Annotated in this window: 103 protein-coding genes (1 of these 103 only partly in view); 75 read left to right on the plus strand and 28 right to left on the minus strand. The window is 73.3% G+C overall.

The features are described 5' to 3' along the window. Positions 1 to 96 precede the first annotated feature (96 nt). The 20 genes from smc (at position 97) to OHL10_RS16075 (ending at position 21693) form a co-directional block, all read left to right on the plus strand. Complete coding sequence (gene smc / locus OHL10_RS15980) at positions 97 to 3708, plus strand: chromosome segregation protein SMC (protein ID WP_265523229.1); 3612 nt, start codon at positions 97 to 99, stop codon at positions 3706 to 3708. Between the two features lie 106 nt (positions 3709 to 3814). Next, positions 3815 to 4375, plus strand: a complete 561-nt coding sequence (locus OHL10_RS15985; protein ID WP_265523230.1) for a hypothetical protein — start codon at positions 3815 to 3817, stop codon at positions 4373 to 4375. Between the two features lie 59 nt (positions 4376 to 4434). Further along, positions 4435 to 5634 (plus strand): signal recognition particle-docking protein FtsY, encoded by a 1200-nt coding sequence (gene ftsY, locus OHL10_RS15990; protein ID WP_265523231.1) that lies wholly within the window; start codon positions 4435 to 4437, stop codon positions 5632 to 5634. A 224-nt stretch (positions 5635 to 5858) separates the two neighbouring features. After that, positions 5859 to 7133: an ammonium transporter gene (locus tag OHL10_RS15995; RefSeq protein WP_265523232.1), complete on the plus strand. Its 1275-nt coding sequence runs from the start codon at positions 5859 to 5861 to the stop codon at positions 7131 to 7133. Next, positions 7130 to 7468, plus strand: coding sequence for a P-II family nitrogen regulator (locus OHL10_RS16000; RefSeq protein WP_265523233.1), 339 nt, complete (start codon positions 7130 to 7132; stop codon positions 7466 to 7468). The genes OHL10_RS15995 and OHL10_RS16000 overlap by 4 nt, the downstream gene beginning before the upstream one ends. Before the next feature lie 19 nt (positions 7469 to 7487). Further along, the gene (locus tag OHL10_RS16005; RefSeq protein WP_265523234.1) at positions 7488 to 9290 is read left to right on the plus strand and encodes a [protein-PII] uridylyltransferase; all 1803 of its coding nucleotides are present in this window, start codon (positions 7488 to 7490) and stop codon (positions 9288 to 9290) included. Positions 9291 to 9359: 69 nt separating this feature from the next. Continuing rightward, positions 9360 to 10982: a signal recognition particle protein gene (ffh, locus tag OHL10_RS16010; protein WP_265523235.1), complete on the plus strand. Its 1623-nt coding sequence runs from the start codon at positions 9360 to 9362 to the stop codon at positions 10980 to 10982. Between the two features lie 57 nt (positions 10983 to 11039). Next, on the plus strand, positions 11040 to 12161 hold the full coding sequence (locus OHL10_RS16015) for an amidohydrolase family protein (protein ID WP_265523236.1): 1122 nt from the start codon (positions 11040 to 11042) through the stop codon (positions 12159 to 12161). A 206-nt stretch (positions 12162 to 12367) separates the two neighbouring features. Next, positions 12368 to 12790, plus strand: coding sequence for a 30S ribosomal protein S16 (gene rpsP / locus OHL10_RS16020; protein ID WP_265523237.1), 423 nt, complete (start codon positions 12368 to 12370; stop codon positions 12788 to 12790). Further along, positions 12790 to 13029 carry an RNA-binding protein gene (locus OHL10_RS16025; RefSeq protein WP_265523238.1) on the plus strand — a complete coding sequence of 80 codons (240 nt, stop codon included), beginning with the start codon at positions 12790 to 12792 and terminating at the stop codon, positions 13027 to 13029. The genes rpsP and OHL10_RS16025 overlap by 1 nt, the downstream gene beginning before the upstream one ends. Positions 13030 to 13170: 141 nt before the next feature. Beyond that, a complete protein-coding gene (gene rimM, locus OHL10_RS16030; RefSeq protein ID WP_265523239.1) occupies positions 13171 to 13719 on the plus strand; it encodes a ribosome maturation factor RimM in 549 nt (182 codons plus the stop codon). A 1-nt stretch (position 13720) separates the two neighbouring features. Next, entirely contained in the window at positions 13721 to 14515 is a 795-nt protein-coding gene (gene trmD, locus OHL10_RS16035; protein ID WP_265523240.1) for a tRNA (guanosine(37)-N1)-methyltransferase TrmD, read from the plus strand. 198 nt (positions 14516 to 14713) lie between these two features. Continuing rightward, positions 14714 to 15073: a 50S ribosomal protein L19 gene (gene rplS, locus OHL10_RS16040; protein WP_265523241.1), complete on the plus strand. Its 360-nt coding sequence runs from the start codon at positions 14714 to 14716 to the stop codon at positions 15071 to 15073. 159 nt (positions 15074 to 15232) lie between these two features. Continuing rightward, positions 15233 to 16087 (plus strand): signal peptidase I, encoded by an 855-nt coding sequence (gene lepB / locus OHL10_RS16045; RefSeq protein WP_265523242.1) that lies wholly within the window; start codon positions 15233 to 15235, stop codon positions 16085 to 16087. Beyond that, positions 16084 to 16914 carry a ribonuclease HII gene (locus OHL10_RS16050; RefSeq protein WP_265523243.1) on the plus strand — a complete coding sequence of 277 codons (831 nt, stop codon included), beginning with the start codon at positions 16084 to 16086 and terminating at the stop codon, positions 16912 to 16914. Before lepB ends, OHL10_RS16050 begins: the two co-directional genes overlap by 4 nt. 56 nt (positions 16915 to 16970) lie before the next feature. After that, positions 16971 to 17270, plus strand: a complete 300-nt coding sequence (locus OHL10_RS16055; protein WP_024840525.1) for a DUF2469 domain-containing protein — start codon at positions 16971 to 16973, stop codon at positions 17268 to 17270. A 141-nt stretch (positions 17271 to 17411) separates the two neighbouring features. Next, positions 17412 to 17768: a YraN family protein gene (locus OHL10_RS16060; RefSeq protein ID WP_265523244.1), complete on the plus strand. Its 357-nt coding sequence runs from the start codon at positions 17412 to 17414 to the stop codon at positions 17766 to 17768. Next, positions 17768 to 19306, plus strand: a complete 1539-nt coding sequence (locus tag OHL10_RS16065) for a YifB family Mg chelatase-like AAA ATPase (protein ID WP_265523245.1) — start codon at positions 17768 to 17770, stop codon at positions 19304 to 19306. The genes OHL10_RS16060 and OHL10_RS16065 overlap by 1 nt, the downstream gene beginning before the upstream one ends. Beyond that, on the plus strand, positions 19299 to 20549 hold the full coding sequence (dprA, locus tag OHL10_RS16070; protein ID WP_265523246.1) for a DNA-processing protein DprA: 1251 nt from the start codon (positions 19299 to 19301) through the stop codon (positions 20547 to 20549). The genes OHL10_RS16065 and dprA overlap by 8 nt, the downstream gene beginning before the upstream one ends. Positions 20550 to 20625: 76 nt before the next feature. Next, a complete protein-coding gene (locus tag OHL10_RS16075; protein WP_265523247.1) occupies positions 20626 to 21693 on the plus strand; it encodes a tyrosine recombinase XerC in 1068 nt (355 codons plus the stop codon). Between the two features lie 2 nt (positions 21694 to 21695). Here OHL10_RS16075 and OHL10_RS16080 read toward each other — a convergent pair whose 3' ends face one another. Next, on the minus strand, positions 21696 to 22214 hold the full coding sequence (locus OHL10_RS16080; RefSeq protein WP_265523248.1) for a murein hydrolase activator EnvC family protein: 519 nt from the start codon (positions 22212 to 22214) through the stop codon (positions 21696 to 21698). Between the two features lie 548 nt (positions 22215 to 22762). Here OHL10_RS16080 and rpsB point away from each other — a divergent pair. The 12 genes from rpsB to OHL10_RS16140 all read left to right on the plus strand — a co-directional run bounded on the left by rpsB (position 22763) and on the right by OHL10_RS16140 (position 34924). Further along, entirely contained in the window at positions 22763 to 23758 is a 996-nt protein-coding gene (gene rpsB / locus OHL10_RS16085) for a 30S ribosomal protein S2 (protein WP_265523249.1), read from the plus strand. 138 nt (positions 23759 to 23896) lie between these two features. After that, entirely contained in the window at positions 23897 to 24736 is an 840-nt protein-coding gene (tsf, locus tag OHL10_RS16090; RefSeq protein ID WP_265523250.1) for a translation elongation factor Ts, read from the plus strand. A 123-nt stretch (positions 24737 to 24859) separates the two neighbouring features. Beyond that, positions 24860 to 25597, plus strand: coding sequence for a UMP kinase (pyrH, locus tag OHL10_RS16095; protein ID WP_265523251.1), 738 nt, complete (start codon positions 24860 to 24862; stop codon positions 25595 to 25597). 69 nt (positions 25598 to 25666) lie between these two features. Then, a complete protein-coding gene (gene frr, locus OHL10_RS16100) occupies positions 25667 to 26224 on the plus strand; it encodes a ribosome recycling factor (protein WP_265523252.1) in 558 nt (185 codons plus the stop codon). Beyond that, on the plus strand, positions 26224 to 27078 hold the full coding sequence (locus tag OHL10_RS16105) for a phosphatidate cytidylyltransferase (protein WP_265523253.1): 855 nt from the start codon (positions 26224 to 26226) through the stop codon (positions 27076 to 27078). Before frr ends, OHL10_RS16105 begins: the two co-directional genes overlap by 1 nt. Before the next feature lie 87 nt (positions 27079 to 27165). Continuing rightward, a complete protein-coding gene (gene rlmN / locus OHL10_RS16110) occupies positions 27166 to 28302 on the plus strand; it encodes a dual-specificity RNA methyltransferase RlmN (RefSeq protein ID WP_265523254.1) in 1137 nt (378 codons plus the stop codon). Continuing rightward, entirely contained in the window at positions 28299 to 28850 is a 552-nt protein-coding gene (locus tag OHL10_RS16115; RefSeq protein ID WP_265523255.1) for a DivIVA domain-containing protein, read from the plus strand. The genes rlmN and OHL10_RS16115 overlap by 4 nt, the downstream gene beginning before the upstream one ends. 31 nt (positions 28851 to 28881) lie before the next feature. Next, positions 28882 to 30063, plus strand: coding sequence for a 1-deoxy-D-xylulose-5-phosphate reductoisomerase (gene dxr / locus OHL10_RS16120; protein WP_265523386.1), 1182 nt, complete (start codon positions 28882 to 28884; stop codon positions 30061 to 30063). A 100-nt stretch (positions 30064 to 30163) separates the two neighbouring features. Beyond that, a complete protein-coding gene (locus OHL10_RS16125; RefSeq protein WP_265523256.1) occupies positions 30164 to 31477 on the plus strand; it encodes a M50 family metallopeptidase in 1314 nt (437 codons plus the stop codon). Positions 31478 to 31486: 9 nt separating this feature from the next. Next, the gene (locus tag OHL10_RS16130) at positions 31487 to 32782 is read left to right on the plus strand and encodes a YihY/virulence factor BrkB family protein (protein ID WP_265523257.1); all 1296 of its coding nucleotides are present in this window, start codon (positions 31487 to 31489) and stop codon (positions 32780 to 32782) included. Positions 32783 to 32864: 82 nt separating this feature from the next. Continuing rightward, positions 32865 to 34004 (plus strand): flavodoxin-dependent (E)-4-hydroxy-3-methylbut-2-enyl-diphosphate synthase, encoded by a 1140-nt coding sequence (gene ispG / locus OHL10_RS16135; protein WP_265523258.1) that lies wholly within the window; start codon positions 32865 to 32867, stop codon positions 34002 to 34004. 23 nt (positions 34005 to 34027) lie between these two features. Then, a complete protein-coding gene (locus OHL10_RS16140) occupies positions 34028 to 34924 on the plus strand; it encodes a GNAT family N-acetyltransferase (protein WP_265523259.1) in 897 nt (298 codons plus the stop codon). A 35-nt stretch (positions 34925 to 34959) separates the two neighbouring features. On the opposite strand, the gene OHL10_RS16145 is transcribed toward OHL10_RS16140, so the two are convergent. Further along, on the minus strand, positions 34960 to 35865 hold the full coding sequence (locus OHL10_RS16145; RefSeq protein WP_265523260.1) for an Fpg/Nei family DNA glycosylase: 906 nt from the start codon (positions 35863 to 35865) through the stop codon (positions 34960 to 34962). A 141-nt stretch (positions 35866 to 36006) separates the two neighbouring features. Here OHL10_RS16145 and OHL10_RS16150 point away from each other — a divergent pair, with 141 nt between their 5' ends. Then, positions 36007 to 37803 (plus strand): proline--tRNA ligase, encoded by a 1797-nt coding sequence (locus OHL10_RS16150; RefSeq protein ID WP_265523387.1) that lies wholly within the window; start codon positions 36007 to 36009, stop codon positions 37801 to 37803. A gap of 39 nt (positions 37804 to 37842) precedes the next feature. Here OHL10_RS16150 and OHL10_RS16155 read toward each other — a convergent pair whose 3' ends face one another. After that, positions 37843 to 38946 carry a DUF4439 domain-containing protein gene (locus OHL10_RS16155; protein WP_265523261.1) on the minus strand — a complete coding sequence of 368 codons (1104 nt, stop codon included), beginning with the start codon at positions 38944 to 38946 and terminating at the stop codon, positions 37843 to 37845. A 110-nt stretch (positions 38947 to 39056) separates the two neighbouring features. On the opposite strand from OHL10_RS16155, the gene OHL10_RS16160 reads away from it, so the two are divergent. The 13 genes from OHL10_RS16160 to OHL10_RS16220 all read left to right on the plus strand — a co-directional run bounded on the left by OHL10_RS16160 (position 39057) and on the right by OHL10_RS16220 (position 54697). Next, on the plus strand, positions 39057 to 39578 hold the full coding sequence (locus tag OHL10_RS16160) for a ribosome maturation factor RimP (RefSeq protein WP_265523262.1): 522 nt from the start codon (positions 39057 to 39059) through the stop codon (positions 39576 to 39578). Between the two features lie 3 nt (positions 39579 to 39581). Beyond that, positions 39582 to 40673 carry a transcription termination factor NusA gene (gene nusA / locus OHL10_RS16165; RefSeq protein ID WP_265523263.1) on the plus strand — a complete coding sequence of 364 codons (1092 nt, stop codon included), beginning with the start codon at positions 39582 to 39584 and terminating at the stop codon, positions 40671 to 40673. Positions 40674 to 40820: 147 nt separating this feature from the next. Then, positions 40821 to 41033, plus strand: coding sequence for a YlxR family protein (locus tag OHL10_RS18740; protein WP_425499027.1), 213 nt, complete (start codon positions 40821 to 40823; stop codon positions 41031 to 41033). Positions 41034 to 41195: 162 nt separating this feature from the next. Continuing rightward, positions 41196 to 44072: a translation initiation factor IF-2 gene (gene infB, locus OHL10_RS16175; RefSeq protein ID WP_265523265.1), complete on the plus strand. Its 2877-nt coding sequence runs from the start codon at positions 41196 to 41198 to the stop codon at positions 44070 to 44072. A gap of 192 nt (positions 44073 to 44264) precedes the next feature. Next, positions 44265 to 44702 carry a 30S ribosome-binding factor RbfA gene (gene rbfA / locus OHL10_RS16180; RefSeq protein ID WP_265523266.1) on the plus strand — a complete coding sequence of 146 codons (438 nt, stop codon included), beginning with the start codon at positions 44265 to 44267 and terminating at the stop codon, positions 44700 to 44702. 79 nt (positions 44703 to 44781) lie between these two features. Further along, a complete protein-coding gene (gene truB, locus OHL10_RS16185) occupies positions 44782 to 45729 on the plus strand; it encodes a tRNA pseudouridine(55) synthase TruB (protein WP_265523267.1) in 948 nt (315 codons plus the stop codon). A gap of 132 nt (positions 45730 to 45861) precedes the next feature. Further along, entirely contained in the window at positions 45862 to 46875 is a 1014-nt protein-coding gene (locus OHL10_RS16190; protein WP_265523268.1) for a bifunctional riboflavin kinase/FAD synthetase, read from the plus strand. Further along, positions 46872 to 49055 (plus strand): DUF6297 family protein, encoded by a 2184-nt coding sequence (locus tag OHL10_RS16195; protein ID WP_265523269.1) that lies wholly within the window; start codon positions 46872 to 46874, stop codon positions 49053 to 49055. Before OHL10_RS16190 ends, OHL10_RS16195 begins: the two co-directional genes overlap by 4 nt. A 142-nt stretch (positions 49056 to 49197) precedes the next feature. Next, entirely contained in the window at positions 49198 to 49467 is a 270-nt protein-coding gene (gene rpsO, locus OHL10_RS16200; RefSeq protein ID WP_265523270.1) for a 30S ribosomal protein S15, read from the plus strand. Between the two features lie 268 nt (positions 49468 to 49735). Beyond that, positions 49736 to 51964 (plus strand): polyribonucleotide nucleotidyltransferase, encoded by a 2229-nt coding sequence (locus OHL10_RS16205; RefSeq protein WP_265523271.1) that lies wholly within the window; start codon positions 49736 to 49738, stop codon positions 51962 to 51964. A 1-nt stretch (position 51965) separates the two neighbouring features. Further along, entirely contained in the window at positions 51966 to 53291 is a 1326-nt protein-coding gene (locus tag OHL10_RS16210) for a M16 family metallopeptidase (RefSeq protein WP_265523272.1), read from the plus strand. A 154-nt stretch (positions 53292 to 53445) separates the two neighbouring features. Next, positions 53446 to 54198, plus strand: coding sequence for a 4-hydroxy-tetrahydrodipicolinate reductase (dapB, locus tag OHL10_RS16215; RefSeq protein WP_265523388.1), 753 nt, complete (start codon positions 53446 to 53448; stop codon positions 54196 to 54198). A 37-nt stretch (positions 54199 to 54235) separates the two neighbouring features. After that, positions 54236 to 54697: a tetratricopeptide repeat protein gene (locus OHL10_RS16220; RefSeq protein WP_265523273.1), complete on the plus strand. Its 462-nt coding sequence runs from the start codon at positions 54236 to 54238 to the stop codon at positions 54695 to 54697. 14 nt (positions 54698 to 54711) lie between these two features. On the opposite strand, the gene OHL10_RS16225 is transcribed toward OHL10_RS16220, so the two are convergent. The 4 genes from OHL10_RS16225 to OHL10_RS16240 form a co-directional block, all read right to left on the minus strand. Beyond that, positions 54712 to 55221: a GNAT family N-acetyltransferase gene (locus tag OHL10_RS16225; protein ID WP_265523274.1), complete on the minus strand. Its 510-nt coding sequence runs from the start codon at positions 55219 to 55221 to the stop codon at positions 54712 to 54714. A gap of 9 nt (positions 55222 to 55230) precedes the next feature. Then, positions 55231 to 55551: an AzlD domain-containing protein gene (locus OHL10_RS16230; protein ID WP_265523275.1), complete on the minus strand. Its 321-nt coding sequence runs from the start codon at positions 55549 to 55551 to the stop codon at positions 55231 to 55233. Next, positions 55551 to 56279, minus strand: coding sequence for an AzlC family ABC transporter permease (locus OHL10_RS16235; protein ID WP_265523389.1), 729 nt, complete (start codon positions 56277 to 56279; stop codon positions 55551 to 55553). The genes OHL10_RS16230 and OHL10_RS16235 overlap by 1 nt, the downstream gene beginning before the upstream one ends. 68 nt (positions 56280 to 56347) lie before the next feature. Continuing rightward, the gene (locus OHL10_RS16240; RefSeq protein WP_265523276.1) at positions 56348 to 57832 is read right to left on the minus strand and encodes an NAD-dependent succinate-semialdehyde dehydrogenase; all 1485 of its coding nucleotides are present in this window, start codon (positions 57830 to 57832) and stop codon (positions 56348 to 56350) included. 129 nt (positions 57833 to 57961) lie between these two features. On the opposite strand from OHL10_RS16240, the gene dapA reads away from it, so the two are divergent. Together dapA and OHL10_RS16250 are read left to right on the plus strand one after the other, a co-directional pair. Beyond that, on the plus strand, positions 57962 to 58867 hold the full coding sequence (dapA, locus tag OHL10_RS16245; RefSeq protein WP_265523277.1) for a 4-hydroxy-tetrahydrodipicolinate synthase: 906 nt from the start codon (positions 57962 to 57964) through the stop codon (positions 58865 to 58867). Then, positions 58864 to 60549 (plus strand): ribonuclease J, encoded by a 1686-nt coding sequence (locus OHL10_RS16250; protein WP_265523278.1) that lies wholly within the window; start codon positions 58864 to 58866, stop codon positions 60547 to 60549. The genes dapA and OHL10_RS16250 overlap by 4 nt, the downstream gene beginning before the upstream one ends. Here OHL10_RS16250 and OHL10_RS16255 read toward each other — a convergent pair. Continuing rightward, positions 60546 to 61166: a TetR/AcrR family transcriptional regulator gene (locus OHL10_RS16255; RefSeq protein WP_265523279.1), complete on the minus strand. Its 621-nt coding sequence runs from the start codon at positions 61164 to 61166 to the stop codon at positions 60546 to 60548. The genes OHL10_RS16250 and OHL10_RS16255 overlap by 4 nt on opposite strands. An 81-nt stretch (positions 61167 to 61247) precedes the next feature. Between OHL10_RS16255 and OHL10_RS16260 the strand changes: the two genes are divergently transcribed. Next, positions 61248 to 61658 (plus strand): hypothetical protein, encoded by a 411-nt coding sequence (locus tag OHL10_RS16260; RefSeq protein ID WP_265523280.1) that lies wholly within the window; start codon positions 61248 to 61250, stop codon positions 61656 to 61658. On the opposite strand, the gene OHL10_RS16265 is transcribed toward OHL10_RS16260, so the two are convergent. Next, a complete protein-coding gene (locus OHL10_RS16265) occupies positions 61648 to 62511 on the minus strand; it encodes an MBL fold metallo-hydrolase (protein ID WP_265523281.1) in 864 nt (287 codons plus the stop codon). The genes OHL10_RS16260 and OHL10_RS16265 overlap by 11 nt on opposite strands. Positions 62512 to 62781: 270 nt before the next feature. Here OHL10_RS16265 and OHL10_RS16270 point away from each other — a divergent pair, with 270 nt between their 5' ends. Beyond that, positions 62782 to 65403, plus strand: coding sequence for an FtsK/SpoIIIE family DNA translocase (locus OHL10_RS16270; protein WP_265523282.1), 2622 nt, complete (start codon positions 62782 to 62784; stop codon positions 65401 to 65403). Between the two features lie 54 nt (positions 65404 to 65457). On the opposite strand, the gene OHL10_RS16275 is transcribed toward OHL10_RS16270, so the two are convergent. Further along, positions 65458 to 66762, minus strand: coding sequence for a CapA family protein (locus OHL10_RS16275; protein ID WP_265523283.1), 1305 nt, complete (start codon positions 66760 to 66762; stop codon positions 65458 to 65460). Positions 66763 to 66878: 116 nt separating this feature from the next. Here OHL10_RS16275 and pgsA point away from each other — a divergent pair, with 116 nt between their 5' ends. The 3 genes from pgsA to OHL10_RS16290 all read left to right on the plus strand — a co-directional run bounded on the left by pgsA (position 66879) and on the right by OHL10_RS16290 (position 68625). Then, positions 66879 to 67466 (plus strand): CDP-diacylglycerol--glycerol-3-phosphate 3-phosphatidyltransferase, encoded by a 588-nt coding sequence (gene pgsA / locus OHL10_RS16280; RefSeq protein ID WP_265523284.1) that lies wholly within the window; start codon positions 66879 to 66881, stop codon positions 67464 to 67466. Further along, positions 67456 to 67935: a CinA family protein gene (locus OHL10_RS16285; protein ID WP_265523285.1), complete on the plus strand. Its 480-nt coding sequence runs from the start codon at positions 67456 to 67458 to the stop codon at positions 67933 to 67935. Before pgsA ends, OHL10_RS16285 begins: the two co-directional genes overlap by 11 nt. Positions 67936 to 68280: 345 nt before the next feature. Beyond that, a complete protein-coding gene (locus OHL10_RS16290; protein WP_265523286.1) occupies positions 68281 to 68625 on the plus strand; it encodes a helix-turn-helix domain-containing protein in 345 nt (114 codons plus the stop codon). Positions 68626 to 68646: 21 nt separating this feature from the next. Here OHL10_RS16290 and OHL10_RS16295 read toward each other — a convergent pair whose 3' ends face one another. After that, positions 68647 to 69459, minus strand: a complete 813-nt coding sequence (locus tag OHL10_RS16295; RefSeq protein ID WP_265523287.1) for a DNA-formamidopyrimidine glycosylase family protein — start codon at positions 69457 to 69459, stop codon at positions 68647 to 68649. Further along, positions 69459 to 74396: an Lhr family ATP-dependent helicase gene (locus OHL10_RS16300; RefSeq protein ID WP_265523288.1), complete on the minus strand. Its 4938-nt coding sequence runs from the start codon at positions 74394 to 74396 to the stop codon at positions 69459 to 69461. Before OHL10_RS16300 ends, OHL10_RS16295 begins: the two co-directional genes overlap by 1 nt. A gap of 76 nt (positions 74397 to 74472) precedes the next feature. Here OHL10_RS16300 and OHL10_RS16305 point away from each other — a divergent pair, with 76 nt between their 5' ends. From OHL10_RS16305 to OHL10_RS16325, 5 genes are all read left to right on the plus strand, one after another. Continuing rightward, positions 74473 to 74706 carry a DUF3046 domain-containing protein gene (locus OHL10_RS16305; RefSeq protein ID WP_265523289.1) on the plus strand — a complete coding sequence of 78 codons (234 nt, stop codon included), beginning with the start codon at positions 74473 to 74475 and terminating at the stop codon, positions 74704 to 74706. 68 nt (positions 74707 to 74774) lie between these two features. Then, positions 74775 to 76973, plus strand: coding sequence for an alkaline phosphatase family protein (locus tag OHL10_RS16310; RefSeq protein ID WP_265523290.1), 2199 nt, complete (start codon positions 74775 to 74777; stop codon positions 76971 to 76973). Next, entirely contained in the window at positions 76970 to 77773 is an 804-nt protein-coding gene (locus tag OHL10_RS16315) for an MBL fold metallo-hydrolase (RefSeq protein WP_265523291.1), read from the plus strand. The genes OHL10_RS16310 and OHL10_RS16315 overlap by 4 nt, the downstream gene beginning before the upstream one ends. Before the next feature lie 210 nt (positions 77774 to 77983). Then, positions 77984 to 79102, plus strand: coding sequence for a recombinase RecA (recA, locus tag OHL10_RS16320; RefSeq protein ID WP_265523292.1), 1119 nt, complete (start codon positions 77984 to 77986; stop codon positions 79100 to 79102). Between the two features lie 26 nt (positions 79103 to 79128). Next, positions 79129 to 79797: a regulatory protein RecX gene (locus tag OHL10_RS16325; RefSeq protein ID WP_265523293.1), complete on the plus strand. Its 669-nt coding sequence runs from the start codon at positions 79129 to 79131 to the stop codon at positions 79795 to 79797. Between the two features lie 98 nt (positions 79798 to 79895). Here OHL10_RS16325 and OHL10_RS16330 read toward each other — a convergent pair whose 3' ends face one another. The 4 genes from OHL10_RS16330 to OHL10_RS16345 form a co-directional block, all read right to left on the minus strand. Continuing rightward, the gene (locus tag OHL10_RS16330) at positions 79896 to 80774 is read right to left on the minus strand and encodes an amino acid ABC transporter permease (RefSeq protein WP_265523294.1); all 879 of its coding nucleotides are present in this window, start codon (positions 80772 to 80774) and stop codon (positions 79896 to 79898) included. Beyond that, entirely contained in the window at positions 80771 to 81421 is a 651-nt protein-coding gene (locus OHL10_RS16335; RefSeq protein WP_265523295.1) for an amino acid ABC transporter permease, read from the minus strand. Before OHL10_RS16335 ends, OHL10_RS16330 begins: the two co-directional genes overlap by 4 nt. A 130-nt stretch (positions 81422 to 81551) precedes the next feature. Next, positions 81552 to 82421 (minus strand): glutamate ABC transporter substrate-binding protein, encoded by an 870-nt coding sequence (locus OHL10_RS16340; protein WP_265523296.1) that lies wholly within the window; start codon positions 82419 to 82421, stop codon positions 81552 to 81554. A gap of 98 nt (positions 82422 to 82519) precedes the next feature. Beyond that, on the minus strand, positions 82520 to 83323 hold the full coding sequence (locus tag OHL10_RS16345; RefSeq protein WP_265523297.1) for an amino acid ABC transporter ATP-binding protein: 804 nt from the start codon (positions 83321 to 83323) through the stop codon (positions 82520 to 82522). A gap of 169 nt (positions 83324 to 83492) precedes the next feature. On the opposite strand from OHL10_RS16345, the gene miaB reads away from it, so the two are divergent. Next, positions 83493 to 85127, plus strand: a complete 1635-nt coding sequence (miaB, locus tag OHL10_RS16350) for a tRNA (N6-isopentenyl adenosine(37)-C2)-methylthiotransferase MiaB (RefSeq protein WP_265523300.1) — start codon at positions 83493 to 83495, stop codon at positions 85125 to 85127. Between the two features lie 7 nt (positions 85128 to 85134). Here miaB and OHL10_RS16355 read toward each other — a convergent pair whose 3' ends face one another. Both OHL10_RS16355 and OHL10_RS16360 read right to left on the minus strand, forming a co-directional pair. Further along, positions 85135 to 85644 (minus strand): type III secretion system chaperone family protein, encoded by a 510-nt coding sequence (locus OHL10_RS16355; RefSeq protein ID WP_425499028.1) that lies wholly within the window; start codon positions 85642 to 85644, stop codon positions 85135 to 85137. Continuing rightward, complete coding sequence (locus tag OHL10_RS16360; RefSeq protein ID WP_265523301.1) at positions 85641 to 86255, minus strand: type III secretion system chaperone family protein; 615 nt, start codon at positions 86253 to 86255, stop codon at positions 85641 to 85643. The genes OHL10_RS16355 and OHL10_RS16360 overlap by 4 nt, the downstream gene beginning before the upstream one ends. Before the next feature lie 61 nt (positions 86256 to 86316). Between OHL10_RS16360 and OHL10_RS16365 the strand changes: the two genes are divergently transcribed. Continuing rightward, the gene (locus OHL10_RS16365) at positions 86317 to 86961 is read left to right on the plus strand and encodes a hypothetical protein (RefSeq protein WP_265523302.1); all 645 of its coding nucleotides are present in this window, start codon (positions 86317 to 86319) and stop codon (positions 86959 to 86961) included. Here the strand turns inward: OHL10_RS16365 and OHL10_RS16370 are convergent. The 3 genes from OHL10_RS16370 to OHL10_RS16380 are packed head-to-tail and all read right to left on the minus strand — an operon-like array spanning position 86951 to position 91268. Then, complete coding sequence (locus OHL10_RS16370; RefSeq protein WP_265523303.1) at positions 86951 to 88915, minus strand: hypothetical protein; 1965 nt, start codon at positions 88913 to 88915, stop codon at positions 86951 to 86953. The two genes, OHL10_RS16365 and OHL10_RS16370, sit on opposite strands and share 11 nt — an antisense overlap. Continuing rightward, positions 88912 to 90798: an HSP90 family protein gene (locus tag OHL10_RS16375; protein ID WP_265523304.1), complete on the minus strand. Its 1887-nt coding sequence runs from the start codon at positions 90796 to 90798 to the stop codon at positions 88912 to 88914. The genes OHL10_RS16370 and OHL10_RS16375 overlap by 4 nt, the downstream gene beginning before the upstream one ends. Then, on the minus strand, positions 90795 to 91268 hold the full coding sequence (locus tag OHL10_RS16380; protein ID WP_265523305.1) for a type III secretion system chaperone family protein: 474 nt from the start codon (positions 91266 to 91268) through the stop codon (positions 90795 to 90797). The genes OHL10_RS16375 and OHL10_RS16380 overlap by 4 nt, the downstream gene beginning before the upstream one ends. Positions 91269 to 91357: 89 nt before the next feature. Between OHL10_RS16380 and miaA the strand changes: the two genes are divergently transcribed. Both miaA and dapF read left to right on the plus strand, forming a co-directional pair. Next, complete coding sequence (gene miaA / locus OHL10_RS16385; RefSeq protein ID WP_265523306.1) at positions 91358 to 92347, plus strand: tRNA (adenosine(37)-N6)-dimethylallyltransferase MiaA; 990 nt, start codon at positions 91358 to 91360, stop codon at positions 92345 to 92347. After that, positions 92344 to 93381: a diaminopimelate epimerase gene (gene dapF / locus OHL10_RS16390; protein ID WP_265523307.1), complete on the plus strand. Its 1038-nt coding sequence runs from the start codon at positions 92344 to 92346 to the stop codon at positions 93379 to 93381. Before miaA ends, dapF begins: the two co-directional genes overlap by 4 nt. A 36-nt stretch (positions 93382 to 93417) precedes the next feature. Here dapF and OHL10_RS16395 read toward each other — a convergent pair whose 3' ends face one another. Then, positions 93418 to 94074, minus strand: coding sequence for a class I SAM-dependent methyltransferase (locus OHL10_RS16395; RefSeq protein ID WP_265523308.1), 657 nt, complete (start codon positions 94072 to 94074; stop codon positions 93418 to 93420). 167 nt (positions 94075 to 94241) lie between these two features. Between OHL10_RS16395 and hflX the strand changes: the two genes are divergently transcribed. The 3 genes from hflX (at position 94242) to OHL10_RS16410 (ending at position 98957) form a co-directional block, all read left to right on the plus strand. After that, on the plus strand, positions 94242 to 95765 hold the full coding sequence (hflX, locus tag OHL10_RS16400; protein WP_265523309.1) for a GTPase HflX: 1524 nt from the start codon (positions 94242 to 94244) through the stop codon (positions 95763 to 95765). 115 nt (positions 95766 to 95880) lie between these two features. After that, positions 95881 to 97896: an ATP-dependent DNA helicase gene (locus OHL10_RS16405; protein ID WP_265523391.1), complete on the plus strand. Its 2016-nt coding sequence runs from the start codon at positions 95881 to 95883 to the stop codon at positions 97894 to 97896. Between the two features lie 71 nt (positions 97897 to 97967). Beyond that, positions 97968 to 98957 carry an L-lactate dehydrogenase gene (locus OHL10_RS16410; protein ID WP_265523310.1) on the plus strand — a complete coding sequence of 330 codons (990 nt, stop codon included), beginning with the start codon at positions 97968 to 97970 and terminating at the stop codon, positions 98955 to 98957. 7 nt (positions 98958 to 98964) lie between these two features. Here OHL10_RS16410 and lexA read toward each other — a convergent pair whose 3' ends face one another. Beyond that, positions 98965 to 99699, minus strand: coding sequence for a transcriptional repressor LexA (gene lexA / locus OHL10_RS16415; protein WP_425499029.1), 735 nt, complete (start codon positions 99697 to 99699; stop codon positions 98965 to 98967). A 314-nt stretch (positions 99700 to 100013) separates the two neighbouring features. On the opposite strand from lexA, the gene OHL10_RS16420 reads away from it, so the two are divergent. Both OHL10_RS16420 and nrdR read left to right on the plus strand, forming a co-directional pair. Further along, the gene (locus OHL10_RS16420) at positions 100014 to 100349 is read left to right on the plus strand and encodes a LysM peptidoglycan-binding domain-containing protein (protein WP_265523312.1); all 336 of its coding nucleotides are present in this window, start codon (positions 100014 to 100016) and stop codon (positions 100347 to 100349) included. A gap of 374 nt (positions 100350 to 100723) precedes the next feature. Then, positions 100724 to 101227, plus strand: coding sequence for a transcriptional regulator NrdR (gene nrdR, locus OHL10_RS16425; protein WP_265523313.1), 504 nt, complete (start codon positions 100724 to 100726; stop codon positions 101225 to 101227). A gap of 45 nt (positions 101228 to 101272) precedes the next feature. Here nrdR and OHL10_RS16430 read toward each other — a convergent pair whose 3' ends face one another. Further along, positions 101273 to 102313: an aldo/keto reductase gene (locus OHL10_RS16430; RefSeq protein ID WP_265523314.1), complete on the minus strand. Its 1041-nt coding sequence runs from the start codon at positions 102311 to 102313 to the stop codon at positions 101273 to 101275. Between the two features lie 114 nt (positions 102314 to 102427). On the opposite strand from OHL10_RS16430, the gene OHL10_RS16435 reads away from it, so the two are divergent. Then, positions 102428 to 102631, plus strand: coding sequence for a DUF5302 domain-containing protein (locus tag OHL10_RS16435; RefSeq protein ID WP_265523315.1), 204 nt, complete (start codon positions 102428 to 102430; stop codon positions 102629 to 102631). A 39-nt stretch (positions 102632 to 102670) separates the two neighbouring features. Here OHL10_RS16435 and OHL10_RS16440 read toward each other — a convergent pair whose 3' ends face one another. The 3 genes from OHL10_RS16440 to OHL10_RS16450 form a co-directional block, all read right to left on the minus strand. Beyond that, on the minus strand, positions 102671 to 103087 hold the full coding sequence (locus OHL10_RS16440) for a pyridoxamine 5'-phosphate oxidase family protein (protein ID WP_265523316.1): 417 nt from the start codon (positions 103085 to 103087) through the stop codon (positions 102671 to 102673). Between the two features lie 62 nt (positions 103088 to 103149). After that, on the minus strand, positions 103150 to 104349 hold the full coding sequence (serA, locus tag OHL10_RS16445; protein WP_265523317.1) for a phosphoglycerate dehydrogenase: 1200 nt from the start codon (positions 104347 to 104349) through the stop codon (positions 103150 to 103152). Between the two features lie 75 nt (positions 104350 to 104424). Next, positions 104425 to 106677 carry a HelD family protein gene (locus tag OHL10_RS16450; RefSeq protein WP_265523318.1) on the minus strand — a complete coding sequence of 751 codons (2253 nt, stop codon included), beginning with the start codon at positions 106675 to 106677 and terminating at the stop codon, positions 104425 to 104427. 215 nt (positions 106678 to 106892) lie between these two features. Between OHL10_RS16450 and OHL10_RS16455 the strand changes: the two genes are divergently transcribed. The 5 genes from OHL10_RS16455 to OHL10_RS16475 all read left to right on the plus strand — a co-directional run bounded on the left by OHL10_RS16455 (position 106893) and on the right by OHL10_RS16475 (position 111856). Next, complete coding sequence (locus tag OHL10_RS16455; RefSeq protein WP_265523319.1) at positions 106893 to 108233, plus strand: PP2C family protein-serine/threonine phosphatase; 1341 nt, start codon at positions 106893 to 106895, stop codon at positions 108231 to 108233. Then, positions 108230 to 109876 carry a sensor histidine kinase gene (locus OHL10_RS16460; RefSeq protein WP_265523320.1) on the plus strand — a complete coding sequence of 549 codons (1647 nt, stop codon included), beginning with the start codon at positions 108230 to 108232 and terminating at the stop codon, positions 109874 to 109876. Before OHL10_RS16455 ends, OHL10_RS16460 begins: the two co-directional genes overlap by 4 nt. Then, a complete protein-coding gene (locus tag OHL10_RS16465) occupies positions 109873 to 110313 on the plus strand; it encodes a response regulator (RefSeq protein ID WP_265523321.1) in 441 nt (146 codons plus the stop codon). The genes OHL10_RS16460 and OHL10_RS16465 overlap by 4 nt, the downstream gene beginning before the upstream one ends. A gap of 119 nt (positions 110314 to 110432) precedes the next feature. Then, on the plus strand, positions 110433 to 111359 hold the full coding sequence (locus OHL10_RS16470) for a proteasome assembly chaperone family protein (protein WP_265523322.1): 927 nt from the start codon (positions 110433 to 110435) through the stop codon (positions 111357 to 111359). A 293-nt stretch (positions 111360 to 111652) separates the two neighbouring features. Further along, positions 111653 to 111856: a cold-shock protein gene (locus OHL10_RS16475; RefSeq protein ID WP_265523323.1), complete on the plus strand. Its 204-nt coding sequence runs from the start codon at positions 111653 to 111655 to the stop codon at positions 111854 to 111856. A gap of 133 nt (positions 111857 to 111989) precedes the next feature. Here OHL10_RS16475 and OHL10_RS16480 read toward each other — a convergent pair whose 3' ends face one another. Beyond that, positions 111990 to 112898: a spermidine synthase gene (locus OHL10_RS16480; RefSeq protein ID WP_265523324.1), complete on the minus strand. Its 909-nt coding sequence runs from the start codon at positions 112896 to 112898 to the stop codon at positions 111990 to 111992. A 171-nt stretch (positions 112899 to 113069) separates the two neighbouring features. On the opposite strand from OHL10_RS16480, the gene OHL10_RS16485 reads away from it, so the two are divergent. Next, a complete protein-coding gene (locus OHL10_RS16485) occupies positions 113070 to 113567 on the plus strand; it encodes an SAV_6107 family HEPN domain-containing protein (RefSeq protein WP_265523325.1) in 498 nt (165 codons plus the stop codon). Positions 113568 to 113595: 28 nt separating this feature from the next. Next, positions 113596 to 114201: the 5' end (the start) of a DNA polymerase IV gene (dinB, locus tag OHL10_RS16490; RefSeq protein WP_265523326.1), read on the plus strand. Its footprint extends 654 nt past the window's final position; the window shows 606 of its 1260 coding nt (coding positions 1-606); its start codon is at positions 113596 to 113598; the stop codon falls past the right edge of the window.

Here is a 114201-nt window from a genome sequence, read left to right on the forward strand (position 1 = left end):
GGTGGCGGCAAACCGTTGCCGGATTGCCGCCACCGCCCCGCCCACAGCGGCTCCCGGGTCCACGGGATCGTGGCTGTCGGCGGCTAGGCTCACGACGTGCACCTCAAGACGCTCACCCTGCGCGGCTTCAAGTCGTTCGCGTCGGCGACGACGCTGCGCTTCGAGCCCGGGGTCACGTGCGTCGTCGGCCCCAACGGCTCCGGGAAGTCCAACGTCGTCGACGCGCTCGCGTGGGTCATGGGGGAGCAGGGCGCCAAGACCCTGCGCGGCGGCAAGATGGAAGACGTCATCTTCGCGGGCACGACCGGCCGCCCGCCCCTCGGTCGCGCCGAGGTCGCCCTGACGATCGACAACTCCGACGGCGCCCTGCCGATCGAGTACTCCGAGGTCACGATCTCGCGCACCCTGTTCCGCAACGGCGGGTCCGAGTACGCGATCAACGGCTCCGGGTGCCGGCTGCTCGACATCCAGGACCTGCTGTCCGACTCCGGCCTCGGCCGCGAGATGCACGTGATCGTCGGGCAGGGCCAGCTCGACGCGGTGCTGCGCGCCACGCCCGAGGACCGCCGCGGCTTCATCGAGGAGGCCGCCGGCGTCCTCAAGCACCGCAAGCGCAAGGAGAAGGCGCTCCGCAAGCTCGACGCGATGCAGGCCAACCTCACGCGCCTGGCCGACCTCACCGCCGAGATCCGCCGCCAGCTCGGGCCGCTCGGCCGCCAGGCGGAGGTCGCCCGCAAGGCCCAGACGGTCCAGAGCGACCTGCGCGACGCCAAGGCGCGGCTCCTCGCCGACGACCTCGCCCAGCTCACCGCCACCCTCGCCCAGGAGCTCGCGGACGAGACCGCCCTGCGTACCGAGCAGGAGCAGGTGGAACGAGCACTCGCGGTGGCGCGCGCGGAGCTGGTGCGCCTGGAGACCGAGGCGGCGGCCGCGGCCCCGGCGCTCGGCGAGGCGAACGAGGTGTGGTTCCAGCTCTCGTCGCTGCGCGAGCGCCTGCGCGGGACGCAGTCCCTCGCGGCCGACCGCCAGCGCCTGCTCGGTCGGGCCGAGCCCGCGCCGCAGGGTCAGGACCCCGACGACCTCGAGGCGCAGGCGGACCGGGCACGGGCCGCCGAGCGGGAGCTCACCGCCGAGGTGGACCTCGCCCGGGCGGCGCTCGCCGAGGCCGTCGAGGCACGCTCCGCGGCCGAGGAGAGCGCGAGCTCTGCCGAGCGCCAGGTGGCGACGCTGCTGCGCGGTGCCGCGGACCGGCGTGAAGGGCTCGCGCGGCTCGCCGGACAGGTCTCGGCCCGGCGCAGCCGTGTCGAGGCGACGGAGGCCGAGATCGGGCGGCTGCGCGAGACGCTGACCGAGGCGGAACACCGCCAGCACGACGCCTCGACGCAGTTCGCCGCACTCGAGACCCAGGTCGTCGGGGTCGAGGAGGGCGAGGAGGGGCTCGACGCCGAGCACGAGCAGGCCGCCCACGACGTCGAGCAGACCGAGTCGGCGGTGGCCGGGCTCGTCGAGGAGGAGTCCGGCGCCGAGCGTGACCGCGCGACCTGGAGCGCGCGGATCGAGACCCTCCAGATGAGCCTCGAGCGCAAGGACGGTGCCGGTGCGCTGCTCGCCACCGAGGAGGTCCGGACCCTGGGCTCGCTCGCCGCGCTGCTGAGCATCGACACGGGGTACGAGGACGCGATCGCCGCCGCGCTCGGCCGTGGTGCCGACGCGGTGGCGGTCGAGAGCGTCGGGGCCGCCGTGGACGCGCTGCGCCGGCTGCGCACCGACGACGCCGGTCGCGCGAGCCTCCTCGTGGCGCTCGGGCCGACCCCGGAGGCCTCCGGAGCGGACCTGCCGTCCGGGGTGCCCGACGGCGCGGTGTGGGCCCTCGACGTCGTCACCGCCGCGGCGGTGGTCCAGGGGGCTGTGCACGGCCTGCTCGACGGTGTGCTCGTCGTGGACGACCTCGCCCAGGCGCGTGCCGCGCTCACGGCGCACCCCGCGCTCGTCGTCGTCACCCGCACCGGCGACCTGCTGGCAGCGGACCGGGCGTGGGGCGGGTCGGCCTCGGCGCCGAGCGTCCTGCACCTGCAGGCGGCGCTCGAGGAGGCGCGGGCGGCGCACGATGACGCCGTGGCGCGCGGCGAGCGGGCGCGGTTCGCGCTGGTGACGGCGCGTGAGGCCGCCACGGACGCGCGTGGCCGGTACGAGGCCACGCTGGAACGGCTGCACGAGTCCGACGCGGCCCTCGCCGCCGTCGCCGAGCAGCTGGGCCATCTCGGGTCCTCGGCCCGTTCGGCCGCGGCGGAGGCCGACCGCGCACGCGCCAGCCTCGACCGGGCGGCGGAGACGCTCGTCGCCGACCAGGAGGAGCTCGCGGGTCTGGCCGCGCGGCTCGAGCAGGCGCAGGCAGCGCCGGAGGAGACCGAGGACGCGATCGTCACGGCGACCGCCGAGCGCGACCGGCTCGCGCAGGAGGCGGCGGGCGCACGGGCGCGGGAGACGGAGTCGCGGCTGGCGCTGCGCACGAGCGAGGAGCGGGCCCGGGCTCTGTCCGGACGCGCGCAGTCGCTCGGCCGCGCGGCGGCCACCGAGCGCGCGGCGCGGGAGCGTGCCGCGGCCCGGGAGGCCCAGCGTGTGCGGGAGGCGGAGCGCGCTCGGTCGGTCCAGGAGGGCGCCGCTGCCGCGCTGCGCGTCCTCGAGGGGTCTCTCGCCCGGGCGGCGACCGCGCGGGAGGAGGCCGAGGCCGCACGGACCGAGCGGGAGACCCGGGTGGCGGCGGGCCGGTCCGGTGTCGACGAGCTGGCCGTGCGCCTGCGCGAGCTGACCGACGTCGCGCATCGCGACGAGGTCGCCCGGGCGCAGCAGCAGCTGCGCGTCGAGCAGCTGCAGGAACGCAGCGTCGAAGAGCTCGGCCTGGATCCCCAGGTGCTCGTCGAGGAGTTCGGTCCGCACCGCCCGGTGCCGACCGGCGCCCCCGCCGCCCCGGAGGGCGACGGCACGGACGGTAGCGCTGCGGAGGGCGGCGGCGCGGACGACGACCCGCCCTCGGTGCCCTACGTGCGCGCCGAGCAGGAGAAGCGCCTGCGCGAGGCCGAGCGGGCGCTCAACCGGCTCGGCCGGGTGAACCCGCTGGCGCTCGAGGAGTTCGCCGCGCTCGAGGAGCGGCACACCTTCCTGGCGACCCAGCTCGCGGACCTCAAGAAGTCGCGTACCGACCTGCTCGAGATCGTGCGGGACATCGACGAGCGGGTCGAGCAGGTGTTCACCGAGGCCTATCACGACACCGCCGAGCAGTTCGAGCAGGTCTTCGCCCGGATGTTCCCGGGCGGGGAGGGGCGGCTCGTGCTCACCGACCCGGACGACATGCTCACCACCGGCATCGAGGTGGAGGCGCGTCCGGCGGGCAAGAAGGTCAAGCGGCTGTCGCTGCTCTCCGGCGGCGAGCGCTCGCTGACGGCCGTCGCGCTGCTCGTCGCGATCTTCAAGGCGCGCCCGAGCCCGTTCTACGTGATGGACGAGGTCGAGGCTGCGCTCGACGACGTCAACCTCGGGCGCCTCCTCGAGATCTTCCGCGAGCTCCAGCGCGACTCCCAGCTCATCGTCATCACGCACCAGAAGCGCACCATGGAGATCGCCGACGCACTGTACGGGGTGACGATGCGGGGGGACGGCGTCACGACGGTCATCAGCCAGCGTCTGCGTGACGCGGAGCACGTTTCCTGACCTCCCAGGAACGCTGGAATTCCGCGCCTTGTGAAGATGTGGTGCGGATCGTTCGACGCGCCGTGTCCTGGTCTGCACGAGCGCGTGGTGACCGGATACTTGAGCCATGATCGGGATGTTCCTCTGGCTCGGTGTCGCCGTCGGCGCGGCACTTCTCGTGTTCCTCTTCGCGAGCGTGGTCAGCCGCATGGACTCCGGCGCCCAGGCACCGGAGAGGCTCGGGCTGCGCGGGTTCTGGACCGACTTCCGCTCGGGGCTGGGCGTGCACCGACGACGCTCGGACGCCACCGAGGCCGGCGCGCCGCAGGGGCGTGCTGCCCGCCGCCCCGTGGACACCGGCATCGACGAGCTGTTCGCGGCGACGGCGGTGAACCGGCCCGCCTACGTGGACGCCGAGGAGCTCACCGACATCCTCTTCCAGGCCCGTGACCGCGCCGTCCGCACGATCCACGTACCCGTCCGGGTCGCGCCCGCGGCCCTGTCCACCGTGCGCTCGGGCGCCGCCTCCGCCCGCTCCGGCGTGGGCGCACCCCGCTCACCCCGCCCGGCCGGTACGCCCGCGCCCACGTCGCGGCCAGTCCCGTTCCCGACGGACCACGACCGCCGCGGCGCGGTCCCGCAGCCCACGCGCCCCGCGCACGACGAGACCGCAGACGCCCGGGTCTGAGCACGATGCCTGACGGTCCGTCCGGAGCGTCCGGCCGCCCGGTCTGAGAGACTTCCTGCGTGAACGATCTCCTCCCGCTCTGGATCTCGCTGGCCGTCCTCGCTCTACTCGGACTCGTCCTCGTCGGGGTCCGTCGACGGCCGTCGCGCCGTGGTGACCGGCTCGACGAGCGCGAGGGTACCGACGCACCCACGACCGAGGCCCCGGAGCTCGGATCGGCGGGCGACCCGCTCGCGACCGGACCGGGCCCGCTCGCTGAGCCGGAGCTCGACGTGCCGGACTCCCCGGTCGCCGAGGCGCCCGTCGTCGAACGTCCGGAACCCGTCGGCGGGCGGCTGGCGCGCCTGCGTGACCGTCTCGCGCGCTCGGGCTCGCCGTTCGGCGCCCGCCTCCTGACCGTGCTGTCCCGCGACCACCTCACGGAGGACGACTGGGACGAGCTCGAGGAGACCCTGCTCCTGGCCGACGTCGGCGCGGGCCCGGCCGGCGAGCTCATCGAGTCGTTGCGGAAGAAGGTCCGGGTCCTCGGGGTCCGCGACGCGGCGAGCGTGCGCGACCTGCTGCGCTCGGAGCTCGTCGCGCTGGTCGATCCCGCGCTGGACCGGTCGCTCGCGACCACGGCGCACCTGGACGACGACGGCGCACGGGTGCCGGCGGTCGTGCTCGTGGTGGGTGTCAACGGCACAGGCAAGACGACGACCGTGGGCAAGCTCGCCCGGGTGCTGGTCGCGGAGGACCGGGACGTCGTGCTCGGCGCCGCCGACACGTTCCGCGCGGCGGCCGCCGACCAGTTGCAGACGTGGGGCGCGCGGGTGGGGGTGCCCACCGTGCGGGCCGACCGGGACGGCGCCGACCCCGCCGCCGTGGCGTACGACGCGGTCCGCCAGGGCCGGGCGTCGGGTGCGGACGTGGTGCTCGTGGACACCGCGGGCCGACTGCAGAACAAGGCCGGTCTGATGGACGAGCTGGGCAAGATCCGCCGGGTCATCTCCAAGGAGGCCCCGTTGTCGGAGGTGCTGCTCGTTCTGGACGCCACGACCGGGCAGAACGGGCTCAACCAGGCACGGGTCTTCGGTGAGGTGGCCGGCGTCACGGGCATCGTGCTCACGAAGCTCGACGGTACGGCCCGCGGCGGGATCGTGGTGGCGGTGCAGCGCGAGCTGGGCGTCCCGGTCAAGCTCATCGGCCTCGGGGAGGGACCGGACGACCTCGCGCCGTTCGACGCGGAGAGCTTCGTCGACGGGCTCCTCGGCGACTGAGGCGGGCCCCGCCGCACGCAGACGGGCGTCACGCGCTGATCGCAGGGTGATCACGGTCGGGTCACGATCCGGACGTCCTGACCGGCGCCGGAGCGCACGAAACACAACGTTTACATCCAGTGGTGCCTTGTCACCGCGACGTAACGAGACGACAGTCCGCAGGAAATCCTGCTCCTCGACTGTTGACCTCGACCGGCCGCCCGGCTGGCGAGGGGAGATCAACAATGGAGCTGGATACCGGAGTCACCGCGTGGATGCTGACATCAGCATCGCTCGTGCTCCTGATGACACCAGGGCTGGCGCTGTTCTACGGCGGCATGGTCCGGGGCAAGTCAGTGCTGAACATGATGATGATGTCGTTCGGCGCGATGGCCGTGGTCGGCGTCATCTATGTCCTGTGGGGCTGGTCGATGTCCTACGCCGACGGCAGCGTGGCAGGGCTCTTCGGCAACCCGTTCGAGCAGTTCGGCCTGGCCGGGACGATCTACGACGACGCGGGTGAGTTCGTGCTCAGCGACGGCCTGCCGGTCATCGTGGACGTCGGCTTCCAGGCGACCTTCGCCATCATCACCGTGGCGCTCATCTCCGGTGCCCTCGCCGAGCGCGTGAAGTTCAGCACCTGGCTCGTCTTCTCCGGCCTGTGGGTGACCCTCAGCTACTTCCCGATGGCGCACATGGTCTGGGGCGGTGGCCTGCTGTCCGACGACGGACCGTTCGCCTCGATCGCCGACCCCATCGACTTCGCCGGTGGCACGGTCGTGCACATCAACGCCGGTGTCGCGGCGCTGGTCCTCGCGATCATCGTGGGCAAGCGCAAGGGCTTCGGCAAGGAGCCCATGCGGCCGCACAACCTCCCGTTCGTCATGCTCGGTGCCGCGCTCCTGTGGTTCGGCTGGTTCGGCTTCAACGCGGGCTCCGCGTACGGCGCGGACGGTGCCGCGGGCCTCGCCTGGGTCAACACGACGACGGCCACGGCCGCCGCGATCATCGGCTGGCTCATCACGGAGAAGATCCGCGACGGGCACGCCACCTCGCTCGGTGCCGCGTCCGGTGTGGTCGCCGGCCTGGTCGCCATCACCCCGGCCGCGGGTGACGTCTCGCCGCTCGGAGCCATCGCGGTGGGCATCATCGCCGGCGCGCTCAGCGCCCTGGCGGTCGGCCTCAAGTACCGCTTCGGCTACGACGACTCGCTCGACGTCGTCGGCGTCCACCTCGTCGCCGGCCTCTGGGGAACGGTCGCACTCGGCTTCCTCGCCACGGGCTCGGGCCTGTTCTACGGTGGGGGCGTCAACCAGCTCATCGTCCAGGTGCTCATCGCTCTGGTCGCGATCGCCATCTCCGCCGTCGTCACCGCCGTCCTCGGCCTTCTCCTCAAGGCCACCATGGGCTGGCGGGTCAGCGAGGACGCAGAGGTCAACAGCATCGACCTCGCGGTCCACGGTGAGACGGCCTACGAGAACATCGCCCAGGGAACCGTCGTCAAGGAGGTCCGAGCATGAAGCTCGTCACGGGAATCATCCAGCCCCACCGTCTCGACGACGTGAAGTCGGCGCTCGAGGCAGCAGGTGTCCGCGGTATGACGGTCAGCGAGGCCAGCGGCTACGGCCGGCAGAAGGGCCACACCGAGGTCTACCGCGGCGCCGAGTACACGGTCGACCTCGTCCCCAAGGTCCGCATCGAGGTCCTCGTGGACGACGCGGACGCCGGTGCGGTGACCGAGGTCGTCATCAAGGCGGCGCAGACCGGCAAGATCGGTGACGGCAAGGTCTGGACGGTCCCTGTCGACGACGTCGCGCGGGTGCGTACGGGCGAGCACGGCCCGGGCGCGCTGTAGGCAGGGGCAGTCCGGACACATGACTGACGAACCGTTGCCAGGGGGCAGCGGCGAGCAGCACGGCGAGGTCCCGCACCCCGGTGGGGTGCGGGACCTCCGCACGCAGATGCTCGCTCTGGCCCGGAACCTCAGTGGACCCGGCCGCTCCGGCGTGGCCCGCCGCGCAGCGCTGAGCGATCTCGTCACCGAGGCGCTCACCACACTCTGGAAGGACGCGACCGAGGGGGCCGACGTCGAGGGGATGGCGCTCGCTGCCGTCGGCAGCCTCGGACGCGGCGACCTCGGGCCGGCGAGCGACCTCGACCTCGTGCTCGTGCACGACGGCCGATCCCGCTCGGCGCAGGAGATCACGCAGGTCGCCGAACGGCTCTGGTACCCGCTGTGGGACTCCGGCGTCGACCTCGACCACTCGGTGCGCTCGTTGTCCCAGTGCCGGCAGGTGGCGTCCAAGGACGTCCCCGCTGCGGTGGGGTGGCTCGACGTGCGGGCCATCGCGGGTGACGCGGTCGTGGTGCACCGCGCCTCGTCCGCCGTGCTCACCGACTGGCGTTCGGCGTCCCGGCGCCGGTTGCCCGAGCTGCTCTCTTCGACGCGTGAGCGGGCCGAGCGCGCGGGCGAGCTCGCGTACCTCATCGAGCCCGACCTCAAGGAGGCACGTGGCGGCATCCGCGACGCCGTGGTCCTCTCGGCGCTTGCCGCGACCTGGCTGACCGACCGGCCGCACGGCCCGGTGGACCGCGCGTACACGCACCTGCTCGACGTGCGGGACGCAGTCCAGGTCGTCACGGGCCGGCACTCGAACCGGCTCGTCCTGGCCGATCTCGACGAGGTCGCGGAGATGACCGGGTACGACGACCCGGACGAGCTCCTGGCCAGCCTCGCGGAGGCCGGTCGGGCGATCTCCTACGCGCTCGACACGACCGTGCGCCGGGCCCGGCAGGCGCTCCAGCGCCCAGGGGTCGCCCGCCGACCGGTCATCGTGCGTGGACGACGGGCGGCGCCGCGACTGCGCTCGGTGGGAGACGGCCTCGTCGAGCACGACGGCGAGCTCGTCCTCGCGGTCGACGCCCACCCCGAGCACGACCCGCTCCTGTCGCTGCGCGCGGCCGCGACGGCGGCGCGCACGGGGCTGACGCTCTCCCCGGTGTCCGTCACGAGCCTCGCGCACTGCCCGCCGCTGCCGGAGCCGTGGCCGAAGCCGGCCCGGGCCGCGCTGCTGAGCCTGCTGGGCTCGGGCAACGCCCAGATCGCGATCTGGGAGGCGCTCGACCTCGCGGGCGTCGTGACGACGTGGATCCCCGAGTGGGCAGGTGTGCGCAACCGGCCGCAGCGTGCGGCGATCCACCGGCACACCGTGGACCGGCACCTCGTGGAGGTCACCGCCCGGGCAGCGCGCGCGCGCAAGGACGTGGCGCGCGGTGACCTGCTGCTGCTCTCGGCGATCCTGCACGACATCGGCAAGCGGCGAGGTGCCGTGGACCACTCGGTCGAGGGGGCGCGGCTGGTCCCGGAGATCCTCGGGCGGATGGGGTTCGACGCAGGAGTGGTCGACGACGTCACGCTCCTCGTCCGCCACCACCTCACGCTCTCGCGCCTCGCCGTCTCGGGGGACCACGACGACCCGGCGACGGTCGCCGAGCTCCTCGCAGCCGTCGACGGCAGGCGAGACCTGCTCGAGGTGCTGCGCGCGCTCACGGAGGCCGACGCGTCGTCGTTGGGACCCACGGGCTGGACGGCGTGGCGGGCGCGGCTCGTCGACGACCTGGTGCAGCTGGCGTCGAGGACCCTGCCGCCGGTGCCTCGCACGGTCGGCGCACCCTGACCGGTAGGCTGGGGCCTCTCCCGGAGTACGCCGAGAGGCCCCAGAACCCCGAGCGATAAGGATGACGCGGTGTTCAGCACGCTGTCTGACCGACTCACATCGACCTTCAAGAACCTGCGCAGCAAGGGTCGGCTGTCCGAGGCGGACATCGACGCGACGATCCGCGAGATCCGCCGTGCCCTGCTCGACGCCGACGTCGCCGTGCCGGTGGTGCGGGAGTTCACCGGCACCGTGCGCGAGCGCTCGCTGTCCGCCGAGGTCTCCGGGTCGCTGAACCCGGCCCAGCAGGTCGTCAAGATCGTCAACGAGGAGCTCGTCGCCATCCTCGGCGGCGAGAGCCGCGGGCTGCGGTTCGCCAAGAACCCGCCGACGGTCATCATGCTCGCCGGCCTCCAGGGTGCGGGCAAGACGACCCTGGCCGGCAAGCTCGCGCTGTCCCTGCGCGAGCAGGGCCACACGCCGCTCCTCGTCGCGGCGGACCTCCAGCGTCCGAACGCGGTCAACCAGCTGAGCGTCGTGGGGGAGCGTGCCGGCGTCCCGGTCTACGCCCCGCACCCCGGTGTCGCCGAGGGTGCCCCGGCCGACGTCCTGGTCGGAGACCCCGTGCAGGTGGCGCGCGACGGCGTGCAGACCGCCCGCCAGCGTCAGCACGACGTGGTGATCATCGACACCGCGGGACGCCTCGGTGTCGACGCCGAGCTCATGCGGCAGGCGGCCGACATCCGCGACGCCGTCCAGCCCGACGAGATCCTCTTCGTCATCGACGCGATGATCGGTCAGGACGCGGTGACGACCGCGAAGGCCTTCGAGGACGGGGTGAACTTCACCGGCGTCGTGCTCTCGAAGCTCGACGGCGACGCCCGCGGCGGCGCCGCGCTGTCCGTGGCTCGTGTCACCGGTCGCCCGATCCTCTTCGCCTCGACCGGTGAGAAGCTCACGGACTTCGAGGCGTTCCACCCCGACCGGATGGCGTCACGCATCCTCGACATGGGTGACGTGCTCACGCTCATCGAGCAGGCCGAGAAGGCGTTCGACGCCGAGCAGGCCGAGCAGATGGCGCAGAAGGTCGCCAGCGGCCAGGATTTCACGCTCGCGGACTTCCTCGTCCAGATGCAGCAGATGAAGAACATGGGCTCCATGAAGAAGATGCTCGGCATGCTGCCGGGCATGGGGCAGATGCGCGAGGCCCTGGAGAACTTCGACGAGCGCGAGGTCGACCGCATCGAGGCGATCATCCGCTCGATGACGCCCGCCGAGCGCGAGAACCCGAAGATCATCAACGGCTCGCGCCGCGCGCGGATCGCCCGTGGTTCGGGTGTGCGCACGAGCGACGTCAACCAGCTGCTCGAGCGGTTCGCCGGTGCGCAGAAGATGATGCGGCAGATGGGTCGCGGCGGCGGTATGCCAGGTATGCCGGGCATGCCGGGGATGGGTGGGCTGCCCGGCGGTATGGGCGGCAAGAAGTCCCGCGGGCGGAGCCAAGCCCCCCAGCGCCGGTCCAAGGGCAAGTCTGGGAACCCCGCGAAGCGCGCGGCCCAGGAGCGGGCCGCCGCCGACCGGACTGCCGCCGGGCCCGCCATGAGCGAGCCGGGCTCCGCGTTCGGAGCCGGCGCGCGGGGTGGGCAGGAGCCCGCACCGGACGCCGCCGACCTGCAGATCCCCCCGGGTCTGGAGAAGTTCCTCGGGCGCTAGGAGCGTCCCGCGCCTCCTGAGCGTCGCTGACCCGTCGTCCCACGAACCTGGAGCCCCATGTCCGCGTCGGAAGGCCCCACCCTGCACGTCCACGGCCGCGTCCTGCTCGGGGACGACCGTGAGGTCGGTGACATCTGGGTCAAGGACGGCCGGGTCAGCCTGACGCGCCCGTCCGCGCAGGGGACCAACATGATGACCCTCGAGGGCTGGGTCCTGCCCGGCCTCGTCGACGTGCACTGCCACATCGGACTGGGGGCGGACGGCGGTGTGGACGCGGCGACCGCGCAGGCGCAGGCCGTGGCCGACCGCGACGCCGGGGTCCTGCTCGTCCGTGACGCGGGGTCTCCCGTCGACACCGGATGGGTCCACCGGCGCCCGGACCTGCCGCGGCTCGTGCGCGCCGGCCGTCACCTGGCGCGCCCCAAGCGGTACCTGCGCGGCTACGGGCTCGAGCTGGAGGACGTCCACGACCTGCCCGGGGCGGTCCGCCGCGAGGCACGAGCCGGTGACGGCTGGGTCAAGATCGTCGGCGACTGGATCGACCGGAGCCTCGGCGACGAGGGCGACCTGCGCCCGCTGTGGCCCGACGACGTGCTCGCCGAGGCGGTCGCGGTCGCGCACGCCGAGGCAGCCCGCGTGACGGTGCACGCCTTCTCGGACGAGGTCATCCCCTCGCTCCTGGCGGCGGGCGTCGACTGCATCGAGCACGGCACCGGGATCCACCCCGACCTCATGTACGAGATCTCCGAGCGAGGTGTCGCGGTCACGCCGACCCTCCTGCAGATCGGGGAGTTCGAGCGCATCGCCGCCCGCGCGGACGGTCGATACCCGCGCTTCGCCGCGCGGATGCGTGCCTTGCACGCACGCCGGTACGAGCAGGCCCGCCAGCTCTTCGAGGCCGGCATCCAGGTGCTCGTCGGCACGGACGCGGGCGGCACGATCGGGCACGGACGGATCGCGGACGAGTGCGCCGAGCTCGTGGCGGCCGGGATCCCCGCTGCCGACGTCGTCGCGGCCGCCAGCTGGCAGGCCCGGGAGTACCTCGGGTACGCCGCGCTCGTCGAGGGGTCCTCGGCCGACTTCGTGGTCTACCCGTCGGACCCCCGGGCCGACGTCGGTGTGCTGCGCGCCCCGACGGCGGTCGTGCTGCGAGGTCAGGTCGTCGCACCCGCGCGCTGAGCCCTTCGCGCGCGTGGAGGTGCCGGGCGGAGCAGGCGGGTGGAGCTGCCGCTTGGAGTCACCGCCCGGCGTCTGGCACAATGGCCGCGTACTCGGCGTGCCCGGCCCCTCTCACCGCGTAGCGCCGTGTCCTGACCCCATCCCGTCCCGGCCCCACCGTGACGGTGCACGGGTCGTCACCCTCAGAACCAGGAGAGACCACCACTGTGGCCACCAAGATTCGTCTGAAGCGTCTCGGCAAGATCCGGGCGCCGTACTACCGTGTCGTCGTCGCCGACTCCCGCACCAAGCGGGACGGTCGTGTGATCGAGGAGATCGGCAAGTACCACCCCACCGAGGAGCCGTCGCTCATCGACATCTCCTCCGAGCGTGCGCAGTACTGGCTCAGCGTCGGCGCACAGCCGACCGAGCAGGTCCTGGTGCTCCTCAAGGTCACCGGCGACTGGCAGAAGTTCAAGGGCCTGCCGGGCGCCGAGGGCACGCTGCGCGTCAAGGGCGAGAAGGTCGACCCGGCCGCCGCCATCGAGGCTGCCGCCAAGGACGCCGAGAAGGTCAAGGCCAACGCCGCGGAGAAGAAGTCCGAGGCTCCGGCCGACGAGCCGGCTGAGGCTGCCGAAGAGCAGTCCTGATGCTCGCGGAGGCGCTCGAGCACCTGGTGCGCGGGATCGTCGACAACCCGGACGACGTCCGGGTGAGCTCCAAGACGCTGCGACGCGGCGACCTGCTCGAGGTCCGGGTCCACCCCGAGGACCTCGGCCGGGTCATCGGCCGTGGCGGACGCACAGCACGTGCGCTGCGCACCGTGATCGCTGCGCTCGCGACCAGCGGTCCGGTCCGTGTCGACGTCGTCGACGTCGACCGCCGCTGACCACCGGCATCCCGACGATGCCCGGTCCCCTCCCTGTGGGGACCGGGCATCGTCGTTCCACGACCTTGGTCACCGGCGTCTCGACGGCCGTGGTCCCTGTCGTTTCACCGAACCTGATCGCTCCCACAGAAGGACAACACCATGCAGCTCACGGTGGCGCGGATCGGCCGCGCGCACGGACTCAAGGGCGAGGTGGCGCTCGACGTGCGGACGGACGACCCGGACACCAGGCTCGCGACGGGCTCCGTCCTGCGGACCGAGCCCGCGGAGGCCGGACCGCTGACGGTCGCCCGGGTGCGGGTGCACCAAGGGCGCTACCTCGTCACCTTCGCTGAGGTGACGGGCCGTGACCGTGCGGAGGAGCTGCGGGGGACCACGCTCGTCGTCGACGCGGACGTCTCCGACGAGGAGGACGCCTGGTACCCCCACGAGCTGGCGGGCCTGCGGGCCGAGCTCCTCGACGGGACCGTGGTCGGTGAGGTCGAGGGCCTCGAGCACCTGCCCGCGCACGACGTGCTCGTCGTCCGGGAGACGGGCGGCGTGCGGTCGCTCGTCCCCTTCGTCCGCGAGATCGTGCCGGTCGTCGACGTACCGGGCGGGCGGGTCGTGCTCGACCCTCCCGGCGGGCTGCTCGCGCGCGATGCCGAGAAGGTCGTGGACGAGCGGGCCGATCTCGACGAGGACTCCTGACGTGCGGATCGACGTCGTCTCGATCTTCCCCGAGTACCTCGCCCCGCTCGACCTGTCGCTCGTCGGCAAGGCGCGCACCTCGGGTCTGCTGGACCTGCGCGTCCACGACCTGCGGGACTGGACGACCGACCGGCACCGCACCGTCGACGACACCCCGTTCGGCGGAGGCGCGGGCATGGTCATGCGCCCGGATGTGTGGGGCCGGGCCATCGACGAGGTGCTGCCGACCGAGGAGGCGGCGCACCTGCTGGTGCCCACGCCGTCGGGCACGACCTTCACGCAGCGGACTGCCGAGGCGCTGGCCGAGGAGGACCACCTCGTCGTGGCCTGCGGGCGGTACGAGGGGATCGACGCCCGGGTGGCCGAGCACTACCGGGCGAGCGGGCACCGGGTGAGCGAGGTCTCGATCGGCGACTACGTGCTCAACGGTGGCGAGGTCGCGGCGCTGGTCCTCGTCGAGGCCGTCGCGCGGCTGCTGCCGGGAGTGGTCGGCAACCCGGCCTCGCTCGTGGAGGAGTCGCACGGCGCGGCAGGGCTCCTCGAGTACCCGGTGTACACCAAGCCGCCCCGCTGGGCCGACCTCGACGTCCCGGAGGTGCTCCTGTCGGGGCACCACGCGCGCATCGAGCGCTGGCGCCGGGACCAGGCGCTGCGCCGCACGGCCGCGCGCCGGCCCGACATGGTGGCGGCGCTCGACGTCGCGGCGCTGGACCGCCACGACCTCGCCCTCCTCGCGGAGGTGGGCTGGGTGCCGCAGGACGGTCGGCTCGAGCCGTCCGCCACCGACGAGAGGTGACGGCCCGTCGGCGTGTGGCAGAATAGGCCGTCGGTGTGCGCCGGTCAGGTCCTCTGCCACAGGGGAGTTCCTCCGCACGACGCCCTCGGGCGTGGTGCGAGACCGACATCATGCGCCCCGCACCTCGAGACGAACCCGGCCCGCGCCTGCGCGGGCCTCGAGAGCGCTTCTGACCTGTGGCAGGGCGAGGAGAGAACCATGCACACGCTGGACAGCGTCGACGCAGCATCGCTGCGGGACGACATCCCGGACTTCCGCGCCGGAGACACGCTCAAGGTCAACGTCAAGGTCGTCGAGGGCAACCGCTCGCGCATCCAGGCGTTCCAGGGTGTCGTCATCGCCCGCCAGGGCGGCGGCATCCGCGAGACCTTCACGATCCGCAAGATCAGCTTCGGCGTCGGCGTCGAGCGGACCTTCCCGGTGCACTCCCCGAGCATCGACTCGGTCGAGGTCGTCACCCGCGGTGACGTGCGTCGGGCCAAGCTGTACTACCTGCGCAGCCTGCGCGGCAAGAAGGCCAAGATCAAGGAGAAGCGCCAGAGCGCTCCCTCGAAGTAGTCACGCGGCGGCGGCCAGGCCCTGCCTGCCGTGACCGTGAACGCGCCGACGGGCGACCACCTGCGGGTGGTCGCCCGTCGGCGTTCGTGCGCCGCGGGGCGCCAGGAGCGCGCCGAGGTTCCGTTTCCATCCGGGGGCGAAGGGTGGCACAGTGATCGCGTGAACGACAGCGCCCCGCCCACGAGCCCGCGGCCCTCCGGGCCTGCGAGCCCGTCCGGAGCGGCGAGCCGCCCGGACTTCGCACCGGTCTCGTCCGGAGTCTCGGCGAATGCCGCCGACGACTCCGCGGCCACGGACGGCGAGGGGTCGGAGGCAGCCGCGCACCCGCACGAGGCGCCCGAGCCGCGCCGCAAGGGCTCGTTGCTGCGGGAGACGGCGATCATCGTGGTCAGCGCGCTCGTGCTGTCCCTGCTCATCAAGACGTTCCTCGTGCAGGCCTTCTTCATCCCCAGCGCCTCGATGCAGGACACCCTGACGATCGGTGACCGCGTGATGGTGTCGCGGCTCGTGCCCGGGGCGTTCGACGTGAACCGGGGCGACGTGGTGGTGTTCAAGGACCCGGGGGAGTGGCTGGCGCCGTACGAGGCACCGGACCGTGGCCCGGTCGGCAACGCCGTCACCTCGGCCCTGACCTTCGTCGGGCTGCTGCCCCAGGACACGGGCGAGCACCTCATCAAGCGCGTGGTCGGGACGCCGGGCGACCACGTCGTGTGCTGCGACGACGACGGGCTCGTCACGGTCAACGACGTCCCGATCACCGAGACGTACATCAAGCCCGGGTCGCTGCCGAGCCAGGACCCGTTCGACACGGTCGTCCCCGACGGGATGCTCTTCGTGCTCGGCGACAACCGGCAGCAGTCGGCGGACTCGCGCTACAACACCGGCAAGCCCGGCGGCGGGTTCGTGCCGATCGACAACGTGGTGGGCACGGCGTTCGTCAAGGTCTGGCCGCTGGGTGACGCGGGGCTCCTGCGCAACCCGGGCGACGTCTTCGCGGAGGTCCCGGAGCCATGACCGCGAGTGCTCGCCCCGCCGCACGCGGCGGTGCGACGCGCGCCCGCCGTCCGGACCTGCGGCACGAGCGCGCGCTGCTGCGCTCGGGCGTGCGGTACGTCGCCGGCATGGACGAGGTGGGCCGCGGCTCCCTCGCCGGCCCGGTGAGCGTCGGGGTGGCGGTCGTCGACCTCTCGACCCGTCCGTGCCCGCCCGGGCTGACCGACTCGAAGCTCCTCACGGCGCAGGCGCGCGAGGATCTCCTGGAACCGACGCGCGCCTGGTGCGTCGCGTGGGCGGTCGGGCACGCCGGTCCGGCCGAGATCGACGCGCACGGCATCATCGTCGCGCTGCGGCTGGCAGGACGGCGCGCTCTCGCGCAGGTGCGGCGCAGCATCGGTCTCGTGGACACCGTGCTCCTGGACGGCAAGCACGACTGGTTGAGCCGCCCGACCGCCGTCGACCTCTTCGAGGCCTACGACCTCGACCCTGACGACGACGGGCCCCTGCCCGACCCCACCGTGCGCACGCTCGTCAAGGCCGACCTGCAGTGCGCCTCGGTGGCTGCGGCGAGCGTCCTGGCGAAGTGCGAGCGGGACGGGCTCATGACGGGGATGGCCCGCCAGTACCCCGCGTACGGGTGGGACCAGAACAAGGGCTACGGCTCGTCGGGCCACGTCGTGGCACTGCGTCGCCTCGGGCCCACCCCTCAGCACCGCCGCAGCTGGCGGCTCCCGGAGCGCATCGGCGCCGTGGAAGGGACCGGCCCCGACGAGGACGCCGCTGCTGACGGGTCCGCCGTCGCCGGCCGGTCGCAGGACCTGGACCTGCTGCTCCCCGGCGCCTGACGCGCGGGGCGAGGGCCCTCGACGCGGGACCTGCCCGGATGGTCCATGATGGTCGGGTGAGTGCCGAAGACCTCGAGAACTACGAGACCGAGATGGAGCTCGCCCTCTATCGTGAGTACCGCGACGTGGTGGGCCTGTTCTCCTACGTGGTCGAGACCGAACGCCGCTTCTACCTGGCCAACCAGGTGGACCTCCAGGTGAGGTCCGCGGCAGGTGAGGTCTACTTCGAGCTGCGGCTCGCCGACGCCTGGGTGTGGGACGTGTACCGCTCAGCACGGTTCGTGAAGTCCGTGCGTGTCGTGACCTTCAAGGACGTGAACGTGGAGGAGCTGGCCAAGGCCGAGCTCCAGCTCTGAGACCGCACACCCGCGCCCCTTGAGGCGGTGCAGCGCTCCGAGGTGTGCACAGCCCGGCCGTGAGCGCCGTCCTCCACAGGCGCGCCACCTCTCCCTGCCCCGCGCCGCTCCCGTGCGACACGGTGGCCGCGGAGGTGAGCCATGGGAGCGAAGGACGCCGTCGGGCGATACGGAGAGAAGGTCGCGACCGCCTACCTGCTGGACGCGGGGTGGCAGGTCCTGGACCGCAACTGGCGTGGCACGGGCGGTGAGCTCGACATCGTCGCGCTCGACGCCACCACGCTCGTCAGCGTGGAGGTCAAGACACGCCGGGGGACCGGGTTCGGTCACCCGGCGGAGGCGGTCACGGCGGCGAAGCTCGCACGGCTGCGACGGCTGACGGGCCAGTGGCTGTCGTCGCACGACGTCCGGGTCGCGTCGGTCCGGGTCGACGTCGTCGCGATCGTCGTCCCGCGTGCAGGGGCCGCCGAGGTCGAGCACCTCGTCGGGGTGAGCTGATGGGGCTCGGGACGACGAGGGCGGTCGCCCTCGTCGGGCTCAGCGGGCACGTCGTGGAGGTCCAGGCGCACCTCGCCGCGTCCGTACCGGGGTTCGTGCTCGTGGGGCTTCCCGACACGGCCCTCAGCGAGGCGCGCGACCGGGTCCGTGCGGCCGTCGCCTCATCGGGGCTGACGTGGCCGCAGCGCAAGATCACGGTCAACCTCTCACCGGCGGCGCTGCCGAAGTCCGGTGCGGGGTTCGACCTCGCGATCGCGGTGGCGACGCTCGCCGGTGCCGGCACGCTCCCCGGTGACGAGGCCGCGAGCGTGGTGCACCTCGGCGAGCTGGGGCTCGACGGCCGCCTCCAGCCGGTGCGCGGTGTGCTGCCCGCGGTGGCGGCGGCCGTGGCGGCGGGCTACCGCGACGTGGTGGTCCCCGAGGCCGACGCCGCCGAGGCCCGCCTGGTGCCGGGTGCGCGCGTCGTCGGGGCGGTGAGCCTCGCGGAGGTCGCGCACCGCTACGGCGCCGCCCTCGAGGAACCGGCCACCGGTGGCCTCGCGATCCCGCGCATCACGACCGGTGCTCCGGTGCCGCGCGCGGGCGACCTGCGCGACGTGCTCGGGCAGGCCCCGGCGCGGCACGCGCTCGAGGTGGCCGCGGCCGGCGGGCACCACCTGCTCATGGTCGGCCCACCGGGGGCGGGCAAGACCATGCTCGCGTCCCGGCTGCCCGGGATCCTGCCGGACCTCGAGGAGTCCGCGGCCGTGGAGGTGACCGCGGTGCACTCGGTGGCGGGCGTCCTCGACCCGGGACGTGGGCTCGTGAGCCGCCCGCCCTTCGAGGACCCCCATCACACGGCGACGGCGGCGTCGATCGTCGGGGGCGGCTCCGGACTTCCTCGACCGGGCGCCGCGTCCCGCGCCCATCATGGTGTCCTCTTCCTCGACGAGGCACCCGAGTTCGCGAGCCGCGTCCTGCAGACGTTGCGCCAGCCGCTCGAGCACGGCGAGGTGGTGATCCACCGTGCTGCCGGCACGGCGCGGTTCCCGGCCCGGTTCCAGCTCGTCCTGGCGGCGAACCCCTGCCCGTGCGGGCGTGCCGTCGGCAAGGGTCTCGACTGCACGTGCACCCCGTTGGCGCGGCGCCGCTACTTCGCGCGGCTCTCCGGTCCGCTGCTCGACCGGGTCGACGTCCAGGTCGAGGTGCGGCCCGTCACGCGGGTCGACCGTGCGCGCACGGAGCCGGTCGAGACCAGCGCCACCGTGGCCGCCCGGGTCCGCGCGGCCCGCGCGGCCGCCGCCGCCCGGCTGGCCGGCACGGGGTGGAGCACGAACGCCGAGGTGCCGGGAACCTGGCTGCGGGACCGCCTGGGCCCGGGCCGGTCCCTCCTGCAGGACGTGGACCGCGCCCTCGACCGCGGGACGCTCTCGCTGCGTGGTGCCGACCGCGTCCTGCGGCTCGCGTGGACCGTCGCCGACCTGGCGGGACGAGACGCGCCCGATCGCGCCGACGTCGGCCAGGGCATCGCGCTGCGCACCCGGGGGAACCATGCCTGAGCCGCGCCGTACGCCGCTGCCGTTCGACGTCAGCGACCCGCTCCTCGCGCACGCGGCATGGAGCAGGATCGTCGAACCCGGCGACGAGGTCGCCGGTGCGCTGCTGGCGCACCTGGGAGCCGTCGACGCCCTCGCCTGGATGCTCGACGCCGTCCGGCAACCGCGCCCGGCCGCCGCCGAGCTGGCCGGGTCCGGCCGGGCGGTCGCCGCGCTGTCCGCGCCGAGCGGAGGGCCTCCACCCGACCGTCGGGCGGCCGCGCGCCTCGCCCGGTCGCTCGCGCGGTGGGCACCGCGGTTGGACGGGCTCGACCCGCGTCGAGAGCTGCGTGTGCTCGAGCGGCTCGGTGGCCGGGCCGTCCTGCCCACGGACGACGACTGGCCCGCCGGGCTCGACGACCTCGGAGCGAGCGCGCCCGTGTGCCTGTGGGTGCGCGGCGAGAGCGCCCTCGACCGGTTGGCGAGCCGGTCCGTGGCGCTCGTCGGGGCGCGCGCCTGCACCGACTACGGCGCGCAGGTCGCGACCGAGCTCGCGGCCGGCCTCGCCGACCGGGGGTTCACCGTCGTCTCCGGTGGTGCGTACGGCATCGACGCGGCCGTGCACCGCGGGGCGCTCGCGGCCGGCGGGTCCACGGTGGCGTTCCTCGCCGGCGGGGTGGACCGGCTCTACCCGGCGGGGAACACCGACCTGCTACGTGCGATGACCGAGCGTGGCGGTGCGGTGGTGAGCGAGGTGCCCCCGGGTTCGGTGCCGAGCCGCGTGCGCTTCCTCCAGCGCAACCGGCTGATCGCCGCGTTCACCCGCTCGACGGTGGTCGTCGAGGCGGCGTGGCGCTCGGGCTCGCTGAGCACGGCGGCGCGGGCCGCAGCGCTCCTGCGGCCGGTGGGGGCCGTGCCCGGCCCGGTCACGTCGATGGCGTCCGGCGGGTGCCATCGTCTGCTGCGGGACGCCGCGGCCGTCTGCGTCACGGACGTGGCGGAGGTCGCCGAGCTCGCCGGTGACCTCGGCGACGACGCGACACCGGCGCGCGTGGCCCTGCACGCCGTCCAGGACGACCTCGACGACCTCGGCACCCGTCTGTGGGACGCGCTCCCGGTGCGGTCGACGGCGCGTGCGGAGTCCGTCGCGCGGGCGGCAGGTGTCTCCGTGCCCGAGGCGCTCGGCGGTCTCGGGAACCTCGAGCTGCTGGGCCTCGCCGAGAGCGTGGCGGACGGCTGGCGGCGCGCCCGACCTCCCGTGCGCTGACGCGTCGGTCGTCGAGCGGCGCGACACGGCGCCCGTGGTCCCGCGGGGGTGCGCCGGGCCGCGGGAGACTGGCCCCATGCGCGACGCACCGCACGACACCGACGGTCTCGGCAGGACCCCCACCGTTCCGGGAGCACCGCCGGTCGACGTGCAGGTCGAGGTGCCACGGGTCGCGCCGCTCGGCGACGCGCTCGAGCGGTTGCTGGCGGACTTCGACGAGCACCTGCGGATCCAGCGCGGTGTCTCCGAGCACACCGCACGCGCCTACCTGGGCGATGTGCGGGACCTGCTGGCCTTCGCGACCGGGTCGGTGCGCGAGCCCGCGGGCGGGACGGCCGAGGCAGCGACCGGTGACCCGGGGGAGGCCCGGGAGGTCGACCTGCACAGGATCGACCTCCCCGAGCTGCGGGCCTGGCTCGCCGACCAGTCCGCGGCGGGCCTGGCGCGCACGACGATCGCGCGCCGTGGCGCCGCGGCGCGGACCTTCTTCGCCTGGGCACGCCGGACGGGGCAGGTGCCCACCGACCCCGCGGTGCGCCTCGTGAGCCCGAAGGTCGCCCGCGCCCTGCCGACAGTCCTGGGCGTCGGCGCCGCGGCGCTGCTCCTGGAGACGGCCCGGCAGCAGGCCGTCGCCGGCACCGCCGGCGACCTGCGCGCCTGGACCGCCGCGGAGCTCCTGTACGCGTCGGGGCTGCGGGTCGGCGAGCTCGTGCGGATCGACGTGGACGACGTCGACCTCGCCGAACGGACGGTGCGGGTCATCGGCAAGGGCGACACCGAACGTGTCGTCCCGTTCGGTGTGCCCGCGGCGCGCGCCGTCGCGCGGTGGCTCGCGGCGGGCAGGCCGGCACTGGTGCGGGCGTCGACCGGACCGGCGATGTTCGTGGGGGACCGCGGAGGCCGGTGGGACCAGCGCCAGGTCAGGGCCGCTGTGCACGGTCTCGCCCGGCTCGCAGAGGTCGAGGACGTCGCGCCGCACGACCTGCGGCACAGCGCCGCCACGCACCTGCTCGAGGGCGGGTCCGACCTGCGCAGCGTCCAGGAGGTGCTGGGGCACGCCTCCCTGTCGACGACCCAGCGCTACACGCACGTCAGCGCCGAGCGCCTGCGCGCCTCGTTCGAGCAGGCGTTCCCGCGCGCCTGAGGTCAACGGTCCGGCAGCAGCACGATCGGGGGCCGGTCGGTGACGAACGACAGCGGGTCGAGGTACGTCTCCCCACGGCGCACTCCCCAGTGCAGGCAGGTTCTCGGCGCGCAGTGGCCGGGAACGTCCTGCACGACCCCGACCGCCGCCCCTCGCGCGACCCGTGCTCCGGGGGCGGCGCTCGCGGTGACGGGCTCGAGCGAGGTGCGCAGGCCGTCGTCGTGCAGGACGACGAGCACCCCGCGGTCGACGACCGTCCCGGCGAAGGTGACCACACCGTCGGCGGGGGAGACGACGACGTCGCCCACCTCCGCACCCAGGTCCACCCCGCGGTGGCCGGCCAGCCACTGCTGCGCTGGCGGCTCGAACGGCGCGAGCACCGGTGGTGCGGGCGACCCGCCCACGGGGAACACCCATGCGGCACCGCCGGCCGGCCCGGCCGGTGGGTCGGCCCCCGCGGCGGGCAGCGGTGCGAGCAGGGACACGAGGAGCAGGTGCACGAGCGCTACAGCGAGGGCCATGCCGTCAGGATCGCGTGTCGCGTGGCGCCCGAGGGCCGCCGGGCCAATGGTCTGTGGACAGGTCGTGCAGCCGGTGACCTGTGCACGACCGTCACGCCTGTCGCGACCGTCGTCGCTGCCCGGAGCGCGCGGAGAACCACCGGGCAGGGGCGCCCGGCCGATCGGGTAGACTGATGGCCGCGATCGGCGTGCGCCCTCGGAAGGTCTTCCAGGGGCGTCTTCCCAGCACCTGACTCTGCTCTCCGAGGTACGCCACGGAGAGCGGCCGAACGGCGCCCGGGGACCGGTCGACATCGCGCGTCACGTCCTCGTCGAGCGGTCCCGGTCAGCACACCGGACCGCACGGTGCGGCCGGCGCCGGCAGCGGTCCGGTCCCGCTCCTGCTCACGCAGGTCGCGGAACCGGGGCAGGCCCGGGTGACGCCAGGGGTGCACGGTCGACCTGACCCGCACCGACAACCGAAAGCCGCGACCGGGCACCCAGTGACCGGTCGCCAGACGTGCGTGTGCACCGGGTGGATCCCGGGCCCGCACCTGAAAGGACGTGTCATGGCCGTCGTGACCATGCGCCAGCTCCTCGAGAGCGGTGTCCACTTTGGACACCAGACCCGCCGTTGGAACCCGAAGATGAAGCGGTTCATCTTCACGGAGCGCAACGGCATCTACATCGTCGACCTGCAGCAGTCGCTGTCCTACATCGACCGCGCCTACGAGTTCGTCAAGGAGACCGTCGCCCACGGTGGCACGATCCTCTTCGTCGGCACCAAGAAGCAGGCGCAGGAGCCCGTCGCCGAGCAGGCCGCTCGTGTCGGCATGCCCTACGTGAACCACCGCTGGCTCGGTGGCATGCTCACCAACTTCACCACGGTGCACAAGCGCCTCCAGCGCCTCAAGGAGCTCGAGGAGATCGACTTCGACGACGTCGCCGGCTCGTCGCTGACGAAGAAGGAGCTCCTCGTCCTGCGCCGCGAGAAGGACAAGCTCGCCCGCACGCTCGGCGGCATCCGCGACATGGCGAAGGTCCCCTCCGCGGTGTGGATCGTCGACACCAACAAGGAGCACCTCGCGGTCGACGAGGCGCGCAAGCTCCACATCCCGATCGTCGCGATCCTCGACACCAACTGCGACCCCGACGTCGTGGACTACAAGATCCCGGGCAACGACGACGCCATCCGTTCGGTCACGCTGCTCACGCGCGTGATCGCGGACGCCGCCGCAGAGGGTCTGATGCAGCGCCACTCGGGCCGTTCCGGCGCCGAGACCGGTGCTGACGCCGACGCCGAGCCCCTCGCCGAGTGGGAGCGCGAGCTCCTCGCCGGTGCCGAGAAGCAGCTCGAGGCCGACGGCGCCACGGCCGACGCGACCGCCGGTGCCGAGGCAGCGGAGGCGCCCGCCGCCGACGCCGCTCCGGCTGCCGAGGCCGCCACGGAGGCGTCTCCTGAGGCCGCCACCGAGGTCGTCGAGCCGGCTGCCGAGGCCGAGGTCGCCGCTGAGGCACCGGCCGAGGCCGAGCCCGCCGAGGCCCCCGCCGAGGGCGACAAGTAGCAGCGCCTCGGGTGCCGGCGGGCGCACGCCCGCCGGCACCCACGCCGGACGGTCTCCCCGTCGGGACCGTCCGGCGAAGCCCTGCCCGGGCCGTGCCGCGTGCGCGCCGGGAACACCACCAGCCAGAAGGACACCACCATGGCGAACTACACCGCTGCTGACATCAAGGCGCTGCGCGAGCGCACCGGCGCCGGCATGCTCGACGTCAAGAAGGCCCTCGACGAGGCGAACGGCGACTCGGACAAGGCGCTGGAGATCATCCGCGTCAAGGGGCTCAAGGGCGTCGCCAAGCGCGAGGGCCGCTCCACCTCCGAGGGCCTCGTGGCCGTCGCGATCAACGACGTGGAGGGCGGCCAGACCGCCACGATCATCGAGATCAACTCGGAGACCGACTTCGTCGCGAAGAACGAGACCTTCATCAACCTCGCCGACCGCGTGCTCCACGCCGCTGCCGCCGCCGGTGCCCGTGACGCCGACGCCGCGCTCGCCGCGGACGCCGACGGCGAGACCGTCCAGGCCGTCATCGACAACACCGCGGCGACGCTGGGCGAGAAGATCGTCCTGCGCCGCGTGCAGCGCGTCGCCGGTGAGCGCGTGACCGCGTACCTGCACCGCACGGCCCGGGACCTCCCGCCGTCGATCGGTGTCGTCGTCGCGACCGACGCCGCGGGCGAGGCCGTCGCGAAGGACATCGCGCAGCACGTCGCCGCGATGTCGCCCACGTACCTCTCGCGCGACGAGGTCCCGGCCGAGACGGTCGAGAACGAGCGCCGTATCGCCGAGGAGACCTCGCGCAACGAGGGCAAGCCCGAGGCCGCGCTCCCGAAGATCATCGAGGGGCGCCTGGGCGGCTTCTTCAAGGACGTCGTTCTCGTCGACCAGCCGCTGGCCAAGGACCCGAAGAAGACCGTCGGTCAGGTGCTCGCCGAGGCAGGGGGCTCGGTCACCGAGTTCGTGCGCTTCCGCGTCGGCGCCTGACGACCACGCGTCGGTGGCCCGGTCCGCGTCGCGGGCCGGGCCACCGCGCACCGGGGCGACCTCTGCGCCCCGACCCCAGGCCCGTCAGGGCGCGGTGACGACGAAGGACGGTGGATCCCTATCGTGGGCGAGAACATCGAGTTCCAGGACGACGTACCCCGTCGTGTGCTCCTCAAGCTCTCGGGGGAGATGTTCGGCGGTGGCCAGATCGGCCTCGCGCCCGACGTCGTGCAGCGGATCGCGCGGGAGATCGCCGCGGCCGTCGAGAGCGGCGTGCAGGTCGCGATCGTCGTGGGCGGCGGCAACTTCTTCCGTGGCGCCGAGCTCTCCCAGCGTGGCCTCGACCGCGCGCGCGCCGACTACATGGGGATGCTGGGCACCGTGATGAACTGCCTCGCCCTGCAGGACTTCCTCGAGCAGGCCGGTGTCACGACCCGGGTCCAGACTGCCATCACGATGGGCCAGGTCGCCGAGCCGTACATCCCGCTGCGGGCGATCCGGCACCTCGAGAAGGGGCGCGTGGTGATCTTCGGAGCGGGTGCCGGCATGCCGTACTTCTCGACCGACACGGTTTCCGTGCAGCGAGCTCTCGAGACGCACTGCCACGAGGTGCTCATGGGCAAGAACGGCGTCGACGGGGTCTACTCCGCCGACCCGCGCACCGACCCGGACGCCGTGAAGCTCGACCACCTCACCTACACCGACGCGCTCGTGGGCGACCTCGGCGTCATGGACGCCACCGCGCTGAGCCTGTGCCGGGACAACGACGTGCGCATGCGGGTGTTCGGCATGGGCGAGCCGGGGAACGTCACCCGGGCACTCGTCGGCGAGAATATTGGCACACTGGTCACGACGCGCTGATCCCGCGACCAACCCTGGGTCCGGACCTGCACGACCGGGAACACCCCGACGAACGACGAAGGAGCACTGGTGATCGACGAGACCCTCCTCGAGGCCGAGGAGAAGATGGACAAGGCGATCGAGGTCGCCAAGGCGGACTTCGCCACGATCCGGACGGGCCGCGCGAGCGCGGCGATGTTCAACAAGATCACGGCGGACTACTACGGTGCTCCGACGCCGCTGCAGCAGCTCGCGTCCTTCACGACGCCCGAGGCACGCACGATCATCCTCACGCCGTTCGACAAGAGCTCGACGGCTGCGATCGAGCGCGCGCTGCGCGACTCCGACCTCGGCGTGAACCCGACGAACGACGGCAACGTCATCCGTGTGGTGCTCCCGACCCTGACCGAGGAGCGTCGACGCGACTTCGTCAAGCTCGCCAAGTCGAAGGCGGAGGACTCCCGGGTCTCGGTGCGCAACGTCCGGCGTCGGGCCAAGGAAGAGCTCGACCGCATCGTCAAGGACGGTGAGGCGGGCGAGGACGAGGTCGCACGCGCCGAGAAGGAGCTGGAGGCGCTCACCAAGCGCCACGTCGAGGTGATCGACGCCCTGCTCGCCGGCAAGGAGAGCGAGCTCCTCGAGGTCTGATGCCAGCCTCTGACGATGCGGGGGCGACTGGAGCGCTCGCCCGCAAGAAGCCGCGTGCCGGCCGCAACCTCCCGGTCGCGGTCGCCGTCGGCGTCGGTCTGCTCCTGGTCGTGGGGGCGTCGCTCTTCTTCCGTCCGGAGCCGTTCGTGCTGCTCGCGACGTGCGCGGTCGGGGCGGCGCTGTGGGAGCTGTCGCAGGCGCTGCGCCGGCGAGGCATCAACCTCCCGCTCCTCCCGTTGCTCGTGGGCACGGTCGGAATCCTCGTCTCGTCCTACTACTCGGGGCCCGAGGCGCTGTTCGTCTCGTTCATGCTCACGGTCGCGGGGCTCGTGGTGTGGCGGGTCATCGACGGCTCGGGGGTCCCGGCCGTCCGGGACGCCGCGGCGGGCACGTTCGCCGCGGCGTACCTACCCTTCATGGCGGGCTTCGTCATGCTGATGCTCGCGCAGGAGGACGGCCGGATCAAGGTCCTGCTGTTCATCCTGCTCGCGGTCGCCAACGACGTCGGCGGCTATGTCGCGGGCGTCTTCTTCGGTCGCCACCCGCTCGCCCCCACGGTGAGCCCGAAGAAGTCGTGGGAGGGCCTCGCGGGGTCCTTCGTGCTCGCCACGGCCGTGGGTGTCGTCGGTGCGGTCTACGGCCTCGGCGCCAGCCCGCTGCTCGGTCTGGCGCTCGGTGTGATCGCGCCGCTGACGGCGACCGTGGGCGACCTCGCGGAGTCGATGATCAAGCGGGACCTAGAATTGAAGGACATGGGCTCGCTGCTCCCCGGTCACGGAGGCATCCTGGACCGGCTCGACTCCATGCTGCTGACGGCCCCGTTCGTCTACCTGTTCCTCTCCGCGGTCGCCTGACCGTGGTGGTCCGTCGGCGCTCACGAAGCGTCTGCGGGCACCGCCCGAGGACCCGCTCGTCCTGAACCCCGACACCCTGGACCCACCATGTCTGTTCGCCCGTCCGCCGAGTCCACGCCGCTGCCGCTGGTCATGACCCCGCCGCGCCGCGGCAAGCCGCCGCGCCATTTCGCGGACCTCAGCCCGGCCGAACGCCAGGAGGCGGTGGTCGGGCTCGGGGAGAAGCCGTTCCGCGCGAAGCAGCTCGCCACGCACTACTTCACGCACCTGACGGACGACGCGGCGGCCATGACGGACCTGCCCAAGGCGAGCCGCGACGTCCTCGTCGAGAACCTCTTCCCGCCGCTGCTCACTGCTGCGCGCACGATGCAGGCCGACGGCGGCACGACCGTCAAGACCCTGTGGCACCTCTTCGACGGCGCGAAGGTGGAGTCCGTGCTCATGCGGTACACGCACCGCACGACGCTGTGCGTGTCGAGCCAGGCCGGGTGCGGCATGGCGTGCCCGTTCTGCGCGACGGGCCAGCTGGGCCTGACCCGCAACCTGTCGACGGCCGAGATCGTCGAGCAGGTCCGCTCGGCGGGTCGGGCGCTCGCCGACGGCGAGATCCCCGGCGGTCCGACCCGGCTCAACAACCTCGTGTTCATGGGCATGGGCGAGCCGCTCGCGAACTACAAGGCCGTGATCGGCACGGTGCGCCAGCTCGTGGCGCCCGCCCCGGACGGCCTGGGGATGTCGGCCCGCAACATCACCGTCTCCACGGTCGGGCTGGTGCCGGCGATGAACAAGCTGGCGGGCGAGGGCATCCCGGTGACCCTGGCGCTGTCGCTGCACGCGCCCGACGACGACCTGCGCAGCGAGCTCGTGCCGATCAACACCCGCTGGTCGGTCGACGAGACGCTCGACGCGGCGCGGCACTACTTCGAGGTCACGGGTCGGCGCGTGAGCATCGAGTACGCGCTCATCCGCGACATGAACGACCACGGGTGGCGGGCGGACCTGCTCGGCGAGAAGCTCAACGCCCGGGGGCGCGGCTGGGTGCACGTCAACCCGATCCCGCTGAACCCGACACCCGGCTCGATCTGGACGGCGAGCGATCCCGTGGTCGAGGCCGAGTTCGTCAGCCGCTTGCGCGCGCACGGGATTCCGACCACTATTCGTGACACCCGCGGCAGCGACATCGACGGCGCCTGCGGGCAGTTGGCTGCGGAGGAGGACGAGTGAGCTCGCTGTTCGGCACGGTCTCGAAGGTGCACAACGGGTACGACCAGGACGAGGTGGACGACTTCTTCGACCACGCGCGCCAGGTGTACGAGGGTCGGGCCGAGGGGCGCCTGACGAGCACGGACATCCAGACGTCGGTGTTCGACCTGGTCCGTGGCGGGTACGACACCCGCGAGGTCGACGCAGCGCTCGACCGGCTCGAGGGCGCGTTCATCGCCCGCCAGCGGGCCGAGTACGTCGCGGCGCACGGGCAGCAGGCCTGGATGAACGCGCTCGCGGAGCGCGCCCGCACGCTGTACGGGCGCCTCGGGCGGCCCGACGGCGAGAAGTTCGCGCCGGCCGAGCGGGGCAAGCCGGCCTACGACGTGGACGACGTGGACGACCTGTGCGACCGGCTCGTCGCGTACTTCGACCGGCAGGTCCCCCTGAGCGCAGCGGAGGTGCGGGAGGCGACCTTCACGCGCCGGCGTGGCGCCGACGGCTACGCGGAGGGTCCGGTCGACGCGTTCTTCGCACGGGCCATCGAGGTCCTGCTCGGCGTCGAGTGACCGTCGTCGCCCCCGCCGTGGGCCTGGGATGATGGGGAGCGTGACCTCCCGCTCCGTCGTCCTTCTCGGCTCCACCGGCTCGATCGGTACCCAGGCGATCGACGTGATCTCCCGGCACCCCGACCGCTTCCGCGTGGAGGCGCTGTCCGCCGGCGGCGGTGACGTCGCCCTGCTCGCCCGGCAGGCGGTCGCGGTGGGCGCCGGCACGGTCGCCGTCGCCGACGCGTCCCGTGTCGCCGAGCTCGAGGCGGCGCTCGGCGCCGCCGGTGCGCGCGACGTCGAGGTCCTCGCCGGCCCCGACGCGGCGAGCGAGGTCGCGGGCCGGGGGAGCGACGTCGTGCTCAACGGGATCACGGGCTCGGTCGGCCTGGGGCCGACCCTCGCCGCGCTGCGGGGCGGCTCGACGCTCGCGCTGGCGAACAAGGAGTCGCTCGTCGTCGGGGGCGGGCTGGTGAAGGCCGCTCGCCGTCGACCCGACCAGATCGTGCCGGTCGACTCGGAGCACTCGGCGATGGCCCAGGCGCTGCGCGCGGGGCGTCGAGACGAGGTGCGCCGGCTCGTGCTGACCGCATCGGGCGGGCCGTTCCGCGGGTGGGCGCACGACGCCGTGAAGGCGGCCACCGCCGAGCAGGCGCTCGCCCACCCGACGTGGTCCATGGGTCCGGTCGTGACGGTGAACTCGGCGACGCTCATGAACAAGGGGCTCGAGCTCATCGAGGCGCACCTGCTCTTCGACGTCCCCGCCGACGACATCACGGTCGTCGTCCACCCGCAGTCGGTGGTGCACTCGATGGTCGAGTTCGTCGACGGCTCGACGATCGCCCAGGCCTCCCCACCTGACATGCGGCTGCCGATCGCGCTCGGCCTGAGCTGGCCCGAGCGGCTGGACCCCGTCCAGGCGCCGTGCGACTGGACCGCGTCGGTCGCGTGGACCTTCGAGCCGCTCGACGAGGCGACCTTCCCCGCGGTCTCGCTCGCCCGGGCGGCGGTGCGAGCCTCCGCGACGCACCCGGCGGTGTACAACGCGGCGAACGAGGAGTGCGTCGCGGCGTTCCTCGACGGCCGCATCGGCTTCCTCGACATCGTCCGCACGGTGGAGGAGGTCCTGGAGGCGCACGCGGGAACCGTCGCGGGCTCGGTGACGTTGGACGACGTGGTGCAGGCTGAGACCTGGGCACGTGAGCGGGCGCACGACGTCCTCGCCCGCCGATGAGGCGGTCGAGGCCGACGAGGCCGATGAGGAACAGCACCGGTAGCGCACAGACCTCGACCCGGGGCGCCCACGGCGTCGACGGGCGGAGAACGGAGAGACCATGACCGGGGTGTTGACCACGGTGATCGCGATCGCGGTGGTGGTGGTCGGCGTGCTGGCGTCGATCGCCCTGCACGAGGTCGGCCACATGGTCCCGGCCAAGCGGTTCGGCGTCCGGGTCAGCCAGTACATGGTCGGGTTCGGCCCGACGCTGTGGTCACGGACCCGGGGTGAGACCGAGTACGGCATCAAGGCGATCCCGCTCGGCGGCTACGTCCGGATGGTGGGGATGTTCCCGCCGGCCCGCCCGGACGAGCCGGGCGGTCGCGGCTTCTTCGCGTCCGTCGCCGCCGACGCACGCGCCGCGAGCACCGAGGAGATCCGGCCGGGGGAGGAGCACCGGGCGTTCTACCACCTCTCCGCGCCCAAGAAGGTCGTCGTGATGCTCGGCGGTCCGTTCATGAACCTGCTCATCGCCGCGGTGCTCCTGCTCGTCGTCTTCGTCGGCATCGGGCTCCCCGCGGCGACGACGACGGTCGCGACGGTCCAGCCCTGCGTGACGACGTCGCCCGAGGCCGGGCAGGAGTGCGCCGCCGGAGACCCGGCCTCGCCCGCGGCGGAGGCAGGCCTGCAGCCGGGAGACGCCGTGGTGTCGTTCGGCGGTGAGACGGTCACGGGATGGGCGCAGCTCGTGGGTCTCGTCCAGTCGGCGGCGGGAACGCCGACGCCGGTCGTCGTGGAGCGCGACGGCCAGGACCTCGCGCTGACGATCACGCCCGTCGAGATCGAGCGCCCGGTCCTCGACGCGAACGGCAGCCCGGTCCTCGACGACGCCGGCGACCCGGTGACGCAGCCCGGCGGCTTCGCGGGCTTCTCCCCGAGCGTCGTGCGGCAGTCGGCGGGGCTCGGGGTCGCGACCGAGGCGTTGTGGGAGCAGGTCTCGGGCACCGCGGGAATCATCGTGACCCTTCCCGTGCGGGTCGTCGAGGCCGCGCAGTCCCTGGCCGGTGCCGAGCGGGGCGCGGACTCGGTGATGAGCGTCGTCGGGGTGGGCCAGGTCGCGGTCGACGTGGCCCAGGGTGACTCCCCGGTGCTGGACCGGGTCGTCACCATGCTCCTGCTCCTCGCGGCGCTCAACGTGGCCCTCTTCGTCTTCAACCTCCTCCCGGTGCTGCCGCTCGACGGCGGGCACGTCGTCAACGCGCTGTACGAGGGTGCCAAGCGCCAGGTGGCCCGGCTGCGGGGGGCCCCGCGCCCGGGCCCCGCGGACGTCGCACGGATGATGCCCGTGGCGTACGTGATGTTCTTCGTCCTCATCGGGGTGGGCGTGCTGCTCATCGCGAACGACATCGCCAATCCCGTGACGCTCGGGTAGGCACACCCCGTGCTCCTGCTCGCGGTCGTCGCGGTCGCCCTGGCGTGCGCCGTGGCGCTGCGCCGGTCCGCGCTGGTCCGGGACGGGCTCGCGGTCGCGTCGTCCACCCTGCTGGCGCTGACGGGAGCCCTCGTCCCGGCCTTCGTGGTCATGGCCGTGGTCCGCGGCCCCGCCCGACCGGTCCTGACGCTCCTCGCGGCGGCCGCCGGCGCGGTCCTGGCGGTGCACGCGGGACGCTGGCTCAACGAGGCCGCCCGCTCACGCGCGCACCAGCGTGCGGGGCGTGCGGGCGACCGGCCCGGGGTCGGCGAGCGGATCGACGCCTTCGTCCGTGCGCACCCGGTCACGATCGCCGGCTACCCGGTGCTCCTCCTGACCGTCCGCGGTGCCCGGCGGTCCGTCGACGTGCGGGTCACGGGCCTCGCGGCCGAGATGTCGTACTACGCCCTCATCTCGCTCGTCCCGCTCGGGTCCGCTCTCGGGGCCGGTCTGGGCTTCCTCGAGCGAGCGCTCGGGGAGGAGGACGTCGCACGCATCGAGGCGACCCTCGTCGACACGTTGGCGGGGGTCTTCGACGAGCGGGTGGCGGCCGACGTCCTGGCCCCGCTCATCGAGAGCCTGCTGCGCGAGGAGCGCACGGGCGTCGCGGTCGGTGGCGTGCTCGTCGCGCTCTGGCTGACCAGCCGGATGTTCCGCGCGGCGGTGCGGGCGCTCGACGACGCCTACCGTGTGCCCGAGCGCCGGGGCTTCCTCTCGCAGCACGCGCTCGGGCTCGGGCTCTCGCTCGGCGCGGTCGCGACCCTCCTCGTCCTGCTCGCCATGGTGGTGGTCGGGCCGCTGCTCGGCGGCGAGCGCCAGCTCGCGTCGTGGTTCGGGGCCACCTCGAGCATCGAGGTCCTCTGGACGTGGTTGCGCTGGCCGACCGTCGTGGTCGTCTGCACCGCCTACCTCACGCTGCTGTACCGGTTCGCGCCCAACATCGCGACGACCTGGCGGCGGTGCCTGCCCGGCGCGGTCGTCGGCATGCTCGGGCTCGTCGCCGTCGCGCTGGCGTTCCAGGCCTATCTGACGCTCGCCGGTCCCACCACCCCGGACCTCGCGCGACCGGGCGGCGCGGTCGGCGTCGCCGGGCAGATGCTCGCCGCGGTGCTCGCCGGGGTGCTCTGGCTCTGGTTGAGCAGCATCGTCATCCTGGCGGGCGGCGTCCTCAACGCCGAGCTCGACCGGTTCCGGGGACAGGACGCCGACGAGCGGGCTCAGGTGGCACCGCGCGACGACGCGCCGGCGGGCCCCTCGACGGGCTGATCCGGCCCGCCCGCCGCGCCGGTGCGGGGCAGTCCCACGGACAGGGGATACTAGGACGGTGAGCGTACCCATCAGTCTTGGCATGCCCGAAGCCCCGCCGCCGGTCCTGGCCCCGCGCCGCAAGACCCGCAAGATCAAGGTCGGCAAGGTCGAGGTCGGCGGTGATGCACCGGTCAGCGTCCAGTCCATGACGACGACGCCCACGACCGACATCAACGCGACCCTGCAGCAGATCGCGGAGCTGACGGCCTCGGGCTGCGACATCGTGCGCGTCGCGGTGCCGAGCGCCGACGACGCGCTCGCGCTGCCCGCGATCGCGACGAAGTCCCAGATCCCCGTCATCGCGGACATCCACTTCCAGCCCAAGTACGTCTTCGCCGCGATCGACGCCGGGTGCGCCGCGGTGCGCGTCAACCCGGGCAACATCCGCAAGTTCGACGACCAGGTCAAGGAGATCGCGAGGGCCGCGGCGGACGCGGGGACGTCGATCCGCATCGGCGTCAACGCCGGGTCGCTCGACCCGCGGCTGCTCGCCAAGTACGGCAAGGCGACGCCCGAGGCGCTCGTCGAGTCGGCGGTCTGGGAGGCGTCGCTGTTCGAGGAGCACGGCTTCCACGACTTCAAGATCTCGGTCAAGCACAACGACCCGGTCGTGATGGTCCGCGCGTACGAGCTGCTGTCCGAGCGCGGCGACTGGCCCCTGCACCTGGGCGTGACGGAGGCCGGTCCGGCGTTCCAGGGGACCATCAAGTCCGCGACCGCTTTCGGCGCGCTGCTCAGCAAGGGCATCGGCGACACCATCCGCGTCTCCCTGTCGGCGCCGCCGGTCGAGGAGGTCAAGGTCGGGATCCAGATCCTCCAGAGCCTGAACCTGCGGCCCCGCAAGCTCGAGATCGTCTCGTGCCCCTCGTGCGGCCGCGCCCAGGTCGACGTGTACACGCTCGCCGAGAAGGTCACCGCCGGGCTCGAGGGCATGGAGGTCCCGTTGCGCGTCGCCGTCATGGGCTGCGTCGTCAACGGCCCCGGCGAGGCCCGCGAGGCCGACCTCGGGGTCGCGTCGGGCAACGGCAAGGGCCAGATCTTCGTCAAGGGCGAGGTCGTCAAGACCGTCCCGGAGGCGCTCATCGTCGAGACCCTCATCGAAGAGGCGATGCGGATCGCCGAGACGATGACACCGGAGAACGACGCCCAGGCCGGCCCGCCGGTCGTGAGCGTCGGCTGAACCCCAGCGCTCGGAGGCCTGCCGTGGGACGTTGGCGCACCGCACCGCCCTGGACGCAGCGCGGGGCCGCACGGGTGCTCTCCGACGCCGACGTCCCCGAGGCGCTCGCGGTGTGCCGGATCGACCCCGTCGCGTCCGTGCTCGCCGCGTCGCGGCTCAGCACGGCCGCCCGCACGGGCCTGCGGCGCAGCGGTGGGCAGCTCTGGGGGTTCCCCGAGCAGGGTCCGCTGCGCGCCGTCTGCTGGGCGGGCGCCAACCTCGTCCCGGTCGTGCCGCTGACCGGGACCGAGCGGGCGGAGGCCGTGCGCGCCTTCGCGACGCTGGCCATGCGGTTCGGTCGCCGCTGCTCGTCCATCGTGGGCGAGCAGGAGGTCACCCTCTCGATGTGGCGCAGGCTCGCCGAGCACTGGTCCCCGGCCCGTGAGGTCCGCGCCGACCAGCCGTCCCTCGCCATCTCCCGGGACCCGGACGTCACCCCCGACCCCCAGGTCCGGCGCTCCGTGCTGGCCGAGCTCGACATCGTCCTGCCGGCGTGCGTGCGGATGTTCGTCGAGGAGGTGGGCTACTCACCGGTCGAGGGCGGTGGCGCCGCCTACTCCGAGCGCGTGCGCTCGCTCATCACCACGGGACGTTCGTTCGTGCGGGTCGAGCCCGTGCTGGGCAGTCCCGAGGTCGTGTTCAAGGCCGAGCTCGGTGCGGTGACCCCCGAGGTCGCCCAGGTGCAGGGGGTGTGGGTCGAGCCGCGCTTCCGCGGCCGGCGGCACGCCGAGGCGGGGATGGCGGCGGTGGTCGCCCAGACCCGCGCCCAGGTCGCGCCCGTCGTCTCCCTCTACGTCAACGCCTACAACGCCCCGGCGCTCGCGGCGTACCGCCGCGTCGGGTTCGAGCAGGTGGGGACCTTCGCGACCGTCCTGTTCTGAGCCGGTACAGGGACAGGTACGGCTGCAGGGGCAGCTCAGCGCAGCAGGCGCGACATCCGCCGGTCGGCGAGGACCTGCCCGTCCGTCTGGCACGTGGCGCAGTACTGCAGCGAGCGGTCGGCGAACGAGACCTCGCGCACCACGTCCCCGCACACCTCGCAGGTCTGGCCGGTGCGCCCGTGCACGCGCATGCCGCGGCGCTTGGCGTCCTTGAGCTCGGCGGCGGGCCTGCCCGACGACGTGGCGAGCGCCTCGCGGAGGACCTCGCCGATCGCGGTGTGCACGCGCGCGACCTCGTCGGGCGTGAAGGAGCGGGTGAGCTTGAACGGGCTCGTGCGCGCGGCGTGCAGGATCTCGTCCGAGTAGGCGTTGCCGATGCCCGCGATCACCGACTGGTCCCGCAGCAGGCCCTTGACCTGCTGGTTGCGCGCCGCCATGAGGCCTGCCAGCACGTCGACCGTGAAGTCCTCGCCCAGCGGTTCGGGCCCCAGCGTCGCGATCGCCCGGACCTCGTGCGGGTCCCGCACGACGTGCACCGCCAGGCTCTTGCGCGTCCCGGCCTCGGTGAGGTCGAACCCGGACCCGTCGTCGAAGCGCAACCGCAGGGCGAGGGCCGGCCCACGACCACCGCCGCTCCCGCCCATCCGCGGCCGCACGATGGCCGTGGACGCCTTGTCGGACCAGCGCACCCACCCGCCGCGGGCGAGGTGGAAGACCAGGTGCACCACGTCGTCGGGCACACCGTCCGGGACGAGGGTGAGGTCGAGCCACTTGCCGTGCCGCGCGGACCCGGTCACGGTCCGGCCGACCAGCGCCGAGACGGGCGGGTCGAACGTCTTGAGCGCGGCGATGGCGGCGACGTCCGCGGCGACGACCACGCGACCGGTGGTCCGCTCGCCGAGGAAGCGGACGAGGGCCTCGACCTCGGGCAGCTCGGGCATGGTTCCATGCTGCCGCACCCGGCCCGATCCGCGCGCGGGGACGCCGGCGCGCGCCGGTAGGGTTGGCGCATGTCATCCGCCTCGCCATCCACCTCGCACGGGGTCGTCGCGTCCGCCCGTCTCCACCCCGCCGTGCTCCGCATGTCCACCCTCTTCGTCCGCACCCTGCGCGAGGACCCGGCCGACGCCGAGGTCGCCAGCCACCGGCTCCTCGTGCGCGCCGGGTACATCCGCCGCGCCGCGCCGGGCATCTACTCCTGGCTCCCGCTCGGCCTGCGGGTGCTCGGCAAGATCGAGGCGGTCGTGCGCGAGGAGATGGCTGCCGCGGGTGCGCAGGAGGTGCACTTCCCGGCCCTGCTGCCGAGGGAGCCCTACGAGGCGACCGGTCGCTGGACCGAGTACGGCCCGAACCTCTTCCGGCTCACGGACCGCAAGGACGGCGACTACCTCCTCGCGCCGACGCACGAGGAGATGTTCACCCTGCTCGTCAAGGACCTGTACTCCTCGTACAAGGACCTGCCGGTGGCGCTCTACCAGATCCAGACGAAGTACCGCGACGAGGCCCGTCCGCGGGCGGGCCTGATCCGTGGCCGCGAGTTCATCATGAAGGACGCCTACTCCTTCGACGTGACCGACGAGGGGCTCGACGCCTCGTACGCCGCGCAGCGGGCGGCCTACCAGCGGATCTTCGACCGTCTGGGCCTCGAGTACGTCATCGTGGCCGCCACGTCGGGCGCCATGGGCGGGTCGCGCAGCGAGGAGTTCCTCATGCCGACGGCGATCGGCGAGGACACGTTCGTGCGCTCCGCGGGCGGGTACTCCGCGAACGTGGAGGCCGTGCGCACCCCGGTACCGGACGCCGTGCCGGCCGACGACGCCCCGGCGGCCCACGTCGAGGACACGCCCGGGACGCCCACGATCGACACGCTCGTCGCCTTCGCCAACGCCCACCACGCGCGGCCCGACCGGCCCTGGACGGCCGCCGACACGCTGAAGAACGTCGTCGTCGCGCTCACGCACCCGGACGGTCGTCGTGAGCTCGTCGCGATCGGGCTGCCCGGCGACCGCGAGGTCGACCTCAAGCGTCTCGGCGCGGCCGTCGAGCCCGCCGAGGTCGAGCCCGCCACCGACGCCGACTTCGCGGCGCACCCCGAGCTCGTCAAGGGGTACATCGGTCCCGGCGCGCTCGGCCCCAACACCTCGACGGCCGCGGCCGTCGAGGACGCGGAGACCCCCGGCCCCCGGGCCGTCCGCTACCTGCTCGACCCACGCGTCGTGGCGGGCACCCGCTGGATCACCGGTGCGAACGAGGACGGCCGCCACGTGTTCGACCTCGTGGCCGGCCGAGACTTTGCCGCCGACGGCACGATCGAGGCCGCCGAGGTACGGGCGGGGGACCCCGCCCCCGACGGCTCCGGCCCGCTCGAGCTCGCGCGCGGCATCGAGATCGGCCACATCTTCCAGCTCGGGCGCAAGTACGCCCAGGCCCTCGGCCTCACCGTGCTCGACCAGAACGGCAAGCAGGTCGTCGTCACGATGGGCTCGTACGGCATCGGTGTGACGCGTGTGCTCGCGGCGCTCGCCGAGGCCAACCACGACGAGGCGGGCCTGGCCTGGCCCGCGCACGTCGCGCCGGCGCACGTGCACGTCGTCGCGACGGGCAAGGACCAGGCGGTCTTCGCCGAGGCCGAGCGCATCAGCGCCGAGCTCGCGGAGCGCGGTGCGGAGGTCCTCTACGACGACCGGCCCAAGGTCGCGCCCGGCGTGAAGTTCAAGGACGCGGAGCTCCTCGGCGTGCCCCTCGTGCTCGTCGTCGGCCGGGGGCTCGCGGACGGCGTGGTCGAGGTCCGTCCCCGCGTGGGCGACGCCACCCAGGTGCCCGTGGCCGACGTCGTCGACCACGTCGTCGAGGAGGTCGCTCGGCTCCTGGGTCGCTGACCCAGCGGTCGAGCCGTCCGGGCGGGTCGAGCGGGCCCGCTACTGCTGCTCGGGGAGGCCGGGGAAGGCGAGCCGCTCGCCGCCCCAGCCGACCTGGGTCGTCACGGTGTCGACGAACAGCTCGGCGACCTGCGTGCGGGTCCCGGCCGTCGCGCTCGCCGCGAGAGAGGCGTAGGTCTGGGCGAGCGACCCCTCGAGGGTGGTCGCGAGCTCGCGCGTCGGGTCGTCGGGAACCGTGTAGGCAACGCGGCGCGGGTCCTGCCCGGTGCCCGTGATCCCGGCAGCCTGCGCCCAGCCTTCCGCCCGCTGGCGATGGGTCGCGGCCAGGTCGACCGCCCGCTCGCGCACGGACCCCTCGCTCGAGGCGGCACGGACCTCGTAGGCGTAGGCGGCGGCGTCCTCCGCGACCACGACGGTGCTCAGCTCCGCAGCGCTCAGCCCACCGGGCGCGGCGTCGGGCGGGACAGGTTCTGCCTCGGACGTCGGGAGGTCGACGTCGACGAGGGTGGCCAGGTGCTGCGCCGAGACGTGCTGGGAGGCGGAGACCGACAGCAGCAGCCGGGCGAGCGGCCCGTCGGTGGTCGCGTCCGCCGACGCACGCAGCCGCAGGGACGCCTCGGCGAGCAGGAGCGCGACGTCCGGGCCGTCGGCCGCCGGTGGGGCCGAGGGTGACGGGTCGGGGGTGGGCGAGCCGCTCTGCCCGGGCTCGGGGAGGCCGGAGTCGTACGGACCACCGAGCTGCTCCGCGTGCAGCGCGGCGAAGGCGGCCACCTGCCCCAGGGCGGCCGCGAGGTCGTCGGCGTCCCCCTCCTCGGCCTCGCCCGTGTCCTCGCCGCCGTCCTGCCCGGCGGACGTCGTCGCGGAGAGCGCGGCCGCCTCGATCGCCAGCGCGTCCGTGACCGCGGCGTTGCGGATGACCTCCTCGGCGTCGGGGACCGGCTCCGACGGCGGTGCGGTCTCCACCCGTAGGCCGCATCCGGCGGCGAGGGCGGCGGCGGCGAGCGTGACGGTCGCCACGCGCAGGGCGCGGACGAGGACGTCCCCGATGCTCGGGCGCGCCTGCGCGGAGCGTGCTGAACCGTGCTCTGGTGCGCTGCGTGCCCGGTCCCGGGCGGTGCGGTGGGTGGCGGCGTCGGGAGTCATCGTGGGTGATGATGTCACGTTCGCCGGGCCTGAGTCGTTACGCTGGTTCCTGAACAACAACACACCGGTCGACATCCGTGCCCGGCGTGGTAGCCGACGGGAGAAGACACATGGCGAGGCATGCCGGCGCAGACGCGATCCGGGACCACCTGGAGCCCTTGGTCCGGGACGCGGACCTCCACCTCGAGGACGTGACGGTCACGAAGGCGGGCGCGTGGTCCGTCGTGCGCGTCGTCCTCGACCTCCCGGAGGACGCGACCGGGTCGCTCGACCTCGACGCGGTCGCCGAGGTGTCGCGGGAGATCTCCACCGCGCTCGACGCGCTCGACGTCGTCCCCGGGCAGTACACGCTCGAGGTCACCACCCCCGGGACGTCCCGCCCGCTCACCGAGACGCGGCACTTCAAGCGGGCGCGGGGCCGTCTGGTGCGGCTCGTGCGCTCGGACGGGTCCGAGCTGACCGGGCGGCTCCTGGACGTGGTGGACGACGCGCTCGTGCTCGACGGCGCACCTGCGGTGCCCGTCGCCGACGTCGTGCGCGGCGAGGTCCAGGTCGAGCTCAAGCGCGTCCACGAGGCAGACCTCGGGGACGAGAACTCCGGGGCCGACGGCTCCGACGACGAGGAGGTCTGATCGATGGACATCGACATGAGCGCGCTGCGGCTGCTCGAGCGTGAGAGGGACATCAGTCTCGACGTGCTGGTGGCCGCGATCGAGCAGGCCCTTCTCTCGGCGTACCACCGCACTCCCGACGCCTACGCCCGGGCGCGCGTCGAGCTGGACCGCAAGAGCGGGCACGTGACGGTCTGGGCCCGCGAGGAGCTGCCGCGCGAACCGGCCGAGGATGACGAGGACGAGGGCGGCTACCGGCCGCCGGCCGCGCACGGCCCGGAGTTCGACCACACGCCGGCCGACTTCGGCCGGATCGCGACCGCGACCGCGCGTCAGGTGATCGTGCAGCGTCTGCGTGACGCCGAGGACGACCAGATCCTCGGGACGTTCCGCGGCAAGGAGGGCGAGGTGCTCGCCGGGGTGATCCAGCAGGGTCGCGACCCGCGTCTGGTCCTCGTCGACGTGGGCGGTACCGAGGCCGTCCTGCCGCCGCACGAGCAGGTGCCGACGGAGGAGTACGTCCATGGCGAACGACTTCGTGCCTACGTGCTGGAGGTCGCGCGCGGGTTCAAGGGTGCGCAGATCACCCTCAGCCGGACGCACCCCAACCTGGTCCGCAAGCTCTTCGAGCTGGAGGTCCCGGAGGTCGCCGACGGGTCCGTCGAGATCACCGCGATCGCGCGCGAGGCCGGGCACCGGTCCAAGGTGGCCGTGCGGTCCCGTGTCTCCGGGCTGAACGCCAAGGGCGCCTGCATCGGCCCGATGGGCGCGCGGGTGCGTGCGGTCATGGCCGAGCTGCACGGTGAGAAGATCGACATCGTCGACCACAGCGACGAACCGGCCGAGCTCGTGGCCAACGCCCTCTCGCCGGCGCGTGTGACGTCTGTCACGATCGTCGACGCGGAGGCGCGCGCCGCCCGTGTCGTCGTGCCCGACTTCCAGCTGTCGCTCGCGATCGGCAAGGAAGGGCAGAACGCTCGGCTCGCCGCGAAGCTCACCGGGTGGCGCATCGACATCCGGTCTGACGAGGGCGGGGACGCGCACGAGGGCGACGCCGATGCCCCCGCGGAGGCAGGAGAGGGTGCCGAGAGCACCCGCGCGGACGGTATCCGGTAACGGACGGTGGGCGGGCGCGCTAGACTATCCACGACTGGGCCGCGTGCCCGGACCCCGTCGAACGACCCGTCGGGCGCGAGAGCGCCGGTACGGACGTGCGTCGGATGCCGGGAGCGCGACCTGAGGTCTGTCCTCCTCCGGCTGGTGGTGGACCGTGCCGGAACGGCGACCGACGAGCATCGACTCGTGGTCGACACCGAGCGGTCCTCGCCGGGGCGTGGCGCCTGGCTCCACCCGGAGCGACGGTGCCTCGAGACGGCAGAACGACGGCGAGCGATCCCGCGAGCCCTGCGTGTGACAGGGCCGCTCGACCTCGCCGGAGTGCGTGCCTACCTCGCCGAGACGAGTACCGACCGCTAGCACGACCGTCTGCGTCCTGGTCCCGATGACCTGGACGCCTTGCACGAGACATCGACAAGGAAGCGGGTTAGAAGCCGATGGGCACCCGATGAGTACCCAGCGATGAGCACCCAGCACTAACGACGGTCCTCCCTGTCCGGGGCGGGCCGAGACAGGAGAGTTGTGGCTAAGGTCCGCGTCTACGAGCTTGCCAAGGAGCTCGGGGTCGAGAGCAAGACCATCATGACCAAGCTGACGGAACTCGGTGAGTTCGTCCGCTCGGCATCCTCGACCATCGAACCCCCCGTGGTTCGCAAGCTGCGCGACGCCTTCCCCGCAGGGGGAGCGAGCGCGTCCGCAGCGCCCAAGAAGTCCGCACCGGTCAAGCCCGGTGCGCCCAAGCCTGCCCCGAAGGCCGCCGCGCCCGAGGCAGCACCCGCAGCACCGGAGGCGGCTCCCGCGCCGGCTGCGCCGAGCGAGCAGGCCGTGGCTCCCGCCGCCCCCGCTCCGCAGGCCCCGGCACCCCAGGCACCCGCACCTCAGGCACCGGCTGCGGCCGAGGCGACCAAGCCGGTCGACTCGCCGAAGCCCGCCGGTGCAGGTAACGCCCCGGCCCCGGGTCCGCGCCCTGCAGCGCGCCCGACGGGCGGCTCCGGTCGCCCGAGCGGCGGTTCGGGACGTCCCGGCGCTCCGCGTCCGGGCAACAACCCCTTCGCGCCCAGCCAGGGCATGCCCCGCTCCGGCGGTGCACCGCGTCCGGGCAACAACCCCTTCGCCCCGAGCCAGGGCATGCCCCGTCCGGGATCCCGGCCCGAGCGTGCCGACGCCGCGGGGAGCAACGCACCCGCCGGCGAGCGTCCGGGCGGCCCCCGTCCGGGTGGTCCCCGTCCCGCGCCCCGTCCCGGTGGCGGCCCCCGTCCCAACCCCGGCATGATGCCGGGCAAGACGTCGGTCGGTCGCCCGGGTGAGCGTCCCGCACCGGGCGGTCGCCCGGGTGGTGGCGGTCGTCCCGGTGGTGGCGGTGGCTTCGGCGGTCGTCCCGGCGGTGGCGGAGCCCCCGGTGGTGGCGGCGGTTTCGCCGGTCGTCCCGGCGGCGGTGGCCGCGGTGGCGCTGGTCGTGGGTCGACGCAGGGTGCCTTCGGGCGTGCCGGAGGGCGCCCCGTGCGCGGACGCAAGTCCAAGCGCGCGAAGCGTCAGGAGTTCGAGCAGATGCAGGCCCCCTCGCTGGGTGGCGTGCAGGTTCCCCGCGGGGACGGTGCGACCGTCGTGCGCCTGCGGCGCGGTGCGTCGCTGAGCGACTTCGCGGACAAGATCGACGCGAACCCGGCGAGCCTGGTCACGGTGCTGTTCCACCTCGGTGAGATGGCGACCGCGACGCAGTCCCTCGACGAGGACACGTTCGGCACGCTCGGTGAGGAGCTCGGCTACCGCATCGAGATGGTCTCGGCCGAGGACGAGGACCGCGAGCTGCTCGGCGGCTTCGACATCGACCTCGACGCCGAGTCGGCCGCCGAGGGCGATGAGGAGCTCGTGGCGCGGCCCCCGGTCGTCACCGTCATGGGTCACGTCGACCACGGAAAGACGCGACTGCTCGACGCGATCCGCTCGACCGACGTCGTCTCCGGCGAGGCCGGCGGCATCACGCAGCACATCGGCGCCTACCAGGTGCACCACGAGCACGAGAACGTCAACCGTGCGCTGACCTTCATCGACACCCCGGGCCACGAGGCGTTCACCGCCATGCGTGCACGTGGTGCGAAGGTCACGGACATCGCGATCCTCGTGGTCGCGGCGGACGACGGCGTGATGCCCCAGACGATCGAGGCGCTCAACCACGCCCAGGCGGCCGGTGTGCCGATCGTGGTCGCGGTCAACAAGGTCGACAAGGAGGGCTCGAACCCGGCGAAGATCCGCCAGCAGCTCACCGAGTACAACCTCGTGGCCGAGGAGTACGGCGGCGACACGATGTTCGTCGACGTCTCCGCGATCAAGAAGATGGGCATCGACGAGCTGCTCGAGGCGGTGCTCCTCACCGCGGACGCAGCCCTCGACCTGCGCGCCAACCCGAACAAGGACGCGCGTGGTGTCGCCATCGAGGCGAACCTCGACAAGGGGCGCGGCGCGGTCGCGACCGTCCTCGTCCAGTCGGGCACGCTGCGGGTCGGCGACTCGATCGTCGCCGGGACGGCCTACGGCCGCGTCCGTGCGATGTTCGACGAGCACGGCGAGACGGTCGAGGCCGCCGAGCCTGCCCGTCCGGTCCTGGTCCTCGGTCTGACCTCGGTGCCGCGCGCCGGCGACACGTTCATCGTGGCGCCCGACGACCGGACCGCGCGGCAGATCGCCGAGAAGCGGGAAGCCGCCGAGCGCGCTGCGACGCTGGCCAAGCGCCGCAAGCGCATCAGCCTCGAGGACTTCACGCAGGCTCTGCAGCAGGGCAAGGTCGAGACGCTCAACCTCGTCCTCAAGGGTGACGTCTCCGGTGCCGTCGAGGCGCTCGAGGACGCGCTGCTCAAGATCGACGTGGGCGAAGAGGTCGAGCTGCGGATCATCCACCGAGGTGTCGGTGCGATCACGCAGAACGACGTCAACCTTGCGACGGTCGACAACGCGATCATCCTCGGCTTCAACGTCAAGCCGGCCGAGCGGGTGGCCGAGCTGGCCGACCGCGAGGGCGTGGACATCCGCTACTACTCGGTCATCTACTCGGCGATCGACGACGTGGAGGCCGCGCTCAAGGGCATGCTCAAGCCCGAGTACGAGGAGGCGCAGCTCGGTACGGCCGAGGTGCGCGAGGTGTTCCGCTCCTCGAAGTTCGGCAACATCGCCGGTTCGATCGTTCGCTCCGGCGAGATCCGCCGCAACACCAAGGCCCGCGTCCTGCGCGACGGTGTCGTCATCGGCGACAACCTCACGATCGAGTCGCTCAAGCGGTTCAAGGACGACGCCACCGAGGTCCGCGAGGGCTTCGAGTGCGGTATCGGCCTCGGTTCGTTCAACAACGTCCAGGTGGGCGACACCATCGAGACGTTCGAGATGCGGGAGAAGCCCCGCTCCTGAGGTCCCTGTGGCCCGGGGTGAGCCGACGGCTCACCCCGGGCCACACCTCTCTTCGCGTCCTCCCACCAGATCCCTGCCACCCGCCGCCACCCGTCGTTCTCGGAGGGCCCGGTCCTCCGCCGTCGGCTCTCCGACCTGGCGGGCGCGGCCGGTGTGCGGTCGTCGGACGGGATCGATCGAAAGGAAGTAGCCATGGTCGACCACCCCCGGGCTCGCAAGCTCGCCGATCGCATCAAGGTGATCGTCGCGCAGATGCTCGACACCCGGATCAAGGACCCGCGTCTCGGGTTCGTCACCGTCACCGACGTGCGTGTCACCGGTGACCTGCAGAACGCCTCGGTGTTCTACACGGTCTACGGTGACGACGAGGAGCGGGCCGGCACCGCCGCAGCGCTCGAGAGCGCCAAGGGCATCATCCGCTCCGAGGTCGGCAAGCAGACCGGCATCCGGCTGACCCCGACCCTCGAGTTCCACCTCGACTCCGTCCCGGAGACCGCGGCCCACCTCGACGCCGCGCTCCTCGAGGCGCGTCGCCGTGACGCCGAGCTCGCCGCGCTCCGCGACTCCGCGCAGTACGCCGGCGACGAGGACCCGTACCGCAAGCCGGGCGACGACACCGACGAGAACTGATGCCTGTGGGCGGGATGGTGGCGGGAATCCGGCGACGGATTCCCGCCACCATCCCGCCCACAGCGCTGGAGGGGGAGTGATGAGGAGCGAATCGACGTCAGCGCGTCGGCCTGCGGCTCCCGACGGGCTGGTCGTGGTCGACAAGCCGGCCGGTTGGACGAGCCACGACGTCGTCGGGCGGATGCGCCGGCTGGCCGGGACGCGCAAGGTCGGCCACGCCGGCACGCTCGACCCCATGGCCACCGGCGTCCTCGTGCTCGGCGTGGGACGGGCGACCAAGCTGCTCACCTACGTCGTGGGTGCCGACAAGGAGTACGCGGCGACCGTCCGCCTCGGGGTCACCACGAGCACCGACGACGCGGAGGGGGAGGTCCTCTCCCGCACCGACGCGAGCGAGGTGTCGACCGACGCCCTCGAGGCCGGCGTACGACGCCTCACCGGTGAGATCCAGCAGGTCCCGAGCGCGGTGAGCGCGATCAAGGTCGACGGGCGCCGCGCCTACGCCCGGGTCCGGGACGGTGAGGACGTCGAGCTGCCCGCGCGCCCGGTGACGGTCGCGCGCTTCACGGTCCTCGACGTGCGCCGCACGTCCGACGCCGGGTCCCCGGTCGTCGACGTGGACGTCACCGTGGTCTGCTCCTCCGGGACGTACGTGCGCGCGCTCGCCCGCGACCTGGGTGCGGGCCTCGGCGTCGGGGGCCACCTCACGGCGCTGCGACGCACCCGCGTGGGCGGGCACGGGATCGACACCGCGCGCACGCTCGACGAGCTGGCGGAGCAGGTCGAGCAGGACGGGGTGCTGCGCACGATCCCGCTCGCCGTCGCCGCGCGCGCGATCCTGCCGGTGCGCGAGCTCACGCAGGACGAGGCGCGGGCGCTGTCCTACGGGCAGCGGATCGCGCCCTCGGAGCAGGACGGGCCGACGGCGGCGCTCGGCCCGGACGGCGACCTCGTGGCGGTCGTCGAGAACGCCCGTCGCGCGGGCGAGGACCAGGCGCGCCCGGTCCTGGTGCTCGCCCCGGCCTGAGCGGCGATGCCGGGCCATCGCGTCGGACGTGGCAGGCTTGTCCGCGGCGCGCACCCGCGGCGCCTGACCACCGACGCCGCGCCGGTCGCGCCGGTCACCGGGCTTCGGCCCCTGTCGTCACGAGGAGTACGTGTGCACCTGTGGACGGACCTGGATCAGGTGCCGCCGTCGTTCGGTCCGTCGGTCGTGACGATCGGCAACTTCGACGGCGTGCACCGTGGCCACGCCGAGGTGCTCGGCCGGATCGTGCGCCTGGCGGCCGACCAGGGTGCCCGACCTGTGGCCGTGACGTTCCACCCGCACCCGGCGGCGGTCCACCGCCCCGACAGCGCGCCCGAGCTCATCACGGGCATCGCCGACCGGGTGGAGCTGCTCGCCGCGACGGGCCTGGACGCGATCCTTCTCCTGGAGTACACCCTCGACCTCGCCCGGCAGACCCCGGAGGAGTTCGTGGAGCGCTACCTCGTGCGTGGGCTGCGGGCGCGGTGGGTCGTGGTGGGGCACGACGTGCGCTTCGGGCGCGACAACACGGGCACGCTCGAGACGATGGTCAGCCTGGGGGAGCGGTACGGCTTCGAGGTGCTGGCGATCGACGACATCGGCGAGGACGCCGCACAGGCGGCGGGCCGGGACGCGGCGCACCACGCGCGCTGGTCCTCCACGGGCGTCCGAGCACTGCTCGCCGAGGGGGACGTGCGCGCCGCGGCGGAGGTCCTGGGTCGTGACCACCGGGTCCGGGGCACCGTGGTGCACGGGGACGCGCGGGGCCGGGAGCTCGGCTTCCCGACCGCGAACCTCGGCGCGGTCTCGGGCATGATCCCTGCCGACGGTGTGTACGCGGGCCGGCTCGTGCGCCCCCAGCTCGCCGCCGCGGATCCGCAGCACCCCGACGTGCGCCTGCCCGCGGCGGTCTCGATCGGCACGAACCCGACGTTCGACGGCGCCGAGCGCCGCGTCGAGGCCTACGTGCTCGACCGGACGGACCTCGACCTGTACGACGAGGAGGTCGTGGTGGAGCTCGTCGAGCGCCTGCGTCCCACGGTCCGCTTCGAGGGCATGGAGCCGCTGATCGTGCAGATGCACGACGACGTGGCGCGCGCGCGGCAGATCCTCGCTGCCGGTCCGGAGGCCGGGGCCGCGTCGTGACCGGCGACGCTCCGGTGCTGCAGGCGGTCTCGCTGCGGGTCGGGTACGGCGACGTGCAGGTCTGCGCGCCGGTCGACCTCAGCCTCGCGGCGGGGGAGCTGCTCGCGGTGGTCGGCCCGAACGGGAGCGGGAAGTCCACCCTGCTGCGTGCGCTGCTGGGACTCCTCGAGCCGCTCGGTGGCCGGGTGACCGCGTTCGGCCGGGAGGTCGACGAGCGGCAGCCCGCCTTCCGTGCCCGGGTCGCCGGGGTGCTCGACGACGACGCGTACTTCCCTGCGCTGACGGTGCGCGAGCACCTGGTGCTCACCGCGCGAGGGCACGGCGTGCCGCGCGCGGGCGCGGTCGTCGACGGGCTGCTGGACCGCTTCGGGCTCAGCGACCACGCGCACGCGATCCCGACGTCGTTGTCGTCCGGGCAGCGGCGCCGCCTGCTGCTGGCCGCGGGGTTCGCGCGTCCGCGCGAGCTGCTCGTGCTCGATGAGCCCGAGCAGCGCCTCGACCCCGCGATGCGCACGGACCTGGCGCGGCTCCTCGTCGACGAGGCGCGGTCGGGCGTCGCCGTCCTCTTCGCGACGCACGACCAGGGCACCGCGCCCCTGGACCCCGAGCCCCAGGACCCACACCCGGGCGACCCTCGCGGGCCGCTGCCCCGGCTCGTCGCCGACCCGCGCGAGCAGCTCACGACGGGTGAGCTGCGTGCGCTGACGCGGGCCGCCGCCGTGGCGCGGTCCGGGGCCGGCGGGCTGCAGCTGCTGACCGAGGTCGGGTACGTCGTGGTCTCCGTCGTCCTGGCGGCGGGTCTCCTCCTCGGCGTGTCCGGCATGGCACGCGACGTGCTGGTCGCACCGGTCACTCCGACGCAGGCCGTCCTCGCACCGGGCACCGTCCAGCTGCTCGCGACGCTCGCGGTGCTCGCCCTCGGCGCCGGGCTCGCGGTGCGGCTCGGCCCGCTCGGGGTCTCGAGCGCGGGGGTGCGGTGGTGGGTATCGACACCCGTCGACCGTCGAGGGCTGCTGCGCGCGAGCTGGTGGCGCGCCGTCGCGCTCGGGGTGGTCGCGGGCGCTGCCGCGCTCGCGCTCGTCGCGCAGGTCTCCGGTGCCGGCCCGGGGCAGACCCTCGCGGACGCCGCGCTCGGTGCCGCCGCGGGACTGGTGGTCGTGGCGGGAGCGGGGCTCGTCCAGCCCTCCGCCGCCGTGGCCGCAGCCACGATCCGGGTAGCCGACGTCGCACTGGCCACGGTCCCCGTGCTGGGTGGGCTGCTCGTGGTGACGGGTGCGGCCGCCCGGGCGAGCCTCCCGACCTCTCCGCTGCTCGTCGTGGCGCTCGCGGCGGCAGGGAGTGCGCTCGCGGTCCGGTGGTCCGCCCGGACGGACCTCGGTGCGGGCATGCTGCGCGCCCGCAGCGCCGTCGCCGACCACACGGGCGGCGCGGCCCTCTCGCTCGACGTGCGGGAGCTCGGTCGCGCGCTGGGCCGCGCCGACCGACCGGCCCGACGGTCGCGGTCGGCGGCGTTCGGGTGGGTGGGCGGGCCCGTCGGGGTGCTCCTCGCCGCGGACGGCGCGCTCCTGCTGCGCTCGCCGGCGGCGCTCGCCCAGGTCGTCGGGCTCGGCACGCTGCTGCTCGTCGCGCAGCAGCTCCCGGCCTTCACGGGTGGTCCTGTGCTCCTGCTGCTGGTCCTCGCGGTCGCGGGGCGGGCGGCCCAGGTCGCCGCGGGCGGGGCGCGGTCGGCGGAGCTGGTGCCCGCCCTCGACGCCCTGCTCCCGCTCGGAGCCCGCGCGACCCGCCTCGCGCGGACGGTCTGGCCGGCCGCCGCCGCGCTCGTCACCCTGGTGGTCGGGACGGTGCCGCTCGCGACAGCAGGGGCCGGGACCGAACCGCTGTGGTTCGCCCTCGCCGTCCCGGCCGCGGCGGTCCTGGGCGCGGCCGCGGTGCGTGCGGCCTACCGCCGGCCCCCGAACTGGGCGGGTCCGCTGCTGGCGACCCCGGCGGGTGGCGTGCCGATGGGGGCCCTGTCGCTCGTGACCCACGGGCCGGACCTCGCACTGCTCGGCACGCTGCCGCTCGCCGCGGCGGTCCTCGTGGGCACGCCGACGTGGACGGTCGTCGGCGTGCAGGTCGCGCTCGCCGCGGTCGCTCTCGTGGTGGCCTCGCGCGTGCGCGCGGTCGGGTCCGGGGGATGACCAGGACGTCGCGGTGCGGAGCCCGGAAAGAGGGCTGAGAGCCGGGCCTGGTAGGGTGGAGCCGCCGTCTGAACGGCCGCGGACCGTAGAGCCCAGGTGAACAAGCCCTGGCGCGCCGCGCAACGACACCACAAGGAGAGCCGTGCCCCTCGACACTGCCACGAAGCAGCGCATCATGACCGAGTACGCCACGAGCGAGGGCGACACCGGTTCGCCCGAGGTCCAGATCGCGATGCTCACGCAGCGCATCAAGGACCTCACCGAGCACCTCAAGGAGCACAAGCACGACCACCACAGCCGTCGTGGCCTGCTCCTCCTGGTCGGCCAGCGTCGCCGTCTCCTCGGCTACCTGCAGAAGGTCGACATCACCCGCTACCGCAGCCTGATCGAGCGTCTCGGTCTGCGCCGCTGACTTTCCCGGTTCCAGCCCGGTCCCCCCGGGGACCGGGCTGGTCTGGTCTGATGTACCCGTAAGAAACACCACCGCGCCGCCGGCCTCTCGTTCGGTCCTCGGTAGTGGCTCACGGACCCCGCAGGCGCGGGACGCCGTGGACCTCGATCGAAGACCGCCGAGCGTCGAGCGCGATCCGCAGTCCGTCCCGGCAGGTGCCGGACGGGCACGGACCGGTTGCCTCGACAAGGCACCGATCGGCGGCGCTCCGACAGACAGGAGGGCACCCGTGGAGGGTCCCGAGATCCAGTTCACCGAAGCCGTCATCGACAACGGGCGCTTCGGCACCCGTACCGTCCGGTTCGAGACCGGGCGCCTCGCCCGCCAGGCCGCCGGCTCCGCCGCGGCCTACCTCGACGGCGAGACCATGCTGCTGTCGGCCACGACGGCCGGCAAGCACCCCAAGGAGCACTTCGACTTCTTCCCCCTGACGGTGGACGTCGAGGAGCGGATGTACGCCGCGGGCCGCATCCCCGGCTCGTTCTTCCGTCGCGAGGGTCGGCCCTCGACCGACGCGATCCTCGCGTGCCGTCTCATCGACCGTCCGCTGCGCCCGACGTTCGTCAAGGGCCTGCGCAACGAGGTCCAGGTCGTCATCACGGTCCTCGCGATCCACCCCGACGACGCCTACGACACGCTGGCGATCAACGCGGCGTCGCTGTCCACGCAGCTCTCGGGCCTGCCGTTCTCCGGCCCCATCGGCGGTGTGCGCATCGCCCTCATCGACGGCCAGTGGGTCGCGTTCCCCAAGTACTCCGACAAGGAGCGCGCGGTCTTCGACATGGTCGTGGCCGGGCGCGTCGTCGGGGACGACGTCGCGATCATGATGGTCGAGGCCGAGGCCACCGACAACTCGTGGAACCTCATCAAGAACGAGGGTGTGCAGGCACCGACCGAGCAGGTCGTCGCCGAGGGCCTCGAGGCCTCCAAGCCGTTCATCAAGGCGCTGTGCGACGCGCAGGCCGCGCTCGCCGCCCAGGCTGCCAAGCCGGTCCAGGAGTTCCCGCGCTTCCTCGACTACGAGGACGACGCGTACGCGGCCGTCGAGGCCGAGGTCTCCGCGGACCTGCGCACGGCGCTCACCGTCGCCGACAAGCAGGACCGCGAGAACCGTCTCGACGAGATCAAGAACGAGATGGTCGGCAAGCTCCAGGCCGGCTTTGACGGTCGCGAGAAGGAGCTCTCCGCCGCCTACCGCGCGGTCCAGAAGCAGCTCATCCGCCAGCGTGTGCTGAGCGACGGCGTGCGCATCGACGGTCGTGGGCTCGCGGACATCCGCACCCTCTCGGCCGAGGTCGAGGTCCTGCCCCGCGTGCACGGCTCGGCGATCTTCGAGCGCGGCGAGACGCAGATCATGGGCGTCACCACGCTCAACATGCTCCGCATGGAGCAGCAGATCGACTCGCTCGGCCCCGAGACGCGCAAGCGCTACATGCACAACTACAACTTCCCGCCGTACTCGACCGGTGAGACCGGCCGCGTGGGCAGCCCCAAGCGCCGCGAGATCGGTCACGGGGCGCTCGCCGAGCGTGCGCTCACGCCGGTGCTGCCGAGCCGCGAGGAGTTCCCCTACGCGATCCGCCAGGTCTCCGAGGCGCTCGGGTCCAACGGGTCCACGTCGATGGGTTCGGTCTGCGCCTCGACGCTCTCGCTGCTCAACGCGGGTGTGCCCCTCAAGGCGCCGGTCGCCGGCATCGCGATGGGCCTCATCTCGGACACGGTCGACGGTGAGACGCGCTACGCCGCCCTCACGGACATCCTCGGTGCCGAGGACGCGTTCGGCGACATGGACTTCAAGGTCGCCGGGACGCGTGAGTTCGTCACGGCCATCCAGCTCGACACGAAGCTCGACGGCATCCCGGCGTCGGTGCTCGCCGGTGCGCTGACCCAGGCGCACGACGCCCGGCTCACGATCCTCGACGTCCTCGCCGAGGCCATCGACGTGCCGGACGAGATGAGCCCCAACGCGCCGCGCGTCATCGCGGTCAAGGTCCCCGTGGACAAGATCGGCGAGGTCATCGGCCCCAAGGGCAAGATGATCAACCAGATCCAGGAGGAGACCGGCGCGGACATCTCCATCGAGGACGACGGCACCGTCTACATCGGTGCGACCGACGGTCCGTCGGCCGAGGCCGCGCGCGCCGCGATCAACGCGATCGCCAACCCGCACGTCCCCGAGGTCGGCGAGCGCTTCGTCGGCACGGTCGTCAAGACGACGTCGTTCGGCGCGTTCATCTCGCTCTCCCCGGGCAAGGACGGGCTGCTGCACATCAGCCAGATCCGCAAGCTCGTGGGTGGCAAGCGCGTCGAGAACGTCGAGGACGTCCTGGGCATCGGCCAGAAGGTCCAGGTCGAGATCGGTGAGGTCGACCCGCGCGGGAAGCTCTCGCTGCACGCCGTCGTCGAGGAGACCGAGACGCCGGCCGACGCGTCGGCCGAGGCCTCCTCGGACGCCTGACGTGCCCTGGACGCTTCCGCTGGTCCCTGCGGGGACACCTGCTGGTGAGCTCGCCGCCGGGCAGGACGGGACGACGATCCGTCGTTCCGTCCTGCCCGGCGGGGTCCGGGTCCTCACCGAGACGATGCCGGGCCAGCGCTCGGCGACCGTCGGGGCCTGGGTGGGGGTCGGCTCGCGCGACGAGACCGACGGCCACTTCGGCTCCACCCACTTCCTCGAGCACCTGCTCTTCAAGGGCACGGCGCGCCGTAGCGCCATGGACATCGCCGAGGCGTTCGACGCCGTCGGGGGAGAGGCGAACGCCGCCACCGGCAAGGAGCACACCTGCTACTACGCCCGGGTGCTCGACTCCGACCTGCCGATGGCGGTCGACGTCATCACGGACATGGTCACCTCGGCGCGGCTCGACCCGGACGAGCTCGAGACCGAGCGGGGCGTGATCCTCGAAGAGCTCGCCATGAACGACGACGACCCGACGGACGTCGTGCACGAGGAGTTCTCGGCCGCGGTCCTCGCCGGGCACGCGCTCGGGCGTCCCATCGGCGGTACCCCGGCCACGATCACCGCGGTCCCGCGCGACGCCGTCTGGGAGCACTACCGCTGGCACTACCGGCCCGAGACGCTGGTCGTCGCCGCGGCGGGCGGGGTCGACCACGACGCGCTGTGCGCGCAGGTGGCCTCCGCGCTGACCGACGGCGGGTGGGACCTCGATCCCGCGGGTGTCCCGCGCGCGCGCCGGGACGTCGCCGACGTGGTCGGGGTCGGTCTCGAAGGGGTCGAGCTCACCGTGCGCCGCACGGTCGAGCAGGCCAACGTGATCATCGGCGGCACAGGGCTGTCGGCGACCGACGAGCGCCGGTTCACGCTGTCGGTGCTGAGCGCGGTGCTCGGCGGCGGCATGAGCTCGCGGCTCTTCCAGGAGATCCGCGAGAAGCGGGGCCTGGCCTACTCGACGTACTCGTTCGCCTCCGGTCACGGTGGCGTCGGGACCTTCGGCCTGTACGCCGGGTGCGCGCCGTCCAAGGTCGACCAGGTGACCACCCTGCTGTCCGACGAGCTGGAGAAGCTCGCGCACGGGGGCATCACCGACGCCGAGCTCGAGCGCAGCGTCGGGCAGCTCTCCGGTGGTCTGGTGCTGGGCCTGGAGGACTCCGGCTCGCGGATGAGCAGGCTGGGCAAGTCCGAGCTGGTCTACGGCGAGCTGCTGAGCGTCGAGGAGTCGCTCGAGCGCATCCGTGCGGTGACGTCCCACGACGTGCAGAAGCTGGCTGGCGAGCTCGCCTCGCGTCCCCGCTCGACCGTGCGGGTCGGCCCGTTCGGCGACTGAGCGGCACGGCCCGGGTCCTGGGCGGCGGGGTGCAGCCGATAGGCTGGCGGGCGTGAACGCGCGCGACGAGAACCAGACGACCACCCCGGGCGGGTCCGCTCACCCGGCCGCACCGGACCTCCCGCCGCAGCCGGGCGGCGAGCCCGCCCGGCGCGTGAAGGTGGCGGTCCTGGGTGCCGCCGGACGGATGGGTGCGACCGTGTGCGCGGCCGTGGAGGCGGCACACGACCTCGAGCTCGTCGCACGGCTCGACGCCGGCGACGAGGTCGGCGCGGCCACGCTGGGCGGTGCGGACGTCGCGGTGGACTTCACCGTCCCGGCATCGACCGAGGCCAACGTGCACGCACTGCTGGACGCGGGTGTCCACGCCGTGGTGGGCACGACGGGCTGGACGGACGAGAGCCGCGGTCGCGTCGTCGAGCACCTCGAGGCGATCGCCGCCCGGGGGACCGCCCTCGGTGTCCTCATCGCCCCGAACTTCGGCCTGTCGGCCGTGCTTGCGATGACGTTCGCGGCCAAGGCGGCCCGCTACTTCGAGTCGGCCGAGGTCGTCGAGCTCCACCACCCCGACAAGGTCGACGCGCCGTCGGGCACGGCCCGGCACACCGCCGCGGCGATCGCCGCCGCCCGCGCGCAGGCGGGCCTCGGGCCGGTCCCGGACGCGACCGAGTCCGGCTTTGACGCGCGCGGTGCCGACGTGGACGGGGTGCGGATCCACGCCGTGCGTCTGCGGGGTCTGGTCGCGCACGAGGAGATCCTCTTCGGGAACGCCGGCGAGCAGCTCGTCATCCGGCAGGACTCGTTCGACCGGGCCTCGTTCATGCCGGGTGTGCTGCTCGGGATCCGTGAGGTCTCGCAGCGTCCCGGCCTGACGGTCGGACTCGAGCACGTGATGGACCTCGGGTGAGCGCTCGGACCGGTCGCTGCCGGACGGGGGAGAGAGCATGAGGAAGGGCCTGGTCGGCGCGCTCCTCGTGACCGTGCTGCTGGGGCTCTACCTCTGGCAGGTCGCGGGCCGCGCGGTGGCGCTGATCTCCACCGGCGAGCCGGTCGCGGTGCTCATCGGCCTCGCCGTGCTCGCGCTCCCGCTGCTGGCGGTCGGGCTGCTCGCCCGCGAGTTCCTCCTGGCCGCGAGCGTCCAGCGGATGGCGGACACCCTCGCCGCACAGGGGGCGCTGCCGGTCGACGACCTGCCACGCTCGCCCGGGGGCCGGATCGACCGTGCGGCCGCCGACGAGGCGTTCGGGCCCTACCGGGCGGCCGTCGAGGCGGAGCCGGACGACTGGGCGGCGTGGTACCGCCTGGCCTTCGCGTACGACGCCGCGGGCGACCGCAAGCGCGCCCGCGGCGCCCTGCGTCGGGCGTCGGCCCTGCACCGCGCCGCGGGCCGCGCTGCGCGCGGCTGACCGCCCGCAGCGGGTCAGATCTGGGCGTACCAGCGGCGTTCGACGACGTCGCGGACGCCGGTCGCCAGCGAGCGCTCGGTGCCGTCGGGGCCCAGCCCCGCCCCGGAGAGGAACTGTGCACGGGCGTCGTCGCCGTCGAGCACCCAGGCCGTCAGCTGCTCGGCGCCGTCCTGGCGCAGCCGGTCGACGGCGGCGGACAGCAGCCGGGAGCCGTGACCACTGCGCTGGTGGCCCGGGCTCACCTCGAGCGCGACAAGCTGGCCGGGACCGACCGCTGCGAAACCGACGATCTGCGGCCCGGCGAGCGCGACGAGCACCGCGAACCCGGGGCCCGGGGGAGCGGTGATCGCGGTCGACCACTGTGCGCGCATGCGGTCGGTGTCGAGGGAGTCGAGGACGTCGTCGCGCAGGACGTCGGTGTGCGCGGTGCGCCACGCCTCGACCTGGATCGCCGTGATCGCGACGTCGTCGCCCTCGACGGCCGGTCGGACGGAGACGTCGGCGGTCTCGCGGAACAGTGCCATCCGGCGACCCTACCCCCAGCCGAGCGCGCGCAGCCCGGCCGCGGTGGCGGCTGCGAGCACGACGACCACGATGAACGGTGCGCGCAGGGCGAGCGCGACGGCGGCGACCGCGAGCGCGGGCAGGCGGGCGTCGACGACGATCGCCTGCCCGGCGCCGAGGGTCTGGACCGTGACGAGCGCGGCGAGCAGCGAGGCCGTGACCATGGCGGCCGTGCGGGCGACGCGCTCGTCCGCGAGCCAGTGCTCGGGGACCAGGTGGCCGGCGAGCTTGAGGGCGAAGCAGAGGGCGGACGCTGCGAGGACGACGAACCACACGGTGGTCGGGGACATCAGGACTCTTCCTGCGGGGTGCGGCCGTGTCGGCGGCCGGTGAGCGCCCCGATGACGATGGCGACGGCGGCCGCCGCGAGCACGGGCACCCCGCCGGGTGCGACGGGGATGAGGGCGGCGGCGACGACGACTGCCGCGGCGGCGGTGAGCTGCATGGCACGGGTGGCGAGGCGGGGCCAGAGCAGCGCGAGGAACGCGGCGGAGGCCGCGGCGTCGAGCCCCCAGGCCGCGGGGTCACCGAGCGCGTCGCCGGCGAGCGCGCCGGCGAGCGTCATGAGGTTCCACAGGACGAAGATCCCGACGCCGGTCCACCAGAACCCGGCGCGTGCGGCGCGCCGCGATCGCTGGGCGGTCGCGACCGCCGTCGACTCGTCGATGGTCACGTGCGCGGCGAGGACCTTGCGCCAGCGGTCCAGCGCCAGGACCGGCCCGAGCTGCGCGCCGTAGAGCGTGTTGCGGACGCCGAGCAGGCCGGCGGTGGCCACGGCGGCGCCCGGTGTGCCGCCGGCGCCGATGACACCGATGAGCGCGAACTGCGACCCGCCGGAGAACATGAGCAGGCTCAGGGCCATCGTCTGGAGGACGTCGAGACCGGCGACGACCGACAGCGCCCCGAACGAGATGCCGTAGAGCCCGGTCGCGACCGAGACGGAGACCGCCTGCCGGACGGCGGCGCGGACCTCGAGCGCCTGGGCGTCGGCCGCGGCCTGCGCGGCGGCGGCCGTGATCTCCTGCGGTGCCGTCGAGCCGGCCCTCTCCTCTGGCACCGCGCCAGGCTACCAACCGCGGGCGGCCCTCAGAGCGCGACGTACACGGTCTCCAGGTACTCCTCGAGGCCGGCCTCGCCGCCCTCGCGCCCGAGCCCGGAGTGCTTCACCCCGCCGAACGGTGCGCTCGCGTCGGAGACGAGCCCGCGGTTGATGCCGATCATCCCGGCCTCGACCTCCTGCGCCACCCGCATCGCCCGGCCGAGGTCGCGCGTGTACGCGTAGGCGGCGAGCCCGTGCTCGGTGGCGTTCGCGAGCTCGATCGCCTCGTCGTCGTCGCCGAACGCGACGACGGGAGCGACCGGACCGAAGATCTCCTCGCGCACCACGCGCGCGTCGTGCCCGACGCCGGACAGCACGGTCGGCGGGTAGAAGTGACCCCGCCCGTCGGGCCGGTCGCCGCCGGTGAGGACCTGCGCGCCGTCGTCCACGGCGGCGCTCACGAGCTCCTCGACGTCGTCGACCGCGGACGCTCCGATGAGCGGCCCGACCTGCACGCCCTCCTGCGCGCCGTCGCCCACGCGCCGGTCGGCGAAGGCGTGCGCCAGCCGGTCCGCGAAGTCGCGCGCGACGGACTCGTGCACGAGGAAGCGGTTCGCCGCGACGCAGCTCTGCCCGGTGTTGCGGAGCTTGGCCACGAGGGCGCCCTCGACCGCCGCGTCGAGGTCGGCGTCGGCGAAGACGACGAAGGGGGCGTTGCCGCCCAGCTCCATGGAGGTCCGCAGCACCTGGGCGGCGGCTCCCTGGAGGAGGGTGCGGCCCACGGCGGTCGAGCCGGTGAAGGACAGCTTGCGCAGCCGGGGGTCGGCGAGCAGCGGCTCGGTGACGTCGGCGGCGTGCGAGCTCGGGATGACGTTGACGACCCCGGCCGGCAGGCCGCGGTCGACGAGCTCGGCGCGGACGATCTCGGCGACGAGCGCGGTCGTCAGGGGGGCCAGCCGCGCGGGCTTGACGACCACGGGGCAGCCGGCGGCGAGGGCCGGGGCGACCTTGCGGGTCGCCATGGCGAGGGGGAAGTTCCACGGGGTGATGAGCAGGGCCGGGCCGACCGGGCGGCGGCTGACGAGCTGACGGTTCGCGCCGGCAGGGGCCGTGCGCACGAGCCCGTCGGTGCGGACCGCCTGCTCGGCGTACCACCGGACGAAGTCGGCGCCGTAGGCGACCTCGGCGCGCGCCTCGGCGAGCGGCTTGCCCGACTCGGCGGTGATGAGCGCGGCGAGGTCGTCGGTCCGGGCCACGAGCGTCGAGTAGACGGCGCGCAGCAGCTCCGAGCGCTCGCGCGGGGAGACGGCCCGCCAGACCGGCGCGGCCCGGTGGGCGGCGGCGAGGGCGCGCAAGGCGTCCTCGGGGCGTGCGTCGGCGACGTCGAACAGCGACTCCTCGGTCGCGGGGTTCTCGACCTCGAACGTCGCTCCGCCCGACGCCGGCCCCCAGTGGCCGTCGATCAGCAGCCCGGTCGGCAGGTGCGCGACGAGGGCCGGCGACAGGCGCGAGACGGAGGCGGGTCGGCTCATACCTTCGAGTATCCCGCGCGCCCCCCGCGACTCGCACGTGGGCGCGGACCAGCGGGCGGTCGAGCAGGCGCGCGAGCAGTCGTACGAGAGGTCGGACGAGCAGGGCGCAGCGCACGGTAGTTTGTGCACATGGCCCTTCCCTCGACGCCTGCGCGCCCGTTCGGCGCCGTCCTCACCGCCATGGTCACGCCGATGACCCCCGACGGGTCGATCGACCTCGACGCCGCCGTGCGCGTCGCGAAGCGCCTGGTCGACGACGGCAACGACGGGATCGTGCTCAACGGCACGACGGGGGAGTCGCCGACCACGCACGCGCCGGAGAAGCAGGACCTCGTCGCCGCGGTGGTCGACGCCGTGGGCGACCGCGCGGCCGTGGTGGCGGGCGCGTGCTCGAACGACACCGAGCACGCGATCCGGATGGCGGTGCAGGCGGCCGAGGTCGGCGCGGACGGCCTCCTCGTCGTCTCGCCGTACTACTCGCGGCCCAACCAGGAGGGCCTGTACCGGCACTTCGCCACGATCGCCGACTCCACCGACCTGCCCGTGATGCTCTACGACATCCCGGGCCGCGCGGGCGTGCGCATCGCCCCGGCGACCTACGCGCGCGTGGCCGAGCACGAGCGCATCGTGGCGACCAAGGACGCGACGGCCGACGTGTACGCGGCGATGCGGCTCGCCGACGCCACCGGCCTCGCCTGGTACAGCGGGGACGACTCGCTGCTCCTGCCGTTCCTCGTCCACGGCGGGGCCGGCATCGTGTCCGTCGCCGGGCACGTCCTCGGCGGGAGGTTCGCCGAGGTCGTGGCCCGCTTCGACGCGGGCGACGTGACCGGGGCGCTCGAGGTCTTCCGCCGCTCGGCCCCCGTGATCGACGCGGTGAACGGTGCGGGTTTCCAGGCGGTCATGATCAAGGCTGTGCTCGAGGTCGTGGGGCTGACGGACAACCGGCACCTGCGGCTGCCGAACGTCGGTGCCACCGACGCCGAGGTCGACCTCGTGCGCGCTGCGCTCGAGGCAGCCGGGCTGGCCCCGTGAGCCACCCCCACCCCGAGCTGTCGCTGCCCCCCGCGCTGCCCGACGGCGCCCTGCGGGTCGTCGCCCTGGGCGGGCTCGGCGAGGTCGGCCGCAACATGGCGGTCCTCGAGCACGCCGGTCGCCTGCTCGTCATCGACTGCGGTGTGCTGTTCCCCGAGGACCACCAGCCGGGTGTCGACCTGATCCTGCCGGACTTCGACCACATTGCCGACCGCCTCGAGGACGTCGAGGCGATCGTCCTCACGCACGGGCACGAGGACCACATCGGGGCGGTGCCGTACCTGCTGCGGCAGCGTCCCGACATCCCTGTGGTGGGCTCCCGGCTGACGCTCGCGTTCGTCGAGGCGAAGCTCAAGGAGCACCGCCTCGCGCCCCGCACGCTCGTGGTCAGCGAGGGGCAGGTCGAGCAGCTCGGCGTCTTCTCCTGCGAGTTCGTCGCGGTCAACCACTCGATCCCGGACGCGCTCGCCGTCGCGGTCACCACCGCGGCGGGCACGGTGCTGCACACGGGCGACTTCAAGATGGACCAGCTGCCCCTCGACGGGCGCATCACCGACCTGCGTGCCTTCGCCCGGCTCGGCGAGCAGGGCGTCGATCTCTTTATGGTGGACTCCACGAACGCCGAGGTCCCCGGGTTCGTGACCCCCGAGGTCGAGATCGGCCCGGTCCTCGACGAGGTCTTCGCCGCCTCCCGGAAGCGGATCATCGTCGCGTCGTTCTCCTCCCACGTCCACCGGGTCCAGCAGGTGCTCGACGCCGCGCACGCGCACGGCCGTCGGGTCGCGCTGGTGGGACGGTCGATGATCCGCAACATGGGCATCGCCGCCGAGCTCGGCTACCTCCACGTCCCCGAGGGTGTGCTCATCGACCTCAAGAAGGTCGACTCGCTGCGGGACGACGAGACCGTGCTCATGTGCACCGGGTCCCAGGGCGAACCGATGGCCGCGCTGTCCCGGATGGCCAACGGCGACCACAAGGTGTCGGTCGGTCCGGGCGACACGGTGATCCTCGCCTCGTCGCTCATCCCGGGCAACGAGAACGCGGTCTTCCGCATCATCAACGGCCTCACCCGGTTGGGTGCTCGTGTGGTCCACGGCGGCAACGCCAGGGTGCACGTCTCCGGGCACGCCAGCGCCGGCGAGCTGCTGTACTGCTACAACATCGTGCGGCCCAGGAACGTCATGCCGGTGCACGGCGAGTACCGCCACCTCGTGGCCAACGCGGCGCTCGCGGTGCGGACGGGGGTGCCCGCGGACCGCGTGGTGCTCGCCGAGGACGGTGTCGTCGTCGACCTCGTCGACGGTGTGGCGTCGGTCGTGGGCGCGGTGCCGTGCGGCTACGTGTACGTCGACGGCTCGAGCGTGGGGGAGATCACCGACGCGGAGCTCAAGGACCGGCGCATCCTCGGCGAGGAGGGCTTCATCTCCGTCTTCGCGGTCGTCGACTCCGCCACGGGCAAGGTCCTCGCGGGGCCGCAGATCCTCGCGCGCGGGTTCGCCGAGGACGACTCGGTCTTCGAGGACATCCGCCCCGACGTCGTCCGGGCGCTCGAGGATGCGATCACCGGTGGCGCGACCGACACCCACCAGCTCCAGCAGGTGATGCGGCGCGTCGTCGGACGGTGGGTCGCGACGCGGCTGCGTCGCCGACCGATGATCGTCCCGGTGGTCGTCGAGGCCTAGCGCGCACGACCGGGCGTGGGTACCCGCCCGAGGAGTCCGTCGACGAGACCCCGGCCGACGGCGCCCAGCGCCGCGTCGAACCGGGCGTCCGCCTCCGCGCGCCCGCCCGGCGCGAGCCCGGCGAGCTCGAGGCCCGCCATGCCGTGCACGAGGCCCCACAGGCCGAAGGCGACCTGCCCGACCACGGCGGGTGCGGCGTCGGGCAGCAGACGGGCGACGGCGTCCCGCAGCACGAGGAACGTCGTCTGCTCGACGGCCTCGGGTGCGTCGGCACCCTGCCTGATCGCCCGGGCGAACATCACGGCGTAGAAGTGGGGCTCGCCGAGCGCGAACTCGCGGTACGCACGACCGAGGCCGGCGAGGTCGGCCCCCGGGTCGTCCGTCGTGGGGACGGCCGACAGGTGAGCCGCGAACCGTCGATAGCCCTCGGCGCTCACGGCGGCGACGAGGTCGTCGCGGCTGCCGAACAGGGCGTAGACGGCGGACGGGCTCGTCCCCGCGTCGGCGGCGACCGAGCGGACGGTCACGGCCGCCTCGCCGCGCCGGGAGATGACCTCGGACGTCGCGTCGAGCAGGCGGGTGCGCAGGGCGTCGTCGTGCAGTCGGGGTCGGGCCACGCGACGAGTCTAGAACCCTTGACGACGGTTCGCGAACGGTGTTTTATAACAGTGTTCGCAAACATCTTCCGGAGGTCACCCGTGCTCGAGCTCACCGATGCCGCCCGCATCACCGCAGGGATCGTCCTGCTCTCCGTCGTCGCGATCGAGTCGGGCGGAGCCTTCCTCGTCTCCGTCGTCACCGCCAAGGTCCCCGCCACCGGCTTCCAGACGTCGTTCTACCGCGCCGGGCACGCGCACGCGGGCGTGCTCGTCATCCTCGGCCTCGTCTGCGTGCTCCTCGCCGAGGCGACCGACCTCACGGGGTTCTGGCGCTGGCTCGCGGCCACGGGGGTGCTCGTGTCCGCGATCGTCATGCCGGCGGGGTTCTTCCTCTCGGCCCTCGGGTCCGGCCGCGAGAAGCCGTCACGCGCCGTCGTCCTGCTCCCGGTCGGTGCCGTGGTGCTCGCGGCGGGGGTCGTCACGCTGGGGGTCGGGCTGCTCAGGGCGTAGCGGCGGACGGTCCGCGCAGCGCCGCGAGCTGGGCGGCGTGCCACTGCGCGACGTAGCCCGCGAGCCGGGGGTCGACGACCGGCGTGCCGTGCGGGCTCGTGGCGCGCACCGCTTCCTGCAGCGCGTCGAGGTAGGCGCGGTCCGCCGCGAAACGGGCGGCGATCTGCGCCGGGCCTCGTGCCGGGTGCCCGTGGCCCGGGACCAGGACGTCCACGGACAGGTCGCGGACCGTCGACTCCAGCAGGACGAGGGCGGCGCGGTAGTCGCCGAAGGGGTCCGCGGCCGACTCGTCCAGGAGCGGGACCTCGGTGTCCGAGAGCATGTCGCCCGCGAGCAGCACCCCGCGCGCGACCAGCGCCGCGTGGCCCGGAGCGTGCGCCGTGTGCTCGACGACGACCGGGCGCGCCATGCTGCCGCTGCCGGTGCTGCTGTCGCCCTCGGGCCAGGGGAGCGTCGCGGACCCGGCGGGCAGGGGGCGCAGCCCGGTGCCGAGGTCGTGGTCGTGCCCCGGTGCGAGGCGGTCGGCCTCCTCGTGGCCCGCGCGCGCCCGGCGGGCGGCCTCCGCCGCGCAGACGGCCGTCGCCCATCGCGGCACCGTGCCCCAGGACCGGGTCCACAGCACGTGGTCCCAGTGCGGGTGCGTCGCGAAGCCCGCGGCCACCCGCCACCCGCGCCGCTCGACCTCGGCCGCGAGGGCGTCGACCTCGGCGACCGTCACGCCCGGGTCGACGACGAGCGCACGACCGTCGTCCACCACGACCGTCGAGGTCGTCGTCCAGATCGTCGCGGTGGCCACCCAGACCCCCGGTGCCACCTCCTCGAGGTCGCGTCCCGGTCGGTTCGGCGGTGTCATCAGGCCTCCGGTTGCTGGGTGCTGCGTTTCCCGGACACGCGTCCTCGGCGCGGGGTGCGCCGGGACGTCGCCGTTCCCGGGTACTTTAGGACGACTATGGCGACCCGGACGTCCTCCCAGCGGAAGACCCAGGCGAGACGGCCCGCGAGCGCTCGCAGCACGGCGACCAAGGGTGGCCGTGCCGGCGGGGGCTCGTCGGCGCGTGGCGCCTCCTCGGCACGCTCGGGGAGCCGTGCGCCGGCACCTCGGCGGCCACCGTGGCCCGTGCGGATGCTGCGGAGCGTCTGGCTCGGCTGCGCCCACGCGGTCGGGTCGCTCACCCGCAAGATCGGTAAGGGAGCAAGAGAGCTGGACCCCTCACACAGGCGCGACGGTGTCGCGTTCCTCCTGCTCGCGCTCGCTGTCGTCGTCGCGGCCCGCGAGTGGTGGGGCATCGACGGAGCGTTCGGCACCGGCGTGCACGCCGTGGTCGCCGGCGTGTTCGGTGTGGTCGGCGTCGCCGTGCCCGCGCTGCTGCTGTGGCTCGCCGTGCGGATCATGCGCCACCCCGAGCGGGCCCAGGCGAACTCGCGCGTCGCCATCGGCCTGAGCTTCCTCACGGTGTCGGTCTGCTCGCTGGTGCACATCGCCGACGACCTGCCCGCCCCGCGCGACGGGTTCGCCGCGGTGCAGGACGCCGGGGGAGTGATCGGCTACATCTTCGCCACCCCGGTCACCGTCGGCCTGACCCACTGGTTCGCGGTGCCGATCTTCCTGCTCCTCGGGTTCTTCGGGATCCTCGTCGTGACGGCGACGCCGGTGCACGCGATCCCGAGCCGCCTCCAGGAGCTCTACGACCGGCTCACCGGGAACCACGGTGCGCACGAGCAGCGCGCCGCCGACGACTCCCTGCAGCTCGCGGACGGCGTCTCGCGCCACGACGGCGACGAGGAGCCGGCCGCCCCGGCGCGTGGCCGCGGCCGCAAGGCCCGCAGGACGAAGGCGCAGCGCGCCGCCGAGGCGGCCGAGACCGAACGGCTCGAGGGCGGGTACGTCGGCGACGAGGCCTTCGAGAAGGCCGCGTTCCTCGAGGCCGAGGAGGAGGCCGCGCGCACGCAGGCAGCGCGCAAGGGCGGACGTGGCCGGGCACCCGGGCCGACGGCCGGGTCCGTCGGGCCCGACGCGCCGACGCAGGTCGTGCCGGCAGCCCTGCCCGAGGCCGACGTGCTCGTGCCGGCCGAGTCGACGCCCCCGCCCCCGCCGAACACCCCGGTGCCGCGCGGTGTGCAGCCGATGCTGGAGGGCGACACGGTCTACCTCCTGCCGAGCGAGGACTCGCTCGTCAAGGGCGCCCCGCACAAGGTGCGGTCGGCGGCGAACGACCGTGTGGTCGACGCGCTCACCAAGACGTTCGAGCAGTTCGAGGTCGACGCGAAGGTCACCGGCTTCACCCGGGGACCCACGGTCACCCGCTACGAGGTCGAGGTCGGGCCCAAGGTCAAGGTCGAGCGCATCACGTCGTTGTCCAACAACATCGCCTACGCCGTGGCGAGCGCCGACGTCCGTATCCTCGCGCCCATCCCGGGCAAGTCCGCGATCGGCATCGAGATCCCGAACACCGACCGCGAGACGGTCGTGCTCGGTGACGTGCTGCGTTCCTCGGCAGCGCGGCGGACCGAGCACCCGATGGTCATGGGCGTGGGCAAGGACGTCGAGGGCGGGTACGTCGTCGCGAACCTCGCGAAGATGCCGCACATCCTCGTCGCGGGCGCCACCGGCGCCGGTAAGTCGAGCTTCATCAACTCGATGATCACGTCGATCCTCATGCGCTCGACACCCGAGCAGGTACGCCTCGTGCTCGTCGACCCCAAGCGGGTCGAGCTGACGATCTACGAGGGCATCCCGCACCTGATCACCCCGATCATCACCAACCCCAAGAAGGCCGCCGAGGCGCTCGAGTGGGTCGTGCGGGAGATGGACGCCCGGTACGACGACCTCGCCGCCTTCGGGTACAAGCACATCGACGACTTCAACACGGCGGTCCGGTCCGGGAAGGTCAAGCCGCTGCCCGGGTCCGAGCGCAAGATCGCGCCCTACCCGTACCTCCTGGTCGTCGTCGACGAGCTGGCCGACCTCATGATGGTCGCGCCACGCGACGTCGAGGCCTCGATCCAGCGGATCACCCAGCTCGCCCGCGCCGCGGGGATCCACCTCGTGCTGGCCACGCAGCGGCCGTCGGTGGACGTCGTCACGGGCCTCATCAAAGCGAACGTGCCCTCGCGGCTGGCGTTCGCGACGTCGTCCCTCGCGGACTCCCGTGTGGTCCTCGACCAGCCGGGCGCCGAGAAGCTCATCGGTCAGGGTGACGCGCTCTTCCTGCCCATGGGCGCGGCCAAGCCGATGCGAGTGCAGGGGGCGTGGGTCGGCGAGAGCGAGGTCCACGCCGTCGTGGAGCACGTCAAGTCCCAGCTGAAGCCGACCTACCGCGAGGACGTCGCCGTGCAGGTGACGAAGAAGCAGGTCGACGAGGACATCGGTGACGACCTGGACCTGCTGCTCCAGGCCACCGAGCTCGTCGTGACGACGCAGTTCGGGTCGACCTCGATGCTGCAGCGCAAGCTGCGGGTCGGCTTCGCCAAGGCCGGGCGACTCATGGACCTGCTGGAGTCGCGGGAGATCGTGGGCCCGTCGGAGGGCTCGAAGGCCCGTGAGGTCCTTGTGACCGCGGAAGAGCTCCCCGCGGCGCTCGCGCTGATCCGGGGCGAGCCGTCCCAGGAGGTCTACGACGACCAGGCGCCCGCCGCGCCGTCCGGTGGACGTGACTACTCGGACGGGACGGACGGGCACATGCCCGCCGTCGCGCAGGAGTACCACGACGGCTCCGACGGTGAGGCCGAGTGGCACGCCCGGTGATCGCGTCGGTCGGGGGCGCCTCTGTCCCACCTACCCCGGTCAGAAGTTCCACGGTCAGCCGGTGGCCGCGGCCCCTCGCGGGACGACGGTCGCCGGGGGGCCGGTAGCCACCGGCGGCTCGGTGCGCTCAGGAGCGCCGGTCCCGACGGCGTCGAGCACCCGGTCGTAGCGGGCTCGCAGCTCGGCAGGGCTCAGGGAGCCGGTGCCCTCGTCGAGCACCTCGGCGATGGCATGCACCCGGTGGCCGCCGTCGAGGTCGACGGTCACCGCCGTCCAGTTCGCGGCCGTCACACGCGCGGGCCCGTCCGCGGGCTGGGTCACGGTGGCGGTGAGCAGCAGTCCCGAGTCGGTCCGGGGCGTGCAGCAGTGCGCGCCCTGGTTGGACAGGAAGTTCCCGAGGCCGTAGGCCGTCCACATGCCCTCGTCGTCCGGGCCGCCCGGCAGGAGCTCCACGGGCTGGGGCACGTGTGCGTGATGGCCCACGTAGAGGTCGATCTCGCCGGAAGCGGCCAGCACGCGGGCGATCTCCTCCTGCTCGGGGGTCGGTGCCGAGACGTACTCCACTCCGGCGTGGATGCTGACGACCACGAGGTCGGCCCCGTCGTCCCGTGCTGCGGCCGCCTGCGCGACGAGCTCGTCGGTGTCGATGAGCGTCGCGGCCCAGGGCGCCTCGGCCGGCATGGAGAGCCCGTTGAGGCTGTAGGTCGCGGACAGCTGGGCCACCGTGATGGTGCGACCCTCGCGCTCGAGCTCGTAGAGCTGTGGCGCAGCGGCCTCCTCGGTGCTGCGTGCGGTCCCGACGTGGCCGAGCCCGGCGGCGTCGAAGGTGTCCAGCGTGCTCGTCACCCCGGCGTACCCCCGGTCTACCGAGTGGTTGGACGCGGTCGAGCAACCGGTCCACCCCTGGGTGCGCAGGTCGTCGGCGAGCTGCGGCACCGTCCCGAAGAGCGGGAAGCCGCTCGGGGACTCTCCCTCCGGCACGATCGGCACCTCGAGGTGGCACAGCGCCAGGTCGGCGCCCCGCACCCACGGGTCGATCCCGCTGAGCAGGGGGCCGAAGTCGTGCCCGCCCTCGTCGGTCCGTGCCGAGACGAGCACCGGCATGTGCGGCAGCAGGTCCCCGGTCGCCACGATCGTGAACTCGGCGTCCGGTTCGGGGGCGGGCGTCGGTGTCGGGGCGAGGGGCCGGCTCGGCGTCGGCGCGCTGGCGCTGGCACCGGTTCCCGCTTCCGTCCTTTCGGGCGCGGGCGGTGCGACGAACCACCAGGCGAACGCCGCCGTCACGCCGGCCGCGAGGACGGCGACGAGGAGGAGGAGCAGAACCCTGCGGCTCCTCCTCGTGGGGGCGTGGCGCGTCACACCGTCGAGGCTACCGTGGCGCTCTCGTCGACCGGAACTGTCGTGATCGACCCGTAACACGGGCGGACGACGCCCTCGTGGTCGGTCGACAGGTCGGCAGCGCCTAGGCTGGAGGCGTGGTCCCTGCTGCCCCGTCACCCTGGAACTCGGCGAACGCCGTGACGATCGCCCGCATCGCGCTGGTGCCGTTCTTCGCCTGGGCGCTGCTGGTCGACGGCGGGGAGACGACGACCTGGCGGCTCGTGGCGACCGGCATCTTCGTCGTGGCGGCCGCGAGCGACCGTCTCGACGGGTACCTGGCGCGCAAGCACGGGCTCATCACCGACCTGGGCAAGCTGCTCGACCCGATCGCCGACAAGCTCCTCATCGGGACCGCGCTCGTCCTGCTGTCCGTGCTCGGCGACCTGCCGTGGTGGGTCACGGTCGTCGTGCTGGCGCGCGAGCTCGCGATCACGCTCATGCGGTTCGCCGTGCTCGCGTACACGGTGCTGCCGGCGTCCCGCGGCGGCAAGCTCAAGACCGTCCTGCAGGCGGTCGCGATCACGCTCTTCCTGCTCCCGCTCAGCGTGCTCCCGGGGTGGATCGCCGTGGTCGCCTGGGTCGTCCTCGCCGCCGCGCTGCTCGTCACGGTGGTCACGGGGGTGGAGTACCTCGTGCAGGGGTGGCGCCTGCGCCGCGACGCCGTGAACGCTCGTGAGCGCTGACACTCGCGCCCTGGCCGAGCAGGTGCTCGCTGCCGTCGGCGCACGATCGTGGACTCTCGCGGTGGCCGAGTCCCTCACGGGCGGCATGGTCACGTCCTCGCTCGTGGACGTCCCCGGGGCGTCGGCCGTGCTGCGTGGCGGGATCGTCGCGTACGCCACCGACCTCAAGAGCATCCTCCTCGGGGTCGACCCGGTGCTCCTCGCCGAGGGCGGGCCCGTCGACCCGGACGTCGCCCGGCAGATGGCGGCGGGGGTGTGTGCGGCGACCGGGGCCGACGTCGGGCTCTCGACGACCGGCGTAGCGGGGCCCGAGGCCCAGGACGGGAAGGAGCCGGGGCTCGTCTACGTGGCCGTCGCGACGCCCCGGGCGGTGCGTGTGCACGAGGTGCACCTCACCGGGGGCAGAGGTGCCGTCCGGGCACAGGCTGCGCGCGAGGTGCTGGCGCTGGCCGTCGAGACGATCGGGTGACCCGGGGGTGATTTTTTCCCGGTGCACCGTCGCCGCGGCGAGGCTGCGAAGGCCTGGTAGAGAGTCCGTGAACACCGGCCGGTGGGGCACGATGTCGCCCGGGATTCGCCCGGGACCTGCGTCGGAGCCGGGAACAACCCCGCCCGGCCGCACGTTGAAATCGACGTGACCACCAAGAGGCCCATGAACCGACCAGCGCATGAGTCTGGACCGAGTGCGGGGTACGGTAGGACGAACCCCTCCCGGGGTTCACGAGGCACGACGAGCATCAAGACAGGTAGTCGAACCGCGACAGGAGCGCCACAGGTTCCTCCGGTCGCACGGGACACGGAAGGGGGTCGCCCCATGGTTGTTCTCCGCCGAGAGATCGGGGACGTGCTGCGAGACGCTCGTCAGCGACAGGGCAGGACCCTGCGAGAGGTGTCCTCCGCCGCGCGAGTCTCCCTGGGGTACCTCAGCGAGGTCGAGCGCGGTCAGAAGGAAGCGTCGTCCGAGCTGCTGGGGTCGATCTGCGAGGCGCTCGACGTCCCGATGTCGCTGGTGCTGCGTGAGGTCAGTGACCGGATCGCCGTCGCCGAGGGTCTGCTCATCCCCGACACCATCCCTGCCGACTTCGCCACCGCCGTGCTCAGCCGCGGCGGGGCCGAGCGGGCAGGCGGACGCCGCGAGGACCTTCAGCCGGTCGGCTGACGACGGCCTTCCCCAGGCGTCCTACGCCCGCGGCTGGCAGGTCGGGCAGTAGAAGATCGGCCGTTCGTACGGCGGACGGTTCGCCGGTGCGACGGCGACAGGCGTGCCACAGGTGTGGCACGCCTGTTGTGCTCTCGCGTGCACGTGCCGTCCGCGGGCGTCGATGCCGTGCTCGACCGAGGTTCGCATGAGCGTGCGGGCGGCGAGGACGATCCCGCGCAGGTCCGCGACGTCGCGTACCGGCGTCCAGGGCCACTGGCGGCGGGCGAAGAGCGCCTCGGCCGCGTAGTACGTGCCGATCCCCGCCACGCCGCGCTGGCTCAGCAGCGCGTCCGCGACCGGCAGGCCCTCGTTCGGCGGGTACTCCTGGTGGAACCCGCCGCGCGCGTCGGCTGCGCGGATCCGTTCCAGCGCCACGTCGAGGCCCGCCTCGAGGAAGTCGGGAGCGAGGATGTCCGGCCCGAGGGGGCCGGTGATCCGTGCTTCGTCGCGCGTGCGTAGCAGGTCGAGCATGCCGAGCCGGTTGCCCGTGCAGGTCCACCACTGGTTGGCGAGCACGGCCCGCACCTGCGTCCCGCGAGCCGCCGCGCCGCGCGAGCCGGTGCGGTCGACACGCCACTGCCCCTCCATCCGCAGGTGCGTGTGCAGGGTACGGCCGTCGTCGAGCCGTGTGAGCAGGTGCTTGCCGTAGGCCGTCGTCTCCAGCACGGTACGACCCAGCAGCCCGACGTCGGAGACGTCCGGCCAGCGCAGCTCGGCGCGGGTGAGCGTGCGGTGGCTGAGCGCCGCGTCGAGCCGGTCGGCGGTGCGCCGCACGACGTCACCCTCGGGCATCAGATCCTCAGACCGCGGGGTGTCGGTGCGAAGCCGGCGTGCAGGAGCGCGGCGGTGACGCCGGTCGCGCGGGCGCCCGTGCTCCCGTCGCCGGAGAGCGCCTCCGCGCCGTCGATGCGCTGGACGACGAGCCGACCGAGGACCTTGGTGCGTGCGGCGCGCACGAGCGCCGCGCACGCCATCCCGAGCGCCGCGGGAGCCTGCTCCTCGTCGGGGCCGGGGCTCACCCCGAACGTCAGGAGCGACCGGCCGCCACGCTCGACGTAGAGCACCAGGTCACCGTCCACGAGCACGACGACGGCCCCCGCCTTGCGTCCCGGGCGGTGCGCCCGGCGGGTGGGGTCGCCCGCCCCGCCGGACTCGGGCCAGGGGAGCGCCGCGCCGTACGGGTTGGCGGGATCGGTCGCCGCGAGCAGCACGGCCCGACCGGGACGGTCACGGTCGTCTGCCGGATCTCCTCCGGGGTCCCGGCCCAGCTCGCGAGCACGGGTGCGGTCCTGGGCGTCGGTCCGGAGCTGGTCGACGGCTCCCTGGAGCGCGAACTGGGAGCCGCCGAGATGCTCGACGAAGTAGCCCCGGCGCACCGACCCGGTGGTCTCGAGCTCGGCGAGCACACGGTAGACCCCACGGAAGTACCCGGTGACACCCTCTGACGGTGCGGCCGCCCGGGTGAGCACGCCGTGCCGGTCGAGCAGCACCCGCGTGAGCGCGTGCGCGCGGCGGGTCGGGTCGGGCTCGCGCGCCGGCAGCGCGGACCAGCGTCCCGAGCCGCCCCGCAGGTCGGTCTCCACCTGCCGGGGCAGTGCGCCGAGCGTCGCGAACCGTGACCGGCGCACGGGCCGCACCCGGGCCGGTGCCCGCGGAGCCCGGTGCGCCCCGCCGCTCGCCCCCAGGCGGCTGCGCAGGGCGCCGAGCCCGTCGTTCGTCACCTGCCCGGCCCACACCAGGTCCCACAGGGCCTCGAGCACGGTCGCCTGCGGTGCCTCGACGAGGTCGGCGAGGCGGGGGAGGAAGTGCCCTCCCGCGCCGGCGAGCACCTCCAGGATCGCCGCGTGCAGGGCGGAGTCCGCTGCGGAGCCCTCCTCGATCGGCGTGACGTCGGGCAGGGTCAGCGCAGCCGCGTCGGCGAGGTGCAGGCTGACCGTCCCGTCGCGGCCGCCGGGCAGGGCGCCGTGACCGCACCACAGCACCTCGCCGGTCGTCGTGAGCTCGTCGAGCATGGCGGGCGAGTAGTCGACGACCCGTGCCGGCAGCACCAGCGTCTCCAGGGCCGAGGCCGGCACGGCGGACCCGGACAGCTGCTCGACGACCCGCAGGACGCCGTCGACCCCCCGCAGTGCACCGACCTGGTGCCACCGGGGCAGGAACACGCCGAGCGCCTCCTGCTCGACGGGCTCGACCTCGGCCCGCAGCGCGGCGAGCGAGCGGCGGCGCAGCGTGCGCAGGACGTCGGCGTCGCACCACTCGTCGCCGGTCCCGCCGATCGACTCGGGCCGCAGCCGTCCGCGGACCACCAGCCGGGCGCTCTCGAGGCGTTCGAGCGCGGCGACGACCACCGCGATGCCGAGACCGAACCGGTGCGCCACCTGCTGTGCCGCGAACGGGCCGTGCGTGCGGGCGTGGCGCCGGACGAGGTCGCCGAGCGGGTCGGGCACGAGCTCGGTGAACGCCTCGGGGATGCCGGTGGGCAGGGCGACGCCGAGCGCGTCCCGGAGGCGGCCGGCGTCCTCCGCCACGGCCCACTGCCGCGCGCTCGCGGCGTCGACCCCGGCGATGCGCACCTCGATGACCCGTCGCGCCGCGGCGAGGTCGGTGAGCCAGGTGGTGACCTCGTCCCGGACGTCCGGCCGTGTGCGCAGCGCGAGCTCGCCCGCGGGCAGCGGCCCCAGCCGGCGCAGCAGGTCCCACAGGTCCTCGGCGTGCCGGGCCTGGCGGTCGTGCACGAGCGCGCCGAGCTCGGCCTCGGTCCGTTCGATCGCGTCCGGGTCGAGCAGGTCGGCGAGCTGGGCGGCACCGCCCTCGCCGCCCAGCAGCTCGGCGAGGAGCGTGGGGTCGAGCGAGAGCGCCGCGGCCCGGCGCTCGGCCAGCGGCGCGTCGCCGTCGTACAGGAACTGCGCCGTGTAGCCGAAGAGCAGGGACTGCGCGAAGGGCGAGGGCGTCGGGGTCGTCACCTCGACGACCCGGACCCGCCCGGCCGCCACGTCGCCCATGAGCGCCCCGAGCGCGTCGACGTCGAAGTCGTCCTGGAGGCACTCGCGCGCCGCCTCGAGCACGATCGGGAACTCGGGGTAGCGAGACGCGACCGAGAGCAGCTGGGCCGAGCGCTGCCGCTGCTGCCACAGGGGCTGGCGTCGGTCGGGGCGGCGCCGCGGGAGCAGCAGGGCACGCGCCGCCGCCTCGCGGAAGCGCGCCGCGAACATGATCGAGGAGCCGAGCTCCGCCCGGACCTCCTCCAGGACCGCGTCCGCATCGGCCAGCAGGTCGTCGAGCGTGACCTGCGCGGCGCGCGCACCGTCCGGGTTCTCCCACGCGTCGTCACCCGTGTCGGGGAGCCGCAGCACGATCCCGTCGTCGGCGTGCATGGCGGCGGAGTCCATCCCGTAGCGTTCCCGCAGGCGTGCTCCCAGCACGAGCGCCCAGGGCGCGTGCACCCGCGCCCCGTACGGCGAGTGGATCACGACCCGCCAGTCCCCGAGCTCGTCACGGAACCGCTCGACCACCACGGTCCGGTCGTCGGGCACCGTGCCCGTCGCCGTGCGCTGCTCCGTGAGGTAGGCCTCGAGGTTGTCCGCCGCCCAGGGGTCGAGCCCGGCGGCGAGCAGGCGCTCGCGGCGTCGGTCGGCCGACGGCTCGTCGACCTGCTCGCGCACCCAACGGCCGACGGCGCGGCCCAGCTCGGCCGGCCGGCCGGGGGAGTCGCCCTTCCAGAAGGGCAGGCGGCCCGGCAGCCCGGGCGCCGGCGTGACGAGCACCCGGTCGGGCGTGATGTCCTCGATCCGCCACGTGCTCGAGCCGAGGGTGAACGTGTCGCCCACGCGGGACTCGTAGACCATCTCCTCGTCCAGCTCGCCGACCCGCTTGCCGCCCCGCGGGCGGTCGCCGGTCCCCGAGCCGCCGCCCGCCGATCCTCCGCCCGCACCGCCCGTGCCGGACGGTCCCGCACCCTCGGACCCCCCGCCGGCGAGGAACACCCCGTAGAGCCCACGGTCCGGGATGGTGCCGCCGCTGGTGACCGCGAGGCGCAGCGCCCCGGGTCGGCCGCTGAGCGTCCCGGCCACGCGGTCCCACACGACCCGCGCGCGGAGCTCGCCGAAGTCCTCGCTCGGGTAGCGGCCCGCGAGCATGTCGAGCACGGCGTGCAGCGTCGCGTCACCGAGCCGCGCGAAGGGAGCGCTGCGCCGGACGGTCGCTGCGAGCTCCTCGAGCGACCAGTCCTCCGTCGCGACCATCGCCACGACCTGCTGGGCGAGGACGTCCAACGGGTTCGACAGGACGTGCACCGACTCGATCTGGCCGTCGCGCATGCGCTGGGCGATGACGGCGGACGGCACGAGGTCGCCGCGGTGCGTCGGGAACACCACGCCGTGGGACACGGCACCCACCTGGTGCCCCGCGCGCCCGATGCGCTGGAGCCCGCTCGCGACCGAGGGCGGTGCGCCGACCTGCACGACGAGGTCGATCGCCCCCATGTCGATCCCCAGCTCGAGCGACGACGTCGCCACGACCGCGGGCAGCCGGCCGTCCTTGAGCTCGGTCTCGGTCCGGGTGCGCTCGACCCGGCTCATCGACCCGTGGTGCGCGCGGGCGATGACCGGCTCGACGCCGACGCCGGCTCCCGATTGCGCCTGGACCTGCGCGGCCTGCAGCGTGCCGGGGTCGGGGACGTCCTCGCCGGAGCGCTCCGCCCAGACCTCGTTCATACGGGCCGTGAGCCGCTCGGCGCCGCGGCGGGAGTTGGTGAACACGAGGGTCGAGCGGTGCTCGGCCACGAGGTCCACGACCCGTTCCTCGACGTGCGGCCAGACCGAGGGCCGTGGGGGGCGCCCGGCCGCGGCGCCCGTGAGGTCCGGCTCGCCGGGGGGCAGGGGCGGCAGCGTCTCGCCCCCCGGGGCGGGCGACCGGCCGGGGACGGGAGTCGAGAGGTCCGCGAGGTCCGGGACGGGCACGACGATGTCGACCTCGATCCGCTTGCTCGACGGCGGTTGGACCACGACCACCTCCCGCCCGCCCTCCGACGTCGGGCGGTGGCCGCCCAGGAACGTCGCGACCCGGTCGACGGGGCGGACGGTCGCGGACAGCCCCACCCGTTGCGCGGGCGCGCTCCCGGCCTGCTCCAGCAGGGCGTCGAGCCGTTCGAGCGAGACCGCGAGATGCGCGCCGCGCTTCGTGCCGGCGACCGCGTGGATCTCGTCGACGATGACGGTCCGCACACCGGCCAGGCCCGCGCGGGCCTGCGAGGTCAGCACGAGGAAGAGAGACTCGGGCGTGGTGATGAGGATGTCGGGCGGCGCGGTGGCGAACCGGCGGCGCTCGGTGGCCGGGGTGTCCCCGGTCCGGGTACCCACGACCACGTCGGGCACCGTGACCCCCGCGCGCGCCGCCGCCTGGCGGATCCCGGCGAGGGGCGAGCGCAGGTTGCGCTCGACGTCGGCGGCGAGGGCCTTGAGCGGTGAGACGTACACCACACGGCAGCGCTGGGCGGCCTCGGGCACAGGGCTCGACATCAGGTGGTCGAGCGACCAGAGGAACGCCGCGAGCGTCTTGCCCGAGCCCGTCGGGGCCACGACCAGCGCGTGCCGGTCGCTGCTGATGGCCTCCCACGCGCCGGTCTGTGCCGCGGTGGGCGCCGCGAAGGCCCCCGCGAACCAGGCCCGGGTCGGCTCGGTGAACCCGGCGAGCACGGGTGCAGGCGTGCTCGGGTCGCTCGGCGTGTCCACCCGGCCATTGTGGACGTCGACACCCACAGACGCTCGACGGCGTCGGGTCGAGGGTCGCTCGTGGGAGGCTGTGCGGGTGCGATACAGGGAGTTCTGGCAGCTGGTCGACGAGGTCTTCGGGCCTGCCTACGGGAGGACCCTCGCGAGCGACCAGGTCCTCGGGGCGCTCGCCGACCGCACCGCGGCCCAGGCGATCGAGGACGGGGTGGAGCCGCGCGTCGTCTGGCACGCCCTGTGCGACGCCCTCGACGTCCCGGACCACCGTCGGTGGGGCGACGACGTGAACCGGCAGGCGCCGCCCGCGCGGTGAGCGACGACCGCGGGCGACCCCGACGCCCCGCGCTCGCGGTGCGCCGGGGGCGGCGGCATCATGGCGCCATGAGACCTCGGTTCACCGTCGGCATCACGCTCGGCGACGTGACCGGGGCTCTGTGGTCACTGGTCTCGACGACGCTCGGGCTGGGCCTGGCGATCTGGCTGGTACCGGGCGTCGAGGTCACGAACCTCGCGGTCCTCCCGCTCGCCGCGCTCGCGGTCGCCGTCGGCGACGTCCTCCTGCGCCCCCTCCTACGTCAGGTCGCGGTCCGGTCGGGCGCGGTCGGTGCGCTCGTCTCCGGCGTCGCGGCGCAGCTCGGGGTGGTGTGGCTGGCCCTCGCGTTCCTGCCGGGCTTCACGATCGGCGCCTGGACCGACGTCGTGCTCGTCCTCGTCGTCGCCGCGGTGCTCATGGCGCTGGGTCGCTGGAGCGTCGGCGCCCGGGACAACGAGTACGTCGTCGGCGACCTGCTGCGCCGTGCCCGTCGAGCGGCCGCGCGTGACGCGCGGCGGGGGAACGCCTCGCAGCGCCCCGCCGCCCGGCCGGGCGACCCTCCGACGCCGGACGGGCTCGTGCACGGTCGGGGGATGCTCGTCGTCCAGCTCGACGGCGTCTCCCGCACGACCTTCGACCACGCGCTGCAGGCGGGTCTCGTCCCGACGCTCGCGCGCTGGACGAGCTCCGGTCGGCACCGGGTCGAGACGTGGTGGGCGTGCGTGCCGTCCACGACACCCGCGAGCCAGGCGGGGCTGCTGCACGGGTCGAGCGCGCACGTCCCGGCGTTCCGGTGGTGGGACCGGGGGGTCGGGCGCATGGTCGTGACCAACCGGCCGGCCGACGCGGCGGACGTCGAGGCGCGCACGAGCGACGGGGACGGCCTGCTCGCGCAGGGCGGCGTCGCGGTCTCGACCATGTTCTCCGGTGACGCCCCGACGGCGCTGCTCGTCATGAGCCGCGCCCGCTCGGGCATGGGGCCGGGCCAGATGTTCGTGCGCTTCTTCTCGAGCCCGTTCGTCCTGTCGCGTGCGCTCGTGGCCACCGTCGCGGAGTTCTTCAAGGAGCTGTACCAGGGCTGGCAGCAGGCGGCGCGCGGGGTCGAGCCCCGTGTGGGCCGCCTGGGCGCCTACCCGGCGCTGCGGGCGCTGTCGAACGTCGTCCTGCGGGACCTCAACACGTCGCTCGTCGCGGAGCAGCTCGTCCGGGGTGCACCCGTGATCTTCGTCGACCTCGTCGACTACGACGAGATCGCCCACCACGCCGGGCCGCTGCGGCCCGAGTCGCTCCGGTCCCTGGAAGGGCTCGACCAGGTCCTCGGACTGTGGGAGCAGGTGGCCGAGGCCGCCGCGCGGGACTACGAGATCGTCGTGCTCTCCGACCACGGGCAGTCACTGGGCGCGACGTTCCAGCAGGTCGTCGGACGGCCCTTCGCGGCCGAGGTGCGCCGGCTCATGGCGCTGCCCGTCGACGAGGAGCGGTCCCGCGCGGAGGCCGACGTCGAGGCCGCGACCGAGCAGTGGGGCGCGGTCAACACGGCGCTCAACGCGCTGGCCCGTTCCGGGGAGGGGCGGGTGCTCGTCGGCCCCGACCGCGTGGGCACCGCCCGCCGCCCGGGTGACGCCCCCGGGCCCGCCGCCCGCGCTCACGGGACCGCCGACGGTCCGGAGGGTGGGCAGGGCGACCTGCCGGAGGTCGCCGTCGTCGGGTCCGGGAACCTCGGCCTCGTGTGGTTCCCGCGCGAGCCCGCCCCGGTGCTCGGGGACACCGTCCGCGCTCGCTGGCCCGCGCTGCTGCCGGGGCTGCTCGCGTGCCCGGCGGTGGGCGTCGTCGTGACGCGGGAGGCGCCCTCGTCCGGGGAACCGGGTGCGGGGCCGGGCGACCCGGTGCCCGACGTCGTCGCGCACGGGCCGCGCGGCCGGCACAACCTGGTGACGGGGCGGGTCGAGGGCGAGGACCCGCTGGTCGGCATGGGTCCGCGCGCGGCGGACGACCTGCTGCGAGCCGCGCACCTCGAGCAGGCGGGGGACCTCCTGCTCGTCTCCCGGGTGGGCGACACAGGCATGGTGCATGCCTTCGAAGGGCTCGTCGGGTCCCACGGCGGGCTCGGCGGGGCGCAGAACGAGGCGATCCTCGTCCACCCGGCCCGTCTCGAGGTCCCCGACGGCGAGCGCGACGACGTCGGAGCACGGCGGATGCTCGTCGGCGCCGAGGCGGTCCACACGCGCCTCGTGGCGTGGCTCGAGGAGATCGGGGCGCGGACGTGACCGGGCAGCCGGCGCCGGCGCGGCCCGGCGGTCCGGGGCTGAGCGCGACCTGGCTCGGGCACTCCACCGTGGTGCTCGACGTCGGTGGTACGCGGGTCGTCACCGATCCGCTCCTGCACCGGCACGCCGGGATCCTGCGCCGCCGCGGCCGGCGTCCGGCCGAGGTGTGGCGGGGCAGCGACGCCGTCCTGCTGTCCCACCTGCACCACGACCACGCCCAGCTGCGTTCGCTGCGCCTGCTGCCGGGGGTGCCGGTGCTCACGGCACCGGAGAACGCGGCCTGGTTGCGGACCAAGGACGTGCGCGGTGTCGGGCTGGACGACGGCGAGTGGTACGACGTCGCCCCGGGGGCCCGGGCGCGCCTCGTCCGGGCCGTGCACGGCCACCGGCCGATGCCCCGGCGCCCGAACGCCGCGAACGGTCACCTGCTGCAGGTGTCGTCGGCGACGGGCACCCGGACGGTGTGGGCGGCGGGGGACACCGAGGCGTTCGCCGGCCTGGCGGAGCTGCCGGCGCTCGCGGGCGCACCGATCGACCTCGCGCTCGTCCCTGTGCACGGCTGGGGTCCACGCCTCTCCCGCGGCCACCTGGGGCCCCTCGACGCGGCCCGGGTCTGCGCGACGGCGGGCGTCCGGGTGGCGGTCCCTGTGCACTGGGGGACGCTGCACGTGCCGGGCGGTCGGCACCTGCCGCGCGGGTGGATGGACTACGCGGGGGAGGCGTTCCGCCGCGCGGCACGGCGAGAGGCGCCCGGGACACGTGTCGTCGTGCTCCACCAGGGCGAGTCCTGGACGGGATGACGGGCCGACCGACACGCGGACGCCGGGGTGCCGTGTCGAACAGGTGTTCGGGTAGTGTTGTGCACAGCCGTCCCGTCGCGAGCCCTCCTCCACAGCCCGACGTCGGGCAGGGGTCCGTGTCGGTGGCAGGACGTACCGTCGGGACACGACACAGCAGCAGTGAACAGCTCGGCGCGACCAGCTCGCGCCCCGTACGCAAAGGTGACCGACATGCCTGCACCCGCAGACCGCGAGAAGGCGCTCGAGGCCGCCCTCGCCCAGATCGACCGCAACTTCGGCAAGGGCTCGGTGATGCGCCTCGGTGACGACGGTCGTGCACCGGTCGAGGTGATCCCGACCGGTTCGATCGCGCTGGACGTGGCGCTCGGCATCGGCGGGCTCCCGCGCGGACGCGTCGTGGAGGTGTACGGGCCGGAGTCGAGCGGTAAGACGACCGTCGCGCTGCACGCCGTCGCGAGCGCGCAGCGGGCCGGCGGCATCGCGGCGTTCATCGACGCCGAGCACGCGCTCGACCCGGAGTACGCGAAGAAGCTCGGCGTGGACACCGACGCCCTGCTCGTCTCCCAACCGGACACCGGGGAGCAGGCGCTCGAGATCATGGACATGCTGATCCGCTCGGGTGCGCTGGACATCATCGTCATCGACTCCGTCGCGGCCCTGGTGCCGAAGGCCGAGATCGAGGGCGAGATGGGTGACAGCCACGTCGGTCTCCAGGCGCGGCTGATGTCGCAGGCGCTGCGCAAGATCACCGGCGCGCTGAGCCAGTCCGGTACGACGGCGATCTTCATCAACCAGCTGCGCGAGAAGATCGGTGTCTTCTTCGGCTCTCCCGAGACGACGACCGGTGGCAAGGCGCTGAAGTTCTACGCCTCCGTGCGCCTCGACATCCGCCGGATCGAGACCCTCAAGGAGGGTACGGACGCCGTCGGCAACCGCACCCGCGTCAAGGTCGTGAAGAACAAGATGGCGCCGCCCTTCAAGCAGGCCGAGTTCGACATCCTCTACGGCGTCGGCATCTCCCGCGAGGGCAGCCTGATCGACATGGGCGTCGAGCACGGGTTCGTGCGCAAGTCCGGCTCATGGTTCACCTACGACGGTGACCAGCTCGGTCAGGGCAAGGAGAACGCGCGGTCCTTCCTGCGGGACAACCCCGACCTCGCGAGCGAGCTCGAGAAGCGCATCAAGGAGAAGCTCGGGGTCGGCGCTCGTGTGGACGCACCCGCTGAGGCCGCTGCGGTGCCGGGCGACGGCAAGCCGGTCACCGCACCCGTGGCCCCGGCTGCCGCGCCCGCCCGTGGTGCCGCCAAGGGCAAGAAGGCACCCTTCTGACCTGGCGGGACCGCGACACCGTGCACGTGGCCAGTGACGGGGACGTCGACGAGCCCGCCGGTGGCGGGTCGCGCGGTCGACGGTCGCGGGGTTCCGGATCGGACGACGGCACCCCGGAGCGTCGCGGCCGGCGTGCCCGCCCGACCGTCGCCGAGCTCGTGGAGCGCGGCGAGATCAGCCCGGCGGAGCTCGCGGAGCGGGCGCGCGAGACGGTGCTGCGCACCCTCACGGCGGCGCCGAAGAGCCGGGCCGAGCTCGCGCAGTCCCTCGCCCGCAAGGGGTACCCGGAGGACGTCGTCGAGCCGCTGCTGGACCGCTTCGAAGAGGTCGGCCTGGTCGACGACGCCGAGTACGCGGGCATGCTCGTCCGGACCCGGCACAGCGAGCGTGGCCTCTCGCGTCGAGCGCTGACCCAAGAGCTGCGCCGCCGCGGCATCGACGAGGAGAGCGCCCGCGACGCGCTCGAAGCCGTCACCGACGAGGACGAGGAGTCGGCCGCGCGCGAGATCGTCCGCAAGCGGCTCGCGCGGACCCGAGGGCTCGACCGTCAGGTCCGCCTGCGGCGCCTGATGGGCACCATGGGGCGCAAAGGCTACTCAGGAGACCTCGTGATGCGGCTCGCCGGTGAGGAGCTCGCCGCCGAGGCCGACGGTGCGGACGGCGGCCCCGAGCAGTACATGCCGACCGGGCATTGATCACGCCGTACGCACGCTCCTGACGCACCAGAGCCCGACCGCCTACTATCTCGGTCGGGCTCTGGTGCGTCAGGATCTTGCTGCCTGAACCCGCCAGGCTATGGACCCTTGGTCTCCACGACGTCCAGCCCGGCGGGGAGCAGCACGGTCGCCTGCTTCGCGTGCTGCCCGCGCTCGGACAGCCGACGGTCGATGTACACCGCGAGCCGTGACAACGTCACGTTGACGATCAGGTAGACCGCGAGCACCGCGACGAAGAGCGGGAGCCGGTACTGGTCACCGAAGAAGCTGTAGTTGAGCTGCATGGTGCGCAACAGCTCCGGGTAACCGACGATGAATCCCAGCGACGAGTCCTTCAGCAGCACGACGAACTGGCTGATGAGGCTCGGCAGCATCAGCCGGACCACCTGCGGCAGCTGGATGATGCGCAGCGTCTGCCACCGGGTGAGCCCGATCGCGGTGCCGGCCTCGACCTGCCCCTTGGGCAGTGCCGCGAGCCCAGCGCGCAGAATCTCCGCCACGATGGCCGCGTTGTAGAGCGCAAGTCCGAAGACGACCGCCTCGAACGAGGTCAGGCCGAAGGCCAGCAGGCCGAAGAACATCATGAGCAGCACCGGCATCCCGCGCAGCAGCTCGATGATCGCGACCGCCGGCCCCCGGACGAGCTTGAGGCCTGACGTCCGCAGGATCGCCAGGACGAAAGCGAGTGCGAGCGCGATCGGCGCCGCGACGGCCGCAGCACGCAGCGTCGCGCCGAGACCCCGCACGAGCAGCGAGTACCAGACGTCCTCGGCACTCTGACCACGGGGCGGGTCCGTGAAGATCGCCCAGCGCTCGTTGAACAGCCCGCGGTCAATCATGCCGACGACGACCCACGCGAGGAAGCCGACGATGAGGACGCCCACCGCAATCGACGCGATGCGCTCGATGCGCAGGGTTCGTGGACCCGGCGCGTCGTACAGGACGTTGCCGCTCATCGGCTGAACACCACCCGTCGCTCGATCGCCCCGGCGATGGTGCCTGCCGGGATCGTGATCACGAGATAGAAGAAGGCGACCCCGCCGAGCATCCACAGCACGTCGGTCGGGAAGTCGCGAGCGAGGGACCGGCCCGTCGCCGTGAGCTCGACGACGGCGAAGCCTGCCGCGACCGAGGTGTTCTTCGTCAGCGCGATGAGCACATTGATGAGGGGTGGGACCACGGTGCGCAGCGCTTGCGGGATGACGACCAAGGACAACGTCTGCACCGTTCCGAGCCCGATCGCCCGGGCTGCCTCGGCCTGTCCCACACCAACGCTGTTGATCCCTGAGCGCACTGCCTCGCACACGAAGGCGGAGGTGTACACGGTCAGCGCGATGACGGCCGGAACACGGCCGAGGGGGAGGATGTACCCGGTCGTCGGGAGGATGAAGACGAAGAAGACGAAGACGAGCGTGAGCGGAGTGTTGCGGCCGATCTCGACGATCGTTGCCCCGATGATGCGGAGCGATCGCAGCGGCGAGACGCGGAACGCGGCGAGGACGGTCCCCACGACGAGGGACAGCACGCCCGACACCACCGCGAGGAACAGCGTGGTCGTGAAGCCGTCCCACAGCTTGGGGAGCGACTCGATCACCGAGTCCATAGGGGTTCCTGCACTTCCTGGTCAGTGGTGTGGGAAGGGCTGTTCGCCCTTCCCACACCCTGTGCGTCCGATGGGACGCCGAGCCGAGCGGATCAGTGTCGGCTGAACGGATCAGTATCAGCCGGACAGATCAGTAGCGGTCGACGGCCGGCGGCTCGGGCGTGTCGAGGACCTCGCCGGCGGTGGACTCCCACGCTGCCTGCCAGCGGCCGTCCTCGAAGGATGCCTCGAGGACGTCGTTGATGAAGGTGCGGAACTCGTCGTCGCCGAGTGCCAGGCCGATACCGTAGGGCTCCTCGGTGAACTGCTCGCCGGCGATCTGGAAGTCCTCCGGGCTCTCGGAGACGTAGCCCGCGAGGATGACGTTGTCGGTCGTCACCGCGTCGACCTGACCGTTGCGCAGGGGGTCGAGGCAGTCGGTGTACGCGGCGAACGTCACGAGCTCCGCGTCGGGGTAGTTCGCCTCGATGTTCCCGGCCGGGGTCGAGCCGTCGACGGAGCAGACGGTCTTGCCCGCGAGGTCGTCCGGACCGGTGATGGAGTCGTCGTCCGCGCGCACCATCAGCGCCTGGCCCGCCACGTAGTACGGGCCGGCGAAGTCGATGACCTGCTTGCGCTCGTCGTTGATCGTGTAGGTCGCCACGACGATGTCGACCTGGCCCTCCTGGATGAAGGGCTCACGGTTCGCCGAGACGGTCTCGGTCCACTCGATGTCGTCCTCGCCGATGCCGAGCTCGGCGGCGATCATCTTGCCGATCTCCACGTCGAACCCGATCGGCACGTTGTCGGGTCCGACGAGTCCGAACAGCGGCTGGTCGAACTTGGTGCCGATGGTGATAGAGCCCGCCTCGGCGAGCTGCGCCATCGTGCTGCCCTCGGGGAAGTCGGCAGCCTCGACGTCGCTGGGTTCGACGCTCGGGGTGTCGTCCCCGCCGCAGGCGGACAGGGTGAGGGTGGCCGCCGCAGCGAGGGCGATCCAGCCGGTGGTGCGTTGACGCATGATCTCTCCTTCAGGTGGTCGCGACCCGGGTTCGTGGCCGGTGCCGCGTGGACGTGACGAGGGTGTCCGTGGGGTTCCTCGGGGTCTCCTGGGTCGTCCTAGTGGGTGAGGATCTTGGACAGGAAGTCCTTGGCGCGGTCGCTGGTGGGTGCGGTGAAGAAGACCTCCGGCTCGGCCTCCTCGACGATCCTGCCGGCGTCCATGAAGACGACCCGGTGCGCGGCCTTGCGGGCGAAGCCCATCTCGTGGGTCACGACGACCATCGTCATGCCCTCCTTGGCGAGGCCGACCATGACGTCGAGGACCTCGTTGATCATCTCGGGGTCGAGTGCCGAGGTGGGCTCGTCGAAGAGCATGACCTTGGGGTTCATCGCCAGGGCACGAGCGATGGCGACGCGTTGCTGCTGCCCGCCCGAGAGCTGCGCGGGCATCTTCTGGGCCTGGTTCGCGACCCCGACGCGGTCGAGGAGGTCCATCGCCTCCTGCTTCGCGGCGGCGGACTTCATGCCCCGGACCTTGAGCGGCCCGAGCGTCACGTTCTCGAGGACGGTCTTGTGCGCGAAGAGGTTGAACGACTGGAAGACCATCCCGACGTCCGAGCGCAGGCGCGCCAGCGCCTTGCCCTCCTCGGGCAGCGGCACGCCGTCGATGCTGATCTGCCCGGAGCTGATCGTCTCGAGCCGGTTGATCGCGCGGCACAGCGTGGACTTGCCCGACCCGGACGGCCCGATGACGACGAGCACCTCACCGCGGTGCACCGTGAGGTCGATGTCCTGCAGGACGTGGAGCTCGCCGAAGTACTTGTTGACGCCGTCGAGCACGACGAGCGGCCCGCCGAGCTGGTCGCGAGGAGTCGGCTCGTGGTCCACGATCGGCTCGTCGGTGGTCGATGCATCGTTCATTGTCCGAACCTATGGGGGAAATGTTGCGAACGCCACTCTCCTCGGTAACGGTCCCGCAACAGTCCGGCAATACCGTTCTGCGGGGTCCCGAACGCCTCTGACCACGGCGAACGCCGCGATCACGGGTGCTCGCCGGAGCGGCCGCGACAGGGTCGTATCCTGGAGGGCGATGCTTCCCCTCACCGCACCCCTCGCTCCGTCGGCTCCCACGGGCTCGTCGCCCGCCGCGGACGAGCGTCCGCGCACCTACGTGGTCCGCACCCTCGGCTGCCAGATGAACGTCCACGACTCCGAGCACATGGCGGGCATGCTCGAGCAGGCGGGCTACCGCCGGGCCTCGGCGGCGGACGAGGCGGCGAGCCGCGCCGACGTCGTCGTCATCAACACGTGCGCGGTGCGCGAGAACGCCGCGACCCGCCTGTACGGCAACCTCGGGCAGCTCGCGTCGGTGAAGTCGCAGCGGCCGGGGATGCAGATCGCGGTCGGCGGCTGCCTCGCGCAGAAGGACCGCGGCACGATCGTCGAGCGGGCACCCTGGGTCGACGTCGTCTTCGGCACCCACAACCTCGACGCGCTGCCGGTGCTCCTCGAGCGGGCCCGGCACAACGAGGCCGCGCAGGTCGAGATCGCCGAGTCGCTCCAGGTGTTCCCGTCCACGCTGCCAACCCAGCGCGAGTCCGTCTACGCCGGGTGGGTCTCCATCAGCGTCGGCTGCAACAACACGTGCACCTTCTGCATCGTGCCGCACCTGCGCGGCAAGGAGCGCGACCGCCGCCCCGGCCAGGTCCTCGCGGAGGTGGAGGCCCTGGTCGACGCCGGGGCGATCGAGGTGACGCTCCTCGGGCAGAACGTGAACTCCTACGGGGTCGAGTTCGGCGACCGCGGCGCCTTCGCGAAGCTGCTGCGGGCGTGCGGCGACGTGCGCGGCCTCGAGCGGGTGCGCTTCACCTCGCCCCACCCCGCGGCCTTCACCGACGACGTCATCGAGGCCATGGCCTCGACGCCGAACGTCATGCCCCAGCTGCACATGCCGCTGCAGGCGGGGTCCGACCGGGTGCTGCGGGCGATGCGCCGCTCCTACCGCTCCGAGAAGTTCCTCGGCATCCTCGACCGGGTCCGCGCCGCGATGCCCGACGCCGCGATCACCACGGACCTCATCGTCGGCTTCCCGGGGGAGACGGAGGAGGACTTCGCCGAGACGCTGCGCGTCGTCGACGCCTCCCGGTTCGCCTCCGCCTTCACCTTCCAGTACTCGCCCCGTCCCGGGACGGCCGCGGCGGAGATGGGCGACCAGGTCCCGCAGGAGGTCGTGCAGGAGCGGTTCGAGAGACTCCAGGTCCTGCAGGACCGGATCAGCGCGGAGGAGTCCGCCCGGCAGGTAGGCCGCACCGTGGAGGTCCTCGTCACGGACGGGACCGGTCGCAAGGACGACGCCAGCCACCGGGTCACGGGCCGCGCGGCGGACAACCGGCTCGTGCACCTCGCCCTGCCCGACGGCGTCTCGCTCGCCGGCATCGACGGCGTGAGCGAGCAGAGCGACCCGCGCCTGGCCGCGTCGATCCCGGACGCGCTGCCGCGCCCGGGGGACGTCGTGACGGTCGAGGTCACACGATCGGCCCCGTACCACCTCATCGCGGACTCGGCCCTCGACGGAGGCACCTACGCCGTGCGGCGCACCCGGTCCGGCGACGCGTGGGTGCGTCGTGAGCGTGCCCGGCTCTCCGGCGAGGACGACCACGGGCACGGGTCGGGCGCGGTGGCCGGCGGTCCCGTCAGTCTCGGCCTGCCCACGGTCCGTCGCTGAGGTCCCGCTACGACTCGTCGGCGGGTGCGGGGGGCACCAGGCCGCCGATGGCGTGGAAGAGCTGCACCGCGGTGCCGAGACCGCACGAGAGGATCTGCGCGAGCTGGTCGTCGGTCGCGCCGTGCTCGAGGTCGACCGAGACCTCGGCGTAGACCGCCAGCCGGCCGCCCTCCTCCCGCAGGTAGACCTTGGGCCAGATCCGTTCGCGGTTCCAGTCGTTGACGGCCTGGAGCGCGGCGAGGCGTGCGGTGCCGGGCAGCGTGCTCGACCACCGTCCCCGGATCTGCAGGATCTCGCGCTGCTCCCCGAGGAGCAGGAACCAGAACCTGCTGCCGTCCCAGGTTCCGGTGATGTCGCCGTCGTCGTCGACCCGGAAGTGGTATCCGCGTCGTGTCAGGTGGTCCCCGATGCGGGGCATGGACACGGGCACCGGGAGCTCGACGTCGGCCGAGAGGTCGCCCTTGGGTCGCCGGTTGCCGAAGAGACGGGCCAGCCACCCTGCACGCGCCGCGCTCACGGGGCCGACCTCGCAGGGTCGGGGTACTGCTCGTCGAGGGCGTCGAAGAACATCGACCCCGTGCTCAGCCCGCACTGCAGCAACTGGTCGAGCTGGTCGTCGCTCACGCCGTGCTCGAGGTCGACCGTGACCTCCGTGAAGACCTGCACCATCCCGTTGTCCCGGACTCGGGTGTAGGTCTTGGGCCAGATCCGGTCGGCGTTCCACTCGTTGCACAGCTCGAGCACCTCTTCGAGGCGCTCGATGGTGATGTCGCGGTTCCACTGGCCCCGCACCTGCAGGATCTCCTCGCGCGGGCCGAAGAGCAGGAAGTAGAAGAGGCGACCGTGCCACAGCCCGCCGACGTCGCCGTCGGAGTCGACGAAGTAGTTGTAGCCGCTGTCGGTGATCCACTCGATCACCCGGGACGTCGCGAGGGGCGTCGGGACGTTGCGCCCGTCCGAGGCCATGGCCTCGCCGAGCTCGCGCAGCAGGACGTCCTCGACGGAGGCCTGCAGCGCTTTGTCGGAGCCCTTGTCGTCAGCGCCCCCGGCGCCCGGCGACGCGGACGAGGGGCGGTCGGGATCGTGCTGATCCCACCGGTCGGACCGTCCGCCACCGAAGAACCTCACCCGACCACCCTACCGCCGCGTGCGGCGGCCGTCGCCCGTGCACGCGGGTAGCGTGGCGCGGGTGAGCCTGCGCGCCGTCCTCCTGCCCGGTACCGCCCTGCTCGTCCCCGGCGCTGCCGGCGCTGCGGAGGTGCTCGCCACGACCCGGGCGGAGGTCCTCGCGGCGTTGCGCCGGCTGGTTGCCTCGGCGCCCGCCGGGATCGTGCTCGTCGCACCCGGGGAGCGGAGCCGGCACGGTCTGCTGCGGGCGAGCCTGGGGGAGGCGGGGATCGACGGTCGCTGGCTGGGGTGGCGCGAGCCGGACGCGACACCTGCCGACCGGAGCCGCGCGGTGCGGACCGGCACAGCGGGTGTCGCGGCGTCCGTCGGGCTGCTCGCGCTCGCCGGCGCCGGCAACCACCAGGAGGTCGAGGTGGTCGAGCTCACGGGGAGGCACGGGCGCGAGGGGTCGCCCGGGTCCGCCACGGGTACGGACGACTTGGCTCTCGTCGCCGAGGTTGCGCGGCGCGTGGCGAAGGGCGCGGCGCTGGTGGTCGTCGGCGACCTCTCCGACGACGCGCCGCCGGTCCGCCTGCTGCTCGACGTCGCGGCGCGGCACTCCTGGACCTCCTCCGTCGTGGCGACGGTCGAGCGCCTGGCGGGGGACCAGGAGCTGACCTACGCGGTGGCGACCTTCGAGGACCTTCCGAGCGACCTCACCCGATGAGCGAGTCGACCACCGCGGCCGCCTCGTCGGTGCGACCGAGCGTCTGGAGCACGGCGACGAGCTCGTCGCCGACGGCGGAGCGGGCCGTGCGGTCGTGCACGGCGGTGAACCCGACGAGGGCCGCACGGAGCGCGTCCGCGGCGCGCACCGGGTCACCCGCAGCCCGGTGGACGCTGCCCGTGAGCCACGAGGCGTGCGCGGCGTCGGCGGGCTGCCCCGCCGCGGTGAAGTCGGCCGTGACCTGCTCGGCGAGCACCGCCGCCTCGTCGAGGCGCCCGGCGGTCGCGAGGAGCCGCGCGCGGGTGTCGCGCAGCTCGCGCTCCTCCCGCGCCGCCGCGTCCTGCTCGCGTGCGGCATGCTCGTCGGAGCCGTGACCGTCGGAGCCGTGACCGTCGGAGCCGTGACCGTCGCCGCCGTGCTGGTCGTCGCCCCGCTCACCGGCGATGCGGTCGAGAACCTTCTCCACCGCGACCAGCCCGGTGGTCTGGTCGACGCGGGCGAGCGCCCGGGCGACCGGCCCGACGTAGCGGGGCGGGACACCCCCGGCCCACAGCAGCGACAGCGCGCGGGCGAAGGCGGTGCTCGCGCCGACGGAGTCACCTTCGAGCGCCGCGAGCCGGGCGGACTCCGCGAGGGCGAACCCGGCGTCGTCGAGCCGACCTGCCGCCTCCAGCGACCGGGCGGCCGCGAGGTAGAGGCGTGCGCCCTCGGTGCGGTCCTGACCGGCCCGGTGGGCGGCGAGGGTCAGCAGGGCGTCGGGCGACTGCGCGTCCTCCGCGTCCTCCGAGTCCGGGACGGTGACCGGGGCGTGGGGTGCGGCGTCCGCCGTCATCGGCAGGGGATCGACGGCCGACGTACCGAGGACGCTCAGGTCCACCGGTACACGGGCGTCGGCGCGGTCCCACGCGGAACGGGTGCGCCGACCGACCGAGTCCGTGCCGTTGCGGGCGTCGAACGCCGCCGCGAGGGCGAGCGCCTCGGCGCGCACCCACTCGTCGAGCTCGGCGACTGTCGTGGCCGGGACCTCGCGCAGCCGGACGGCCCGGTCACCGTGCGCCGCGCGCAGCACGGACGTGGCCACCCCGGCTCCCGTGAGGAAGGCCAGCCGGTCGGCGGGGGTCTTCGCCGCCCGCAGGAGATCCTGCTGCGCCACGATCCGGCGGATCGCGAGCTCGTCGTTGTGCGACCGCGCCAGGAACTCGAGATGGCGGCCCTGCGCTCCCGCGAGGGCGATGTCGCCGTCGAGGTGCACGAGCGCCCGGCGGTGCGTCGCCGCGGCACGGCCCAGGTCCCCGACCTCGAGGTAGGCGAGCTGGAGGAACGAGAGCATGTCGCCGGGCTCGGTCGCGCAGCTCGGTGACGTGGCGAGCACCTGCTCGAGGAGGCGGATTCCCTCGGTGAACCGACCCGTCTCGAACAGGTAGTCCGCCCGGTCGCCGGGCTCGCAGGCCTCGCACTGCGAGTAGTCGTCCCGTGGGGTGGCGACCCACGCCTGGTACGCGTCCTCGGTGTCGGCCGCTCCCCGTGCGCGGGACCACTGGAAGCGCTCGAGCGCGACGGCGTTGGTCCCGTTCCCCGCGAGCGCGTAGCGGCGTCGCATGTCGTCCAGGGTCCGGTCGATCTGTGCCGCGGGGACGGCCGGGAAGTCCATGAGGTGGCCGACCATCCACTTGAACGACCAGAACAACGAGTGCACGTCGTCGGCATCGAAGTGCTCCGGGTGCTCGTCCCACCAGCGCAGCAGCTCGGTGAACGGCAGGTACGCCTTGGTCACCTCGTCGCCCCAGACGTACGACTCGACGAGGACGAACAGGGCGTAGGCCCGGGCCTCGTCGGGCCCGGCGGACCGCACACGTTCCAGCTCGGTGGCGGCCGCCGTGGAGCGAGCGACCCCGTAGGGCATCTCGCGGATCTCGAACAGCGTGGCGTTGACCTCTGCCAACGAGCGGGTCATCGGTTCTCCTGGGTGGTGGTACCGGGTTCGGGGCGCAGCGCCCGCTCGAGCAGGACGCCGAGCGAGCCGTTCATGACGGCGGCGTCCTGGGCGTCGAGGGGTGCGCCGGAGAGCAGCACGGCCGTGGTGTACAGCGACTGCGCACCGGCGGCCCGGACCTGCGGGTCGCGGGCGGCGAGCAGCGCCCGGACGGTCGGGTTGGCGTCGTTGAGGACCAGCCGACGTGGTCTCGCCGGGCCCGTGAGACCGGCGAGCACCTGACCCCACAGGTCGTCCGCCGCGGCGACGGTCGCCTCGGTCGCGCGCAGGTGCTCGCCCTCGCGGTCCTGGAGGAGCATCGCGGGCAGCGCCTCGGGCTCGTAGGAGCGGACCATCACGTCGCAGTCCTGCGGTGCGAGGTCGTCGCCGATCGCGGCGACCGCGTCGGTGATCTCCAGCTCGCGCAGCGGGTCGACCTCGGTGAGGACGGCGGCGACGTCGGCCGCGGTCACGGGTGCGATCCGCCACGCGGGGAAGCGTCGCGCCCAGCGTTCGAGCAGCTCGCCGTCGTAGACGTAGCCGCCGTTGACGACCGCGAGACCTTGGGCCGCGGCCACCGGCGCGACCCGGCGGAACTCCTCGACGCTCGGCGCGTAGAGGATCGTGCTGCCCGCGTGCCGCTCCTGCAGGGCGGCGAGCGTCGTCGTCCCCTCGGTCGTCTCGAACGGCAGCACCTGCGCGGCGATCTCGAGCATCTCGTCGTCCTGGACCGCCAGCGCCCGCACGGCCAGGTGGTGGGTGCGCAGGAACGCCCGGCGCAGAGGGGTGTCGTGCGCGAGCGTCGCGGAGCACCACGCGCGGATCTGCGCTCCGAGCGCGTCGCGCGTCGCGAGGAGCACGTCGTCCTCGTAGAGACCCTCGCGCGACGCGGTGGGACGCAGCGCCGAGGCGTCCAGCACGCACCGCACGAAGAACGCCCAGGGCGGCAGCAGGTCGTCGACCTTCGTCCCCAGGAGCATGCGCTTGAGGTACACGCGGTGGGACGACGGCGCCGTGGGGGCCAGCGCGGCGGGCAGGACGTAGGCGACACCGCTGAGCCCGGCGAGCGGGAGGTCGAGCTCGACGTGCGCGAGCGGGGTGAAGCCCAGGACCTGCTCGGCGTGCCGGGCGAGGGCCCGCTGGTGCTCCTGCGTCGAGGAGTGCGCCTCCTGCCACGGGAGCTGCGCACCGCTCAGCCGGCGCCACGCCGTGGTCCCGTCGTCGAGCGTGACCTCCACCGAGACGTCCACCGGCAGGAGCGAGCCGAAGTCCTGGGCGAGCGCCGTGACGGTCTCCGCCGCGAGCCAGTGCTCCATGTCGCGCCGCGGACGCAGCCGCACCACGCTGCCGGGGCCACCGGGCGCCCGCGGGTCGTCGTCGGCGAGCTCGCTCAGCTCGTACCGCCCGTCGGAGAACCCGCGCCAGCGCACCGGGACGGCGTGGGGGCGCGCCGAGCGCGAGACCAGCTCGATCTCGTCGGCGACCATGAACGCCGAGAGCAGGCCGATGCCGAACTGCCCGAGGAACTCCTCGCGCCCGGTGCCGAGCTCGACGTCGCGCTTGGAGCTGCGCCCGATCGTCGCGAGGAGCTGGCGCGCCTCGTCCTCGGTCAGCCCGATGCCGTCGTCGGACACCTCGAGGCCGCCGTCCGGCAGGGGTCGCAGCCGGATCCGGCCGGGGTGGTCCGCGGCCTGCGTCCCCGGCTCGTCGTGCGGTCCGGTGCCGAGCGCGCGTCGCGCCGTGACGGCGTCGACGCCGTTCTGCAGGAGCTCGCGCACGTAGACGCGCGGCGAGCTGTACAGGTGCCGGGCGAGGAGGTCGACGACGCCCCGCAGGTCGACCTGGAACGTGTCGGTCACGCTCACGCCCCGATCGCGTCGCGGGCGGCGTCGGGGAATCGCTCGTCGAGCTCCTCCAGGAGGTGCAGCCCGGTGAACAAGCCGCACTCGACGAGCTGACCGAGCTGGTCGTCCGCGACGCCGAGCCCCAGGTCCGTGGAGACCTCGGTGTACACGGCGAGCCGGCCCTGCTCGACGCGGCAGTAGACCTTGGGCCAGATCTTGTCGCGGTTGACCTCGTTGGCGACCAGCGCGACCTGTGCCTCCGCGTCGGCCGGCAGCGTGCGGTCCCAGCGCCCGCGCACCTGCAGGATCTCGGCGTCCTTGCCGACGAGGAAGAAGAAGAACACCTTGCCGTCCCAGCTGCCGCCGAGGTCGCCGTCGGAGTCGACGAAGTACCGCCAGCCCTGGCTCGCGAGGTACGCCTCGACACGCTCGCGCGTCACGGGCGCGTTCTGCGTGCTCGGTGCGTCTGACGGCTTGGTGAAGAATCCCATGTCCTCGGCCTTCGTCTCTCGGTCGCGTCCTGTCGGACGTAGCGTAGGGGTGAGCGCCGACACCCCGGAACACCGGTAGCGTTCGTCAGGTGTCTCCCACCAGCGACCGCCCCGCGCGCCCGGTCGTGGTCGCCGTCGTCGGCCCCACCGCCACGGGCAAGTCGGACCTCGGCCTCGACCTCGCCGAGGCCCTCGGCGGCCCCGCGCGGGCCGAGATCGTCAACGCCGACGCGTTCCAGCTCTACCGGGGCATGGACGTCGGCACGGCCAAGGTCCCGCCCGGCGAGCGTCGGGGCATCACCCACCACCTGCTCGACGTCCTCGACCCGGAGCAGGACGCCTCCGTCGCCGACTACCAGGACGCTGCCCGGGGGGCGCTCGCGGGCATCCGGTCGCGCGGCGCCCGTGCCGTCGTCGTCGGGGGGTCGGGGCTGTACGTGCGCGCCCTGCTCGACGACATGAACTTCCCGGGCACGGACCCGGCGGTCAGGGCCGCGTACGAGGCTCGGGCCGAGCGCGAGGGCACCCGCGCGCTGCACGACGAGCTCGTCCGCCTGGACCCTGCCGCGGCCGCGTCGATCGGGCCGTCCAACACCCGGCGGCTCGTGCGGGCGCTCGAGGTCATCGAGATCACCGGCGCGCCGTTCACGGCCAACCTGCCCCGCCAGGAGTACGTCGAGCCCGCGGTCCAGATCGGGCTCGACTGCGACCGGGCCGCCCTCGACGAGCGCGTCGGCCACCGCGTCGAGCGGATGTGGGAGCACGGCCTCGTGGACGAGGTGCGCGGGCTCGCGGGCCGGCTGGGGCGGACCGCCGCGCGTGCGGTCGGGTACGCCGAGGTGCTCGCCCACCTGCGCGGAGAGACGGACGAGGACGCGGCGCGCACCGCCGTCGTGACCAACACGCGCCGCCTCGCGCGCAAGCAGATGGGCTGGTTCGGGCGCGACCCCCGCGTGCACTGGCTCGACGCCCGGGCGACCGATCTCGTGGACCGCGCGCTCGAGATCGTCCGCCAGGCGGACGAGGGGACCGGACCCGCTGCCGACGGGGCCCCCGTTCGCCGTAGTCTGGGCTCATGACGCGCGCTACGACCCGGTTCGCCAAGGGCCACGGGACCCGCAACGACTTCGTGCTGGTCTCCGACACGTCCGGAACCCTCGACGTGACGCCCGAGATGGTGCGTGCCCTGACCGACCGCCGCGGCGGCATCGGCGCCGACGGGTTCATCCGGCTCGTCCCGACCGCGCTCGTGCCGGAGTCGCGCGCCGTCCTCGCCGAGGACCCGCACGCCATCTGGTTCATGGACTACCGCAACGCCGACGGGTCCGTCGCGGAGATGTGCGGCAACGGGGTGCGTGTCTTCGCCGCGTTCGCCGAGCACCTCGGCCTCCTCGACCTCGCACCGCGCGCCGACGGGTCCCCGGCCCCGGCGGTGGCGATCGGGACCCGCGCGGGCGTCAAGCGCATCGCCAAGGAACCGAACGGCTGGTACGCCGTCGACATGGGTCCGTGGCACCTGCCGGGCGGGCGGGAGGCGCTCGACGCAGGGTTCGACGCGACGGTCGTCGTCGCGGGCTGGGAGGTGCCGCGGCCGGCGCTCAGCGTCGACGTCGGCAACCCCCACACCGTGCTCGCCCTCGCCCGCGAGGACCTCCTGGAGGGCGCCGACCTCACGCAGGTGCCGACCGTCGAGCCCACGCCCGCGCACGGCACCAACGTCGAGCTCGTCGTCCCGCTCGGCGAGGAGACGGCCGACGACGGCACGCTCGTCGGGCACGTGCGGATGCGGGTCCACGAGCGAGGGGTCGGGGAGACGCAGTCCTGCGGCACCGGCGCGTGCGCGGCGGCGCTCGCCGTCCGGGTCTGGGGCGGGCCGCAGGCGCCCGACGTCTGGAGGGTGGACGTGCCGGGCGGGACCGTGCGGGTGCGGGCGCTCGACACGGGACACGTCGAGCTCGCCGGCCCCGCCGCGCTCGTCTTCACGGGCGAGATCGACCTGGCGGCGCTCGTCCCGGCAGCCCCCACACCTCCGCCCCCACCCCCGGCTCCGCCGGTCACGGAGGAGCCAGCACCGGAGACGGAGGAGTCTGCGCCGGAGCCCGCGACCGCCTGAGCCGGTCCGTGGCTCGGGTCGGCGGCGCCTGTCGGCTCAGGGGGCGGCGGGCCGGGCCACCTCGAGCACGCGGAACCCCTTGGCGCTCGCGGCGCGGCGCACGAGGGCACCGGGCATCGGTCCGGCCAGCTGCTCGGTGAGCCACCGGGCGAGCGAGTCCGCGCCGAGGTTGCGCTGGACCACGAGGTGCGCTGACGCACCGGGAGCGAGCCGCAGCAACCAGTGCAGCAGCATCGCGTGCAGGGTCTCCTTGCCGACGCGGATCGGCGGGTTCGACCAGATCGCCGAGAACGTCACCTCCGCCGGGACCTCGTCCGGGGTCACGGCCCGCACGTTCGTGGCGCCTAGCCGCTCGGAGTTGCGTCGCACCAGGTCGAGCGCCCGCTCGTTGACGTCCACGGCCCAGACGGTCGCCGCCGGGGACTCGAGCGCCATGGTGAGCGCGACCGGACCCCAGCCGCAGCCGAGGTCGAGGACGTCGTGATCGCCGGCGTCGGGCGCCGGGAGCTCGGGGACCGAGCGCAGCAGCACCTGCGTGCCGAGATCGAGGCGGCCGGGGGAGAACACGCCCCCCGCGACCTCGACCTCGACCTCGCGCCCGGCCAGGCGGACCACCAGCGGGCGCCGCTCGGCGGCGGACGCCGGCCGGGCGGTGAAGTAGTGGTCTGCGGAGGGCCCGCTGTCGTCGGTCACGACGTGGGATCCTATCCGTCGGGGTCGCCGTCGGCAGAGCCGTGCGGCGAAATCGGTGGCCGCGGGACGTTTCCGCGTGCCACGCTTGTTGTACCGGTGACGCATCAGGCGTCGCACCGCAGCGGCTCGACCCGAGACGCGACGTATCCCGACCCGGAAGGCGGCACATGACCCAGACCCCAGCGAACCCCACGACGGCTCCCGACGAGCCGGACGACGCCGCGAACATCGCGAACGACGTCGTCGCGCGGGTCCTCGCTCGGGCGGGGACGGCGCGCGCGGAGGGCGAGACCCAGCACTCCGCCCACGACGGCGACCAGCTCGACCTCGTGGAGCGGGCGGCGCTGCGCCGCGTGGTCGGGCTCTCCACCGAGCTCGAGGACGTCACCGAGGTCGAGTACCGGCAGCTGCGCCTCGAGAAGGTCGTGCTGGTCGGGCTCTACTCGGGCAGCGGCGAGCACACGGCGACCGAGGCCGAGATCTCGCTGCGCGAGCTCGCCGCTCTCGCCGAGACCGCCGGCTCCCAGGTGCTCGACGGGCTGCTCCAGCGGCGCCAGAAGCCGGACCCCGGGACGTACCTCGGATCCGGCAAGGCCGCAGAGCTGGCGGGGATCGTGGCCGCCACCGGCGCCGACACCGTCGTCGTCGACAGCGAGCTCGCCCCGTCCCAGCGCCGTGCCCTCGAGGACATCGTCAAGGTGAAGGTCGTCGACCGCACCGCGCTCATCCTCGACATCTTCGCCCAGCACGCCAAGTCCCGTGAGGGCAAGGCCCAGGTCGAGCTCGCGCAGCTGGAGTACCTCCTGCCGCGCCTGCGCGGTTGGGGCGAGTCGATGTCCCGGCAGGCCGGTGGCCAGGTCGGCGGCGCCGGCGCGGGCATGGGATCTCGTGGTCCCGGTGAGACGAAGATCGAGCTCGACCGGCGTCGTATCCGTGACCGCATGGCCAAGCTGCGCCGCGAGATCGCCGCGATGGCTCCGTCGCGCGAGACCAAGCGGTCGTCGCGCAAGCGCCACGCGATCCCGTCCGTCGCGATCGCCGGGTACACGAACGCCGGCAAGTCGAGCCTGCTCAACGCGCTGACCGGTGCCGGTGTGCTCGTCGAGAACGCGCTGTTCGCGACCCTCGACCCGACCGTGCGCCGCGCCCAGACGCCCGACGGGCGCGTCTACACGCTCGCCGACACGGTCGGCTTCGTCCGGGCGCTGCCGCACCAGCTCGTCGAGGCGTTCCGCTCGACCCTCGAGGAGGTGGGCGACGCCGACCTCCTGCTGCACGTCGTCGACGCGTCGCACCCCGACCCGGAGAGCCAGATCGCCGCCGTGCGGCACGTGCTGGCGGACATCCCCGGGATCGAGGACGTGCCGGAGGTCGTGGTGCTCAACAAGGTCGACCTCGCCGACCCGGAGGTCGTCGACCGGGTGCGACGCAAGGAGCGGCGGAACGTCGTCGTCTCGGCGCACACGGGCCAGGGCATCGCCGAGCTCCTCGAGCTCGTCACCGACGCCCTGCCGCGACCGGACGTGACCATCGACCTGGTGGTCCCGTACACGCGCGGCGACCTGGTGAACCGCGTGCACGAGCAGGGGGAGATCGACCACGAGGAGCACATCGGCGCGGGCACGCTCCTGCGCGGACGTGTCGACGAGACGCTCGCCTCCGAGCTGGCCGCGGTGGCCGTGCGCGCCTGAGCTGGTCCACAGGGTGCCGGTTCACAGGGTGCCGGTCCACAGGACGCCCGCGCCCGCCGTCGTCCCGGTCGTGCGCACGTAGACTCTCCAGGTGCCCGAGGAGACGACTGCGACCATGGACGACACCGGCGGGCCGGGCACCGACGAGCTGCTCGACCTCGCGGTCGGACGGCTCGGCGGCGGGCGCCGCGAGGGCCAGCACCGGATGGCCGCGGCGGTCGCCGAGGCGATCGAGGGCGGCGAGCACCTGCTCGTGCAGGCCGGGACGGGTACCGGCAAGTCGCTCGGGTACCTCGTGCCCGCGGTGCGCCACGCCGTGTGCGCCGAGGAGCGGGTGATCGTCTCCACGGCCACCCTCGCCCTCCAGCGCCAGGTCATCACGCGTGACCTCCCGCTGGTCGCCGAGGCCGTCGCTCCGCAGCTCCCGCGTGCGCCCCGGATCGCCCTGCTCAAGGGGTGGCACAACTACGCGTGCCTGCACAAGATCGCGGGCGGCTACCCCCAGGACGAGCCCACCCTCTTCGACCTGCCGGGAGCGGAGCCCGCGGGCGCCGCCGAGCATCCCCGACCCGAGCGCACCGGGGCCGCAGCGCTCGGTGAACAGGTGGTGCGCGCGCGGGCGTGGGCCGAGGAGACCGGCACGGGGGACCGCGACGACCTCGTCCCCGGTGTCTCGGACCGCGCGTGGCGGCAGGTCTCGGTCACCTCGCTGGAGTGCCTCGGCCAGAAGTGCCCGCTCCTCGAGGACTGCTTCCCGGAGCGGGCGCGCGCGACGGCCCGCGAGGCCGACGTCGTCGTGACGAACCACGCGATGCTCGGGATCGCCGCCTCCGGCTCCCCGGGCGTGCTGCCCGAGCACGAGGTGCTCGTCGTCGACGAGGCGCACGAGCTGAGCGACCGGGTCACCGCCGCCGCGACCGTCGACCTGTCCGTCCCGGCGCTCGAGCATGCGGTGCGCCTCGCGCGCCGGCAGGGTGCCGCCCGCACGGAGGTGCTCGACGACGCGATCGCGGCCTTCGGCACGGTCGTGACGAACCTGCCCGCGGAGCGGTTCCCGGACGGGCTCCCCGACGCCGCCCGAGACGTGGTCGCGGCCGTGCGCGACGCCGCCCGCGGTGTGCTCAGCGACCTCAAGCCCGAACCGGGCGCGGGTCCCGGTGCGCCGGCGGACACCGGGATGAAGGTAGCGCAGTCCACGATGCTGCAGGTCTTCGAGATCGCCGAGCGGATGGCCGGCGACCCGACCGGGCACGACGTGCTGTGGTGCTCGCGACCGGGGGAGGGCGGTTCCTGGACCGGCGACGGTGTCAGCCGGCTGCACGCGGCCCCGCTCGCCGTCTCCGGGCTCATCCGCACGCACCTGCTCACCGAGCGCACCGGGGTCTTCACGTCGGCGACGCTCGCCCTCGGCGGGACGTTCGACCCGCTCGCGCGGTCCCTGGGCCTCGACGCCGCGGAGGCCCCCTGGCGCGGGGAGGACGTCGGGAGCCCGTTCGACTACCCGCGGCAGGGGATCCTCTACATCGCGAAGCACCTGCCGACCCCTGGTCGGGACGCCGCGACCGAGCACCAGCTCGACGAGATCGCGGCGCTCGTCGAGGCGTCGGGCGGCCGCACGCTCGGTCTGTTCTCCTCGCGCCGCGCCGCGCTGGCGGCCACGGAGGCGCTGCGCGAGCGGCTCGACGTGCCGGTCCTGTGCCAGGGCGACGACCAGCTGCCGACGCTCGTACGCCAGTTCGCCGACGACCCCGCGACGTGCCTGTTCGGCACGCTCTCCCTGTGGCAGGGGGTGGACGTGCCAGGCCCCGCGTGCCAGCTCGTGCTCATCGACCGCATCCCGTTCCCCCGCCCGGACGACCCCGTCAAGTCCGCACGGGCGCGCGCCGTGGAGGCGGCGGGAGGCAACGGTTTTATGCAGGTGTCGGCCACCCACGCCGCGCTCCTGCTCGCGCAGGGTGCCGGCCGGCTCATCCGTTCCACCGATGACCGCGGGGTCGTCGCCGTCCTCGACCCTCGGCTGGCGACGGCGCGGTACGGGAGCTTCCTCACCCGGTCCATGCCCGACTTCTGGCAGACCACCGACCGCACGGTCGCCCTGGCCGCGCTCGAACGGCTGGTCGCCCTAGGCTGAGCAGCAGACGGGACGCACGACGACCTCCCTGGCCGCACGATGACCTGGCGACACGATGACCTGGAGACACGATGACTGACCACAGCACGGCGACGGACGGACGGCTCGCGGGCGGGCGGACGACGAAGCTCGCAATCGTCGGTGCAGGTGCCGTCGGTTCGACGCTCGCCTATGCCGCGCTCATGCGGGGTGCGGCCCGGACCGTCGCGCTCCTGGACATCAACCGCGCGAAGGTCGACGCGGAGGTGCTCGACCTGCAGCACGGCATCCAGTTCGTCCCGATGGCACGCGTCGAGGGGTCGGACGACGTCGCCGTCTGCGCGGACGCCGACGTCGTGCTCTTCACCGCGGGAGCCAAGCAGAAGCCCGGCCAGACCCGCCTCGACCTCGCCGAGGCGACGATCTCGCTCGTGCGCACGATCCTGCCGCAGCTGGTCGAGGTCGCGCCGAACGCCGTCTATGTCATGGTGACCAACCCCGTCGACATCGTCACCTACGCGGCCCAGAAGTACTCCGGGCTCTCGCCGCAGCAGCTCTTCGGGAGCGGCACGGTGCTGGACTCGTCCCGCCTGCGCTTCCTCGTGGCGCAGCACTGCGGGGTCGCGGTCCAGAACGTGCACGCCTACATCGCGGGGGAGCACGGCGACACCGAGATCCCGCTGTGGAGTTCGGCGCGGATCGGCGGCGTGCCCCTGCTCGAGTGGACCGGCCTGTCGGGTCGCGCGCCGCTCACCGAGGAGATCCGGGAGCAGATCGCGGAGGAGGTCGTACGGTCCGCCTACCGCATCATCGAGGGCAAGGGGGCGACGAACTACGCGGTCGCGCTCGCCGGGACGAGGATCATCGAGGCGATCCTCGGTGACGAGCACCGGATCCTGCCCGTGTCCTCGTTGCTCGAGGACTACCACGGCATCTCCGACGTGTGCCTGTCGGTGCCCTCGCTCGTCGACCGCCGCGGGTGCGCCGGTCAGATCGAGGTGCCGCTCTCGGGGACCGAGCTCGAGGGTCTGCGCGCGTCGGCCGACTCGCTGCGCGCGGTGGCGCGACGGTTCGGCCTCTGACGCGAGGTCAGAGGCTGCGCAGGACCGAGACCACGCGGCCGAGGATCTGGGAGTCGTCGCCGGCGATGGGCTGGTAGGCGGGGTTGTGCGGCATGAGCCAGACGTGCCCGTCGGCCTTCTTCAGCGTCTTGACCGTCGCCTCGTCCCCGATCATCGCGGCGACGATCTCACCATTCTCCGCGACCGGCTGACGACGTACGACGACCCAGTCACCGTCGCAGATCGCGGCGTCGATCATCGAGTCCCCGGTCACGCGGAGCAGGAAGAGCTCTCCTTCGCCGACCAGCTGGCGGGGGAGCGGGAAGACGTCCTCCACGACCTGGTCGGCGAGGACGGGTCCGCCGGCGGCGATCCGCCCGACGACCGGCACGTAGGACGGCGCGGGCTGGGCGTCCCGCGAGGCGGGGTCGCTGCCCTCGCCACCCAGAGGGCCGATGGCACGTGAGTCGTCCGGCTGGACGACCTCGATGGCGCGCGGCCGGTTGGGGTCGCGTCGCAGGTAGCCCTTGCGCTCCAGCGTCGTCAGCTGGTGCTTGACGCTCGACGGGCTGGTGAGGCCGACGGCCTCGCCGATCTCACGCATGCTCGGTGGGTACCCGCGCTGCTCGACGCAGGAGCGGATGGTCTCCAGGACCCGGCGCTGGCGCGGCGTGAGGCCGTCACCGCCGGAGGAGCCGTCCGGAAGCTCGTGGACCTTCGCCAGCCGCTCCGTGCCGTCGGCCTCGTGTGCTGCCATCGTCATCTCCCACCTCGGTCGACCTCGTCGTGGCCGTCGGTACCAGCGTCTGCGCCGGCACCCCACCTCTGCCGCCACCGGACATGTCCGGCGAACCGCGCTGCCCCCAGGTTAGGCGACCGGGCGACACGAATCAAACATGTGTTCGAGCATGTCTCGACTTCGTGGGTGCAAGGTGATAGACCTGGTCGTACAGATGTTCGACGTACACGTGTTCGAGTGTCGCGAGGGCGGCCGACGGTGCGGGTGCGCAAGACGGGTAGGTGCTCGGATCGACCGGGGAAGGCGATCCGGGCCCTGCAAGGCCAGCTGGAGGCGAGATGAGTGTTCTGTCGATGGACGTGCGAACCGGTGCGGGCGAGCTCGCGCCGCTGCGACTGACGCGTCGTGGGCGCGTCGTGCTCTTCGTGCTCGCGGTGATCGTCCTCGGTTCGCTCGCGCTCTGGGGCGGCGGCGCGGTGGCCGGTGGGCCGGGTGAGCCCATGGAGGTTCGGGTCCACGTCGTCGCGGCGGGTGAGACCGTGTGGGGCTACGCGTCGCAGCTCGCGGCGCCGGACGAGGACGTGCGCGACGTGGTCGCCGACCTGCTCGCCCTCAACGGGCTGGACGGCGCGACGCTGCAGGCCGGGCAGCGGATCCTGCTGCCCGTCGGGTGACTCTCTGCGAAGTTCTCGCGAACCGGTCCGTCATGGGTTGCGTGTTCCGCTTAGGTTGACCTAAGTTAGTCCTACCTCACTCGCCGGGCTGGGGGGCCGGGCAGGAGGTGAGGGGGCACGTTCCCCTCGGAGCACGTCACCGCGTCCGAGGCGAGTCGGACGCGAGATGGGGACGGGGGCGTCCCGACGGGGGTGGCTGGAGACAGCCACCCCCGTTCTGCGTCCCCCGGGCGCGGGGCGGACTGTGAGCGATCTGTGACCGAGGGCGGGGCGAGTTGCCTTGCGTCGGCGACAGCCGACGGCATACGTTCGTCGCGGCACAGCGCCTGCGCCGACCGCGCGGCGTCGCCTCGACCTCGTACAGGAGTGCCCCCATGCACTGTCCGTTCTGCCGTCACGCGGACTCCCGCGTCGTCGACTCGCGGACGTCGGACGACGGCGCGTCCATCCGTCGGCGCCGCCAGTGTCCAGCGTGCAACAGGCGGTTCACGACGATCGAGACGGCGAGCCTGTCGGTCGTCAAGCGGTCGGGTGTCACCGAGCCCTTCAGCCGCGACAAGATCGTCTCGGGCGTCAGGAAGGCCTGCCAAGGGCGGCCCGTCGACGAGGACGACCTCGCGCTGCTCGCGCAGCGCGTCGAGGAGACGATCCGCAGCAGCGGGAGCGCCGAGATCGACGCGAACGAGATCGGTCTCGCGATCCTCGGGCCCCTGCGCGAGCTCGACGAGGTCGCCTACCTCCGCTTCGCGAGCGTCTACCAGGCGTTCGAGTCGCTCGACGACTTCGACGCGGCGATCACGTCGCTGCGCGCCGAGCACGAGCAGCGCGCCGCTGCACGTACCGCGACCGCCGGGGAACAGTCCTCCCCGGAGGGGTGAGCGGCCGTACCGTGCGCCCGACCCCCGGTTCGATGCCGGGGGGTGTCACAGGTCGCTCGAGCGTGCCGCCCAGATGTTGATGCCGCCGTCGCCTGCGAGGGAGTCGATCGCCTCGAGCGTCTCCGCCTCGAACGGCGCGGCACCGAGCGCGTCGATGTTCTGGTCGAGCTGACGCGGGGTGCGTGCGCCGACGACCACGCAGGACACCCGCCTGTCGCGCAGGGCCCATGCGATCGCCATCTGGGCGAGCGGCTCGCCGCGTCCCGCGGCGAGGTCGTGCAGGCCGCGGATGCGCGCCAGGTTCTCCTCCGTGAGGAACTCCGGCCGCAACGGACCGCCCGCGGCGGCCCTCGACGTGGTCGGGACGCCGTGGAGGTACTTGTCGGTGAGCATGCCCTGGGCGAGCGGCGAGAAGGCGACGACACCCAGGCCGGTGTCGTCCGTGACGTCGAGCAGGCTCTCGCCGTCCGGCGACGGCTCCTCGATCCACCGGTTGAGCAGGGAGTACGAGGGCTGGTGCAGCGTCAGCTCGAGCCCGATCGACGCGGCGACCGCCACGGCCTCCCTGGTCCGGCGCGCCGAGTACGAGGAGATGCCGACGTAGCGGGCGCGCCCCGACCGCAGGGCCGTCGCCAGCGCGCCCATCGTCTCGTGGAGCGGGGTCGAGGGGTCGAACCGGTGGCTGTAGAACACGTCCACGTGGTCCGTGCCCAGCCGGGCGAGGGACGCGTCGAGCGACGCCAGGAGGTACTTGCGGGACCCGCCCTCGCCGTACGGCCCGGGCCCCGCCCGGTACCCGGCCTTGGTCGTCAGGATCAGCTCGTCGCGGCGGTTCGCGAGGTCGGCTGCGAGGATCCTGCCCAGTGCCGCCTCGGCCGCTCCCGGCGGCGGCCCGTAGTTGTTCGCCAGGTCGAGGTGCACGACGCCGCGCTCGACGGCGCGCAGCACGGTCTCACGCTGCGCCGCGGCCGGCATCGACTCACCGAAGTTCTGCCAGAGGCCGAGCGCGATCGCCGGCAGCTCGAGTCCTGACCTGCCCGCCCGGCGCAGGGGTGGCTCGCCGAGCGTCGCGGAGGTGCTGTCCATGGACCGACCGTACCGTCGACCGGAGGGTATTCGCTGGCGCATTGCCGTCGGGTAGAGCAGGCTGGCACGGGGCAGGGACATCTGCCCGACCATCGACGAGAAGGAGGTGCGCCGATGACGAACACCGACGGCAACACCGGCGGACACGAGACGACGAGCGCCGTGAGCGAGGACGCGAAGGCGAAGTTCCGCGAGGCGCTCGACCGCAAGAACGCAGCCCGCCATCGCAGCGCGGACGGCGAGGAGAACACCGGGAGCGTGCACGGTTCGGAGACGGCAGGGCCGGTGCAGCGCACCTTCCGCCGCAAGTCCGGCTGAGCGGGTCAGCTCAGTCTGAGCGAGTCTGCGGTCGTCGGTTCAGTCCTCGCCTGCGAGGCGGAACCGGCGACCGCTCACGTGGGTCGGCGCGACCTCGACGTACGTGCTCTTGACGGTCGCGATCTGGGGCGTCAGCGCCAGCCCTTCCGCCGCCTCGATCTCGGCGGAGGTCTCGAGCCGCCGAGCGGTGCCCTTGAGGACCACGCTCCACGCGGAACCGTCCTCCACCCCGTCGAACTCGACCGCCACACGCTCGTTGATGACGAGCGAGAGCAGCTTCGTGCCCTCCGCAGTGCGGAAGACCACCGCGCCGTCACGGGTCGCCGCCGTGATGGGGTAGATGTCCGGCTCGCCGCCCACGGCGACGGCCAGCCGCGCGACCTGCCCGCCGGCGGCCAGTCGCCAGCACTCGTCGTCCGCGAGGATCTCGACGGGTTCGTCCGTGTATCCGGTCATGCCTCAGCGTCTCACGACCGGACCGCGCCGTCATGGGGACGACGGCGCCGTCCGGTCGTGGTTCAGGCCAGGACGCGCAACCGGATCGTCTGGTCCATCGCACCGAGCGCCTCGACGACAGGCTGCTCGAGCTCGGAGCCGACGTCGGTCACCACGTACCCGATCTCTCCGCGCGTGGCGAGGAGCTGGCCCTCGATGTTCGTCCCGTGCTCCGCGAGGGTCGCGTTGACGGCGGCCAGCACCCCGGGCGTGTTGTGGTGCAGGTGCGCGATGCGGCGGACGCCGGTCGTCTTCTCGAGCGCGAGGTTCGGCAGGTTCACGCTCAGCGTGGTGGAGCCCGTCGCGAGGTAGTCGCGGAGCTTGCCGGCGACGAACTGCCCGATGGCCTCCTGCGCCTCCTCGGTCGACCCGCCGATGTGCGGCGTGAGGATGACGTTCGGCAGCCCTCGCAGGTCCGACTCGAAGTGGTCGCCCCGCTTCTTGGGCTCGTGCGGGAACACGTCCACGGCGGCGCCGGAGACGTGACCGGAGAGGATCGACTCCCGGAGCGCGCCGTAGTCGACGACGAACCCGCGCGAGAGGTTGAGGAAGATCGCCCCGGGGCGCATCCGGGCGAACTGCTTGGCGCCGAACAGGCCCGCGTTGCCGGAGCGTCCGTCCACGTGCAGGGTCACCACGTCGGCCGTCTCGAGCAGCTCGTCGAGCGTGTCCATGCGCCGGGCGTTGCCCAGTGCCAACTTCTCGGCCGTGTCGTAGAAGACGACAGACATGCCGAGGTTCTCGGCGAGGACGGACAGCTGCGTGCCGATGTTGCCGTAACCGATGATGCCGAGGGTGCGGCCGCGGACCTCGTGCGCGCCCTCGGCCGACTTGTCCCACACGCCGTCGTGCAGCGCACGGTCGCGCTCGGTGAGGCGCCGGGTGAGCGAGATGATCTCGGCGAGCGCGAGCTCGACGACTGAGCGCGTGTTCGAGAACGGCGCGTTGAACGCCGCGACGCCTCGTGCGGCCGCGGCCTTCAGGTCGATCTGGTTGGTGCCGATGCAGAAGGCACCGATGGCGACGAGGTCGGGTGCCGCGTCGACGACGGCCGCCGTGACGTTGGTCTTGGACCGGATGCCGAGGAGATGGACGCCGTCGAGGGCGTCGGCGAGCTCGGACTCGTCCATGGCCCCCGTACGGACCGTGACGTCGATCCCGGCGGACTCGAGGATCGAGGTGGCGAGGGGGTGGAGGTTTTCCAGGAGCAGGGCGCGTAGCACGCCTCCATCGTCCTCCCAGAACCCAGGAGGCGCCAAACCGGTCTTGACCCTCGGACGCGGACCGCGCCACGCTCCTCAGAGGGTCGAGCCGGCCCCGATCGTGTCGAGACCTGCCGGCAGCTCCTGCGCGTGCACGACCACCAGGCGCCGGGTCGGACGGGTCATCGACACGTACAGGTCCGACGGCCCGCTGACCTCGGCGGCCACCTCGGCCGGCTCGACGAGGACGACCGCGTCGAACTCGAGCCCTTTCGACTCGCCCGGCGTGACGACCCGCAGCGACGGCTCGTCGCCGGCACGGCTCGCGGCGGCGAGGTCGTCGCGCAGCGCCTCGCGCAGGAGCGAGACCGTCCCCGCGGTCGCGACGACCGCGACCTGGCCCGCGCCGTCGGACCCCACGAACTCCCCGAGCGCCGCGCGGACCTGCAGGACGGCGGCCCCCACGGCGTCGTCGTCCACCCGGAGGCAGTGCAGCGAGCCCGGGACCTCGCGCGCCGAGGTCAGCGGGGACACGGGGAGCCCGGCGTGCCGGGCGTAGTGCTGCGCGGCGTCGGCCACCTCGGCGGGCGTGCGGTAGTTGACCGTGAGCTCGCGCAGGCTCAACGTGTCACGGAAGAACGGTGCGAGCATCGCCCGCCACGACCTCGTTCCGGCCAACGACGTCGTCTGCGCGACGTCGCCCACGATCGTCATCGAGCGGGTGGGGCAGCGACGCACGAGCATACGCCAGGCCATCGCCGAGAGCTCCTGCGCCTCGTCGACGACCACGTGCCCGTAGGTCCAGGTCCGGTCCTGCTCCGCCCGCTCGGCCGTCGTCAGGCGCGAGGCGCTCTGGGCGAACCGGCCGGCGAGCACCTCCGCCCCGACGAGACCGCCCCCCGCGCCCGAGCTCTCGAGGACCTGCCGGGCGTACTCGAGGTCGGCTGCCCGCTCGTCGGCCTCGACCCGGGCCTGGGCGCGGGCGATCTGGTCGTCCTCGCCCAGCAGCTCGGCGGCCTCGTCCAGCAGGGGGACGTCGGCGGGCGTCCAGGGCGCGCCCCGAGGGCGCACGAGCAGCGCCCGGTCGGCCGCCGACATCTCGGGCGCGGCCTCGGCAAGCCGGTGCGGCTTGACGAACAGGTCCTCGACGAGACGTTCGGGTGTCAGCGGCATCCAGGCGAGGTTGAGGGCGACGCGGACGTCCCGCAGCCGGCGCAGGTCCTCGACCACCTCCGCGCGGTCCTCGGGCGAGACCGCGTGCCCGAGCTGGCTCGTGTACTGGTCGGCCATGCGGACCAGCATCTCGCGCACGAAGGTCACGCGAGCGAGGTTGTGCGGCTTGTGCGTGCGGCGCGCCTTGTTGATCGCGTCGCGCACGTCACGCCGACGCACGACGACGTCCCGGCCGTCCAGCCGGACGACCTGGTCCGTGGCCGGGACGCGTTGGCGCGCCCGCACGGCCCGTCGGACCACGGTGGCGAGCGCGGCGCGGCCCTTGACCCGGGCGGTCTCGGGCGGCTCGGTGCCCCTGGCCGAGAGCCCGGGGACGAGGTCGGCGACCGTCGTGCTCACCACACCCGTCTCGCCGAGCGACGGCAGCACCTGGTCGATGTAGTGCAGGAACGAGTGGCTCGGCCCCACGAGGAGCACGCCGGAGCGCTCGAGGACCCTGCGGTGGGCGTACAGCAGGTACGCGGCCCGGTGCAGCGCGACCGCCGTCTTGCCGGTGCCGGGACCGCCCTGCACCACCAGTGCGCCCGCCAGCGGCGCGCGGATGATCGTGTCCTGCTCGGCCTGGATCGTCGCGACGATGTCGCCCATGCGTCCCGTGCGGCCGGCCGCCATCGCGGCGAGCAGCGCGCCCTCGCCAGAGAGCGTGGTCGCGCCGGCGACGTCCTCCTCGCCGAGCGCCTCGAGGTCGAGCAGCTCGTCCTCCAGACCGGTCACCTGCCGCCGGCGCGTGACGAGGTGCCGGCGCCGGCGCACCCCGTCGGGGCTGGCCGACGTCGCGCGGTAGAACGACTGCGCGGCCGGGGCCCGCCAGTCGGTGAGGATGGACACGTGCTCGGTGTCCGTCAGGCCGATCCGCCCGACGTAGCGCGTGGTCCCGTCGTCGAGGTCGAGCCGACCGAACGCGAGGCGGTCCTCGACCGACTCGAGCTGGGCGACACGGTCCTCGTAGAGGGTCGCGAAGGCGTCGCGCTCGCTGCGGTTCTGCGGTGATCCCGAGGGGCCCGACCGCCGCACCGAGGCGAGCCGCTCCCGCGTGCCGGCGCGCAGCTCGTCGAGGCGCGCGTAGAGGGAGTCGACGACCGCCTGCTCGTGCGCCAGCTCGTCCTGTCGTGCCACTGAGCGACCCCTCGTCCCGCCGCGGACGTTCGCCTGCGATGCGGCCGTCCATTATTGCCGATCGAGCGAGGTGCCGTGTCCGCGTCTGTCCCCGGGCACCTCATGCGCATCCGATGCGTTCCCGGTGCCCGCCCGCGCCCGCCCGCCCCCGCCCGCGCCGCAGCGGAACAGTCCACTACGATCTCGAACTATGCCGACGAAGGGGAGCGGGCGCCGTGACTGAGCAGCCACCTGCCATGCCCGCGGGTGTGCAGCCGGGACGACCGCCCGCCGGCTCCCGTCCAGGTACCCGGCCGGTCCTGTCGGCGTCGGCCGAGCTGCGGATCCTCCTCGTCGAGGACGACGACGCGGACGCGATCCTCGTCGAGGAGCTGCTGCACGACGCGAGCCTCGCCGTCGACCTGCACCGGGCCACGACGCTCGACCTCGCGATCGAGGCGGTGCGTGCGCACGACATCGACTGCATCCTGCTCGACCTCGGGCTCCCCGACTCGGTCGGCCTCTCCGGGGTCGAGCGGCTGCGGGCGCTGCCGGACCCGCCGTCACTCGTCGTGCTCACCGGTCACACCGGGATCGACCTCGGGGTCCAGGCGGTCGCGGCCGGCGCGGACGACTACCTCGTCAAGGGCGAGGTGGGTGGTGACCTCCTGGGCCGGTCGGTCCGCTACGCGGTGCAGCGCCGGATGTCCGAGGCGCAGCAGCGTGCGCTCTACCGCAGCGAGGTGCGCGCCGCGGAGACCGCCCGGCTCGAGCGGGCCCTGCTGCCGACCCCGCTCGTGCGCGACGACCGCATCTCCCTCATGGTGGGGTACGTCCCCGGCGGCAACGGGCTGCTCGGCGGCGACTTCTACGACGCCGTCGAGCGTCCGGACGGCACCGTGCTGTGCGTCATCGGCGACGTCGCCGGCCACGGGCCGGACGAGGCCGCGCTCGGCGCGACCCTGCGCACCGCGTGGCGCACCATCGTGCTGTCCGACACCGCGCCCGAACAGATCCTCCCGCTCCTCGAACGGGTCCTCATCCCCGAGCGGGCGCGGCCGGAGGTCTTCGTCACGCTCTGCCAGGTCGTCATCGGGCCGGACCGGAGCGGCGCCGACGTCTACCTCGCCGGACACCTCGCGCCGCTCCTGCTCACCGGGGGCACCAGCGCCGAGCTGCCCGTCACCACACGCGGGCGTGCGCTGGGCATCCCCGTCCAGGGGGCCTGGACGGCCCAGCACGTGGAGCTGGCCACGCCCTGGTCCCTCATGCTCTACACGGACGGTCTCGTCGAGGCCACGCTCGCGTCGGCGGAGCCGCCCGCCGACCACGGCGTCGCGTGGATCGGTCGGCGCCGTCGGCTCGGCGTGGACGGCCTGCGCGACGCGGTCGACGCCGAGCTCGGCCGGCCCGGGGAGGGGCTTGTCGAACGGATCTTCCGCCGCGTGCGCGACCTGCACGGTGGGCCGCTCGAGGACGACGCCGCGCTGCTGGTCATGGGGTGGGGCGGACCGGACCGTGACGCGCCCGGCGAGCGGACCGCGACCCTCGCCGACTTCGACGAGCGTGCCCGGTGAGCCCCGGCAACGGCCTGCGCCAAGTGTCGCTGCGGCGTCGGCTCGGTGGGCTCCTCGTGGCGTCCGGCGTCGTCCTGCTCGCGGTGCTCACGACGTCCGCCTACGCGCTCGCGAAGGTCGCGGAGGCGCAGGAGGAGGTCACCGGGCCCTACTTCGAGGCGATCACCCAGGCCGACGGTGCGTACGTCGCGCTCCTCGACGCCGAGCTCGCCGTGCGCACCTTTCTCACCACCGGTCAGCCGGTCGCGCTCGAGGCCTTCGAGCGTTCCCTCGACGCCGATCGACGGGTCGCGCTCCACGACGAGGACATCGCGACGTCGTTGGGTGCGCACCGCGAGCTCGTGGGGTCGCTCGGGCGGGCGGACGACGCCATCGTCTCCTGGCTCACCCAGTACGCGGACCCCGTGGTCGAGGCGACCCGCGAGGGCGGGGTCGGGAGCGTGAGCATCGCGGAGCAGCGGGAGGGCGCCGAGCTGTTCTGGGAGGCGCGCAGCGAGACGGCGACGTACATCGCCGAGCTGCGCTCCGAACGGCTCGCCCGCGTCGAGGCCCTCGAGAACTGGACCCGGGTCCTCTTCGGCTCGGTCCTCGTGCTCGTCGTCGCCGCCGTCATCGTGGGCGCGGTGCTGTGGGTCGTGCTCAAGCGATGGGTGACCGAACCGGTCACGGACCTCGCCCACGACGTCCGGGTCGTCAGCTCCGGCCACCTGGAGCGGCCGATTACGACGACGGGTGTGGGCGAGATCGCCGCGCTCGCCGACGACGTCGAGCGCATGCGCACGGAGCTGGTCCGGCAGGTGGAGGAGATCCGGACCTCGCACGAGGAGGTCGAGCACTCCCACACGCTCCTCGCCGACCAGGCACGCGAGCTCGAGCGGTCCAACCGTGACCTCGAGCAGTTCGCCTACGTGGCGTCGCACGACCTGCAGGAGCCCCTGCGCAAGGTGGCGAGCTTCACGCAGCTGCTGAAGAAGCGCTACGGGGGCCAGCTCGACGAGCGTGCCGACCAGTACATCGACTTCGCGGTCGACGGAGCCAAGCGCATGCAGCGGCTCATCCAGGACCTGCTCGGGTTCTCCCGCGTCGGGCGCACCGGGGCGGAGCGGGTCGAGGTCGACCTCGAGGAGACCTTCACCGTGGTGCTCTCGGACCTCGCGGAGCGCATCGACGAGGCCGGGGCCACCGTCACGCACGACCGGCTGCCGGTCGTGCGCGGCGAACCTGCACTGCTCGCGCAGCTCTTCGTCAACCTCGTCGGCAACGCGCTGAAGTTCCGCGACCCCGCGCGCCCCCCGCAGATCCACGTCGGCGTGGTCGCGCACGAGTCGTCCTGGGAGCTCAGCTGCACGGACAACGGCATCGGTGTCGACCCGCAGTACGCCGACCGGGTCTTCGTCATCTTCCAGCGGCTGCACCCCAAGGACCTCTACGAGGGCACGGGGATCGGGCTGGCGCTGTGCAAGCGGATCGTCGAGTACCACGGCGGTCGCATCTGGATCGAGCCGCGGCCCGACGCGCACGGCACCACCGTGCGCTGGACGCTCGCCCACGAGATCGACCCCGAGGTCCGCTACGCTCACCCAGACCGGTCCGCGGCGCAGCCCACGGGCACCGACACGACGGATGGTGGCAGCAGGGCATGAGCTTCGGGCACAAGGTGATCGACGTCCTCCTCGTCGAGGACGACCCGGGCGACGTCCTCATGACGCGCGAGGCGTTCGAGGACCACAAGCTGACCAACCGGCTGTCCGTGGTCTCCGACGGTGTCAGCGCGATGGACTTCCTGCACAAGCGGGGCGAGCACGCCGAGGCGCCCACGCCCGACCTCATCCTGCTGGACCTCAACCTGCCGAGGATGGACGGGCGCGAGGTCCTCGCCGAGCTCAAGGCGGACGACCGCCTCCGGCAGATCCCGGTCGTCGTGCTCACGACCTCCGAGGCGGAGGAGGACGTCGTGCGCAGCTACTCGCTGCACGCGAACGCCTACGTCACCAAGCCCGTCGACTTCGACCGCTTCATCGACGTCGTGCGCCAGATCGACGACTTCTTCGTCACCGTGGTGCGGCTGCCTGGTCGTTGAGGGTCGTCGACGGGCGGGAAGGTTCTGGACCGCCCGTGCGTTGACCGAGTCGAGCCAGGTGCGCACCGTGCCGAGGCAGGTGCGAGCCGAACGTGGCGCGAACGACGAGGAGGAAGCACGTGTTGGACCCTCGAGGAATCTACGAGGTCGACGAGGACGCCGTCGCCCGGTTGCTGCCGGAGCGCGCCGACGGTCCGGTCGGACCGGTCATGCTGCACGCCGTCCGGGGGTTCGTCGACGCCGGGAGCGCCGGTGAGCTCGCGGTGGGACACCTGCTGACCGAGCTCGAGGTGACGCGGCTCGTGACCTTCGACGTCGACCAGCTGCTGGACTACCGCTCCAAGCGGGCCACGATGACTTTCCGCTCGGACCGGTGGGTCGCCTACGACCGCCCGGTCCTGGCGATCGACCACCTGCGCGACGCGGAGGGGACCGGCTTCCTCCTGTTGCACGGCGCAGAGCCGGACCTCCAGTGGGAGCGTGTGGTCGCCGCCGTGCGCGAGCTCGTCGAGCGGTTCGGTGTGTCGCTCACGGTGGGCTTCCACGGCATCCCGATGGGTGTCCCGCACACGCGACCGTCGTCGGTGACAGCGCACGCGACGCGGGCCGAGCTCATCGAGGAGCACACCTCGTGGTTCGGCACGGTCGAGGTGCCGGCGAGCCTGTCGGCCCTCCTGGAGCTCCGTCTCGGCCAGGCGGGGCACGACGCCGCGGGCTACACCGTGCACGTCCCGCACTACCTCGCGCAGACGGCGTTCCCGCGGGCCGCGCTCGTGGCCCTCGACCACGTCCAGCGGCTGACGGGGCTCGCGCTCGCGACGGCGGACCTCGAGCGTTCTGCGCAGGAGACGCTCGTCGAGGTCGAGCGTCAGGTCGAGGAGTCCGAGGAGGTCGCCGCGGTCGTGCACGCGCTCGAGGAGCAGTATGACGCGTTCGCGCGGTCGGTCGGGCGCACCAGCCTGCTCGCGGAGAGCGCGCCGATCCCGACGGCGGACGAGCTGGGCGCGGAGTTCGAGCGGTTCCTCGCGCAGCAGTCGGGAGAGTAGCCTCCGGGCGCGTGCGGTATCGGCGGATAAATCAGCACGATTGATCGGTGCGTGCCATGGCGGACAGAACGTGGTCCGTGCCACAATTCTTCCGTTGCAGTGACATGCTTGCGCAGGATCCGGCGGTGGTGGAGCGGGACGACGTCCCGGTCGCGGTCGCCGGACGTCGGCGTCACCAGCTGTTCCGGCTGGTCCGTTCGACGAGGTCGTGGGACAGGGCATTGCGGCACCAGGGGCGGGCGAAAGGGTCCGTTCACGGATGTCCCCGGTTGGACGGAAGGTAAGAGGACAGCATGGCGCAGGGTTCTGTGAAGTGGTTCAACGCTGAGAAGGGCTACGGGTTCATCGCCCAGGACGGCGGCGGTGCCGACGTCTTCGTCCACTACTCGGCCATCGACACCCAGGGTTACCGTTCGCTGGAGGAGGCGCAGCGAGTCGAGTTCGAGATCACGCAGGGTCCGAAGGGCCCGCAGGCGGAGAACGTCCGCCCGCTGTGAGTGCTCGACCGGGTTCGCTCCGGCGTCCTCGGTAGCTCTCAGACCTCCACTCCCGCTGTGCGGGAGAGCACGAAGGCCGCGTCCCCGGTCCACCGGGGGCGCGGCCTTCGGCGTCCGGTGAGGTGGCCCCTGCTCAGCGCGAGGGCGAGGGCGAGGGCGAGGGCGAGGGCGGGTCGGTGAGCGGCTGCGCGCCGGCGACGAACGTCTCGAGGTCCGTCCCGGTGAGCAGCCGGGCCGGGACGGCCAGGGACCGCAGCCGCCGGGCGAGCGCGGCGTCATCCAGCGAGACGACCGGTGAGCCATCCGCCGCCCCACGCACGGTGGTCTCCGCCGGCGAGGCGGCGACCAGCGCCAGCACGAGGTTGCCGTAGCGCCTGCCCTTGAGCAGCGCGGGCTCGGAGAGCACCGCCAGATGGGGCCACGGCGACGCGGGCGCGGTGGCGGTGCGGGCGTCGGCGAGGCCGGCGAGCTCGCGCCGCACGTGCGCGAGCGGCGGTCGGTCGGCGCAGTTGGCCAGGTAGAGGCCACCGGGTCGGAGCACACGCAGCACCTCCTGGACGAACTCCGTCGTCGCCACGTGCGGCGGCGTGGTGTCGCCGGCGAAGACGTCGCGGATCACGACGTCGGTGCTCCCCGAAGGGAGCGACGCGAGCTGCTCTCGGGCGTCACCCGCGCGCAGCCGCAGCCGGGGTGCGCGGGGGAGGGTGAACCACTCGCGGACGAGCTCGAGGAGCCGTGCGTCGAGGTCGACCCCGATCTGCCGGGATTCCGGCCGCTGATGCTCCACCCAGCGCGCCATCGCGCAGCCTGCGGCACCGAGGTGGACGACTCGGAGCGGCCCGGCGGGAACGGCGTCCAGCACAGCGGCCATCTGCTGCATGTACTCGAAGCTGAGGAACCCGGGGTCAGCCAGGTCGAGGTGGGAGCTCGGCACGCCGTTGACCAGCAGGGTCACCCCGGTGGTGCTGTCCGGGTCGGGGACCACCTCTGCCGTCCCGGTGCTCGTGGCGACCGGACCCTGGGGGAGCGGTCTTCGCGCCACCCCGCGCCGGGACCCGCGTGTCGGACCCGTGGAGGATGCTGAGGTCTGGGACGAGGTCGTGGAGCTGTTGCGGGAGGATCGACGGGCCATCCCTCCACCGTAGGGTCTGCCGGAACCGGCGATTGACAGGATCGAACAGGTGTTCGATAGTGGAGGCGAGGAGGTGCTCGGATGACCACGCACACGCAGGGCTCGGCGCCGACGGTCGTGCCGGCGGAAGTCGGTCGGATCATGGTGCGTGCCGACGCCGAGCTGGTCCAGGCGTCGCTCGCGGTCGAGCCCGCCGAGAGGTTCGTGCACGCCCACCTGGGCGCGTTGCGCGCCGCAGCGGCAGTGGTCGCGCTGCGCGCCGTGCCGCACCGTGGCCGGTCCAGGAGCAAGGTCGCCTCGGTATGGGACCGGTTGGCGGTCGCCGAGCCCGCCCTCGCACCCTGGTCGGTGTACTTCGCGAGCGGCGCCCGCGTGCGCGCCGCGGTCGACGCGGGCCGGTTCGACGCCGTCGACGCCCGTCGTGCTGACGAGCTGATGGCGTGCGCCGAGGACTTCCGCGACGAGGTCGCCATGCTCATCGACCCGGACACCGGTTTCGTCCGGCACCCGCACCTGACGGTGGCCGGGTCGGTGCGCCAGGAGCGTCGGCGGCCGCACACCAGGGCGGCAGCGTCGTGAGGTTCCTGGTCGGGCCGGGCGCACACCGATGAGCAGGGGACCGCGAGCAAAGCTCGAGCGTCATGACTGGGGCGACGACGAGACCGGGTGCTCGATCCTGCACGTGGACATGGACGCGTTCTTCGCGTCGGTCGAGCTGGTGCGGAGACCGGACCTGCGTGGTCGGCCGGTCATCGTCGGTGGTGGCGAGCGCGGCGTCGTTCTCGCGGCGACCTACGAGGCGCGTGCGTTCGGCGTTCACTCGGCGATGTCCATGGTCGCGGCGCGCAGACGCTGCCCCCAGGCGGTGGTGATTCCGCCGGACCCCTCGGCCTACCGCGAGGTGTCACGGTCGGTCATGGCCGCCGTCGGTGAGATCACCGCGCTCGTCGAGCAGGTCAGTGTCGACGAGGCGTTCCTCGACGTCAGCGGTGCTCGTCGGCGCCTCGGCCCGCCGACGGTCATCGCCGCCGGGCTCCGGCGGCGTGTCCAGGCGGAGCACGGCATCACCTGCTCCGTGGGTGTCGCGAGCACCAAGCTGGTCGCGAAGCTCGCGTCGACGCACGCGAAGCCTGACGGCATGCTGCTCATCCCCGCCGCCGCGTCCGTGCCGTTCCTGCGGGCACTGCCTGTCGGCGCCTTGTGGGGGGTGGGG

Origin of the sequence: Oerskovia flava (assembly GCF_026163685.1) — a bacterium.
Lineage (GTDB): Bacteria > Actinomycetota > Actinomycetes > Actinomycetales > Cellulomonadaceae > Oerskovia_A > Oerskovia_A flava.

Bases quoted from the DNA above. Each gene is read 5' to 3' on its own strand.
- OHL10_RS16225 (WP_265523274.1), bottom strand. From the start codon at position 55,221: ATGGCACTGTTCCGCGAGACCGCCGACGTCTCCGTCCGACCGGCCGTC.
- OHL10_RS15995 (WP_265523232.1), top strand. From the start codon at position 5,859: ATGGAGCTGGATACCGGAGTCACCGCGTGGATGCTGACATCAGCATCG.
- OHL10_RS16160 (WP_265523262.1), top strand. From the start codon at position 39,057: ATGGCGAGGCATGCCGGCGCAGACGCGATCCGGGACCACCTGGAGCCC.
- OHL10_RS16330 (WP_265523294.1), bottom strand. From the start codon at position 80,774: ATGAGCGGCAACGTCCTGTACGACGCGCCGGGTCCACGAACCCTGCGC.
- OHL10_RS16380 (WP_265523305.1), bottom strand. From the start codon at position 91,268: ATGGGATTCTTCACCAAGCCGTCAGACGCACCGAGCACGCAGAACGCG.
- OHL10_RS16465 (WP_265523321.1), top strand. From the start codon at position 109,873: ATGAGCTTCGGGCACAAGGTGATCGACGTCCTCCTCGTCGAGGACGAC.
- dxr (WP_265523386.1), top strand. From the start codon at position 28,882: ATGGGGAGCGTGACCTCCCGCTCCGTCGTCCTTCTCGGCTCCACCGGC.
- OHL10_RS16050 (WP_265523243.1), top strand. From the start codon at position 16,084: ATGACCGCGAGTGCTCGCCCCGCCGCACGCGGCGGTGCGACGCGCGCC.
- OHL10_RS16145 (WP_265523260.1), bottom strand. From the start codon at position 35,865: ATGCCCGAGCTGCCCGAGGTCGAGGCCCTCGTCCGCTTCCTCGGCGAG.
- OHL10_RS16410 (WP_265523310.1), top strand. From the start codon at position 97,968: ATGACTGACCACAGCACGGCGACGGACGGACGGCTCGCGGGCGGGCGG.
- OHL10_RS16370 (WP_265523303.1), bottom strand. From the start codon at position 88,915: ATGACCCGCTCGTTGGCAGAGGTCAACGCCACGCTGTTCGAGATCCGC.
- dprA (WP_265523246.1), top strand. From the start codon at position 19,299: ATGCCTGAGCCGCGCCGTACGCCGCTGCCGTTCGACGTCAGCGACCCG.
- rplS (WP_265523241.1), top strand. From the start codon at position 14,714: ATGCACACGCTGGACAGCGTCGACGCAGCATCGCTGCGGGACGACATC.
- nusA (WP_265523263.1), top strand. From the start codon at position 39,582: ATGGACATCGACATGAGCGCGCTGCGGCTGCTCGAGCGTGAGAGGGAC.
- hflX (WP_265523309.1), top strand. From the start codon at position 94,242: ATGACCCAGACCCCAGCGAACCCCACGACGGCTCCCGACGAGCCGGAC.
- OHL10_RS16015 (WP_265523236.1), top strand. From the start codon at position 11,040: ATGTCCGCGTCGGAAGGCCCCACCCTGCACGTCCACGGCCGCGTCCTG.
- OHL10_RS16000 (WP_265523233.1), top strand. From the start codon at position 7,130: ATGAAGCTCGTCACGGGAATCATCCAGCCCCACCGTCTCGACGACGTG.
- OHL10_RS16335 (WP_265523295.1), bottom strand. From the start codon at position 81,421: ATGGACTCGGTGATCGAGTCGCTCCCCAAGCTGTGGGACGGCTTCACG.
- recA (WP_265523292.1), top strand. From the start codon at position 77,984: ATGCCTGCACCCGCAGACCGCGAGAAGGCGCTCGAGGCCGCCCTCGCC.
- OHL10_RS16295 (WP_265523287.1), bottom strand. From the start codon at position 69,459: ATGCCCGAGGGTGACGTCGTGCGGCGCACCGCCGACCGGCTCGACGCG.
- nrdR (WP_265523313.1), top strand. From the start codon at position 100,724: ATGCACTGTCCGTTCTGCCGTCACGCGGACTCCCGCGTCGTCGACTCG.
- OHL10_RS16340 (WP_265523296.1), bottom strand. From the start codon at position 82,421: ATGCGTCAACGCACCACCGGCTGGATCGCCCTCGCTGCGGCGGCCACC.
- OHL10_RS16025 (WP_265523238.1), top strand. From the start codon at position 12,790: ATGCTCGCGGAGGCGCTCGAGCACCTGGTGCGCGGGATCGTCGACAAC.
- OHL10_RS16125 (WP_265523256.1), top strand. From the start codon at position 30,164: ATGACCGGGGTGTTGACCACGGTGATCGCGATCGCGGTGGTGGTGGTC.
- OHL10_RS16440 (WP_265523316.1), bottom strand. From the start codon at position 103,087: ATGACCGGATACACGGACGAACCCGTCGAGATCCTCGCGGACGACGAG.
- rlmN (WP_265523254.1), top strand. From the start codon at position 27,166: ATGTCTGTTCGCCCGTCCGCCGAGTCCACGCCGCTGCCGCTGGTCATG.
- OHL10_RS15985 (WP_265523230.1), top strand. From the start codon at position 3,815: ATGATCGGGATGTTCCTCTGGCTCGGTGTCGCCGTCGGCGCGGCACTT.
- OHL10_RS16420 (WP_265523312.1), top strand. From the start codon at position 100,014: ATGAGTGTTCTGTCGATGGACGTGCGAACCGGTGCGGGCGAGCTCGCG.
- OHL10_RS16405 (WP_265523391.1), top strand. From the start codon at position 95,881: ATGGACGACACCGGCGGGCCGGGCACCGACGAGCTGCTCGACCTCGCG.
- OHL10_RS16075 (WP_265523247.1), top strand. From the start codon at position 20,626: ATGCGCGACGCACCGCACGACACCGACGGTCTCGGCAGGACCCCCACC.
- OHL10_RS16150 (WP_265523387.1), top strand. From the start codon at position 36,007: ATGTCCACCCTCTTCGTCCGCACCCTGCGCGAGGACCCGGCCGACGCC.
- rimM (WP_265523239.1), top strand. From the start codon at position 13,171: ATGCAGCTCACGGTGGCGCGGATCGGCCGCGCGCACGGACTCAAGGGC.
- OHL10_RS16475 (WP_265523323.1), top strand. From the start codon at position 111,653: ATGGCGCAGGGTTCTGTGAAGTGGTTCAACGCTGAGAAGGGCTACGGG.
- OHL10_RS16485 (WP_265523325.1), top strand. From the start codon at position 113,070: ATGACCACGCACACGCAGGGCTCGGCGCCGACGGTCGTGCCGGCGGAA.
- rpsB (WP_265523249.1), top strand. From the start codon at position 22,763: ATGGCCGTCGTGACCATGCGCCAGCTCCTCGAGAGCGGTGTCCACTTT.
- rbfA (WP_265523266.1), top strand. From the start codon at position 44,265: ATGGTCGACCACCCCCGGGCTCGCAAGCTCGCCGATCGCATCAAGGTG.
- OHL10_RS16270 (WP_265523282.1), top strand. From the start codon at position 62,782: ATGCTGCGGAGCGTCTGGCTCGGCTGCGCCCACGCGGTCGGGTCGCTC.
- miaB (WP_265523300.1), top strand. From the start codon at position 83,493: ATGCTTCCCCTCACCGCACCCCTCGCTCCGTCGGCTCCCACGGGCTCG.
- OHL10_RS16265 (WP_265523281.1), bottom strand. From the start codon at position 62,511: ATGACACCGCCGAACCGACCGGGACGCGACCTCGAGGAGGTGGCACCG.
- OHL10_RS16065 (WP_265523245.1), top strand. From the start codon at position 17,768: ATGGGGCTCGGGACGACGAGGGCGGTCGCCCTCGTCGGGCTCAGCGGG.
- OHL10_RS16220 (WP_265523273.1), top strand. From the start codon at position 54,236: ATGAGGAAGGGCCTGGTCGGCGCGCTCCTCGTGACCGTGCTGCTGGGG.
- OHL10_RS16230 (WP_265523275.1), bottom strand. From the start codon at position 55,551: ATGTCCCCGACCACCGTGTGGTTCGTCGTCCTCGCAGCGTCCGCCCTC.
- OHL10_RS16430 (WP_265523314.1), bottom strand. From the start codon at position 102,313: ATGGACAGCACCTCCGCGACGCTCGGCGAGCCACCCCTGCGCCGGGCG.
- OHL10_RS16435 (WP_265523315.1), top strand. From the start codon at position 102,428: ATGACGAACACCGACGGCAACACCGGCGGACACGAGACGACGAGCGCC.
- OHL10_RS16080 (WP_265523248.1), bottom strand. From the start codon at position 22,214: ATGGCCCTCGCTGTAGCGCTCGTGCACCTGCTCCTCGTGTCCCTGCTC.
- OHL10_RS16240 (WP_265523276.1), bottom strand. From the start codon at position 57,832: ATGAGCCGACCCGCCTCCGTCTCGCGCCTGTCGCCGGCCCTCGTCGCG.
- OHL10_RS16290 (WP_265523286.1), top strand. From the start codon at position 68,281: ATGGTTGTTCTCCGCCGAGAGATCGGGGACGTGCTGCGAGACGCTCGT.
- truB (WP_265523267.1), top strand. From the start codon at position 44,782: ATGAGGAGCGAATCGACGTCAGCGCGTCGGCCTGCGGCTCCCGACGGG.
- OHL10_RS16310 (WP_265523290.1), top strand. From the start codon at position 74,775: ATGAGACCTCGGTTCACCGTCGGCATCACGCTCGGCGACGTGACCGGG.
- OHL10_RS16060 (WP_265523244.1), top strand. From the start codon at position 17,412: ATGGGAGCGAAGGACGCCGTCGGGCGATACGGAGAGAAGGTCGCGACC.
- OHL10_RS16105 (WP_265523253.1), top strand. From the start codon at position 26,224: ATGCCAGCCTCTGACGATGCGGGGGCGACTGGAGCGCTCGCCCGCAAG.
- dapF (WP_265523307.1), top strand. From the start codon at position 92,344: ATGACGCGCGCTACGACCCGGTTCGCCAAGGGCCACGGGACCCGCAAC.
- OHL10_RS16155 (WP_265523261.1), bottom strand. From the start codon at position 38,946: ATGACTCCCGACGCCGCCACCCACCGCACCGCCCGGGACCGGGCACGC.
- OHL10_RS16345 (WP_265523297.1), bottom strand. From the start codon at position 83,323: ATGAACGATGCATCGACCACCGACGAGCCGATCGTGGACCACGAGCCG.
- lexA (WP_425499029.1), bottom strand. From the start codon at position 99,699: ATGACGATGGCAGCACACGAGGCCGACGGCACGGAGCGGCTGGCGAAG.
- OHL10_RS16005 (WP_265523234.1), top strand. From the start codon at position 7,488: ATGACTGACGAACCGTTGCCAGGGGGCAGCGGCGAGCAGCACGGCGAG.
- dapA (WP_265523277.1), top strand. From the start codon at position 57,962: ATGGCCCTTCCCTCGACGCCTGCGCGCCCGTTCGGCGCCGTCCTCACC.
- tsf (WP_265523250.1), top strand. From the start codon at position 23,897: ATGGCGAACTACACCGCTGCTGACATCAAGGCGCTGCGCGAGCGCACC.
- ispG (WP_265523258.1), top strand. From the start codon at position 32,865: ATGCCCGAAGCCCCGCCGCCGGTCCTGGCCCCGCGCCGCAAGACCCGC.